Source organism: Streptomyces sp. NPDC001717, from assembly GCF_042892775.1.
GTDB lineage: Bacteria > Actinomycetota > Actinomycetes > Streptomycetales > Streptomycetaceae > Streptomyces.
Window position 1 is genome coordinate 224,096 of the sequence record NZ_JBIAUK010000003.1, and the last position, 112,956, is coordinate 337,051.

Here is a 112,956-nt window from a genome sequence, read left to right on the forward strand (position 1 = left end):
CCCGGGGGACTTCACTCCGACATTCCGCATGACGCCTTTTCCGATCCGGTTGACCTGCAAGGATCAAGAAAGCGATGCAAGGATCTGGTTCGCGGCGTGCTGCGTCGCAGCGCTGGTCAAGTCCAGGATGAAGACGTGACGCCCTTGTAGATCCGTCGTCGCGATTCTGGCGATACCCGAGGGTTGGCGTGCTCGGCTTGACGGATGGTCAGCGAGAACAAGGACGTCGCGATGCCCATGAGATCGTCAGGGTGAAGCCCGATGGCCGTGTGTACGACACCGTGTGCGGGAAGTAGGTCCATCAGATCCATCAGTGGGGCGAGGGTTCCCACGGCAACCGGACCGCCGAGCGCGTTGGCAACGTCCTCCAGCGCGCCGCGGTCCCTCGGACTGACGTCATGGAAGCCCGGCGGCAGGCGGAACCAGACCGGCGGCGCTGTTTCGCTGTTCATCACGGCCTCATCGCCGCCCAGGCGCCGGCGGCCTTTGCTCCAGCGGAAGGAGCATCGTCCAAGACGCCCCGGACGCCATCGGCGGCGGTTGACGCCCGTTCAACCGATTCGCTGTCCGACAGGTGGCCGCCGATGCCCGTCAGGCCACCGGCAACCGGTGCGACCAGGCCGGCAGCCTTCCTCGCCGTAGGATCTGTTGTCCGCACGGCCCAGGTGACCAGTGGGTTCTCGACCTCCTGGATGGCGAGGCCGGTCGACCACGTCGTGCTGCGGAACGCGGTGGCCCCCGTGCCCAGGGAGGACAGGGCGCCGGCCTCAGGGGCGGCGGCCATGGCGGCTCTGGCGGCCGCCGTGCCGGCCTTCGCGCCGGAGGCGACGGCGGCGATCCCCGGTACCGAGCCCGTGGCGTCGCCCAGCAAGGTCACGCTGCTCTTCCAGAAGTCCGCGTCGAACTCGCCCTTCGTGAAGCCGTCCTTCAGGGGTTTGCGGAACTTCGGGTCGGCCAGGTGCGTCGTCAGGGCAGCCAGGGACAGGCCCCCGGCGACCAGCATGATCGCCAGGCCCGCCGGCGGGGCGACGAGGGCCACGGCGGCTCCGAGGGCGCCCAGGATCGCCGACGCGTTCGACAAGGCGTCGCCCGGATCGTCGACGATCTTGTGCCAGACCGAGGCCAGGAACCCCGGTTCCTTCGGGGCCAGGCGGTCCACCGCCGCGTTCAGGGTCTTGGCCACCCCACGGGCCGCCCTGCCGTGTTCCGAGGCCAGTTCCCGCGCCAGGCGGCGGGCGTCGGACAGGGCCTCGGGGGTTTTCGCCGCGGCCGCCTGGGACTCGTAGCGGGCCGCCAGTGCGCGGTGGGCTAGCAGGGTGTCGTGCCAGCCCGTGAGCCGCCGGGCGGCCTCCGCCAGGGAGGTGTGCGCCGAGCCCAGGTAGCGGGGGAGGTCCTGGGACAGGGACGCGCGGAAGGCGGTGGCGGCCTCGCCCTCCCAGGACGAGCTGTGCGACACCAGGGCCTTCACGACCCGCGAGGCCTCCCCGAGGGAGTTCGCCGAGGCGGAGAGCTTCTTCGTCAGGGCCAGGACCGCCGCCGGGTTCCCCGGGGCGGGGTCGAAGCCCAGCGCGGCGTGGTCAGCCATGCGAGGCCGCCGCCCGGCGGAAGGCCTCGCGGATGGCCTCCTCCAGCTCCGCGTACTCCGCCGCGCTGCGGTCCACGCCCTCCCGCACGGCCTTGACGCGTTTGGTCAGCTCCCTGGTGCCGTAGGCCCAGCGTTCCTGGAACCCGTCGCACGCCCGGTCGAGGTCCGCCGTGCCCAGCTGGTCCGCCCGTACGTGGTCGAGCGCCCGCCGGGCGTCCCGCAAGGAGACCAGGGAGGAGTCCAGGGCGCGGGTCAGACGGGTCAGCTGGTCGATGTCCACCTGGAGCGAGGTCATGACGCGAAACCCTGGCAGAGCGGCGTTCTGCCAGGGGAATCCGCGTCACTCCCAGGAGGGAGTGGAAACCGGTCAGGCCGCAGGAGGTGGGGCCGGGGTCAGCCCTTGCGGGCGGCGATGCGGGCCGCGCGGGCGGCCAGGCGCTCGTCGAACTTGCGCGCCTCGGCGTCCAGGCCGTTCATGAAGAGGCCGAGCTCCTCCTGGGCCTTCTGGCCGTCGGGGCCCAGACCGTCGATGTCCATGATCTTCAGGAAGCGGATCACGGGGCTCAGCACGTCGTCGTGGTGGATCCGCAGGTTGTAGACCCCGCCGATCGCCATCTGCGCGGCCATCCGCTCGAAGCCCGGCATGCCGTGTCCGGGCATCCGGAAGTTGACGACGACGTCCCGCACGGCCTGCATCGTCAGGTCGGGGGCGATCTCGAAGGCCGCGGCCAGCAGGTTGCGGTAGAAGATCATGTGCAGGTTCTCGTCGGCCGCGATGCGCGCCAGCATCCGGTCGCAGACCGGGTCGCCGGACTGGTGGCCGGTGTTGCGGTGCGAGATGCGGGTCGCGAGCTCCTGGAAGGCCACGTACGCCACCGAGTGGAGCATCGAGTGCCTGTTGTCGGACTCGAAGCCCTCCGACATGTGCTGCATACGGAACGCTTCCAGCTTGTCCGGGTCCACGGCGCGCGAGGCCAGCAGGTAGTCGCGCATCACGATGCCGTGGCGGCCCTCCTCGGCCGTCCAGCGGTGCACCCAGGTGCCCCAGGCGCCGTTGCGGCCGAAGAGGGTGGCGATCTCGTGGTGGTAGCTGGGCAGGTTGTCCTCGGTCAGCAGGTTCACCACCAGGGCGATCTTGCCGATCTCGGTGACCTTGGACTGGTCGGGGTGCCAGGCCTCGCCGTCCTCGAAGAAGGCGGGGAAGTTGCGACCGTCGCTCCACGGGACGTAGTCGTGGGGCATCCAGTCCTTCTGGACCTTCAGGTGGCGGTTGAGCTCCTTCTCGACCACTTCTTCCAGCGCGAACAGCAGCTTCGCGTCGGTCCACGCCTCCGAGCTGCCGAGGTGGGGAGAGGTGATCGTCACGGGTACTCCTGGGTGTAAAGCGAACTACCTACGGTTCCGTAGCCTACGGAGTCGTAGGTTAAGCGTGACATCAAGGCGAGCCAAGTCCCTGGCGGGTGTATGTCTGGTTACATCCTGTTATCTATACAGTTTGAGGGCCGTCCGAAAGGCTCAGTGAGGGGCAAAGTCACGCCAAGAGATGGTCGGCCGCCCCTGCTTTGACCGCGGAGATCAGTGCCCGGAGGGCATCGATCGAGTCGGTGACGTACGTGGCGGACTCGGTCGTTCCGATATAAGCCTTCCCCTCGGCGTCGCGTCCGAAGCGAAAACAGTTGGCTCCCTCGCTGCAGAAGGCCTCCTCCCAGGTGATCTCGTTCCCGGGGGGCGCGGCGGACGCGGGGCGCGCGGGCGTGGCGATGGTCGTGTTCATGGCGTCTCTCCTCGTCGGCCCGGTCACAGGCCCTGTGCGACGGCGTGGATGAAATCGCGGGAGGCGGCGGCCGGCAGCGCCAGTGAGCGCAGCCGCTCCAGCAGCCCCCGGTAGCGCAGCAGCTTCATGTGGGAGTCCAGCAGCATCGAGCCGTGCGAGCTGTCCAGCTGCACGGTGTCGAGTTGGCGTATCTCGGCCGCGGCGTACGTGAAGGACTGCCCGGCACCCGGGAAGCCGCCCGCGGTGAAGGGGATGACCAGCACCGTCGTACGCGCCCGCTCGGACCGGTCCAGGATGTGCTCCAGCTGCGCCCGGGCAACCTTCGGTCCGCCGAACTGCATCCGCAGGGCGGCCTCGTGCACCACCGCCTCGTACAGCGGGGGCCGTTCCCGCGCGAACACCTGCTGCCTGCTCATGCGCAGGGCGAGCCGCGCCTGCAGGTCGGGCTCGGGCAGCGGCGGGTCGGCGGTGTCGAAGACCGCCCGCGCGTGCGCCTCGGTCTGCAGCAGTCCCGGTATGTGCGTGGTGACCGCGGTGTGCAACTCGACCGAGTGGTGCTCCAGTTCGCAGATGTCCAGCAGCCCGGGCGGCAGCATCCCGCGGTGCTGCTCCCACCACCCCTTGTCCCGCTCCTGCGCCATCGTCGCCAGCAGGTCGACGAGGCCCGTGTCGGGGCAGTCGTAGTTGAAGGCGAGGGTGCGGACGCGCTCGGCGCTGATGCCGATCCGGCCGGATTCGATGTTCGGGATCCGCGTCCGGTCCACCCCCAGCAGGGCCGCGGCCTGCTGCACCGTCATGCCCGACTGCTCGCGGAGTTTGCGCAGCTCGGCCCCCAATCGCTGCTGCCTCGCGGTCGGCGTGCTCCTGGGCGGCACGGGGCCCTCCTTTGCTGCGGGGCACGCGCGACATTCCGTACCCGTCCTGAAATACCCCGAGAAATGGGCAACTGGTGAGACAAGTAGTAGCACTGTGCACCGGGTTACGCTACGGTCGGTAGTGCAAGTCTCACACGGGGCAACCCCGTGACCTCGTACGACCCTCCACGACCAACCGGTCTTCGATCACACGCCGTCGATCACACCCATACTTGGAGCAGCACGATGACGGGCACTCTCGGTGGCCTGCGGCCGGTTCATGAGCCCCTGCGGACACCGCCCGAGGCGGCGAAGCTGAACTACTCGATATGCCTGCCGGGTGGCGCCTACTGCGCGGGCACGGCCCGTTCCGTCGTCCGGACCCTCCTCGACCGGCACGGCCTGCCCGACCTGCGCGAGACCGCGGCCCTCGCCGCCTCCGAACTCGTGGCGTACGGACACCGCTTCACGCCCGACGAAGAGATGATGCTGAAGATCCGCTGGCAGTACGACGCGCTGCGGATCGTCGTGTACGACCAGCACCCCGCGCACTCCTCGCCCGAGAAGAGCGAGGAGTGCAGGAGCCGGCGAAGCCGCGGGATGTGGCTGCTCGCCGCAGCCGTCGACGCCTGCGGCGGCGACTGGGGGCTCACCCCCGTCCTGACCGCGACGGGCGGCACCAAATCCTGGGCCCTGTTGCCGCGTTAGCGACCGGTGGTCACCGGCGATCACCGGCGATCATTCGTGCCACAGCGTCTCCCGAACCTCCTCGGCCGTCGTCGGCCGCAGCTCGCCGTCCAGCAGCAGCCACCGCGTGATGCCGATCGACTCCAGGAACGGCACGTCATGGCTGGCCACCAGGAGCGCGCCCTCGTAGGACTCCAGGGCGCCGGTCAGCTGCCGCACGCTCGACAGGTCCAGATTGTTCGTCGGCTCGTCGAGCATCAGCAGCTGCGGAGCGGGCTCCGCGAGCAGCAGCGCCGCAAGCGCCGCCCGGAACCGCTCGCCGCCCGACAGGGTGCCGGCCGGCCGGTCCGCCCGGGCACCCCGGAACAGGAAGTGCGCGAGGCGCGCCCGGATCACGTTGTTCGTGGCCTGCGGAGCGAACCGCGCCACGTTCTCCACCACCGAACGGCTCTCGTCCAGTACGTCCAGGCGCTGCGGCAGGAACCGCGTGGTCACGTGCCTCACCGCCTCCCCGGACACCGGATCGAGCTGCCCGGCGATCGTGCGCAGCAGCGTGGTCTTGCCCGAACCGTTGCGTCCCACCAGGGCGATTCGCTCCGGCCCGCGCAGTTCCCACTCGCCCCGCACGGCCGCCCCGTGGGCCAGTCGCACGTCGCTGAGGGTCAGGACGCGCCGCCCGGGCGGGACCTGGGTGGCGGGGAGCTTGATCCGGATCTCGTCGTCGTCGCGCACCGCCTCCACCGCATGGTCGAGCCGCTCCTTCGCCTGCGCGAGCTTCTCCGCGTGCATGATCCGGTGCTTGCCGGCCGATTCCTGCGCCGCGCGCTTGCGGGCGCCCATCACGATCTTCGGCTCGCGCTTGTTCTCGTACATCTTCTGGCCGTAACGCTTGCGCCGCGCCAATTTGACCTGGGCGTCGGCCAGTTCGCGCTTCTGTCGCTGTACGTCCGCCTCCGCCACCCGGACCATCCGCTCGGCCGACTCCTGCTCGGCGGCGAGCATCTCCTCGTAGTCCGTGAAGTTCCCTCCGTACCAACGGACTTCGCCGTCGCGCAGATCGGCGATCTGGTCGACCCGCTCCAGCAGCTCCCGGTCGTGGCTGACCAGGACCATCACCCCGGTCCAGGACTCGACGGCCGCGTACAGGCGGCGCCGGGCCCGCAGGTCCAGGTTGTTGGTGGGCTCGTCCAGCAGCAGGACGTCCGGGCGGGCGAGCAGCAGCGCGGCCAGCCTCAGCAGCACGCACTCGCCGCCGGACAGTTCGCCGACGGTGCGGTCCAGTCCGATGCGGGCGAGCCCGAGCTGGTCGAGCGTGGCGATGGCCCGCTCCTCCACGTCCCAGTCGTCGCCGACGGCCGTGAAGTTTGCCTCGGTGGCCTCGCCCGCCTCGATGGCGTGCAGGGCGGCGCGGGCCGTGTGGATGCCGAGGGCCTCGTCGACCCGGAGCGCGGTGTCGAGAGTGAGGTTCTGCGGCAGGTACCCGACCGTGCCGGCCGTGGCCAACTCGCCCTCTCCAGGGGTGAGTTCACCGGCAATCAGCTTCAGCAGCGTGGACTTGCCACAGCCGTTGAGCCCGATCAGGCCGGTGCGGCCCGGGCCGACGGCCAGGGAGAAGTCCTCGAAGACGGGCGAACCGTCGGGCCAGTCGAAGGACAGGGCGGAGCAGGTGATGAAAGCAGGGGCGTGACTCATAGAGGCCTCCAGGTTGCGTGAATGGTGCGTGCAACGCGGGGAGACAGCCGACGGTCAGCGGTTGGCGGTGACGATGGTCGGTGTCTCGGACCTCAGAAGTCCAATGTCCTGCTCCGTTTCGACGGCGATGGGGCGTCTACGAAGCTACGGGCGGCCGGAGCCGCCCGCAAACGATTAACGGGAATCGGCGACCTCGGCGCCCCCCGGTGGCTCCGGCAGCGGTCGGCCGGTCCTCAGTAGCCGTCGGCCGGTCCTCAGCAGCCGTCGCGCATCAGCTCGGCCAGGCTGTGGTCCATGTCGAGGTAGAGGTGCTCGAGGCCGGGCGGGACCACGACCGAGGCCCGCTCCAGGAAGCGCTGCAGTTCGGCCGTGAACATCAGCACGATCGCGACGCCCTCGGGGGCGTGGAACTCGATCGTGGTCCGGTCGCCGTCGTACGGGCGCACGCGCACGTCACCATGACCGGACGGATGGTCCAGCCCGGACTCCAGCAGCTCCCGCGCGAAGGTCCACGAGACCTCGACGCCCTCCAGCGTGGCCGGGGCGGGGAAGGCCATGCGGACGGCGAACGGATCCGCACGGTCGTAGCAGAGGGTGACGGGCACGGTCTCGACCTTCGGCGCGGTGGCGACCAGACGGGCCTGAACGGCCTGCTCGATGACAGTGATCAAGGCGCACTCCCTTGCGGCGGATCTGCTGCCGGGCCGTGGGGTGGAGCTCGGCAACTCGATAGACGCCGGAATCGGCAAATCCGTGCATGGAAGGTGACGTGAGCTGTGTCACCGATTGGCCGGAACCAGACCGTGTGATCGCACAGAGTGACCGTCGGTGTGCGGCGGTGGCTGGGTGGTCAATCGGAATGGCAGCTTCCGGAGAGGTCGCAGAAGGGCTGATTAGCGCTCACTCCACAGGCGCAAAGCATGGCCCTGGTCTCCCTGCGGACGTGCCCGTCCGCGGTGGTCACGCTCAGGTCGCCGCGGACCACGAGCCGGCCGGCCGGATCCCGCACGACGGTGGTCGGCCGGTCCGGCTCCTCCCCGGGCCCCTCGGCGAGCCGGTACTGGAGGGCCCCCGACGGGCAGCGGCGGACCACCTCGGCGGCCGACTCCGCCGCGGCGCCGTCCGGCTGGATCCAGGGTCGCCGCGCCGAGTCGAAGACCGCGGGCAGGCCCCGCACGCACTCGGCGGCGTGCAGACACCGGCCGACGTCGTAGGTGATGGTGATCTGCTTGCCGTCGTAGGCCTTGGGCTCGTTGGGTTCGTTGGGTTCGTTGGGTTTCTTGGGTTCCTTCCGTTCCTTCGGGTTCTTGGCTTCCTTGGCTTCCTTGGCTTCCGCGGGTTCCTTGGGCGTCATGGGACCACCGTAGGAAGCGGGTGGTGGGGACGCACCCTGGACGGAAAAACGGGCGTGCGTTAGCTTCCGGCGCCATGAGACTTCTGGGAGTTGGCATGTGCGCGGCAGTTTTGACGGTGGGCTTACTGGCGGTCCCCGCCCAGGCGGACGAGTCCGGCGGGGCGGGCGGAGTGGGTGGGGCGGGCGGGGTGGCCGAGCTGCACGGCGCCGGCTGGGCGCTGAAGAACACCGGCAAGGAGGTTCGCTTCCGCGGCCTGTCGGCGGTCAGCCGGTCGACGGCGTGGGTGGCCGGCTCCAAGGGCACGGTCCTGCGCACGGTGGACGGCGGCCGCAGCTGGAGCGACGTGTCCCCGCCGTCGGCCGTGGCCGAAGGCCTGGAACTGCGTGACGTCGAGGCCTTCGACGCCCGCCGCGCCGTGGCCCTGTCCATCGGGGAGGGCGAGGCCTCCAGGGTCCTGCGCACCGAGGACGGCGGCGCCACCTGGACCGAGGCCTTCCGCAACCCCGATCCCCGCGCCTTCTACGACTGCCTCACCTTCTTCGACCACCACCACGGACTGACCGTGAGCGACCCGGTGGACGGCAAGTTCCGTCTCCTCTCCACGGCCGACGGCGGCCGTACCTGGCAGCCCCTCCCGACCGACGGTATGCCCGAGGCGCTGCCCGGCGAAGCGGGCTTCGCCGCGAGTGGCCAGTGCCTGGTCAGCGCGGGCCCGAAGGACGTCTGGCTCGCCACGGGCGGCGGTCCGACCGCGCGCATCCTGCACTCGGCCGACCGCGGCCGGAACTGGACGGCCACGCAATCCACCGTCCCCGCCGGAGACCCGGCGCGCGGTGTCTTCGCCCTCGCCTTCCGCGACCGTACGAGGGGCCTCGCGGTCGGCGGCGACTACCGCACCGGCCAGCCCTCCCCGCAGGCCGGATCCCGCTCCTCCGACGGCGGTCGCACCTGGACCCCCTCGACCACCCCGCCCCCGGCCTACCGCTCGGGCGCGGCCTGGTACCCGTACGGGTCGAACACCGCCCTGGCGGTGGGCCCCACCGGCACGGACGTCACCACCGACGGCGGTCGCAACTGGCGACCGCTGGACCCCGGTTCCTTCGACACGGTCGACTGCGCCCCGGATGCGGGCTGCTGGGCATCGGGGGAGAAGGGCCGGGTGGCGAGGTTGGAGGTGGGCGACTAGGGAGTTGGGGGAGGGGGTTGGTGGACCAGGGGGAGTGGGCCGGGGGGAGTGGGTCAGGGGGAGTGGGTCAGGGGGAGGTGACTGGGCGGGTTCCGCTCGGCGGGGTGTTCTGTGGGGCGGGGGTGGGCCTGGGGTTTGGCGGGGCCTCGGTCGGTCGGGGCCGGGAAGGGTTGGGGCTTTCCCGTCGGTCCCATAGTCCTTCCGCGTCGGGCCGGCCTGTCAAGGGCGCTCCTCCTTCGTCGTCGCGTCGCTGCGCGATCGCCTTCGGCGACCCTTGACAGACCGACCCGCCGCGGAAAGACAAGGACCAACGGGAAACCCCCAAAAGAACGGGCCGGGAGGGACAGAGGCAATAAGGCCAGTCCGAGATGTCCGACCCGGCTTCGGCCCAGCAGGCCACTGCCCCACATGTCGACCACAAGAGGCCCGGCGGGGGGAAGGGCGCATCAGATCGCTACGCGCTCCTCGCGTCTCAGCGTCTGCGGTCCGCCTGGGGCTGGTCGCGCGTCAGATCGCTACGCGCTTCGCCTCGACAGCGTCCGACGGTCGTTTGGGCTGGACATAAGCCGCCCATGATCGCTACGCGCTTCTCGACGACCGCGACCGACCCCCGTCTGAGGCTGATACTTGCGAGAACCTGACAATTAGGGCATAACGTCAGGTGTTTTGGCTGCTCACCTCCCCTGACTGCACTACAGGTTGAAATAGGCGCTGTTTGGCTCCGTCTTCCCTCTCGACGGCCGTCGGACGCGGTCAGGGAAGGGGAAACGAGGGTTTGGGCGGCCTATGTCCAGCCCCAGGCGGTCGTTGGACGCCGTCGAGGAGAAGCGCGTAGCGATCTGGGCGTGACCAGCCCCAGACGGACCGCAGACGCTGAGACGCGAGGAGCGCGTAGCGATGTGACGCGCCCTTCCCGCGGCTGGGGCTCTTGTGGTCGACATGTGGGGGGCCTGCCGGCGCGGAGTCGGGTCGGACATTCCTGTCCCGGCTGGTTGTCGCCGTTCCTCCCGGCCCGTTCCTTTGGGGGTTTCCCGTTGGTCCTTGTCTTTCCGTGGCGGGTCGGTCTGTCAAGGGTGGAGCGCAGCGACATCGCGCAGCGACGCGACGAAGGAGCGCCCTTGACAGGGCGGCCCGACGCGGAAGGACTATGGGACCGACGGGAAAGCCCCAACCCTTTCCGGCGCCGACCGGTCGGGGCGCCGCCGTGCCCGGGTTCCGGCCGGTTGTTCACCGCGGCCCACTCGGTCCACCTGCCCTGCTACCCCTGAGGGTTCAGGCCACGGAATGGTGGGGCGACCTACCAGCCGCCAACCACCCCCCCCCGCCGTGCAAGGCGCCGCCTCAGACCACCGGGTTCTCCCGGACCGTCGACAGGTCCGCCGAGGTCTTCGACGCGATGAACTCCGTGATGCGGTAGGCGCAGACGCCCGAGACCGTGAAGGGGTCCTCGGACGCGATCTTCTCGATTTCCGCCCGGGAGACCCCGCCCGCCAGGATCACGCCTCCGTCGCGCGGGACCTTGCGGCCCGACGCGAGGAAGACGCCGGCGGCGTAGTAGCCGTCCAGCCAGGCGATGTGGTCGTCCATCAGTTCTTCGACGGCTTCGATGGGGGCGGTGTAGCTGAGCTCCATTACGAACATGATCGCCAGGCTACTCTCGCTCCATCATGACGAGTGTGAAGACGCCGGCCGACGAGGCCGAAGCCCGGGCGATACAGGACGTACTGCGCCATCAGGTCGTACTCGACGAGCCCGGCCCGCCGCCCGGATCCGGACTGGTCACGGGTGTCGACGTCGCCTACGACGACGAGCGCGACCTGGTCGCCGCCGCGGCCGTCGTGCTCGACGCGGTCACCCTGGAAGTGGTCGAGGAGGCCACCGCCGTCGGGCACGTCAGCTTCCCCTACGTGCCCGGGCTGCTCGCCTTCCGTGAGCTGCCGACCGTACTCGCGGCGCTCGACGCCCTGACCGCCGCGCCCGGCCTCGTCGTCTGCGACGGCTACGGGCTCGCCCACCCCCGGGGCTTCGGCCTCGCCTGCCACCTCGGCGTGGTCACCGGACTACCGGCCATCGGAATCGCCAAGAACCCGTTCACCTTCACCTACGAGGAACCCGGCGCCCGGCGCGGCGACGCCGCCCCGCTGCTCGCACCCGACGGGGCCGTCGTCGGTCGGGCGCTGCGCACGCAGGACGGCGTCAAGCCGGTCTACGTCTCCGTCGGGCACCGGGTCTCGCTGGACAACGCCTGCGCCCACGCGCTCGCCCTCAGCCCCCGCTTCCGGATCCCCGAGACGACCCGGCACGCCGATTCCCTGTGCCGCCGGGCCCTGCGTGAGGCGGCCGGGTGAGAGTCGGGTGTGAGCGGGCGGCGCCGTCGCTCAGCGTTCGTCCGCGACGCGGAAGACGATCCCCGCCTTGCGGAGCCGGTCGAGCAGGGCGTCTCCCATCGCGACCGCCGTGGTGAGCTGGCCCGCACGGTCGGGCAAGGCGTCGTAGGCCAGGCAGAGGGCCGACTCGGCCAGCATCTTCGCCGTCTCGCCGTAGCCCGGGTCGCCGCCCGACACCTCGGTGAGCACGCGCCGGCCGCCGCCCTCGCCCACGAACCGCACGGTGAACCAGCTGCGCGCGCGGCGTTCCGCGTCCGGACCCCGGCCCGACTCCCAGCGGTTCATCAGCCACCGCCGGGCGGGCGGCACTTGGGCCGCGGCCACGGTCGCGGCCACCGCAGCCGTGCCGCCCACCGCGACGGGAAGGTGCTTGACGGAGGCGTAGTGCCGGTAGCGGAAGTCCGGGCCGTAGCGCTCCAGCGCAGCCGCCGACCGCGCCACGATCGTCGGGTCCATCGTGGGAAGCGGCAGGGCCCAGGTGCCGGTCTCCCGGCTGAACCGGGGCGCGCCGACCGGCCCTCGGGCCCGTCGGCCCAGCAGCCGGGGCTCGTGCAGCCGGCGGGCGCGGGCGGCCGCGAAGGTCTGGGGGCCGCGCCCCAGCGCGGTCAGCGCCGAGGCCAGGGTCCCGCCGGAGAAGACGGCGTTGGACCGCATGAACCCGTCGACCCGCAGCGGAACCCCCTCCGGCAGCCGGGACACGGTGAAGTACGCCCCGAGGTCGGCCGGGATCGAGTCGAAGCCGCAGGCGTGCACGATGCGTGCCCCGGTCTCGCGGGCCCGGGCGTCGTGCTCGACGTACATCCGGTCCACGAACTCCGGCTCGCCGGTGAGGTCCACGTAGTCCGTGCCCTCTTCGGCGCAGGCGGCGACCAGCTCCGCGCCGTACCAGACGTACGGGCCCACGGTGGTGGCGAGCACCCGGGTGGACGCGGCCAATCGGCGCATCGCCTCCGCGTCGCCGGCGTCGGCCGGGAGCAGCGGCAGTTCGGCGCAGGCGGGCTCGATGACCGCGAGCCGCTCGCGCAGTCGCTCCAGCTTGGCCCGGTTCCGGCCGGCCAGTGCCCAGCGGCAGCCGGCGGGCGCGTGCGCGGCCAAGTACTCGGCGGTCAGCGCCCCCACGAACCCGGTCGCGCCGAAGAGCACGACGTCGTAGGCCCGTTCCGGATGGTCCTGCGGTCCCCGAGGGCTCCGGACCGTTGCGTTCATGACCGCTCCTCCCAGCTGGTGTCGGTGGCTGAGGCTAGCGCGATGCGGACGTGGGACCGCGGTCCGGGGTGTCCCCTGCGCAAGGGAAAATCCGACGGCGCGGGCAACCGGCTAAGCGCTTGCTCTTGTGCTGAGTGGAACACGTTCCTAGCATCACCGGTGTTACATCAGTTGTGTCACATGGTGGTCCTACGGATGCTGGGGGCTCGATGGCAGTGACAGGGAACGCGACGACGGGCGGGCGCGGCCCGCTCGCCGGAGTGCGGGTCGTCGAGCTGGCGGGCATCGGCCCCGGCCCGTTCGCCGCCATGCTCCTCGCCGACCTGGGGGCGGACGTCGTCCGGGTCGACCGGCCCGGCGGTGGTGGGCTCGCCGTCAATCCGGCGTACGACGTCACCAACCGCAACAAGCGCTCCGTCCTGGTCGACCTCAAGTCGGACGGGGGTCCGGCCCGGGTGCTTGACCTGGTCGAACGGGCCGACATCCTCATCGAGGGCTTCCGTCCCGGGGTCGCCGAGCGGCTCGGCGTCGGTCCGGCCGACTGCCACGCCCGCAACCCGAGGCTGGTCTACGGCCGGATGACCGGCTGGGGCCAGGAGGGCCCGCTCGCACACACCGCCGGGCACGACATCGCGTACATCGCCGTCACCGGCGCCCTGGGCATGATCGGCGACCCGGACGGGCCCCCGGCCGTCCCCGCCAACCTCGTCGGCGACTACGCGGGCGGCTCGCTGTACCTGGTCATCGGTGTTCTCGCCGCCCTCCAGCACGCCCGGACCGGAGGCGTCGGCCAGGTGGTCGACGCCGCCATCGTCGACGGCACCGCCCACCTCACCGCCATGATCCACGGCATGATGGCGGCGGGCGGCTGGCAGGACCGCCGCGGGGCGAACCTGCTCGACGGGGGCTGCCCCTTCTACGGCACCTACGCGACCTCGGACGGCGGGTACATGGCCGTCGGCCCGCTGGAGCAGCAGTTCTACGACACCTTCGTGGAGCTGCTCGGCATCCGCGACGAGGCCCCCGCCCGCAAGGACCTCGCCCGCTGGGACGAGCTGCGGGAGACCGTCGCCGCGCGCTTCAGGACCCGTACGCGCGCGGAGTGGACGGCCGTGTTCGAGGGTACGGACGCGTGCGTGGCGCCCGTTCTGTCCCTGCGCGAGGCCCCGGAGCACCCGCACCTCGCCGCCCGCGGCACCTTCACCGACTTCGGCGGGATCGTGCAGCCCGCCCCCGCCCCCAGGTTCTCGGCGACCCCGGCCGCCGTCACCGCCGGCCCGGCCCTGCCGGGGGCGCACACCGAATCCGTGGCCGTGGACTGGGACGTACCGGGCCTGCTGAACGACGCGCCGGAGAAGGCGCCGGCCAAGGCGCCGGCGAGCGTGGAGAAGGACGCCTGATGGAACTGTCCACGATGCTCGACTACGCCGGCGACGCCCGCCGGGCCGCCGACCAGGCGGTGGAGCTGGAGTCGGCCGGGCTCGACGCGGTGTGGGTGGCGGAGGCCTGGGGCTTCGACTCCCCGACGATCATGGGCTACCTGGCCGCCCGCACCGAGCGCCTCAAGATCGGCTCGGCGATCCTGAACGTCTACTCCCGCACCCCGGGCCTCATCGCCCAGACGGCCGCCGGCCTCGACGCGGTCTCGGGCGGCCGGGCGCTGCTCGGCCTCGGAGCCTCCGGCCCGCAGGTGGTGGAGGGCTGGCACGGCAAGCCGTACGACAAACCGCTCGGCCGGACCCGCGAGACGGTGGAGCTGTGCCGGCGCATCTGGCGGCGGGAGACGATCGACCACCACGGCATCACCGACATGCCGCTGCCGCCAGAGAAGGGCGGCCGGCACGGCAAGCCGCTGAAGATCCTCACCCGGCCGGTGCGCAGCTCGATCCCCGTCTACATCGCCTCGCTCGGCCCCGCCAACGTGGCGATGACCGCGGAGATCGCCGACGGATGGCTGCCGACCCTCTTCATCCCCGAGAAGGCGCGGGAGGTGTGGGGCGAACCGCTCGCCCGGGGCGCCGCCAAGCGGTCCCCGGAGCTGGGCCCGCTGCAGACGGTGGCGGGCGGCCTGCTCGCCATCGGCGAGGACGCGGCCGCGGCGCGGGACCTCGCGCGCCCGCAGATCGCCCTGTACGTGGGCGGCATGGGGGCGGTCGGCAAGAACTTCTACAACGACCTCGCCGTGGCCTACGGCTACGAGGAGGAGGCCCGCAGGATCCAGGAGCTGTACCTCTCCGGCCGGAAGCGCGACGCCGCGGCCGCCGTCCCGGACGAGTTCTGCGAGCTGATGACGCTGTGCGGGCCCGAGGGCTACGTACGCGAGCGCGTCGAGGCCTTCCGCGAGGCGGGTGTGACCATGCTGAACGTCACGCCCGTGGGTCCGGAGCCGGCCCGGCTGATCGAAACCGTCAGGAACTGGCTCTAGGGGGCCCCGATGCAACGCCGAATCTTCGACGCCGACCACGAGGCGTTCCGCGAGAGCGTCCGCACCTTCCTCGCCAAGGAGGTGCTGCCGCACTACGAGCAGTGGGAGAAGGACGGCATCGTCAGCCGCGAGGCCTGGCGGGCCGCCGGTCGGCAGGGGCTGCTGGGCCTGGCCGTCCCGGAGGAGTACGGAGGCGGCGGCAACACCGACTTCCGCTACGCCGCCGTGATCGCCGAGGAGTTCACCCGGGCGGGCACCCCGGGGCTGGCCATCGGCCTGCACAACGACATCATCGGCCCGTACCTGACCTCGCTCGCCACCGAGGAGCAGAAGCGCCGCTGGCTGCCCGGCTTCTGCTCGGGCGAGATCATCACCGCCATCGCGATGACCGAGCCCGGGGCGGGCTCCGACCTCCAGGGGATCCGGACCAGCGCCGAGGACCGGGGCGACCACTGGGTGCTGAACGGCTCCAAGACCTTCATCTCCAACGGCATCCTCGCCGACCTGGTCGTCGTCGTAGCGAAGACCACGCCCGAGGGCGGGGCGCACGGTCTGTCGCTCCTGGTCGTCGAGCGCGGCGCCGAGGGCTTCGAGCGCGGCCGCAACCTCGACAAGATCGGCCAGAAGTCCCAGGACACCGCCGAGCTCTTCTTCAACGACGTACGCGTCCCCAAGGAGAACCTGCTCGGCGAGCTCAACGGCGCCTTCGTCCACCTGATGACCAACCTCGCCCAGGAGCGGATGGGCATCGCGATGGCCGGCATCGCCGCCGCCGAGCACCTGCTGGAGATCACCACCGCCTACGTCAAGGAGCGCGAGGCCTTCGGGCGGCCGCTCTCCAAGCTCCAGCACATCCGGTTCGAGATAGCGGAGATGGCCACCGAGTGCGCCGTCACCCGCACCTTCCTCGACCGGTGCATCGTCGACCACTCCAACGGCGAACTGGACCACGTCCACGCCTCGATGGCCAAGTGGTGGGCCACCGAACTCCAGAAGCGGGTCGCCGACCGCTGCCTGCAGCTGCACGGCGGGTACGGGTACATGACCGAATACCGGGTCGCACGGGCCTTCACCGACGGCCGCATCCAGACCATCTACGGCGGCACGACCGAGATCATGAAGGAGATCATCGGTCGTTCCCTGCTCGGCTAACTCCCCTCGAAAGGCTTGACCAGTGAGCACCGAAGCGTACGTGTACGACGCGATCCGCACCCCGCGCGGCCGCGGCAAGGCCAACGGCGCCCTGCACGGCACCAAGCCGATCGACCTGGTCGTCGGCCTCATCGACGCCCTGCGCGAGCGCAACCCCGGCCTCGACCCCGGCACCATCGACGACATCGTGCTCGGCGTCGTCGGCCCGGTCGGCGACCAGGGCTCCGACATCGCCCGGATCGCGGCCATCGCCGCAGGCCTCCCGGACACGGTGGCCGGCGTACAGGAGAACCGCTTCTGCGCCTCCGGCCTGGAGGCCGTCAACATGGCCGCGGCCAAGGTCCGCTCCGGCTGGGAGGACCTCGTCCTGGCCGGCGGCGTCGAGTCGATGTCCCGCGTCCCGATGGCCTCCGACGGCGGCGCCTGGTTCAACGACCCGATGACCAACTGGGACGTCAACTTCGTCCCGCAGGGCATCGGCGCCGACCTGATCGCCACCATCGAGGGCTTCTCCCGGCGCGACGTGGACGAGTACGCGGCCCTCTCCCAGGAGCGGGCGGCGGAGGCCATCAAGGACGGCCGCTTCGCCAGGTCCGTCGTACCGGTCACCGACCGCAACGGCCTCGTCGTCCTCGACCACGACGAGTTCGTCCGCCCGGGGACCACCGCCGACACGCTCGCCAAGCTGAAGCCCTCCTTCGCCGACATCGGAGAGCTGGGCGGCTTCGACGCGGTGGCCCTGCAGAAGTACCACTGGATCGAGAAGATCGACCACGTCCACCACGCCGGCAACTCCTCCGGCATCGTCGACGGCGCCTCGCTCGTCGCCATCGGCTCCCGGGAGGCGGGAGAGCGGAACGGGCTGACGCCCCGCGCCCGGATCGTCTCGGCCGCCGTGTCCGGCTCCGAGCCCACCATCATGCTCACCGGCCCCGCCCCCGCCACCCGCAAGGCCCTCGCCAAGGCCGGGCTGACCATCGACGACATCGACCTGATCGAGATCAACGAGGCCTTCGCCGGAGTCGTCCTGCGCTTCGTCAAGGACATGGGCGTCTCCCTCGACAAGGTCAACGTCAACGGCGGCGCCATCGCGCTCGGCCACCCGCTCGGCGCCACCGGCGCCATGATCCTCGGCACGATCGTCGACGAACTGGAGCGCCAGGACAAGCGCTACGGGCTCGTCACCCTCTGCGTCGGCGGCGGCATGGGCGTCGCCACCGTCGTCGAGCGGCTCTGACCGGCGTCCTGTATCCCCCCAGACCTCCTCTCTGACACGGAAGTAGCGAACATGAGCGAGTCCACCACGATCCGCTGGGAACAGGACGAGACCGGCGTCGTCACCCTGATCCTCGACGACCCCGACCAGTCCGCGAACACGATGAACCAGGCCTTCAAGGACTCCATCGCGGCCGTCGCCGACCGCGCCGAGGCCGAGAAGGACTCCATCCGCGGCATCATCTACACCTCCGCCAAGAAGACCTTCTTCGCGGGCGGCGACCTCAAGGACATGATCCGGCTGCGCCCCGAGGACGCGCAGCTGGCCTTCGACACCGGCACCGCCATCAAGAGCTCGCTGCGCCGCATCGAGACCCTCGGCAAGCCCGTCGTCGCCGCGATCAACGGCACGGCCCTCGGCGGCGGTTACGAGATCTGCCTGGCCTCCCACCACCGCGTGGCGCTCGACGCCCCCGGCTCCAAGATCGGCCTGCCCGAGGTCACCCTCGGCCTGCTCCCGGCCGGCGGCGGCGTCACCCGCACCGTCCGCCTCATGGGCATCGCCGACGCGCTGCTCAAGGTGCTGCTCCAGGGCACCCAGTACAACCCGAAGCGCGCCCTGGACAACGGCCTCGTCCACGAACTGGCCGCGACCCCCGAGGAGATGCTGGCCAAGGCCCGCGCCTTCATCGACGCGAACCCCGAGTCGAAGCAGCCCTGGGACGTCCCCGGCTACAAGATCCCGGGCGGTACGCCGTCCAACCCGCGGTTCGCCGCCAACCTCCCGGCCTTCCCGGCCAGCCTGAAGAAGCAGCTGAACGGGGCCCCGTACCCGGCGCCGCGCAACATCCTCGCCTGCGCCGTCGAGGGCGCGCAGGTGGACTTCGAGACCGCGCTGACCATCGAGGCCCGCTACTTCACCGAGCTGGTCACCGGGCAGACCGCGAAGAACATGATCCAGGCGTTCTTCTTCGACCTCCAGGCCGTCAACGCGGGCCGCAGCCGCCCGCAGGGCATCGCCCCGCGCAAGGTCACCAAGGTGGCCGTGCTCGGCGCCGGCATGATGGGCGCGGGCATCGCCTACTCCTGTGCCCGCGCGGGCATCGAGGTGGTCCTCAAGGACGTCACCGCCGAGGCCGCCGCCAAGGGCAAGGCGTACTCCGAGAAGCTGCTCGACAAGGCGGTCTCCCGCGGCCGCACCACCGAGGCCCAGCGCACCGAGCTGCTCGCCCGCATCACGCCGACCTCCGACGCCGCCGACCTGGCGGGCTGCGACGCCGTCATCGAGGCCGTCTTCGAGGACACCGCCCTCAAGCACAAGGTGTTCCAGGAGATCCAGGACGTCGTCGCTCCCGACGCGCTGCTCTGCTCCAACACCTCCACGCTGCCCATCACGGGCCTGGCGGAGGGCGTTTCGCGGCCCGTCGACTTCATCGGGCTGCACTTCTTCTCGCCCGTCGACAAGATGCCGCTCGTCGAGATCATCAAGGGGGAGCGGACCGGCGACGAGGCCATCGCCCGCGCCTTCGACCTGGTCCGCCAGATCAACAAGACCCCGATCGTGGTCAACGACTCGCGCGGCTTCTTCACCTCGCGCGTCATCGGCCAGTTCATCAACGAGGGCGTGGCGATGGTCGGCGAGGGCATCGAGCCCGCCTCGATCGAGCAGGCCGCGGCCCAGGCCGGGTACCCGGCCAAGGTCCTCTCGCTGATGGACGAGCTCACCCTCACCCTCCCGCGCAAGATCCGCAACGAGACCCGCAAGGCCTTCGAGGCCGAAGGCCGGGCGTGGTCCGAGCACCCCGCCGACACCGTCATCGACCGCATGGTCGACGACTTCGGCCGCCCCGGCCGCAGCGGCGGCGGCGGCTTCTACGAGTACGACGAGAGCGGCAAGCGCACCCGCATCTGGCCGGGCCTGCGCGAGCACTTCGCCAAGCCGGACGCGGAGATCCCGTTCGAGGACATGAAGGAGCGGATGCTCTTCTCCGAGGCCCTGGACACCGTCCGCTGCCTCGACGAGGGGGTCCTCACCTCGATCGCCGACGCCAACATCGGCTCGATCATGGGCATCGGCTTCCCGGCCTGGACCGGCGGCGTGATCCAGTACATCAACGGTTACGAGGGCGGCCTGCCCGGCTTCGTGGCCCGGGCCCGCGAGCTCGCCGCGCAGTACGGGGAGCGCTTCACCCCGCCGGCCTCCCTGGTGGAGAAGGCCGGCCGGGGCGAGACGTACTCCGACTAGCGCGGTGCACGCGGAAGGCGGGCCGGTTCCTTCCCGGCCCGCCTTTCCGTTCCGGGGACCCATCGGTCAGGGCAGCGTCCAGAACTGCCGGGTGACGAGGTAGAAGACGATCGCCCAGAACCCGAGCGCCGCCGCGACGATGCCGAGTCCGACGAGGTTGGTCCGCAGCGGCGGTGCGTCCGGCGCGGGCCACAGCCACCGCTTGAGCAGCCGGTTCACGTAGTACGGCATCGTGAAGAAGCTCATGGCGAGGCTCGACAGCAGGTTGCCGATGAGCAACCCGATCCAGATCGGCAGCTTCAGCGGGGACAGGGCGAGCGCGAGCAGGACGACGGTCGGGTAGAGGCCCACCCAGACCGCGATGGCGGTCTTCGTCTCCGACGGTGGCGGTGCCTCCTTGCCGTTCTCCTCGAAGGCGAACCAACTGCCGAACGAGTTCTCGATCTTGTGCAGTCTGAAGTCGTGGAACTTCTCCCCTTCGGCGAGCATCTGCCGCCGCGCGTCCGACGTCAGCCACGCGTCGAGGTGTTCGGCGTTGTCGTAGCGGTACAGGGTGGTCCACTCGTCCTGGAGGCCTTCGATCGGGCGGAAGATCTCCGTGCCGCGGAAGCCCGGGAACCTGCCCTCCTCCTCGCTCATCCGGCGCTGCCACTGGAGGAAGTCGTCGACCTGGTCCGGGTGGACCCGGTGGGTCACCACCACCGTCACCAGCGGGTCCGTGGGCCGGCTGCCGCCACTGATCACCTGCTGCGTTCCGGGCCCGTCGAAGAACTTCTCCCCGATGTCGAGGAGCCGCTGGCGGGTCGCGCCGTTCATCCAGGCCTGCAGATGGGCGATCGAGTCGAACCGGTAGACGACGACCCAGTCTGGCTGCAGTTCCGTCGGCGGGGTCACCTCGGCGCCCAGGTGCCCGGCGTAGCGGGAGGCCGCGGCGTTGACGCCCTCCTGCCACCTCTCGTACTCCCGGTCCATGCCGGGCCGGATCCGGTGGCCGATGATGACGGTGGCGGCCGCGTCCGCCTGCTGCCCGGTGGTCATCGTCTCGGGCCGGACCGGGCCGACTGGCTCTCACCGAGCCGGCTGTAGATCCGCTCCGGGGTGAGGGGCAGTTCGCGGTAGCGGACTCCCGTGGCGTCGCGCAGCGCGTTCGCCAGCGCGGGCGCCACCGGGTTGATGCAGCACTCCGCCATCCCCTTCGAGTGCATGGCCCCGACCGAGTCGGAGGAACTCACCAGGAGCAGGTCGGTGCGGGGGACGTCGGCGTAGGTGGGGATCCGGTAGTTGCGCAGGTTCGGGTTGGCCATGACCCCGTCCGCGTCGACCATGAAGTTCTCGGTCAGCGCGAATCCGATGCCCTGGGCGACGCCGCCGTCCACCTGGCCGCGCACCTGCTCCGGGTTGATGAGCACGCCCGCGTCGGCCGCGTGGACGCTGTACAGGATGCGGATCTCGCCCGTCACCCGGTGGACGGCGATGCGGAACCCCTGCGTGTTGGAGGTGACGCTGCGGGGCGAGCCGTAGGCCTTGCGGGCGGCGGTGAACCGGATCCCGCGCTCCCGGGCCACGGCGACGAGGTCGGCCAGGGGCACGCGGTCGTCCCCGCACATGACGTGCTCGTCGTCCATCGAGCACATCACGACGTGGACACCCGTCTCCGCGGCGGCGAACTCCAGGATGCGGTCGCGCACGGCGCCCGCCGCCCGGAGGACGGCGTTGCCCGCCACGAACAGTCCCGCACTTGCGAAGGCGCCGGTGTCGAACCCCGTGCGGTCGGTGTCCGACTGCACCAGGCGGATACGGGACGGTGTCGTACCCAGCTGGTTGGCCGCGATCTGCACGTGCGCGGTCGAGGTGCCCTCGCCGAACTCGACGGTGCCGATGGCGAGTTCGTAGACCAGGTCGTCGCCGAGCGTGACCCAGGCCTCGGAGATGTGCTCGGTCGGGGGAGCGGTCTCGTGCATGGAGCTCGCCACGCCGGTCCCCACGAGCCACCCGGGGCCGGGGGAGGGCTGGTCGGCCGTCCGGGCCAGCTCGCCGGCCACGAGGTCGATGCACTTGGCGAGCCCGTCCTCGTTGAACATCACGTCGTCCGGGCCGTCGTGCAGCGCGACGAGCGAATCGCCGGGGCGCACGATGTTGCGGCGGCGCAGTTCGAGCGGATCCATGTGGAGGGCGAGGGCCAGTTCGTCCATCGCGCACTCCACGGCGAAGGCCGGCTGGGTCATCCCGTACCCGCGCAGGGCGCCGCTCGGAACGGTGTTGGTGTAGACGGAGTAGGCGTCGTACTTCTTGTTGGGGCAGCGGTAGAGCATGACGGCGGCGCCGCCCGCGTACAGGGTCTCCCCGCCGTGGTTGCCGTACGCGCCCGTGTTGGAGACGTTGCGGACCTGGAAGGCCGTGAGCGTGCCGTCGTTCTTCGCGCCGAGCTTGACGGTCAGCTTCATCGGGTGCCGGGGCGAGGCGGTGGTGAACTCCTCCTCGCGCGTGAACTCGAAGCAGACGGGCTTCCCGGTGTCCAAGGCGGCGAGGGCGACCAGGTCCTCGGAGATGACCTCCTGCTTGCCGCCGAAACCGCCGCCGACGCGCTTGCAGAAGACGCGGAGCTGGTCGGGGCGCAGCGCGAACAGGTAGGCCAGTTTGACCTTGGCGATCGACGGCGACTGCGAGCTGGTGCGCACGTTCAGCCGGCCGTCCTCCATCCACGCGATCGAGCCGTGGGTCTCCAGGTGGGCGTGCTGCACGCGCGGGGAGAAGTAGGTGCCCTCGTGGATCACGTCGGCCGCCGCGAACCCCGCGTCGACGTCACCGATGTGCGAGTGGAGCTCCACCAGGAGGTTGTGGACGGAGTCCCTCACGAACGGGTCGGGCGAATCGTGCAGTTGGGGCGCCCCGTCCGCCATGGCCTCCTCGGGGTCGAAGACCGCCGGCAGCACCTCGTACTCGACGACCAGCCTGCGGCAGCCCTCCTCCGCGGCCCCCACCGTGTCGGCGACGACGACGGCGACGCGCTGTCCGGCGAAGCGGACGACGTCGTCGAGGATGTACGTGTCGTCCGGATCGACGAGGTGGTCGGTGTGGATCGCCGTGGTGAACCGCCTGCGCGGCACGTCCTGCCAGGTGTAGACGCGCTGCACACCGGGGACCGCGAGTGCGGCGGTCTTGTCGATCGACACGATCCGGGCGTGGGCGTGCGGCGAGTGCAGCACCTTGAGGTGCAGCATCCCTTCCATCCGGGTGTCCATCGTGAACTCGGCCCGGCCGGTCACCACGTCCTCGGCGGCGGGGGCGCCGACGCTCTTGCCGACGGCCTTGCCCGGGGCGGCCGTCTGCACGTGGGCGACGCCCTTGACGGCGTCCTCGATCCCCCGGTAGCCGGTGCAGCGGCAGAGGTTGCCCTTCAGCGACCGGGGCAGGTCGGCCTTCTGCTCCTCGGTGAAGGTCGCCGAGGTCATGATCATCCCCGCGGTGCAGAAGCCGCACTGGAAGCCGGGGGCGTCCCGGAACCGCTGCTGCACGGGATGCAGGTCGCCGGGAGATCCGAGCCCCTCGATCGTGGTCACCTCACGGCCCTCCGCGCGGAAGGCCGGGGTGATGCAGCTGTGCACCGGAACGCCGTCCAGCCAGACGGTGCAGGCGCCGCAGTCGCCGGCGTCGCAGCCCTTCTTGACGCCGAAGTGACCGAGCGCGCGCAGGAACGTGCGCAGGCACTGGCCGGGTTCGGGCTCCGCGTCGAAGTCCTGTCCGTTCACGAGGTAGGTCATGCCGGGCCCCCAGCGATGATTTCACCGCGGATCTCTTCGGCGAAGTGCCGCGTCAGGTGGCGACGGTGGTCGGGTGTCCCGTTGGGGTCGGCGAACCACACGTCGGCGGGTATGGCGTCGATGCTCTCCCGCAGGGTGTCGGCATCGGGCATGCTGTCGAAGGCGAACCGCACCGGCCGCGTGGTGCCCGCGGTGACGGTGAGCAGCAGATTGCTCGTTCCGGGCGTGTGCGTGCCGATGAGGAACACGGTCGAGCGGCCCAGGTGGGTCAGGGTGAACCGGCGGTGCGCGGCGCGTTTGCGCAGGGCGTGGGCCGGGATGTCGATGCGGCGCAGGATCTCCCCGGGCGCCAGGACGTTGCGGTTGTTCCCGGTCACGAAGTCCAGGGCGTCGACGGTGCGTACGGACCCGTCGGCCGCCCACAGCTCGTACCGTGCCTCCAGCGCGACCGTGAGCGTGATCATCGGACCGGCCGGCAGCGACATGCAGATGTTCCCGCCGACGGTCGCCGCGTTCCAGACCTTGAAGGACGACAGGAACGCCTCGCAGGCCATCGGGATGAGGGTGCCCGCGGTCCACTCGGCCGGCGGCGCGAAGGCGTACAGGTCGCGGACGGTGCACGTGGCACCGATCTCCAGACCGGCGTCGCTCGGCACGAGGGGGTCCCAGGCCAGCGACGTCAGGTCGACCAGCCGCCGCAGGTCGGGCTGCTCGGTCGAGAACAGCCAGGTGCCGCCCGCGAGCCAGGCGTCCCCGTCGTGCCAGTCGGAGCCCGGCCGGTCCGCCGGCCGCCGGACGACTTCGGTGATGGTGTTGAGGTCCATGAGTACGAGCTCCCTCACGAAGGCGATCGTGAACTGCTCAGGGGTGGACCGGCCCGGCACGGAGCTTCCCCTTCACGGTACCCAGTACGACCGGGCCCCGCGCGGTGAGACCGCGCCGGTGCCCAGCCCGCCTCGTGCGGATATCGCCCGACCCGAGCCCGGCACGATCCGAAGGAGACGACCTACCGCTCGCCGGATTCGAAAGCGGCCCGCAGCTCCTCCCGCAGGGACCGCTGGAAGGCCGTCACCAGGGCCTGCACGACCATCGGCTGCATGTGCGCCGACAGTGCCTTCATCGACTCCACCCGCTCCGGATCGCTCTCGCCCTCCGTGAACGGCCGCCACACCTCGTCCCGGAACAGCGCCGTCAGCTCGTGCGCCGCCGACCGGGCGTGGTCCATCAGCACCGTGCGCGCCGCCAGGATCGTCTCGTGCGCGATCGGTACGTCGAGCAGCGCGACCCCCAGCCGCAGCAGCCCCACGTCCACCCGGAACCCGTCGCCCGAGGCCGCGAGCACGTTCATCGCCGTCAGCCTGCGCACGTCGGAATCCGACAGGGTCCGCCCGGCCCGCTTCTCCAGGTCCGCCCGCGACACCTCCTGCGCCGCGTCCGGGGCCCAACTCGCCACCATCGCCCGGTGGATCGCCAGGTCGTGCGCGCTCAGATCGTCCGGCAGGGCCTCCAGATAGCGCCGGCAGGCCGACAGCGTCATCCCCTGGTGCTGGAGCTCCTCGATCAGGGCCAGCCGGGACAGGTGCTCCGGCCCGTAGTGGCCCACGCGACGAGGTCCGATCACGGGAGGGGGCAAAAGCCCGCGCGTGCTGTAGAACCGTACGGTGCGCACGGTGACGCCCGCCCGGGCCGCCAGCTCGTCGACGGTGAGCGTCGGCTCGGGTGCCTGGTCGGCCATCGTCTGCGCCTCGCTCTCTGCTCCACAGCTTGGGTTCAACAGTATTGCTGTCGCACCAACGATGTGAAACGGCCAGGAGCTGCCCATGACCACGAACCTGCGACTGCCCGGACGACCCGAAGAGATCACCTTCCCCGCCCTGCTGGCCCGCAACGCCGCCGAACACGGGGACCTGCCGGCCCTCTCGTGGCGCTCGGGCGACGGCTGGGAGACCCTCACCTGGAGCGAGGCCCGCCGCAAGGTGGCCGTCCTCGCCTCCGGCTACGCCGCCCTCGGCGTCGAGCGCGACGAGCACGTCCTGATGATGATGGGCAACCGCCCCGAGCACTGGCTCAGCGACCTCGCCCTCGTCCACCTCGGCGCCGTCCCCGTCACCGTGTACGGGACCTCCGCGCCCGAGCAGATCGCCCACATCGCCCGCCACAGCCGGGCCAGGATCGCCGTCGTCGAGGGCGCCCGGGAACTGGCCCGGTGGGAGCCGCTGCTGGCCGACGCCGACACGCCCCTGGAGCGCCTGGTCGTCGCCGAACCCGCCGAGGCGGGCCCGCACCGGACCTACGGGTCCCTGTACGCGAGCGGCGCCCGGCTGCACTCCGCCGAGGCCTTCGAGAAGGCCTGGCAGGACACCGCCCCCGAGGACCCGCTGACCGTCGTCTACACCTCGGGCACCACCGGCGACCCCAAGGGCGTCCGCCTCACCCACCGCAACCTCGTGCTCCAGGCCGTCCGCCTCGACCGGCACGTCGAGTTGCCCGAGCACGCCGAGCACATCTGCTACCTGCCCTTCGCGCACATCGCCGAGCGCGTCCTCGGGATCTACCTGCCCCTGCTGCGCGCCGCCCACGTCCGGCTGTGCGCGGACCCGACCGCCGTCTCGGCCGCCGTCCGAGAGCTGCACCCCGTGCAGTTCTTCGGAGTGCCCCGGGTCTGGGAGAAGCTCGCCGCCTCCGTACGGGCCGTCCTCGCGCAGCTCCCCGAGGAGCAGCGGCGGGCCATCGAGGCCGCGGGCGACCTGGCCCGCGCCCGGGCCGGCCACAAGGAGCGGGCCGAGGAGGTCCCGGCCGCACTCGAAGCCTCGTACGCGCAGGCCAAGGAACAGGTCCTGGACCCGCTGCTGCGCCTCGCGGGCCTGGACCGGCTGGTCTGGACGGCCAGCGCCACCGCGCCCATGCCCCTCGACGTGGTGCGCTTCTGGGCCGGTTGGGGGATCACCATCATGGACGCCTGGGGGCTCACCGAAACCTCGGGCGTGTGCACGGTCAACAGCCCGGACGGCTTCCGGCTCGGCTCGGTGGGCCGCGCGATCGAGGGGCTGGAGTTGAGGCTCGCCGAGGACGGAGAGGTCCTCACCCGCGGCGAGACCGTCTTCGCCGGCTACCTGCGCCCCGACGGATCGGTGGACGCCGCCGCCGACGCCGAGGGCTGGTTCCCGACCGGGGACATCGGCCGGCTCGACGAGGACGGGTTCCTCTGGATCACCGACCGCAAGAAGGAACTGATCATCACCTCGAACGGCAAGAACGTCTCGCCGGCCCTGGTGGAGAACACGGTCAAGGAGCACCCGCTGATCGGCCAGGCACTGGTGCACGGCGACGGCCGTTCCTACCTGGTCGCCCTGCTGGTCCTGGACGCGGAACTCGCCCCGGTGTGGGCGGCGGCCAGGGGCATCGAGGCCGCCTCGCCCGGCGAGCTCGCCGGGCACCCGGCCGTCCGGGAGGAGATCGCCCGCGCCGTCGAGGCGGCCAACGCGAGACTGAACCGGACCGAACAGATCAAGAAGTACCGGCTGCTGACGGAGGAGTGGGGCCCCGAGACGGGCGAGCTGACCCCGTCGCTGAAGCTCCGCCGCCGGGTGGTCCGGGAGAAGTACGGGGACCTGATCGAGGGTCTGTACGAGGAGCCGCGCGACCGCGTGTGACCCGGGTGGACGAGTCCGGTGGGTGGGTCACCGCCCACCGGACGGGGCCGGGCGACCCGAGGGCTGCGTGGCGCGGCCCGCCGGTGTCTACTGGCGTCATGGCCTTTTCCGGTTTCCCCCAGGAGGCGTTCGCCTTCTACGAGGCTCTGACCGCGGACAACTCCAAGAGCTTCTGGACCGCGCACAAGGAGACGTACGAGTCGGCCGTCCGCGAGCCGATGCAAGAGCTGTGCGCCGAGCTCGAAGCCGAGTTCGGCCCGGCGAAGATCTTCCGCCCGTACCGCGACGTCCGGTTCTCCGCCGACAAGACGCCCTACAAGACCCAGCAGGGCGCGCACACCTCACAGGGCTACTACGTCGCGGTCGACGCCGACGGCCTCATGGTCGCCGCCGGGCTCCACGGCCCTTCCGGCGAACAGCTCGCCCGCTATCGGGCCGCCGTGGACGCCGACCGGTCGGGCAAGGAACTGGCCGCCATCCTCGAAACCCTCCGGGCCGACGGGTTCGAGCGGGCGGGCGAGCGGCTGAAGACCCGACCGCGCGGCGTCGCGGCCGACCATCCCCGCCTCGACCTGCTCCGCCACCGCAGCATCTACGCCCACCGCGGTTGGCCGCCCGACCCCTGGGTCGGCACCCCCGAGGCCCTCGACCGCGTCCGTACGTCCTGGCGGGCCCTGCGCCCGTTCGCCGAGTGGTGCGCCACGCACGCCGGAGCTCCGGGGGAGCGGTAGCCGGGCCGCGAAGGCCTCGGCGGGGTGGTGGGGGTGCGATCCGGCGGGCCCGGGCCGCACCCCTCGCTTCCGGACGGGACGGCCTAGCGGCCGATCAGCGGGTAGTGGTCGGAGAGGTTGGTGTAGGTGTAGGAGGTGCCCCAGCTGGAGACGGTCCAGGGCGCCGACTCCTCCTTGACCACGTTGTTCTCCCAGCCCGCCGGACGGGCGTTGCCCTTGCGGTACAGGACGTAGTCCAGGTCCTCGCGGGGGTCCGTCGGGTAGCGGTAGTTGGCGATCGAGTTCAGCGCGGTGTCGAAGGAGTACGGGTGGCCCGTCCGGGTGTCGGAGGGCGCCAGGTCCGCGTTGGCCAGCATGGAGGCGAGCTCCGGGGTGCGCGAGTCGACGTTCATGTCGCCCGCCACGATGACCTGCTCGTTCGCCGGGATGTTCTTCCCGTCCAGGAACGCGTCTATGGAGCGGAACTGGCGGGCGCGCATCTCCGCCGCCTCGCCCGCGCCGCAGCCCGGGTCCGTGGACTGGGCGTGGGTGCCGACCACGTGCACCTTGGTGCCGTTCACGTTCAGCACCACGTACGCGAAGCCCTTGTTGGACCACCAGTCGGCGCCGCAGGCGTCCTTGTAGACCACCTGCTCCTTGCGGATGATCGGCCACTTGCTGAGCACCATGACGCCGCCGTCCTCCGGGGTGGTGGAGGAGTACGAGCCGCCGGTGGCGTCCCAGCCGCTCTTGCTGCGGCCGACGACCGGGGTCGCGTACGGGTACTGCGCGGCCGCGTTGGCCCTGAGCGCGTCCGAGGCGCCGTTGTCGAAGGCCTCCTGGAGCACGACCACGTCGTGGCCCTGGAAGAAGGAGGCCTTCGGGATCTCCGCGGCCCGGTGGTCCTGGCCCCAGTTCGGGTACAGGTTCTTGCTCATCAGGAACACGTTGTACGACAGGACGCTGAGCCGGGGCGCGGTGGCGCTCTCCGCGGCCGTGGCGGCGGGCGCGGTGGTGGCGGCCAGGGCGCCGGCGGCGATAGCGGCCACGACCGCGGCGGCGGCGCGGTGACGGCGGGGGGAAGACAGCATGAGGACTCCATCGTTCCTGCGGGGGAAGATCGGCTCCGCCATCCAAGCAGCCGCGGTTACCTCTGGGTAACACCCGTGCAGCGACTTTCTGTCCGGCCCGCGACAAGGTGGCGACCCGGGCCCCGAAGGGTGTCGTGCGACGCTCGACGGATCGGGCTCGGCGGCCCGATCCGTCCGCAGGTCATACTGGGTACCGGCGGGATCGACACCCTGGGGGAGCACATGGACGGGACCGAGCGGCGGGCGGTCTCCGGGGCCGGGACGCACCGGACGCCCGGCGGTCGGACCGAGCCCGAGCCGCCCCCGCCCGGCGGCGTGCTGTGGACCATCGCGGGCGACGTCCGGGCCCTGCTCATGCTGCCCGCCGCCTTCACCCTCCAGGTCGCGCACCCGGCCATCGGGGCCGGCGTCGACCAGTACTCCGTGTTCCGCACCGACCCCTGGGGCCGCGGCGAACGCTCCCTGCGCTCGGTCCAGCTGTGGGTGTACGGCGGCGAGGAGGCCGCCGAAGAGGGCCGCCGGGTGCGCCGCCTGCACAAGGACATCCGGGGCACGGACACCCGCGGCCGCCCGTACCACTCCCTCGACCCGGCCTGCTACGCCTGGGTCCACGCCACCGGCTTCCCGATCTACCTCTACGCCGGGCGCTACCTGCTGCGCCGCTTCACCCCCGCGCAGGAGCGGCAGCTCTACCGGGAATGGCTCCAGGTCGGCCGGATCCTGGGCCTGCGCGACCGGGACATGCCGCAGAGCGTCGAGGAGTACTGGACGTACTGGGGCCGGATGCTGGCCGAGGAGATCGAGCCGACCAAGGTCGCCCGCGAGCTCCTCGCCACCGACGTGCCGCTGCCCCGGCCCGAGGTCGACTCGTCCGCCGCGCGGCTCCTGCTGCGGCTCACCTGGCCGGCGCTGCGCGCCGCGTTCCTGCGCTTCCGCGCCTTCGTCACCGTCGGGTACATGCCGCCCGAGGCGCGGGCCGTCCTCGGGCTGGAGTGGAGCCGGACCCAGGAGCGCCGGCTGCGCCGGTTCAGCACGGCCGCGCGGATCCTCGTACCCCTGCTGCCCGAGCGCCTGCGGTACCTGCCCATCGCGCGGGCGGCGCGCGCCCGCCGGCACGCCGCCGCCCGCTGACGGGACTCAGCGCCCGGCGTGCTCCGTGTGCTCGTGGATCGTGTTCGTCTCCGCGATCTTCTTCCAGGACTTCGGTTCGGTCTTGGCGGCCGGGGCCGAGAAGGAGCGCGCGGAGGCACTCGGAGCCGTCGGGTTCAGGGCCGAGGCGTCCGGCTTGCCCGGGGTGTACAGCCAGGTCTGGAAGAGCTGCGCGAGGGGCTGCCCGGAGACCTTCTCCGCGTACGAGACGAAGTCCGCGACCTTCGCGTTGCCGTAGGCGCGCTCGGTCGGCCAGCCCTTGAGGATCGCGAAGAACTTCTCGTCGCCGATGCGGTTGCGCAGTGCCTGGAGCGCGATGGCGCCACGGTCGTAGACGGCACCGTGGAACTGGTTCTCCGGACCGGGGTCGCCCGGCTTGACCTGCCAGAACGCGTCCTCCGCCGGGCGCAGCCCGTACGCCCAGTCGGCGAGCTCCTGCGCGGTGCCCTCGCCCTCCTTCTCCGACCACAGCCACTGGCTGTAGCGGGCGAAGCCCTCGTTGATCCAGATGTCCTTCCAGCCGTCCACGGAGACGCTGTCGCCGTACCACTGGTGGGCCAGCTCGTGCACGACCACCGAGACGTTCGCGCCGTTCTGGAACTGGCGCGGCCCGTAGAAGGGGCGGGTCTGCGTCTCCAGCGCGAAGCCGGCGGTCACGTTCGGCACGTAGCCGCCGAGCGCGTTGAAGGGGTACGGCCCGAAGACCCCTTCCAGCCACTCCGCGACCTCGCCGGTCCGCTCCACGCTCGCGCGCGCCGCGCCCGCGTTGTCGCCGAGGTCCTTGCTGTAGGCGTTGAGGATCGGAAGTCCGCTCGCGGTCTTGTCGGTGGTGATGTCGAACTTGCCGACGGCGAGGGTGGCCAGGTAGGTGGCCTGGGGCTTGTTGGAACGCCAGTTGTACCTGGTCCAGCCGAGCCGAGAAGTCTGCGACTGGAGCACGCCGTTGCTGATGGCCTGGGTGCCGTCGGGGACGTTGACGGAGACGTCGAACGTGGCCTTGTCGAGCGGGTGGTCGTTGCTCGGGAACCACCAGATCGCCGAGTCGGGCTCCTGCGCGGCCACACCGCCGTCGGGCGTGCGCTGCCAGGCCGTCCAGCCGTCCACCTTCAGCTCGGAGGGCTTGCCCGCGTACTTGACGACGACGGTGAGCGGGGTGTTGCGGGCGACCGCCTTGGCGGGGGTGACCTCCAGCTCCTGGGCGCCGGAGGTGGCGAACTTGGCCTTGACGCCGTTGACCCTGATCTCGCTGACCTGGAGCCCGAAGTCGAGGTTGAAGCGGGACAGGTCCTGCTTGGCGGTGGCGAGGAGGGTGGCGGTTCCCTCCAGCAGGTCCGTCTGCGGCTGGTACTGCAGGCGCAGGTCGTAGTGCGACACGTCGTATCCGCCGTTGCCGCTGGCCGGGTAGTAGGGATCGCCGATACCCGGGGCGCCCGGACCGTAGCTCGCCGCGGATGCCGGGATCACCAGCAGCAGGGAAGCGGCGAGCACGCTCGGGGCGATGACTTTGCGGTGCACGAATGGCTCCAAGTGGTAGGGGAGACGGATTGGTTCGGCTGTTGTCGTCCGACCGTATTCACGCGTGGCGCATCAGGTCATGTCCATGGCCCCTGCTGTCACACGATCGCCATTCGGCCGTCACGCTCCGCTGAGCGGTACGGTGCCCCCGGCTGTGCCGCCGGGTGCGGGCTGCGCCGGCGCGGGGCCGTGGCCTGCGGTTCGACCGCCGGAGCAGGGCCCGTGGATGCGGTGGCGCGGGCCGGCGGATGCGGTGCCGGGCACGGGGCAGCCCCCGGCCGGGCCCCGTGGATCGGCCGGATTTCCCCGCATCCTCGTCCGGAACCACCCCGCTGCCCCGCTCCGTCCTTGCCCGCCTTGCCCGGCCATGCCGGGGGCCGGGGGGCCTGCGGGGCCTTCGCCCACCCCGCCCCTTCCCGAAACCGGCGGCTCCGCTCCCGGCTCCCCGGTCCGGGGCTCCGCCCCGATTCCCTTGCCTCGAAGGCCGGTTGCGCCCCGCGGGGTGGGTGGGCGTCCACGGGCCGGATGGGTGTGCCCGCAGGCATCGCGGGTCGGCTGCCCGCGAGGGCGCAGGGCTTCCCGACATACTGAGCAGTCGGTAACCTGCCCGGCATGACGATTCCCCCGCTCGCGGCCCGGCATTGTTGGCACGCGGCCATCAACCCGCTGCACTCGACGATCTACTTCTCGCCGGACACCGCCAAGGAGTTCGCCGCCCTGGGGATCACCGACCCCGTCGCCGTCAACCTCGCCCAGCGCTCCGCGGCGATGGGCGCCGTCGGGGCCGGGTCCGTGACGGCCGCGTTCTACAACTACAGCCACGACCACGTCGCCCGGTTCCTGCCCGCCGTCTGGGACACCGCCGGACCCGAACAGGTCCTCGCCGCCCGACTGCGGGCCGCCGACACCACCCTGCGCCGGCTGCTCGGCCCCGAGACCCTGGGCTCCGCCGAACTCGCCGAGGCCGCGGACCTGGCGATGCGCGCCACCGAGGGCTGCACCCGGCACGCCCGCGTCCTCTACGCCGCCCACGCCGACCTCCCCGTCCCCGAGGAACCCCACCTGAGGCTCTGGCACGCCACGACCCTGCTGCGCGAGCACCGCGGGGACGGTCACCTCGCCGCCCTGCTCCTCGCGGGACTCGACCCCGTCGAGGCCCTCCTCAGCCACACCGCCACCGGCAGGGGCATGAGCCCGAAGTGGATCAAGCGCATCCGCGGCTGGGACCAGGCGGACCTGGACGCCGCCGCGGACCGGCTCCGCGCGCGCGGAGTGCTCGACGCGGACGGCACCCTCACCGAGCACGGCGCCGCCCTGCGCGAGCGGCTGGAGACCGACACCGACCGCCTCGACGCCGCCCCGTACGAGCACCTCGGCGCCGAAGGCCTCGCCCGCCTCGCCGAACTCGGCGGCGCCGTGGTCCACCAGGCCATGGCCGCCGGCGCCTTCCCGCCGGACCTGCGCGGCTGACGGACGGGGCTCCCGCCGTCCCTCTCCGCCACCTGCCACAATTGGCAGCCTTCCAGTGCAAACGAAGGCAGGCGGGACCCGATCGTGACGACGTCCATCGAAGGCAGGATCGCCGAGGAGCTCGGCGTACGGGAGCGGCAGGTCAAGGCGGCCGTCGAGCTGCTCGACGGCGGCTCGACCGTGCCGTTCATCGCGCGCTACCGCAAGGAAGCGACCGAGATGCTCGACGACGCCCAGCTGCGCACCCTCGAGGAGCGGCTGAGGTATCTGCGCGAGCTGGAGGACCGGCGCGCGGCGATCCTCGACTCCGTGCGGGAACAGGGCAAGCTCGACGCCGAGCTGGAGGCGCGGATCAACGCGGCCGACACCAAGGCCCGGCTGGAGGACATCTACCTCCCGTTCAAGCCCAAGCGCCGCACCAAGGCCCAGATCGCCCGCGAGGCCGGTCTGGAGCCGCTCGCCGACGGGCTGCTGACCGACCCGTCGGTCGAACCCGCCGCCGCGGCGGCCGCGTTCGTCGACGCCGACAAGGGCGTCGCCGACCCGGCCGCCGCCCTGGAGGGCGCCCGCGCCATCCTCACCGAGAAGTTCGCCGAGGACGCCGACCTGATCGGCGAACTGCGCGAGCGGATGTGGGGCCACGGCCGGCTCGCCGCCAAGGTCCGCGACGGCAAGGAGGAGGCGGGCGCGAAGTTCGCCGACTACTTCGACTTCGCCGAGCCGCTCACCGCACTCCCCTCGCACCGCGTGCTGGCGATGCTGCGCGGCGAGAAGGAGGACGTGCTCACCCTGGAACTGGAGCCTGAGGAGCCGTCCGACGTTCCCGGCCCCTCCACGTACGAGGGCATGATCGCCCGCCGCTTCGGCGTCGCCGACCGCGGCCGCCCGGGCGACAAGTGGCTCGCGGACACGGTCCGCTGGTCCTGGCGCACCAAGATCCAGGTGCACCTCGGCATCGACCTGCGGACCCGGCTGCGCGCCGCCGCCGAGGACGAGGCCGTACGGGTCTTCGCGTCGAACCTGCGCGACCTGCTGCTCGCCGCCCCCGCCGGCACCCGCGCCACCCTCGGTCTCGACCCGGGCTTCCGCACCGGCGTGAAGGTCGCCGTCGTCGACGCCACCGGCAAGGTCGTGGCCACCGACGTGATCTACCCGCACGTGCCCGCCAACAAGTGGGACGAGTCCCTCGCCAAGCTGGCCCGCCTCGCCAAGGAGCACGCGGTCGAGCTGGTCGCCATCGGCAACGGCACGGCCTCCCGCGAGACCGACAAGCTCGCCGGGGACCTCATCACCCGCCACCCCGAACTGGGACTCACGAAGGTGATGGTCTCGGAGGCGGGGGCCTCCGTGTACTCGGCCTCCGCGTTCGCCTCGCAGGAACTCCCGGGCATGGACGTGTCCCTGCGCGGCGCGGTCTCGATCGCCCGCCGCCTCCAGGACCCGCTCGCCGAGCTCGTGAAGATCGACCCGAAGTCGATCGGCGTCGGCCAGTACCAGCACGACCTGTCCGAGGTGAAGCTCTCCCGCTCCCTGGACGCGGTCGTCGAGGACTGCGTGAACGGCGTCGGCGTGGACGTCAACACCGCCTCCGCGCCGCTGCTCTCGCGGGTCTCGGGCATCAGCGGCACCCTCGCCGAGAACATCGTCGCCCACCGGGACGCCAACGGCCCCTTCCGCAGCCGCAAGGGCCTCAAGGACGTGGCCCGCCTCGGCCCGAAGGCGTACGAGCAGTGCGCGGGCTTCCTGCGCATCCGTGGCGGAGAGGACCCGCTGGACGCCTCCGCCGTGCACCCCGAGGCGTACCCGGTCGTCCGGTCCATGGGCAAGACGGCCGGCGGCGAGGTGGCGGCCCTGATCGGCAACACCTCCGTACTGCGCTCGCTGCGCCCGGAGCAGTTCGTCACCGAGGCCTTCGGCCTGCCCACGGTCACCGACATCCTGCGCGAGCTGGAGAAGCCGGGCCGCGACCCGCGCCCCGCCTTCAAGACGGCCACGTTCAAGGAGGGCGTGGAGAAGATCGGAGACCTGGCCCCCGGCATGATCCTGGAGGGCGTGGTCACCAACGTGGCCGCCTTCGGCGCCTTCATCGACATCGGTGTCCACCAGGACGGGCTGGCGCACGTCTCGGCCCTGTCGAAGAACTTCGTCAAGGACCCGCGGGACGTGGTCAAGCCGGGCGACATCGTCCGTGTGAAGGTCCTGGACGTGGACATCCCGCGCAAGCGCATCTCGCTGACGCTGCGCCTGGAGGACGAGGCCGACCGCCCCGCGGGCGGCGCCCCGAGGCAGGACCGCCAGGAACGCCGCTCGGGCGGCGGCCGTCCGCCGCAGCAGCGCGGTGGCGGTGGCGGTGGTGGCGGCCAGGGCCAGGGGCAGGGCCGACGCGGCGGCCAGAGCCAGGGCCAGGGCCAGAGCCAGGGCCAGGACCAGCGGGGTCAGGGCCGGCGGCAGGGCGGCGGCAGCGCCCCCGCACCCGCCAACAGCGCGATGGCGGACGCCCTGCGCAGGGCCGGCCTCACCGGCCCCGAGGACCGCCGCAAGCGGTAGCGCACACCCCCTCGCGCACCTCGCGCGCGGACCCGGCAGGCATGGCCGAATACCTTCCCCACCAGGGGAGTTGCCTTGCCAATGGCGGCAGAAGATATGTAGGCATGAGGAACGCCCGTTCGTCACTCGGCGGACGAGCTTCCGCATTCCCCTCAGGACCGTGTTCCCCGAGGCCCGGTTTGAAGGCACAGGACACCATGCCCATGCCCCCGCACGCCTACAGACGCTGCCCGAGAAAGGGTCCGAAGAGGGATCACATGTCCCACCGGCGAGTCAGTCTGCGCAAAAGGTGCGAGAACATTCTCGGCCATCTGGAATTACCCCATCCATTCTCCCTGGATGAGCTCTGCAACCGAATAGCCGAGCAGCGCGGCCGGCCCATCCGCCTCCACCCGCTGCCCAAGGAGGCGGCCGAGACGGGGGTCTGCGGGCTCTGGGTGGGAACGGTCAGCGTCGACTACGTCTTCTACGAGGCGCAGACCACCCCGCTGCACCGGGAGCACATCGTGCTTCACGAACTCGGCCACATCCTGTTCGGCCACCACTCCGTGGAAGCCGACGACGTCGACGACGGCCACGCTCCCACCGTGCTCGGGCGCACCAACTACACCACCCGCCAGGAGCAGGAGGCGGAGATGCTCGCCAGCATGATCCGCATCCGCACGGCGAACGCCGGCCCGCACGCTGCCGCCGCCCCGCCCCGCGACACCCTGGCCCGGCTGGAGTCGGCCATGGGATACGAGCGGAGGAACGGTGGCCGCTGACCTGACCGCCTTCGGCAACTGGCTCGCCGTCCCCAGCGTGGCGTGCCTCTGGATCGCACTCCTGCTCCGCGCCCCCGGTGCCCTGCGCTCCCCGCAACAGCGCGGCCTGTGGCTGGCCGTGGCCACCGCGGCCGCCGCGATGACCCTGAACCTGCCCGACGTGGTCGCGTACGCGATGCGCCGCGGCCCCGACTACGCCCACGCCATCGGGCTCTTCCGCAACTTCAGCGGCGTGCTGTCGGCGGGCGCCGTGCTCTACTTCGTGGCCGCCACCACCAAGGGCCGTCGGCTCCAACTCGCCTCCTGCGTCGCGACCGTGGGGTGGCTCGGGACCCTGTACGGCCTGGACGCGGCCGCGCCCGCGCACGGCGGCCACACCATGCCGCCGGTCGGCGACCCGGTGCCCTCCCTCGCGTACTGGCTGGTCCTGATCTCCGCGCACCTGGTGGCCAACACCGTCTGCGTCGCCCTGTGCTGGCGCTACAGCCGCCGTGCCGAGAGCAGCGGACTGGCCGCCGGACTGCGGCTGTTCGGGCTCGGCACCGCGCTCGCCGGCCTCTTCTGGTTCGCGTACCTGCTCAAGGGCCTCTTCGGCAGCACCTGGGCGATGCCCGCCCTGCCGCTGTTGATGAACCTGCACGGCCTGCTGCGCGCCACCGCAATCCTGGTGCCCACGCTGTTCACCTTCCGGCGCGGCGCCGCCGACATCGCCATCGCGTGGCGGCTGTGGCCGCTGTGGCGCGACCTCGTCCAGGCCGTACCGCACGTGGCGCTCAACAAGCCGCGGGCCGGGCGGGTGGTGGAGCTGCTGTGGCCGCCCGTCCCGCGCAACCTGCTCGTCTACCGCAAGGTCATCGAGACGCGCGACGCGATCCTGATCCTGGGGGAGTACGTCGCCCCGGGCGCCCTGGAGCAGGCCCGCGACCGGGTCGCCGGCCGCGGGGTACCCGAACAGCGGCGCACCGCCGCCGCGTTGGCCTGCGTACTGCGTGAGGCGCGGCAGGCGAAACTCGAAGGACTTCCCGGTCAGGCGGGCGAGGCGGCCGCGCTGGAACTGCCGGCCGCGATCCAGACCACGAAGGCGGACGGGGACCTGGCGGACGAGGCGGCGTTCCTCGTCGACGTCGCCCAGGAATACGCCGCCGCTACAACCACCGGGAAGTGAAACCGTTTTGAGCACGTCGACGACGAGCACGACCGTACTGGTCACGGGCGCCGGCGCCGGACTGGGGGCCGCCTTCGCCCGCGGGTTCGCCGCCAAGGGCTGCGACCTGGTCCTCGTGGCCCGCGACAAGGACCGCCTCGACGCCCTCGCCGGGGAACTGGGTCGGCAATTCGGCGTGTCCTGCGAGGTGTTGCCGGCCGACCTCCTGGACCCGGCACAGTGCGCGTCGGTCGCCGAGCGGCTCGCGGACCGGACCCGGCCCGTGGACGTCCTGGTCAACAACGCGGGTTTCGGACTGCCCGCGCCGTTCCCCCACAGCCCGCTGGAGGACGAGGAGCGGATGCTGGACCTGCTGGTCAAGGTACCGCTCCGGCTCACCCACGCGCTCCTGCCGGGCCTGCGCGAACGCCGTCGGGGAGCCGTCCTCAACGTCTCGTCGGTGGCGGGCCTGTTGCCCACGGGGACCTACGGCGCGGCCAAGGCCTGGATCACCGCCTTCAGCGAATCCCTCCGGGTGGACATGGAGCCGTACGGCGTCCGCGTCCTCGCGGTCGTGCCCGGCTTCACCCGCACCGAATTCCAGGAGCGGGCGGGGATGGACGTCAGCTCACTGCGCGACGCGGTCTGGCTGGAACCGGAAGCGGTGGTCGAGCGTGCGCTGCGGGACCTGGCGCTGCGCCGCCCCCTCAGCATCACGGGCCGCCGCTACCGCGCCTACGCATGGGCGGTACGGCACCTCCCGCGCGATTTCGTGGCCCGCAGGATGGCGCGCAAACGGAGTGCCCCGGCGGACCGGCCGGACCGCGGCTGAGGCGGCGGACGCCGGCCGAAGCCGCCGGACAGGCCGAGGCGCGGCCCTGGTCAAGGGCCGCGCGGGCCTGGGTTGGAGGGGCTAGCCGCAGTCGTCGTCCCAACCGCCGTGTCCCCAGTTGCCGTAGTCGTCGTCGTCCCAACCACCGTGGTGGCCGTATCCGCCACCCCAGTCGTCATCGTCGTCCCAGCCGCCGGCGACATAGCTGACGTGGTGAGCCGGGGTTGCCGCAGCAGCGCTGCCGGCAGATGCGACGGCTGCTCCGCCGGCCATCAGGAGACCGGCAGCGGAGACCGCGAAGAGGCGCTTCGCTCTCTGTGCAAACATGAGAATTTCCCTTTCCTCCCGCCCTCTCCCGCACCTCTTCGAGGTGTGACGAGGCGGAACCGCAGCCGCAGAATCAGAATGCGCAGCGCGGATCGGATACAGGGCCGCGGGAAATGCGAAAGCACTTTTCCAGTCGACGCGGGACTCGGGCCCGCGCGGGCGTGCTCCGCGGTTGCGGCTCTCACTTACAGAGGCTAGTCCCGTTCGAGTCGATCGGCACCTCGGAACGTGCCCCTTTTCCTACAGTTCGACGACCTTGCCGCCCGCGACCTCCAGGCGGCGCGTCACCCGAACGGCGTCCAGCATCCGGCGGTCGTGCGTGACCAGCAGGAGCGTGCCCTCGTAGGACTCCAGCGCCGATTCCAACTGCTCGATCGCCGGGAGGTCCAGGTGGTTGGTGGGCTCGTCCAGAACCAGCAGGTTCACCCCGCGACCCTGGAGCAGGGCCAGCGCCGCGCGGGTGCGCTCGCCGGGGGAGAGGGTGGCCGCCGGGCGCAGGACGTGGGCCGCCTTGAGGCCGAACTTGGCCAGCAGGGTGCGGACTTCGGCCGGCTCGGTGTCCGGGACCGCCGCGCAGAAGGCCTCCAGCAGGGGCTCGTCGCCGAGGAACAGCCCGCGCGCCTGGTCGACCTCGCCGACCAGGACGCCGGAGCCCAGGGTCGCGGAGCCGGAGTCCGGGGTCAGCCTGCCCAGGAGCAGCGCCAGGAGGGTGGACTTGCCGGCGCCGTTGGCACCGGTGATCGCGACCCGGTCCGCCCAGTCGATCTGCAGGCCGGCCGGGCCGAAGGCGAAGTCCCCGCGCTTGACGGTCGCCTCGCGCAGGGTGGCGACGACGGAGCCGGAGCGCGGGGCCGCCGCGATCTCCATGCGCAGCTCCCACTCCTTGCGCGGCTCCTCCACGGCCTCCAGCCGCTCGATCGCCCGCTGCGTCTGGCGGGCCTTCGCGGCCTGCTTCTCGCTGGACTCGCCGCGCAGGTTCTTGCCGATCTTGTCGTTGTCGCCGGCCTTGCGGCGGGCGTTGCGCACGCCCTTGTCCATCCAGTTGCGCTGCATCTGCGCCCGGCCTTCGAGGGCGGCCTTCTTGTCCGCGTACTCCTCGTAGTCCTCACGGGCGTGACTGCGGGCCCGGGCCCGCTCCTCCAGGTAGGACTCGTACCCGCCGCCGTAGAGGTTGATCTGCTGCTGGGCGAGGTCCAGTTCGAGGACCTTGGTGACCGTCCGCGTGAGGAACTCGCGGTCGTGGCTGATCACGACCGTGCCCGCGCGCAGCCCCTTGACGAAGCGCTCCAGCCGCTCCAGACCGTCCAGGTCCAGGTCGTTCGTGGGCTCGTCGAGCAGGAAGACGTCGTAGCGGGAGAGCAGCAGCGAGGCGAGGCCCGCGCGGGCCGCCTGGCCGCCGGAGAGCGCCGTCATCGGCAGGTCCAGGCCCACCGTGAGGCCGAGGTCGTCCGCGACCTCCTCGGCCCGCTCGTCGAGGTCCGCGCCGCCGAGGTCCAGCCACCGGTCCAGCGCCGTCGCGTACGCGTCGTCCGCGCCCGGCGCCCCGTCCACCAGGCCCTGCGTGGCCGCGTCCAGCTCCGCCTGGGCGGCGGCCACGCCGGTGCGGCGGGCCAGGAACTCCCGTACGGACTCCTCCGGCCGGCGCTCCGGCTCCTGCGGGAGGTGACCGACGGCGGCGGTGGGCGGGGAGAGCCGCAGTTCACCGGTCTCGGGGGTGTCCAGTCCGGCCAGCAGGCGGAGCAGGGTCGACTTCCCGGCGCCGTTGACGCCGACGAGACCGATGACGTCGCCGGGCGCGACGACGAGGTCGAGATCGGCGAAGAGCGTGCGCTCACCGTGCGCGGCGGTGAGCTTCTTGGCGACGAGGGTTGCAGTCATGATGCGCCGATCCTATCGGCCCGCCCCCGGAGCCCCGGCGGCCGATCGGCCGCGGGCAGGGCGCGGTCACGTACCGATCACCCGCAGACCGGCCCACAGCGCGGTCACGGCGCCGGCCAGGCAGAGCGGTGTGGTCAGCAGGCCGAGGCGGGTGAATTCGGACACGGACACCCGCACGGCGTGCGTCTGGAGCACCCGCCGCCACAGCAGGGTGGCCAGGGAGCCCGCGTAGGTCAGGTTCGGGCCGATGTTCACGCCGATCAGCACGGCCAGCACCTGTCCCGGCCCGCCCGCCACGGCCGGCGGGAGCAGGGCGAGCACCGCGGGCAGGTTGTTGATCAGGTTGGCCAGTACGGCGGCCACGGCGGCCGTCGCCAGCAGCGCGGGCAGCGAGTCCCCGGCCGGCAGCACCCGGGCCAGCCCGTCACCGAGCCCGTGGTCCACCACAGCGCCCACGACCACCCCGAGGGCCAGCACGAACAGGCAGAACGCGGGCGCCGTCGAGGCCGCGATCCGGCGCGCGGTGGTCTCCCGGCGCCGCAGGGCCCGAACGGCCAGCACGGCCGTGCCGGCCAGGGCCGCCCACACGGGACTCGCCCCCGCGAAGGAGGCCAGGACGAAGCCGGCGAGGGTCAGGAGGAGGACGGCGAGCGCGAACCGCGGCAGCGGTGGGTGCTCTGCCGCCATCGGCACGTGCTCCGGCGGGGCCGCCAGATCGGCCCGGAACCAGCGGCGGAACACCCCGTACTCCACCCCGATCGCCACCAGCCAGGGCAGGGCCATCAGCGCCGCGAACCGGGTGAAGGAGAGGCCGCTCGCGGTGAAGGCGAGCAGATTGGTGAGGTTGGAGACGGGCAGCAGCAGCGAGGCCGAGTTCGCGAGGTGCGCGGTGGCCAGGACGTGCGGGCGGGGCCGGGCCCCGAGCCGGGCCGTCGTCGCCAGGACCACCGGGGTCAGCAGCACCACCGTCGCGTCCAGGCTCAGTGTGGCGGTGACCACGGAGGCCACCGCGAACACCCCGCCGAGCAGGGCGGTCGGGCCCCGGTCGGCGGAGAGCCGGGCGATGGCGGCGCCCGCGGCGCGGAACAGGCCCTCGTCGGCGCAGAGCCGGGCCAGCGCCAGGACGACCGCCAGGAACCCGACCACGGGCAGCAGGTCGCGCACCCGTTCCCAGGCGTCGGAGGGCGACACCACCCCGAAGGCGATGAGCAGCCCCGCCGCGGGCACGGCGGCCGCGGCCTCGGGCAGACCGCGCGGGCGGAACACGGCGAAGGCCAGCACCCCGACGAGGAGTACGGCCGACAGGGACTCGGCGGCGACGGTGTTCAGGGGGTACTCCGGGAAAACGGCGCGGGGGACCCCGACAGGATGACACCGGCGTGCCCCGGGCGCCGAGGCGGGGCCGGTCGCCCGCACCCGTACCGCACCTTCCCCGCGCCGGTCCCGCCGCCGGGATGGCGGGATAGGTGGGAAGCGCGTCATTGCGGCCATCGCGCGGGGCGGACCACCATGAGGGCATGAGGTTGTCGCCGCGAAACGAGGTGCTCGTCCTTCTCTACGACGGGGTGCAGAGCCTGGACGTGACCGGGCCGGTGGAGGTGTTCGCCGCCATCGCCCGCTTCCCCGGGCGGTCGGGGTACGAGATCCGGACGGTGTCGCCGGGAGGCGCGCCGGTGCGTACGAGCAGCGGGCTGACGCTGGTGCCCGACGGTGAGCTGGAGAGTGCCCGGCCGGGCGCCGGGACCACGCTGCTGGTGCCGGGGGGCCGCTACCGGGCCGACTTCGAGCCGCGGCTCACCGACTGGCTCCGCGCCCACGGGGGTGCCGCGGAGCGGCTCGTGTCGGTGTGCACCGGAGGGCTGCTGCTGGCGGAGGCGGGGCTGCTGGACGGGCGGCGGGCCACGACGCACTGGTACGTGTGCGAGCAGATGGCGCGGGACTACCCGGCCGTCGTGGTGGAGCCCGACCCCATCTACGTGCGCGACGGACCCGTGGCCACCTCGGCCGGGGTCACGGCGGGGATCGACCTCGCGCTCGCGCTGGTGGAGGAGGACCACGGCCGGGACGTCGCGCTGAAGATCGCCCGGCACCTCGTGGTGTTCCTGCGCAGGCCCGGCAACCAGGCCCAGTTCAGCGCGCAGCTCGCCGCCCAGACGGCGCGGCGCGATCCCCTGCGGGACGTCCAGCAGTGGATCACGGAGCACCCGGACGGCGACCTGAGCGTCGACGCCCTCGCCGCGCGGGCCCGCCTCTCGCCGCGTCACTTCGCGCGGGCCTTCCAGGCGGAGACGGGCGTGACCCCGGGCCGGTTCGTGGAACGGGTCCGCGTGGAACACGCCCGCCGGCTGCTGGAGGAGGGCACGGACGGGGTCGCCCAGATCTCCCGTGCCTGCGGGTACGGCACGCCGGAGGCCCTGCGGCGCGCGTTCGTGAGGGCCCTGGGCCAACCCCCGGCCGAATACCGCCGCCGTTTCGGCCCCACCCCCTGACCTGTCGTCCATCCACCGCTCCGGAGGAGCCATGCAGATCGCCGTACTGCTCTACGACCGCTTCACCGCGCTCGACGCCGTCGGGCCCTTCGACACCCTCGGGCGGCTGCCCGACGCCGAGGTCGTGTTCGTGTCCGAGCGCCCCGGGCCCGTGCGCACGGACAACGGGGCGCTCGCGTTCGTCGCCGACAAGGGGCTCGACGAGGTGACCCGGCCGGACGTCGTCGTCGTGCCCGGGGGGCCGCACCCCGAGCGGGAGATGGAGAACCCCGCGGTGATGGAGTGGCTGCGGGCGGTGGACGCCACCACCACCTGGACCACCTCCGTGTGCACGGGATCCCTGCTGCTGGCGGCCGCAGGGCTGCTCGACGGGAGGCGGGCCACCAGCCACTGGCTGTACCTGGACCGGCTGTCGAAGTTCGGCGCCGAGGCCACCGGGGAGCGTGTGGTCACCGACGGGAAGTACGTCACCGCCGCCGGGGTGTCCTCCGGGATCGACATGGGGCTCACCCTGCTCGGCCGGATCGCCGGGGACGAGTACGCGCAGGCCGTCCAGCTGATGACGGAGTACGACCCGCAACCGCCCTACGACGCGGGTTCGCCGGACAAGGCCCCGGCCGAGCTCGTCGCGCACCTGCGCGCGAGCAATCCGCTGGGCTAGGAGGTCCCTTCGGGATCCTGCCCGACCCTCCCCGGCCCCCGCGCCCCCCATCGCCGGCGAGGCCGGATCCGGCTGGTGCCGTCTGTCCGGTGCGGCAAACCCGGGGCGCGGCACCGGACGACGTGGGATCAACCGGCGGGATCCGCAAGAGCCGGTTCGGGCGGGTACTCCGGCCGGCCCGCGGGACGACGGCGGCTCACGGGGTCCACGTGAACACCGGCGGCCGTCGTTCCAGGAACGCGGCGACACCCTCCGCGGTGTCGTCGCTTCCGGCCGCCTGTGCCTCCCAGTGGTCCTCGCGGCCCGTCCGGCCGTCCGCGAACTCCTTCGCCGCCGCCTGCGTGAGCTGCGAGCGCGAGGCCAGGATCCGGGCGAACTCGGCGACGCGCTTGTCCAGCTGCCCGGCCGGCAGCAACTCGTTCAGGAACCCGGCGCGCAGCGCCGCCTCCGCGCCGATCAACTCGGCAGAGAAGAGCAGGTACTTGGCCCAGGCCGGGCCGACCAGGGTCGCGAGCCGCCGGGTGGACGACGCCGGGTAGACGATGCCCAGCTTCGCCGGGGTCACCCCGAACGACGCGCCCTCCTCCGCGAAGCGCAGGTCGCACGCCGCCGCCAGCTGGCTGCCGCCGCCCACGCAGAACCCGCGGATCGCCGCCAGCGTCGGCTTGGGGAAGGCGGCCAGCGCCTCCTCCGCGGTCACGGCGAGGGCCCGCGGGTCCTCGTCCCCGGTCAGCGAGGAGATGTCCGCGCCCGCGCAGAAGGTCGGTCCGGCCCCGGTCAGCACGAGCACCCGTACGGCGGGATCGTCGGCCAGGCCCGCCAGCAGCTCCGGCAGCGCCCGCCACATCGCCGCCGTCATGGCGTTGCGCTTGGCGGGATGCGAGACGACCACGGTCGCCACCCCGTCGGCCACCGTGTGGAGCAGTGCGGGATCCCCGGCTGAGTTCATGCGCCGGATGGTATCCAGCGGATCAGGAACAGTCGAAAACTGACTCCGTCATACGCCGGCGGTCGGAAAGCGTCTGATAGGCGCTGATTTCTGGTCAGCGGTTCGGTCCGGACCAGCCCGTTCTCCACTCTTGTCGCGTGGAGACGATCGAGCGCGAAGACGGGGGACGGAATATGGATGTCAGCGGGAGCGTCCCGCCGGCCAGGGAGGCGGAGCCGGCGGCTCCGGCCGACCCCCTCGCCTACGAGGGGGTGTGGAGGTTCACCGCACCGGCGGTAGAAGAATCCGTTCCGCAGGCCCGCCGGGCCGTCCGTGACCTGCTCGGGCGGCAGGGGGTGCCCGCCGATCAGGACATCGTCCATTCCCTGCTGCTGATCGTCTCCGAACTGGTGACGAACTCGGTCCGGCACGCCGCCCTGCTCTCGCCCGAGGTCGCGGTCGAGGTGGCGATCGGCCGGTCGTGGGTACGGGTGGCCGTCGAGGACAACCACCCGTACCGCCCCAAGGCGCTGGAGGCCGATTTCGGGCAGACCGGCGGCCGGGGTCTGCTCCTGGTCCGCGAGGTCACGCTGGAGTCCGGCGGGGTCTGCGACGTCGAGCACACGTCGACCGGCGGCAAGGTCATCTGGGCGGCCCTGCCGCTCACGGCCCCCGCCGCGCCGGCCGCCACCGCCCCGCACCCCGCCGCGCCGACCCCGGCCGGCTGAGCAGCGCGGAGAGGGCTACCAGCCCGCCGCGTCGCCCGTCAGCTCGCGGATCGCGGGCCGCGCCGCGTCCAGCACGGTCATGAACCAGGCCGAGAACGGCGCTTCGGCGTGCTGCTTGGCCAGCTCCTCGGCGGTGACGAACGCGGTGTCCGCGATCTCCTCCGGATCGGGGTGTACCGCGGCCTGCGCGAGTCCCACGAAAAGGTGGTTGAACTCCTGCTCCACCAGGCCCGACGCGGGGTCCGGGTGGTTGTAGCGCACCGTTCCCGCCTCCGCGAGCAGCGACGGCGAGAGCCCCAGCTCCTCGTGGGTCCGCCGGGCGGCCGCCGCGAACGGCGACTCCCCCGGATAGGGGTGACCGCAGCAGGTGTTCGACCAGACGCCGGGGGAGTGGTACTTCCCGAGCGCCCGCTGCTGGAGCAGCAGCCGGCCCTGCTCGTCGAAGAGGAACACAGAGAACGCCCGGTGCAACTGCCCCGGCGCCTGATGGGCGGAGAGCTTCTCCGCCGTGCCGATCGTGTTGCCTGACTCGTCGACCAGTTCGAGCATGATCGGTTCTTGGGTCCCGGTGCCGTCGGTCGCGCTGCTGGCGGCGGTGGCTGGTGTGGTCGGCATACCCATCCTTCGCTTCGGACTTCGGCCTTCAGTCTGCCGTACAAAAGGGGCTTGTCCGCACTTCGAAGATCTGTCCACGTCCGTGCCCCGCCGCGTGCTATGCGGCGGGGCACGGAGCATCAGACCCCGAAGGGGGCCGGATAGCCGATCGTGCCCGTCGGAACCGGGACGGAAGCGTCCAGCACCAGCGCCATCACGGCCTCGTCCGGCACCTCGAACGGAGCCCGGATCCCGAACCGCGACGCCGGCACGAAGCCGAAGCGCGGGTAGTACTCCGGATGCCCGAGCACCAGGACGAGCGACTCCCCGTGCTCCCGGGCCGCCGTGAGCAGCGCCCGGACGACCGCACTGCCCGCGCCCGAGCGCCGGCGCGCGGGATCGACCGCGACCGGGGCGAGCGCGAGCGCCCGTGCCCCGTCCACCTCGCAGGCGGTCAGCAGGGCGTGCGCCACCACCGACCCGTCCGGGCCCTCGGCCACGTACGACAGCCCGGGCAGCCACGCGCCGTCCACGCGCAGCGCGTCCACGAGGTCCGCCTCCAGCGGGGTCTCGAAGGCCGCCAGGTTGACGGCCCGTACGGCGGCCTCGTCGGCCGCCGTCTCCGGGCGGGTCGGCCAGGCCCCGCCGTCCCCGGCGGTCACCGGGCGCAGCACGTAGCCGGTGTAGCCGTACTCGTGCCCGTGGCGGGCCCGTACGTCGAGCTCCTCGCGGGTGGCGGCCAGCGCGGCCTCCATCGCGGGGGAACCGGCGCCGGAGCGGGTGCGCACCCGCTCGGCGAGCGGACCGTAGTACTCGGCCCAGTCGGAGTCGGGCAGGTGGTGCACGCCGAGCAACCGGTACCCGGCGCTCTGCGCGGCGGCCAGGTTCCCGGCGGTGGAGCGCAGCGGGCACTGCGCGTCCCAGAAGGCGCGCGCCCCGGCGGACGGCTCCGCCGCGGTCCACTCGCACTCGGTCAGCACGATCGTGCCGCCCGGGGCGAGCAGCCGCCGCCAGCGCGCGAGCGCGGTGTCGAAGCCGATGGTGTAGGCGGATCCCTCGGCCCACACGAGGTCGAAGGAGCCGTCGGGGAACTCGTCGGCGGGAAGCGCGCCCATGTCCGCCCGAACGGTACGGACCCGCTCGCCGAGCCCGCGGGTGCGGGCCTCGGTGCGCAGCTCTTCGAGGAAGGGGGCGTGCAGGTCGACGGCGGTCACCTCGGCGCCGTCCGCGCCCGCCTCGGCGGCCAGCAGCAGGGCGCTGCGGCCCGGGCCGCAGCCCAGGTCGAGGACGCGCGGCCGCTTCGGGAGCGGTCCGCACAGGGACAGCAGGTGACGGGTGCTCGCGTCGGAGCCGGGAGCCTGCCGGGGCAGGCCGTGGTGAAGGGTGAAGAACGCCTCGATGAAGGCGGAGGTGGCGGTACCGGTGTTGTCGGTCAACGTGAACCCTTGGAAAAGGGGGCTCCGGCCGACCAGGGGCCTGTCGGTGGTGGGATCAGGCCCGGCGGTCGGATGCCCTGGAGGAATGGGGGATGCACCGGAGTTCGCTGCGCATGGCCGCGACCACTGCGACGGTCATCAACCCACCTCTTCCTCGCTCGTCCACCTACAGGGCGTGTCCACCGTAACATCCACGCCGTTTGTGGTACGGCGCCATGATCGTCAATGATGGCCGGGCCGGGCTCCGCCAAGGCTCGACAGGGCCGCTCGCCCGGGAATGTTCCGCTTATCCGGGCGTAAACGGGTGATGAACCCCGCCTTCCATTCATCCGATAGCCTCAGCCGACGTGCCGCGCCCCCGCGGGGGCGCCCCGTCCGCAATCCGTCACAAGGAGTGAGTTCGTCTGCCGACCGTCATCCTCACCGGCCTGCCGGTCCCCGGATCACCGCTCGCGGGCGAGCTCCGCTCCCTCGGCTTCGACGTCCGCACCGCCGCCGGTCCCAAGGAAACCGCCGCCGCGCTCGCGACCGTCCCCGCCGACCAGCGCGTGGGCGTCGTCGACAGTGCCTTCGTCGGGCACGTCCACGCCCTGCGCCTCGCGCTGACCGATCCGCGCTTCGACGCCTGCGCCGTCACCGGAGCGCTCTCCGTGCAGCCCGGCGCCCGCGCCGCCCTCGACGAGGCCGCCGCCAAGGCCGCCGCCCTCGCCCCCGACGGCTCCGGCCCCTGCGTGGACAGGCTCGCCGACACCGTCGAGGCCGCCGGGACCACCGTGCAGCGCCCCGAGCTCGGCACCCTCGTCGCGGCCGTCCCCGCCACCGGGGCGGAGCGGGAGGCGGCCGTCGCTGCCGTCGCCGCCGTGGACGACGAGGCCGTGCGCCTGCGGACCGCCGTGAAGTCCCGCGACGGGTTTTTCACCACCTTCTTCATCAGCCCGTACTCGCGCTACATCGCCCGCTGGTGCGCGCGCCGCGGCCTGACCCCGAACCAGGTCACCACCGCGTCGCTGATCACAGCGCTGATCGCGGCCGGCTGCGCCGCCACCGGCGAGCGCTGGGGTTACGTCGCGGCCGGTGTGCTGCTCCTCGTCTCCTTCGTACTGGACTGCACCGACGGGCAGCTCGCCCGCTACTCGCTCCAGTACTCGACGATGGGCGCCTGGCTCGACGCCACCTTCGACCGCGCGAAGGAGTACTCCTTCTACGCGGGCCTGGCGCTCGGCGCCGCCCGGGGCGGCGACGACGTGTGGGGCCTCGCCGTCGGCGCCATGGTCCTCATGACCTGCCGGCACGTCGTGGACTTCTCGTTCAACGAGGCCAACCACGACGCCACCGCCAACACGAGCCCGACGGCCGCCCTCTCCGACAGGCTCGACAGCGTCGGCTGGACGGTCTGGGTCCGCCGGATGATCATCCTGCCGATCGGTGAGCGCTGGGCCATGATCGCGGTGCTGACCGCCTTCACCACCCCCCGGATCGTCTTCTACGCCCTGATCGTCGGCTGCGCCTTCGGCGCGCTCTACACCACCGCCGGTCGCGTGCTGCGCTCCCTGACCCGCAAGGCGAAGCGCACCGACCGGGCCGCCCAGGCCCTCGCCGACCTCACCGACTCCGGCCCGCTCGCCGAGGTCCAGGCCCGGCTGCTGCGCGGCCGGGCCGGGACCTTCGGGTCGGTGTACGTCGCGGCCCTCGGCACGGCGCTGATCATCGCGACCGCCCTGTACCTGCCGTTCGGTGATCCGGGCCTGATCGCCGCCGCGGTGATCTACGCCATGACCGCCGGCCTCGCCCTCGCGGCCCCGCTCAAGGGCGCCCTCGACTGGTTGATCCCGCCGCTGTTCCGGGCCGGGGAGTACGTGACGGTCCTCGTGCTCGCCGCCAAGGCGGACGTCCCCGGGGCCCTTCCGGCGGCATTCGGCCTGATCGCGGCGGTCGCCTACCATCACTACGACACGGTGTACCGCATTCGCGGTGGCACCGGAGCGCCCCCGCACTGGCTGGTGCGGACGATCGGCGGCCACGAGGGCCGGGTCCTGCTGACCACGGTCCTCGCCGCCGTCCTCGTGGGGCGCGCATCGGACTTCCCCGTCGCGCTCACGGTCCTGGCCGTGTTCGTGGCGATCGTGGTGCTCGCGGAGAGCATCCGCTTCTGGGTCTCCTCCGGGGCACCCGCCGTACATGACGAAGGAGAACCAGCATGATCGGCCTTGTACTCGCTGCCGGTGCCGGGCGCCGCCTGCGTCCCTACACCGACACCCTGCCCAAGGCCCTCGTGCCCGTCGGCCCCGAGGGCGACGAGGAGAGCCTGACGGTCCTCGACCTGACCCTCGGCAACTTCGCCGAGGTCGGCCTCACCGAGGTCGCCATCGTCGTCGGCTACCGCAAGGAAGCCGTCTACGAGCGCCGGGAGGCCCTGGAGGCCAAGTACGGCGTCAAGATCACGCTGATCGACAACGACAAGGCCGAGGAGTGGAACAACGCCTACTCCCTGTGGTGCGCGCGTGAGGTCCTGAAGCAGGGCGTGATCCTCGCCAACGGCGACACCGTGCACCCCGTCTCCGTCGAGCGGACCCTCCTCTCCGCCCGCGGCAACGGCCAGAAGATCATCCTCGCCCTCGACACGGTCAAGAGCCTGGCCGACGAGGAGATGAAGGTCGTCACCGCCGACGGCAAGGGTGTCCAGAAGATCACCAAGCTGATGGACCCCGCCGACGCGACCGGCGAGTACATCGGCGTCACGCTGATCGAGCCCGAGGCGGCCGAGGCCCTCGCCGAGGCGCTGAAGACCACCTTCGAGCGCGACCCCGACCTGTACTACGAGGACGGCTACCAGCAGCTCGTCAACGACGGCTTCACGATCGACGTGGCCCCCATCGGCGACGTCAAGTGGGTCGAGATCGACAACCACGACGACCTCGCCAAGGGCCGGACGATCGCATGCCAGTACTGACGAGGCTCATCCCCTCGCCCGTCGTCGTCGACATCAGTCGCGGGGCGATGGACGATCTGGCCGGCCTCCTGGCCGACCAGCGGATCTCGGCGTCCGGCAAGCTCGCGATCGCGATCAGCGGCGGGTCCGGCCAGGTGCTGCGCGCCAAGCTGGAGCCGGTGCTGCCGCACGCCGACTGGTACCCGGTCGTCGACGGCACCATCGACTCCGCCGTCAAGCTGGCCGACGACATAAAGGGCCGTCGCTACGACGCCGTCGTCGGCCTGGGCGGCGGCAAGATCATCGACGTGGCCAAGTACGCCGCGGCGCGGGTCGGGCTGCCCATGGTGGCGGTCGCCACCAACCTCTCGCACGACGGCATCTGCTCGCCGGTCGCGACCCTCGACAACGACAACGGCCGCGGCTCCTACGGCGTGCCCACCCCGATCGCGATGGTCATCGACCTCGACGTGATCAAGGAGGCGCCGGTCCGGTTCGTCCGCGCCGGCATCGGCGACGCGCTGTCCAACATCTCGGCCATCGCCGACTGGGAGCTCTCGCACGAGATCAACGGGGAGACCGTCGACGGCCTGGCCGCCGCGATGGCCCGCACCGCGGGCGAAGCCGTACTGCGCCACCCCGGCGGTTGCGGCGACGACGAGTTCCTCACCGTGCTCTCCGAGTCGCTCGTCCTCACCGGCATCGCCATGTCGATCAGCGGGGACACCCGCCCCGCCTCGGGCGCCTGCCACGAGATCAGCCACGCGTTCGACCTGCTCCACCCCGGGCGCTCCGCGCTCCACGGCGAGCAGGTCGGCCTCGGCGCCGCCTTCGCGATGCACCTGCGGGGGGCCGCCGAGCAGTCCGGGCTCTTCGTGGAGGTGCTGCGCCGCCACGGCCTGCCGGTCGTCCCCGAGGAGATCGGCTTCAGCGTCGACGAGTTCGTCGCGGCCGTCGACTACGCCCCGCAGACCCGCCCGGGACGCTTCACGATCCTGGAACACCTCAACCTGTCCGCCGCCGAGATCAGGGACGCTTACGCCGACTATGCCAAGACCATCCGTAGCTGAACTCCGGCCCGTCGTTCACCCGGCGGGCGTCAAGGACCGGGTCAGCGGCGAGCACTGGGGCGGCCGCCTCTACATGCGTGAGATCTCCCTGCGCATCACCCGCCTCCTGGTCACCACCAAGGTCACGCCGAACCAGCTGACCTACGTGATGACCCTCGCGGGCGTCCTCGCCCTCCCGGCCCTGCTGGTGCCCGGCATCCCGGGCGCCGTCCTCGGCGTCGTGGCCGTCCAGCTCTACCTGCTGCTCGACTGCGTCGACGGCGAGGTCGCCCGCTGGAAGAAGCAGTTCTCGCTCTCCGGCGTGTACCTGGACCGCGTCGGCGCCTACCTGTGCGACGCGGCGGTCCTGGTCGGCTTCGGCCTGCGCGCCGCCGACCTCTGGGGCGGCGGCCGGATCGACTGGCTGTGGGCGTTCCTGGGCACCCTCGCGGCGCTCGGCGCGATCCTGATCAAGGCCGAGACGGACCTGGTCGGCGTCGCCCGCCACCAGGCCGGCAAGCCCGTGGTCAAGGACGCGGCGGCCGAGCCGCGCTCCTCCGGCATGGCGCTCGCCCGCCGGGCGGCCGCCGCGCTGAAGTTCCACCGCCTCGTCCTGGGCATCGAGGCCTCGCTGCTCATCCTGGTGCTGGCCGTCGCCGACCAGATCCGCGGCGACCTGTTCTGGTCCCGGGTCGGCGTCGCCGTGCTCGCCGCCATCGCGATGCTCCAGACCGTGCTGCACCTGGTGTCGATCCTGGCCTCCAGCAGGCTCAAGTGAGCGAGCCGATGCGGCTGGGCGCCGTGATCATCACCATGGGCAACCGCCCCGACGACCTGAAGGCCCTGCTCGACTCCGTGGCCCGTCAGGAGGGCGACCCGGTCGAGGTCGTCGTCGTGGGCCAGGGCGTGAAGGTCACCGACCTTCCCGAAGGGGTCCGCACCGTCGACCTGCCCGAGAACCTGGGCATCCCCGGCGGGCGCAACGTCGGCATCGAGGCCTTCGGCCCCGGCGGCTCCGACGTGGACGTCCTGCTGTTCCTGGACGACGACGGTCTGCTGGAGCGCACCGACACCGCGGAGCTGTGCCGGCAGGCCTTCGCCGAGGACCCGGGGCTCGGCATCGTCAGCTTCCGGATCGCTGACCCTGAGACGGGTATCACCCAGCGCCGTCACGTGCCCCGGCTGCGTGCCTCGGACCCGATGCGCTCCTCGCGCGTGACCACCTTCCTCGGCGGCGCCAACGCGGTGCGCACGAAGGTGTTCGAGCAGGTGGGGGCGCTTCCGGCCGAGTTCTTCTACGCGCACGAGGAGACCGACCTCGCCTGGCGGGCCCTTGACGCGGGGTGGTCGATCGACTACCGGGCGGACATGGTGCTGCTGCACCCGACCACGGCCCCCTCCCGGCACGCCGTTTACCACCGTATGGTGGCTCGTAATCGTGTGTGGCTCGCGCGCCGCAACCTGCCCGCACCGCTGGTCCCGGTCTACGTGGGCGTCTGGCTCCTGCTGACGCTCCTTCGCAAGCCCTCGGGGCCGGCGTTGAAGGCCTGGTTCGGTGGTTTCCGGGAGGGGTGGACGACTCCCTGTGGTCCCCGCCGCCCGATGAGATGGCGTACGGTCTGGCGGTTGACCCGTCTGGGCAGACCACCTGTCATCTGACCAGTCCGCGTCTGCGAACATGACGCGATCATGGGCCTCGTGCCACCTGCCTGATGCCCGAGACCTGGCCGCATCTTGAAGACGAAAGTTTCAACTTGTGAGTGACACAACCCACGACGGCGCCCTCGCCACGAGCAAGCCGCCGTCCGCCGACGCGGGACTGAGCCCCGCGGAGCTCGCCAGGAAGTACGGCCTCACGGTGAGCGGCGCCCGGCCCGGCCTGGGCGCGTACGTGCGCCAGCTCTGGGGCCGGCGCCACTTCATCATGGCCTTCTCCCGGGCCAAGCTGATGGCCCAGTACAGCCAGGCGAAGCTCGGCCAGGTATGGCAGGTGGCGACCCCGCTGCTGAACGCGTTCGTCTACTGGCTGATCTTCGCGAAGATCATGCAGGCGGACCGCGGCATGCCCAAGGGCGTCTACATCCCCTTCCTGGTGATCGGGATCTTCGTCTTCACCTTCACGCAGAGCTCGCTGATGGCGGGTGTCCGGGCGATCCCCGGAAACCTCGGCCTCGTCCGCGCGCTGCACTTCCCGCGCGCCTCCCTGCCGATCTCGTTCTCGATGCAGCAGCTGGGACAGCTGCTGTACTCGATGGTCGTCGTGTTCGTCGTGGTGATGGCCTTCGGGAACTTCCCGCGGCTCTCCTGGCTGCTGGTCCCCCCGGTGCTCGTGCTGCAGTTCGCCTTCAACACCGGCCTCGCCATGATCTTCGCGCGCATGGGCTCCAAGACGCCCGACCTCGCGCAGCTGATGCCGTTCGTGACCCGTACGTGGATGTACGCCTCCGGCGTCATGTTCTCGATCAGCGCGATGCTCGCGACGAAGCCCCAGTGGATCTCCGACGTGCTCCAGTGGAACCCGGCCGCGATCTACATGGACCTGATCCGGTTCGCCCTGATCGACAAGTACGGCGCGGAGAACCTGCCGCCCCACGTCTGGCTCTTCGCGGTCGGCTGGGCCGTCGTGATCGGCCTCGGCGGCTTCGTGTACTTCTGGAAGGCTGAGGAGCGTTACGGCCGTGGCTGAGAACAACCAGGGGCGCGTCCCCACCGTCATCGCCGACGACGTGCACATCGTCTACCGCGTCAACACCGGCAGCTCCGGCAAGGGCAGTGCCACCGCCGCGCTCAGCAAGATCATGCGCCGCGGCAAGGGCGACGCACCGGGCGTCCGCAGGGTCCACGCCGTGCGCGGTGTCTCCTTCACCGCGTACCGCGGCGAGGCCATCGGTCTCATCGGGTCGAACGGCTCCGGAAAGTCGACCCTGCTGCGCGCCATCGCGGGTCTGCTGCCCTGCGAGGCCGGCAAGGTCTACACGGACGGCCAGCCTTCGCTGCTGGGCGTGAACGCGGCGCTGATGAACGACCTCACCGGTGAGCGCAACGTGGTCCTCGGCGGTCTCGCGATGGGAATGAGCCGCGAGCAGATCAAGGAGCGCTACCAGGACATCGTCGACTTCTCGGGCATCAACGAGAAGGGCGATTTCATCTCGCTGCCGATGCGCACCTACTCCTCCGGTATGGCCGCGCGTCTGCGTTTCTCGATCGCGGCCGCCAAGGACCACGACGTCCTGATGATCGACGAGGCGCTCGCCACCGGTGACCGCAGCTTCCAGGTGCGTTCCGAGAACCGTATCCGGGAACTGCGGGAGAAGGCCGGCACGGTCTTCCTGGTGAGCCACAACAACAAGTCCATCCGCGACACCTGCGACCGGGTGCTGTGGCTGGAGAAGGGCGAACTCCTGATGGACGGGCCCACGGAGGAAGTCGTCTCCGCCTACGAGAGGGCGTCCAACGGCTGACCGCCGACCGGTTTCGCCCGGCCCCCGCCGCTTCACGTGGCGGGGGCCGCGGCGTGTTTTTCCGTATTACGCGGCGACATCAAGTGGCGCGACGAATACCCCGGAGGCCGCCGCGGCGTTGTACAGCGTAAGCTGATGCGGTCCTGAATCGAGCCAAGAGGGGACGATTCCCCACAGGTGAGCGGCTCGTGAAAAGTTCCGGGCACAGCTCCCGGGATACCCCGGCGGCGTGTCCGAAATAGGATGTATTGGGTCGGCAGTGTAGAACGGGAGATGTGACGGCAATGGCTACGGGAATTCTCCGGCCCCCAGGCTCTACGGCCGTCCCCGCCCCGGGCGGCGGGCGGTGACCCCGGGGCACGACCTCCGCTCCTCGTCCGACACCGTCCACGTGCGCGCCACCCTCGACAAGGCGGCCGCGGAGAACTTCCCCGTGGCCCCCGTCTTCCTTCCCCGCGCCTGGCGCGACGGCCTGACGGCGGTCTACGGCTACGCCCGCCTCGTCGACGACATCGGGGACGGCGATCTCGCCCCCGGCGGCCTCGACGCCGTACTCCTCGGCCTCGACCCGGCCGCCGTCGACGACCGACTCGCCATGCTCGACGCCTTCGAGGCCGACCTGCTGCGCGTCTTCGGCGGCACCGACGGCCCGCCCCGGCACCCGCTGCTGCTGAACCTCCAGCCCGTCGTCCGCGCCCACAGCCTGACCCCCGAGCCGTTCCTCGGGCTCATCGAGGCCAACCGCCAGGACCAGCGCGTCGCGCGCTACGAGACGTACGCCGACCTCCTCGGCTACTGCGAGCTCTCCGCGAACCCGGTGGGCCGCCTCGTCCTGTCGATCACCGGGACGGCCACCCCGGAGCGGATCCGCCGCTCCGACGCCGTCTGCACCGCCCTGCAGATCGTCGAGCACGTCCAGGACGTCGCCGAGGACCTCGGCCGCGACCGGATCTACCTCCCCGCCGAGGACATGCGGCGGTTCCACGTCACCGAAGCCGACCTGGCCGCCCCGTCCGCCGGTATGGCCGTACGCTCCCTGATCGCCTGTGAAGCCGAGCGCGCGCACGAGTTGCTGGACGAAGGCGTGCCGCTCGTGGGCAGCGTGCACGGCAGACTCCGCCTGCTGCTCGCGGGATTCGTGGGCGGGGGGCGCGCCGCCCTGCGAGCCGTCACGGCCGCCGGCTTCGACGTACTCCCCGGACCGCCGGGACCCACCAAGACCGGCCTGCTCCGCGAGGTGGCCGCCGTCCTGCGCACCGCGTCGAGAAAGGGGTGAGTCCGACCGTGGAGGCAAACGCACACGTGTCCGCACCCGTCCAGGCGGCCTACGGCTACTGCGAGGCCGTCACCGGATCGCAGGCGCGCAACTTCGCGTACGGCATCCGGCTGCTGCCCACCGACAAGCGGCAGGCGATGTCCGCGCTGTACGCCTTCTCCCGGCGCGTCGACGACATCGGCGACGGCACGCTGCCGCCCGAGGCGAAGCTGGTCCGGCTGGAGGAGACCCGGGCGCTGCTCGGGCGGATCCGGGCCGAGGAGGTCGAGGAGGACGACACCGACCCGGTCGCCGTCGCCCTCGCACACGCCTCCCGCCGCTTCCCGATCCCGCTCGGCGGCCTCGACGAACTCATCGACGGCGTCCTGATGGACGTCCGCGGCCAGACCTACGAGACCTGGGACGACCTCAAGGTCTACTGCCGCTGCGTGGCCGGGGCCATCGGTCGGCTCTCGCTCGGCGTCTTCGGCACCGTGAACACCGCGGCCCCCGCCGCCGCCGAGGCCGAGCGGGCCGCGGAGTACGCCGACACCCTCGGCCTCGCCCTGCAACTCACCAACATCCTGCGCGACGTCCGGGAGGACGCGGGCAACGGGCGGACCTACCTGCCCGCCGAGGACCTGGCCAAGTTCGGCTGCGCGGAAGGCTTCCACGGAGACCGGGCCCCCGCCGGCTCCGACTTCCCCGGGCTCGTCCACCACGAAGTCCGGCGCGCCCGGGCCCTGTTCGTCGAGGGCTACCGGCTGCTGCCCCTGCTCGACCGGCGCAGCGGAGCCTGCGTGGCCGCCATGGCGGGCATCTACCGGCGCCTGCTCGACCGCATCGAGCGCGAGCCGGAGGCGGTGTTGCGGGGCCGCGTCTCGCTCCCGCCGCACGAGAAGGCGTACGTCGCCGTCCGCGGCCTCTCGGGCCTGGACGCCCGCACGATCTCCCGCCAGTCCTCCCGGAGGCGAGCCTGATGGCCGGCACGCCGGCCCGTCCGGTGTGTGAGGACCGGGCCATTTGGCCCCGCCGACGTTCGAGGCACCGCTTTCAGCCCGTCCGGCGTGTGAGGACCGGGGCCGGGCGGAGCCCGGGGAACGGTGGAAGGGCGGGTAGGGGACCGGCTCCGCGCAGCGGCACCCCCGCCCTGGCCGTGCCGCAGGGTGGGCCGTCGGGGTCGGGCGCCCGCCGGGGCACCTCCTCGGGCGTCGAACGGGTAGCGGCGGCGGACATGTACGACGTGGTTGCGTTCGACGCCCTGCGGGGGCGCCCCGCCGCACACCCGACCCCGCCGGCGCGGGGTGCGGCTCGGGCAACCGCTCCGGCGGTGGGCGCGTCTCCCGCACCGCAGCACACCACCAGGGAGGGCGCATGAGCGGCAGCGACACCCGCGGCGACAGCCGTGCCGTCGTCGTCGGCGGAGGGCTCGCCGGCGTCACGGCCGCGCTCGAACTCGCCGACGCCGGACTGGAGGTGACCCTCCTCGAAGGCCGCCCCCGGCTCGGCGGGCTCGCCTTCTCCTTCAAGCGCGGCGAACTCACCGTCGACAACGGTCAGCACGTCTACCTGCGCTGCTGCACCGCCTACCGCTGGTTCCTCGACCGCGTCAAGGGCGCCGCCCTCGCGCCCCTCCAGGACCGCCTCGACGTACCCGTCCTCGACGTGGCCCACCCGCGCGGCCCGCGCCTCGGCCGGCTGCGCCGCAGCGCCCTGCCCGTGCCCCTGCACCTGGCCGGCTCCCTCGCCCGCTACCCGCACCTCTCCCTCGCCGAGCGGGCGAGCGTCGGCCGCGCCGCCCTCGCGCTGCGCCGCCTCGACCCCGCCGACCCGGCCCTGGACGGCCTGGACTTCGCGACCTGGCTCGGCCGCTACGGCCAGTCCCCCCGTACCGTCGAGGCCCTCTGGGACCTCGTCGGCATCGCCACCCTCAACGCGACCGCCCGGCACTCCTCACTCGGCCTGGCCGCCATGGTCTTCAAGACCGGCCTGCTCTCCGAGAACGGCGCCGCCGACATCGGCTGGGCCCACGTACCCCTCGGGGACCTGCACGACACCCTCGCCCGCAAGCAGCTCGACGCGGCCGGCGTACGGACCGAGCTGCGCACCCGGGTCACGGGCATCTCCGCCACACCGGAAGGGACCTGGCGGGTCGACACCGAGGGCGAATCCCTCGACGTGGGAACCGTCGTCCTCGCCGTCCCGCAGCGCGAGGCGCACGGGCTGCTCCCCGCCGGTGCCCTCGCCGACCCCGACAAGCTCCTGGACATCGGCACGGCCCCGATCCTCAACGTCCACGTGGTCTACGACCGCAAGGTCCTGCGGCAGCCCTTCTTCGCCGCGCTCGGCTCGCCGGTGCAGTGGGTCTTCGACCGCACCGACTCCTCCGGACTGCCCGACGGAGGCCAGTACCTGGCGCTGTCCCAGTCCGCGGCCCAGGACGACATCGACGAACCCGTCTCCGTCCTGCGGGCCAAGTACCTTCCCGAGCTGGAGCGGCTGCTGCCGGCCACGCGGGGCGCCAAGGTACGGGACTTCTTCGTCACCCGGGAGCGGACGGCCACGTTCGCCCCCACCCCCGGCGTCGGCCGGCTGCGCCCCGGGGCGCGCACCGACACGCCGGGGCTCTACTTGGCCGGTGCGTGGACTGCCACCGGTTGGCCCGCGACCATGGAGAGCGCCGTCAGGAGCGGACTGAGCGCGGCACACGCCGCACTCGCCACCCTCGGCCGCCACCGCGAACACCCTCTGCAGGAGGCGGCATGACGACCATCAGCACGACCGCAGCACGTACAGGAACCAGAGGAGAGCCAGTGAACCCGGGGAATCCGGCTGTCGAGAACACGGGTGCCGGTGTGGGCACGGCCGGCGGGGGCGTGGAGACGGCCGACACGCTCGCCCTGCTGGAGCGCGGCCGCACGCTGTCCACCCCCGTTCTCCGTGCCGCCGTCGACCGGCTCGCGGCGCCCATGGACACCGTCGCCGCCTACCACTTCGGCTGGATCGACGCCCAGGGCAACCCGGCGGACGGCGACGGCGGCAAGGCCGTGCGCCCCGCCCTCGCACTGCTCTCCGCCGAGGCCGCCGGAGTGCCCGCCGAGGTCGGCATCCCGGGCGCCGTCGCGGTCGAGCTCGTGCACAACTTCTCGCTGCTGCACGACGACCTCATGGACGGCGACGAGCAGCGCCGCCACCGCGACACCGTGTGGAAGGTCCACGGACCGGCCCAGGCGATCCTGGTCGGCGACGCGCTCTTCGCCCTCGCCAACGAGGTCCTGCTCGAACTCGGCACGGTCGAGGCGGGGCGCGCGACGCGCCGGCTGACCACGGCCAGCCGCAAGCTCATCGACGGCCAGGCCCAGGACATCTCGTACGAGCACCGCGAGAGCGTCAGCGTCGAGGAGTGCCTGGAGATGGAGGGCAACAAGACCGGCGCCCTCCTCGCCTGCGCGGTGTCCATCGGCGCGGTGCTCGGCGGCGCGGACGACCGCACGGCGGACAAGCTGGAGGAGTACGGCTACCACCTGGGCCTCGCCTTCCAGGCGGTGGACGACCTGCTCGGCATCTGGGGCGACCCGGACGCCACCGGCAAGCAGACGTGGAGCGACCTGCGCCAGCGCAAGAAGTCCCTGCCGGTCGTCGCCGCCCTGGCGGCGGGCGGGCCGGCCTCGGCCGAACTGGCCGAGCTGCTCGCGGCGGACGCGAAGAGCAGCGACTTCGAGAACTTCTCCGAGGAGGAGTTCGCGGCCCGCGCGGCGCTCATCGAGGCGGCGGGCGGCCGCCAGTGGACGGCGGACGAGGCACGCCGCCAGCACGCGATCGCGATCCGCGCGCTGGACGACGTGGACATGCCGCAGCGGGTGCGCGAGCAGTTGGTCGCACTCGCCGACTTCGTCGTCGTGCGCAAGAGGTGATCGCCACCCGACGGCGGATATGACTCGCGAGTCGCCGGCCGGCGCGGAAGCGCCGGCCGACGGCGGACCCCAGCACAGCAGAGGACCGACTGCACGAAGGGGAAGCCATGACAGCGACGACCGACGGCAGCGCGGACAGCGCCGGCGCCGGCAGCGAATACGAACCGGGCCCGGCCGCGGGTCCGCACCCGGCGGGCGGGGCCGCATCGGCAGCGTCCGGCGTGCCGGACACCAGCCGGCCTGCCCCCGCCGGGCAGGCCCGCCCCGGCGGTCCGGAGCCCGCCCCTGCCCGGCCCGGTACCCCGCGCGCCAGCGCGGACACGCAGGCCGGCCCGACACCGGACCGGGCGTCGCCGCCGGGCCCGACACCCACGGACCCGCCCGGCCCCCCGGCCGGCCCGGCCGGTGGCCGTGGCGCAGGGCCGGCCGCGACGACGGACGCGCTTGCGCCGGGAGCCGGCCAGGGGGCCGGCGCCGCGACGGCGGGCCCGGGTGCGTCGGCGGCCGGGGGGAGCCTCGGGAGCGGAGCGGTCCGGGAGGCCGGGTACGGCCTGCCCGGCGCTCCGGACGGCAGCGGGCGCCGGGAAGCGCGCCCGCGCGAGCCCGTCGACGCGGGAAGGCTCGCCGCGCAGGAGGCCGCCGCGCGGGCGACGCGGCACCTGCTGGAGCGGCAGGACCCCGCCGGTTGGTGGAAGGGCGACCTGGAGACCAACGTCACCATGGACGCCGAGGACCTCCTGCTGCGGCAGTTCCTCGGGATCCGCGACGAGGCCACCACGCACGCCGCCGCCCTCTTCATCCGCGGCGAGCAGAACGAGGACGGCACCTGGGCCACCTTCCACGGCGGGCCGCCCGAACTCTCCGCCACCATCGAGGCGTACGTCGCGCTGCGCCTCGCCGGGGACGCCCCCGACGCCCCGCACATGGTCCGGGCCTCCGCCTGGATCCGGGCCCACGGCGGGATCGCCGCCGCCCGCGTCTTCACTCGGATCTGGCTCGCCCTCTTCGGCTGGTGGAGCTGGGACCACCTGCCCGAACTCCCTCCCGAGCTGGTGTTCCTGCCGTCCTGGGTGCCGCTGAACATCTACGACTTCGGCTGCTGGGCCCGCCAGACCATCGTCCCGCTCACCGTGGTCTCCGCGCTGCGCCCGGTCCGCCCGGCCCCCTTCGCGCTGGACGAGCTGCACACCGACGCCCGCGCGCCCTACCCCGCCGAGCGGCTCGCCCCCGCCACGACCTGGGACGGCGCCTTCCAGCGGATGGACAAGGCCCTCCACGTCTACCGGCGCTTCGCCCCGCGTCGGCTGCGCAAGGCGGCCATGGCCGCCGCCGGCCGCTGGATCGTCGAACGCCAGGAGAACGACGGCTGCTGGGGCGGCATCCAGCCCCCCGCCGTGTACTCGGTCATCGCCCTGCACCTGCTCGGCTACGACCTCGGCCACCCCGTGATGCGCGCCGGGCTGGAATCCCTGGACCGCTTCGCGGTGTGGCGCGAGGACGGCGCCCGGATGATCGAGGCCTGCCAGTCCCCGGTCTGGGACACCTGCCTCGCGGCGATCGCGCTGGCCGACGCCGGCCTGCGCCCCGACCACCCGGCGCTGGTGAAGGCCGCCGACTGGATGCTCGACGAGGAGATCGTCCGCAGCGGCGACTGGGCGGTGCGCAGGCCCGGACTGGCCCCGGGAGGCTGGGCGTTCGAGTTCCACAACGACACCTACCCCGACATCGACGACACCGCCGAGGTCGTCCTCGCGCTGCGCCGGATCCACCACCCGGACCCGACCCGCGTCGAGGCCGCCATCGCCCGCGGTGTCTCCTGGACCCTCGGCATGCAGTCGAAGAACGGAGCCTGGGCCGCCTTCGACGCCGACAACACGAGCGTCCTCCCCAACCGGCTGCCGTTCTGCGACTTCGGCGAGGTCGTCGACCCGCCCTCCGCCGACGTCACCGCGCACGTCGTGGAGATGCTCGCCTTCGAGGGCAAGGCGGGCCTCGCCCGCACCCGGCGCGGCATCGCCTGGCTGCTCGCCGAACAGGAGCCGGAGGGCTGCTGGTTCGGCCGCTGGGGCACCAACTACGTCTACGGGACGGGGTCGGTGGTCCCGGCGCTGATCGCCGCCGGGATCGCCCCGTCGCACTCCGCGATCCGGCGGGCGGTGCGCTGGCTGGAATCCGTACAGAACGAGGACGGCGGGTGGGGCGAGGACCAGCGCTCCTACAAGGACCGCGCCTGGGCCGGCAAGGGCGACTCCACCGCCTCGCAGACCGCCTGGGCGCTGATGGCCCTGATGGCGGCCGGCGAGCGGGAGGGCAAGGCCGTGGAGCGGGGCGTCGCCCACCTCGTACGGACGCAGGGCGAGGACGGCTCCTGGGACGAGCCGCACTTCACCGGCACCGGTTTCCCCTGGGACTTCTCCATCAACTACCACCTGTACCGGCAGGTGTTCCCGCTCACCGCGCTCGGCCGCTACCTGCACGGGGAACCGTTCACCGCGGCCGGGGAGCCCTGATGTCCGCCGTCGGAGCGGACCGGGCCGAGAACCGGGACCCGCTGCTCGTCGCCTGCGCCCTGCGCATCGAGCAGGCCGCCCTGCGCAGCGCCGGCCGGGGCGCCCCGCGGGCGTACGAACTCCTGCGCACCGGGATGGGCCCGCGCGCCGCCGAGCGGGCCGTCGGCCGGGCACTGGAGAGACCGGGGATGGAACGGGCGGCCGTCCTCGCGACCGGGTTCTGCGCCGGACTGGTACCCGGCATGCACCCGGGCGACCTGGTCGTCGCCGAGGAGACCCGGGACCCGCAGGGCACCGTCACCTGCACCGGCAGCGCCCTGCTCGCCGAGGCACTGGCCCGGGCCGCCCCCGGCCGGACCGTGCACACCGGCGCACTGACCGGATCGGACCACGTCGTCCGCGGCCAGGAGCGCGCACAGCTGCGCGCGACCGGCGCGATCGCGGTCGACATGGAGTCGGCGTCCACCCTGTGGACCGCGACCCGCTGTCACCGCCCTCCGTCGGGAGGGGGACGTCCGGTTGCGGCCGTCCGGGTGATCGTGGACGCTCCGGAACACGAGCTCGTCCGTATCGGCACGGTTCGCGGTGGAATATCGGCCTTCCGTGTTCTCCGTGCCGTGCTACCCGCGTTCTACGACTGGCACCGTTCTTTGCTGCTCCCCAGGAGGTGAGCCAGATGGCCATGCCGCTGCGACAGTCCGTCAGGGTCGGGACCTATCTTCTCGAACAGAAGCTCCGCAGGCGTGAGAAGTTCCCGCTGATCGTCGAACTCGAACCGCTCTACGCCTGCAACCTGGCCTGCGAGGGCTGCGGCAAGATCCAGCACCCCGCCGGCGTGCTCAAGCAGCGCATGCCGGTCGCGCAGGCGGTCGGCGCCGTCCTGGAGTCCGGGGCGCCCATGGTGTCCATCGCGGGCGGCGAACCCTTGATGCACCCGCAGATCCACGAGATCGTCCGACAGTTGGTGGCTAAGCGGAAGTACGTCTTCCTCTGCACGAACGCGATGCTGCTGCGCAAGAAGATCGAGAAGTTCAGGCCTTCGCCCTATTTCGCCTTCGCCGTGCACATCGACGGCCTGCGCGAGCGGCACGACGAGTCCGTGGCCAAGGAAGGCGTCTTCGACGAGGCGGTCGCGGCCATCAAGGAGGCGAAGAGGCGCGGATTCCGGGTGACCACGAACTCCACCTTCTTCAACACCGACACCCCGCAGACCGTCATCGAGGTCCTCAACTACCTCAATGACGATCTCCAGGTCGACGAGATGATGATCTCGCCCGCCTACGCGTACGAAAAGGCGCCCGACCAGGAGCACTTCCTGGGCGTCGAACAGACCCGCGAACTCTTCAGGAAGGCCTTCGCGGGCGGTAACCGTCGGCGGTGGCGGCTCAACCACTCCCCGCTCTTCCTGGACTTCCTCGAAGGAAAGGCCGATTTCCCCTGCACGGCCTGGGCCATTCCGAATTACTCCCTCTTCGGCTGGCAGCGCCCCTGCTATCTGATGAGCGACGGCTACGTTCCCACCTACCGGGAACTGATCGAGGACACCGACTGGAGCAAGTACGGCCGCGGCAAGGACCCGCGCTGCGCCAACTGCATGGCGCACTGCGGCTACGAGCCCACCGCCGTCCTCGCCACCATGGGTTCGCTCAAGGAATCCCTCCGCGCGGCCCGCGAGACGGTCGGCGGCAACCGGGACCGGTCGGCATGACGGCGGCGTCGCCCGGGGGGAAGGGCTTCGACCTCGGAGCCCTGCTGGCGGCGCGCGGGGCGGAGCGGTACGAGCTGCACGCGCGGCACCTCAACCACCAACTGCCCCGGATGCTGCACACCATCGGCTTCGACAAGGTCTACGAGCGGGCCGAGGGCGCCCACTTCTGGGACGCCGAGGGCAACGACTACCTGGACATGCTGGCCGGCTTCGGGGTGATGGGCCTGGGCCGCCACCACCCCGTCGTACGCCGCGCCCTGCACGACGTGCTGGACGCCCAGCTCGCCGACCTGACCCGCTTCGACTGCCAGCCGCTGCCCGGCCTGCTGGCCGAGAAGCTGCTCTCGTACAGCCCCCACCTGGACCGGGTCTTCTTCGGCAACAGCGGCACCGAGGCCGTGGAGACCGCCCTGAAGTTCGCCCGGTACGCCACCGGGCGAACGAGGATCCTCTACTGCGACCACGCCTTCCACGGGCTGACCACGGGTTCGTTGTCGGTCAACGGGGAGAGCGGCTTCCGCGACGGCTTCGCCCCGCTGCTCCCCGACACCGGGATCGCGCTGGGGGACCTGGCCGCCCTGGAGCGCGAGCTGCGCAAGGGCGACGTGGCCGCCCTCGTCGTCGAACCGATCCAGGGCAAGGGGGTCCTCGCGGCCCCGCCCGGATTCCTGCCCGCCGCGCAGGAGCTGCTGCACCGGCACAAGGCGCTGCTGATCGCGGACGAGGTGCAGACCGGGCTGGGACGTACCGGGGACTTCTACGCCTACCAGCACGAGCCGGGCGTGGAGCCGGACCTGGTGTGCGTGGCCAAGGCGCTGTCGGGCGGCTACGTGCCGGTCGGCGCGACCCTGGGCAAGGACTGGATCTTCAAGAAGGTCTACTCCTCCATGGACCGGGTGCTCGTGCACTCCGCGAGCTTCGGCTCCAACGCGCAGGCGATGGCCGCCGGTCTCGCGGTGCTCTCGGTCATGGAGGACGAGGAGGTCGTGGCCAACGCCCGGGCGATGGGCGACCTGCTGCGCGGGCGGCTGGCCGCGCTCGTGGACGAGTACGAACTGCTCCACGAGGTCCGCGGGCGCGGGCTGATGATCGGCATCGAGTTCGGCCGGCCGTCCTCGCTCGGGCTGCGCAGCCGCTGGACGATGCTCCAGGCGGCCCGCAAGGGGCTCTTCGCGCAGATGGTCGTGGTGCCGCTGCTCCAGAAGCACCGGATCCTCACCCAGGTCTCCGGGGACCACCTGGAGGTGATCAAGCTCATCCCGCCGCTCATCGTGGACGAGCACGACGTCGACCGGTTCGTCGGGGCCTTCCGCGCGGTCATGGACGAGGCGCACGGCGGGTCGGGTCTCATGTGGGACTTCGGCAGGACCCTGGTCAAGCAGGCGGTCGGCAACCGCTGACCGCGGGACGGGGGACCGTCGGGGAGGGGGCGGACGAGGAGGGGAGCGCGCCCGGCGCGCTCCCCTCCTCGTCCGCATGTCAGTCGAGCAACCGCTCGCGCAGCCGGCTCCGGGTCTCGGGCGCGAGTCCGAGCCCCTGCTCCAGGTAGCGGTCCACGCCGCCCCAGGTCTCCTCGATGGTGTCGAAGGCCCCGAGCAGGTATTCGGCGCGGGCGTCGAAGAGCGGGGCGAGCAGCTCCATCACCTCGGGGGAGCGTGCCTCGGGGGAGTCGTCGCTCCGGCGGACCCGGTAGCGACGGTGCGGGGCGTTCGACTCCAGGTAGTCCGCGACGATCGCCTCGCGCTCGACGCCCAGCGCGAGCAGGGTGACGGCGATCGACAGACCGGCCCGGTCCTTGCCGGCGGCACAGTGCATGAGCGCCGGGACGCTGTCCTCGGCGAGCGCGTGCAGGACCCGGCCGTGCTCCGGCGTACGGCTCTTGATCATCACCCGGTACGAGTTCGCCATCCGGGCCGCCGCCTTGCCGTCGCCCAGGATCGAGCGGAGCTGTGCGAGATCGCCGTCGCGGACCATCTTCCAGAACTCCCGGCCGTCGGCCGGATCCGAGAGGGGGATGTTGACGTTCCGCACGCCGGGCAGTTCCACGTCAGGGCCCTCCAGCGCGTGGTCGGCGCCGTTGCGGAAGTCGAAGACGGTGTGGAGGCCGAGCGAACCGAGGAACTCCGTATCGGTTTCAGTGGCATGCGCCAGATGTCCGCTTCGGAACAGTCGTCCTGTCTTGACCCTTCGTCCATCAGAAGTCGGCAATCCGCCCACATCGCGGAAATTGCGCACTCCGGACAGTTCCGGCTCCTGTATCTGCTGGGTCAAGGGAACTCCTCCGCTTCGTGGTGCTGCTCGTGGGTGCTCTGTCCGAATTACACTACTTGGCGACAACTTGCCATAAGTGGAGGCGAGATCGGGCGCGTCCCCGTGAGCCAGATCATACGGTGACCGTGAGTGCCTGATCACGAAAGCCGAATGCCCGCGTCGGAGGGGTTGTTGACGGGCGGGAATGGACGGAGGGTGACCGGCATTCCCCCGGTTTCCCGTTCCTGTGATTCCGTCAGGAAATTCGCGGCTTGTTCGGCGCGTCCTTTTGGGATTACGTTCGCGACCGATCCGGGTGGATCGCCGAATCCTGCCGCCGCCCGGAAACCGCACCCGACCATTCACGCGCGGCAGGAGCGGGGGAACCAGGTAAGCCGCTGTCCCGGAACTCCACCCGGGACGGCTAGGGGTGAAGCCGTACATGTTCCGTTCATGTACTGCCGGACATCTCCAGTCCGAACCCGACAGCTCACCTCGCAGGCGCCGGAGAGGAATTCGCCATGCCTGCAAAGGGTAAGCACCGCCGCCCCAAGTCCCTTTCGATACCGCGCGGCTTCGCCGTCGCCGGCACCGGTGGTGCGGCCCTCGCGCTGCCCCTGATGGGTGCGGCCGGTGCCCACGCGGCCGGCGCCCCGGCCGCCGCGACGACGGCCCGGACCGCCGTTGCCCCCGTCGCGGCCCCGCAGGTCTCCGCCCCGCTCCGGGCCGAGGCCGGCGCGCCGACCGTCTACACGGTCGTGCCGGGCGACTACCTCTCCAAGATCGCCGCCGAGCGCAACCTGGACGGCGGCTGGCAGCGGCTGTACGCCGACAACCGCGAGGCGGTCGGGACCAACCCCGATCTGATCCGTCCCGGTCTGAAGCTGAACCTCGGCGGTGCGGGCGAGGCGGCGGCTCCGGCGGGACCGGCTCCGGAAACCGCACCGAAGACCGCGCCCCGGACCGGGCACGAGGCGGCTCCGAAGGCCGCTGCGCAGACCGGTCCGCAGGCGGCCGAGCAGGCCGCTCCGGCGCAGCGGGAGACCGCGGCCGAGGCCCCGCCGGCCAAGACGTCGGCCTCCGGATTCGTGGCCCCGCTCGCCAGTACCGGGATCTCCACCCAGTACAAGGTCGCGGGCAGCATGTGGTCCTCCGGCTACCACACCGGTGTCGACTTCATCGCGAGCTCCGGCACCACCGTCCGGGCCGTCGGCGCGGGCACCGTCGTCTCCGCCGGCTGGGGCGGCGCGTACGGCAACGAGGTCGTCATCCGCCACGCGGACGGCAACTACTCGCAGTACGGCCACCTCTCCTCGCTGGCCGTCTCGGTCGGCCAGAGCGTCACCGCCGGCCAGACCATCGGCCTGTCCGGTTCCACCGGCAACTCGACCGGCCCGCACCTGCACTTCGAGATCCGCACGGGCCCGTCCTACGGCTCCGACATCGACCCGCTGGGCTACCTCCGCGCGAAGGGCGTCAGCATCTGACGGCAGCCGCCGCCGGAGCACGAGCACGCGTGAGGCCGGGACCCGAGGGGGGTCCCGGCCTCACGTGTACGTATTCCTTACCTCCCGGGTGGTAAAGATCACGGCCCGTCAACCCCTCATTACGTTGGCGTAGGTTGGTTACGAGAGTGAAGGATGTCGTCTCGTGGCAGCGACGACGACGAAACTCAAGACCATCGGCTCGTACGCGGCGATCGGGGACAGCTTCACCGAGGGCGTGGGGGACCCGGGACCCGGGGACACTTATCTCGGCTGGGCGGACCGGCTCGCCGTGCTCCTGGCCGACCAGCATCCGGAGGGCGAATTCCGGTACGCGAACCTGGCCGTGCGCGGCAAACTGCTCGACCAGATCGTGGCCGACCAGGTTCCGCGGGCCAAGGCGCTCGCGCCGGACCTCGTGACCTTCTGCGCGGGCGGCAACGACATCATCCGCCCCGGCACCGACCCCGACGACGTGGCGGCGCGCTTCGAGGCGGCCGTCGCCGACCTCACCGGAGCCGTCGGCCGGGTCGTGATCACCACCGGCTTCGACACCCGGGGCGTTCCGGTCCTCAAGCACCTCCGGGGCAAGGTGGCGACGTACAGCGTCCACGTCCGCGCCATCGCCGACCGCTACGACTGCCCGGTGCTCGACCTCTGGTCCCTGAAGTCCGTACAGGACCGCAGGGCATGGGACACCGACCGACTGCACCTGTCGCCCGAGGGGCACACCCGGGTCGCACTGCGCGCCGCGCAGGTGCTCGGACTGGACGTGCCGGCCGACCCCGACCAGCCGTGGCCGCCGGAGCGCCCGCGCGGCTCGGTCGACGTGACGCGGGACAACATCCACTGGGCGCGCGAGCACCTGGTGCCCTGGATCGGCCGCCGGCTGCGCGGCGAGTCCTCCGGGGACCACGTCGAGGCGAAGCGGCCGGACCTGCTGCCGCTGTAGACGGGGGGAGGGGCAAGCGGGGAAGGAAGGCGGGGAAGGGGGGAAGCGGGGGACGACACGCGCGGGGAACGCGGAATCCTTCGGGGCCGGTGTGCGTTGGGATGCTCGTAGACCGACGGACATCCCCACCGCGCCGTCATCCGACCGCACCGTCCCTGGAGGCGCCTTGACCGGCTCTCGTCCCCTGCGTCCCCGGCTGCGCGCCCTGCGGCCCGAAGCCTTCGGCGCGGACCCCACGGGGGCCCGGCTGGACCGGATCCGCCGTTCGCCGAACTTCGCCGACGGCGTCTTCCAGAACCCGGTCGGCGCCCGGAACAGGCCCTCGGGGTCGATGGCGGAGTTCGCGAAGATCTACTTCCACCGCGAGCAGCGGATCCGGCGGGCTCCCGCCGGCCCGATCCCGGTCTACCCGACCACCCTCGCCGAACTGGCGAAACCGCCGGTCAGCGGATTGCGCCTGACCTGGATGGGCCACTCCAGCGTGCTCGCCGAGATCGACGGCCGCCGGGTCCTCTTCGACCCCGTGTGGGGTCAGAGGTGCTCCCCGTTCCCCTTCGCCGGTCCCAAGCGACTGCACCCCGCACCGGTCCCCCTGGCCTCGCTGGGCACCGTCGACGTCGTGGTCATCTCCCACGACCACTACGACCACCTGGACCTGCCGACGATCAAGGCGCTGGCCGGTACGGACACGGTCTTCGCCGTCCCGCTCGGCGTCGGCGCCCACCTGGAGCACTGGGGCGTCCCGGCCGACCGGCTGCGCGAGCTGGACTGGAACGAGAGCACCAAGATCGCGGGCCTCACGCTCACCGCGACCCCCGCCCGGCACTTCTGCGGCCGCGGCCTGCGCAACCAGCAGCACACCCTGTGGGCCTCCTGGGTCGTCGCGGGCGACGAGCACCGGATCTACCACAGCGGCGACACCGGCTACTTCCCCGGCTTCCGGGAGATCGGCGCCGAGCACGGCCCCTTCGACGCCACGATGATCCAGATCGGCGCGTACTCGGAGTACTGGCCCGACATCCACATGACGCCCGAGGAGGGCGTGCGCGCCCACCTCGACCTGCAGGGCGGTGCTCCGCACGGCGTGTTCCTGCCGATCCACTGGGGCACCTTCAACCTGGCCCTGCACCCGTGGGCCGAGCCCGGCGAGTGGACGGTCGACGCCGCCGAGGGCGCCGGGCAGGCCGTGGCGACCCCGAGGCCCGGCGAGCCCTTCGAGCCCGGGGGCACCCTTCCCGTCGACGCCTGGTGGCGACCGGTGGCCGAGTCCATCGCGCACCCCTGGCGGGGGAAGAGCGAGCTGCCGGCCGCGGCTCCCGAAGCCGCTCCCCGGGGTGATCTGGACCTCGCCGGCGAGCGCTGACAGCGCCACGCGCCCGCGCGGAACGCGCGGAACGGGCCCGGGAATGCGCAACCGGCCCCGTCGAGCCGCCGTCCTGCGGCACGATGGGGCCGGCAGCGGCCCGCAACGGCCCGGCGGGGTCGGGGACACCGGGGTCGGGAACACCGGGTCGGGAACACCGGGTCGGGAACACCGAGGGGGCTCGCGATGTGGCAGGCCGTGGCGGGGGGCGGGCCCTGGGCCCTGCCGGTGGTGTGCGGCACCTATCTGGCCATCGTGTTCATCACCAGCAGGGGACTCATAGCCGCCCCCCGCTACCGGCAGCTCCAGACCTGCATACGCGACACCCGGGCCCGTGCCGCGGTCCTCGGCGCGGCCGCCCCCGACGACGGAGCCCGGGCCGCGGAGATCGAGGCGGTCACCTCGCGCCTCGACGACCTGGAGACCAACGGCACGGTGGCCTCGCGGCTCCTGCCCAGCTCCTGGACCATCGCGATCCCGCTGTCCAAACTGGCCGCCGCCTGGCGCGCCCTGCACAGCGCCGAGCGCCGGCTGCTGCGCCTGCAGACCCCGGAGGAGAACGCCGCCCGGCTCCGTGCGCTCCGCATCCGACTCGCCGCCTCCCCGCACCCCGGCGACGCGCAGCTGGCGGCCGAACTCGCCGCACCGGCCGCGGGCGGCCCCGAAGCCGGGGCACTGCTGATCGCCGCCACCGAGCACCTCCACGAAAGGGAGGACACCGAGGCCGAGCAGGAGTACGAGCAGCAGCGCACCGCCCTGTGGCTGGCGGCGACCGGCCTCGGCGTGATCCTCCTGATCGGCCTCACCTTCGACCACCGGCTGACCCTGACGCTCGGCGCGCTGGGCGGCTTCCTGTCCCCGGTGGTCAGCGTGATGCGCTCCCAGCGTCCGGCCTCCTGGGGCGTCCTGGTCCTCGCCCCGGTCGGCGGCGCGCTCGCCGCGGTCGCCGGGCTGCTCCTCGTACGCATGCTCGCCGACCCCGAGCTCAACGTCCTCGGGCACGTCTTCCTCGACAACTCCTGGGACGCGCCGGACCGGCCCATCGCCCTCGCCATCGCCCTGCTCTTCGGCTTCTCCGGCACTCTCTTCTCACGGCTGGCGCTGACCGCCACCGGTCAGTTCGTCTCCGGCCCCGCGGCTGCGGCCACCGGGCAACAGCCGTAGGCCGCCCCGGGGTACGGCCCCGGAGCGCGCCCCGCGTATTCGGGCTGTCGTACGAGCGCTCCACCGGGAGCGGGAAGCACCCCCGCGAAGTTCCCCAACCGGGGCTCAGGGGCGTGATGGTGCGGTCTAGCGTGGGTATCCGGTGATCAACACCGGGCCCCGGGAACGCCGGTGGCCGGGCCCCACGTACCGAGGACGCAGATGTCCGGACTCCGCGCAGCCCGCCACGCCCCGTCGAGACACGCCGCCCCCGGTCCCGGCCGGCAGATAAGGCCCCAGCTGATCCGTGCCGCCCTGCTGCCCACGCTCGCCGCCGCGCTGAGCGGGGCCGCCGCGGTGATCTTCACGCTGCAGCTCGGCGGGGGAGCGGGGGAGCGGGACGCCCGGCTGTGGCCGGTGCTCACCGGCTGCGCCCTGCTGGTGCTCGGCGCCCTCGCCGCGGCCCTGCTCGGGGCCCAGCGCGCCGCCAAGGCCGTCCGGGACCGGTGTGAGGCCCTGCGCCGTTCCAGCGTGCGCGGCCGCCAGGAGCTGCTCACCACGGCCGAGCGGCTGGAGCGGGGCGAGAGCGCGCCGCGTCCGCTGCGCGGTGGCGGTGGCGGCGGCCCGACCGGGCCCCGCCTCGGCGCGGACCCGGCGGGCATCGACGAGTTCTGGCTGCTCTCCCAGGAGCTGCGCGGAGCCCGGGAGCACGCGCACACGACCCTCGTACGACTGGCCGGCCCGGTCGCGCCCTCCGACAGCGACCGCAAGGTCGAGGTCTTCGTCAACCTCGCGCGTCGCCTCCAGTCCCTCGTGCACCGGGAGATCTCGCTGCTGGACGAGCTGGAGGACACGGTCGAGGATCCGGACCTCCTCAAGGAGCTCTTCCACGTCGACCACCTCGCCACCCGGATCCGCCGGCACGCCGAGAACCTTGCGGTGCTCGGGGGCGCCGCGTCCCGCCGCCAGTGGACGCGGCCCATCGACCTGAGCGAGGTGCTGCGCTCCTCCGTCGCGGAGGTCGAGCAGTACACCCGGGTCAAGGTGGTGCCCCCGGCGGGCGGCAGCGTGCGCGGTCACGCGGTCGCGGACGTGGTGCACCTGCTGGCCGAACTGGTCGAGAACGCCACGGTGTTCTCCGCGCCCGACACCGATGTGGTGGTGCGGGCGGAGCGGGTCACCGCCGGGATCGCGGTCGAGGTGGAGGACCGCGGGCTGGGCATGCCGGCGGAGGAGCAGCACCGGATGAACGCGCTGCTCGACGACCCCGACCAGATCAGCGTCCGGCACCTGCTCGCCGACGGGCGGATCGGCCTGTACGTGGTCTCGGCGTTGGCCCGCCGGCACGGCATCGCGGTCGAGCTGAAGTCGAACATCTACGGCGGCGTACTCGCGGTGCTGGTACTCCCGAAGGAACTCCTGGGCGCCCCCGCCGCGGTCCCCATCCCCCACCTGGAACCGGCCCGGGTCCCCACCCCGCCCCGGCCGACCGTCCCCGACCCGCGCACCGCCCCGACCGGCCGCGACCCCGCTGCCGCCGACCCTGCCCCGGCGGGCCACGCCCAGGCTGCGGCTCCCGGCCTCGCCGACCACGTCCCGGCTGCCGCCCAGGTCCACGACAGCCACCGGGTACCCGCCGCCGATCCGGCCCCCGGCCCCATCCCGTTCCTCCGCGCCGACCCCGGGCAGGCCACGGCCCCCGACCCGGGGCGCGGTCCTGGTTCCGGGCTCGCAGGCGGGGTCGTGGTGCCCTCCCCCCGAACCGAGGTCCCGCCATTGCCCGTGCGGCGGACCGGGGTGGCCGAGGAGCCCGCCGCGGGCGGCGTCGGGCGCCCCGAGTTGCCCCGGCGGCGCGCCCAGGAGCATCTCGCACCGCAGCTCCGCGAGGCCCCCGCGCCCCGGCCGGCGGCCGACGACACCGAGCGGCCCGTCCACGACCCCGGCCTGATGGCCGCCTTCCAGCGGGGCTTCGGCCTCGCGCAGTCGGAGGACCAGGCATGACCCCGATCACCCCGAGCACCCCGAGCACCCCGATCCTCACCCCTCGCAACGGCAAGGAGCACACCCCCATGGGCGGCGAAGTGGCGACCAAGACCGGCAGCCGGCTCTCGGACCTCGACTGGCTGCTCAGCGGCCTGGTGCAGCGCGTGCCCTACACGCGCAGTGCCGTACTGCTCACCGCCGACGGGCTCGTGACCTGCGTACACGGCCTGGACCCGGACAGCGCCGACCACCTGGCCGCCCTCGCCTCCGGGCTGTACTCGCTCGGCCGCAGCGCCGGCGCCCGCTTCGGCGACGGCGCGGAGGTGCGGCAGGTCGTGGTCGAACTCGACACCGCACTCGTCTTCGTCTCGGCGGCCGGCTCCGGCACCTGCCTGGCCGTACTCGCCGACCGCGAGGCCGACGCCGGCGTACTCGGCTACGAGATGGCGATGCTCGTCAAGAGCGTACGACCGTACCTGGCGGCCCCGCCGCGTCGGCCCGTCGCCGACCCGGAGCGATGAGGGCCCGCGCGAGGGGGGCGTACGAAAACGGAACGGCGTACCGGGACACACCCTGGCTCGACGACTCGGCGGGCCGGGTGATGCGCCCGTACACCGCCAGTGGCGGCCGCACCCGGCCGGGCGTCTCGCTCGACCTGCTCTCCCTGGTGACCGCGACCGGTGTGCGGCCCCGCGTCCCGCTCGGGGCCGAGCACATCCTCGCCCTGCGGACCTGCGCCGCCGCCGGGGCCGCCACGGTCACGGTCGCCGAGGTGGCCGGGCAGCTGCGGCTGCCCGCGGCCGTGGTCAAGGTGCTGCTGGCCGACCTGATGGAACACGGGGCCGTCGTGGCGCAGGCCCCCCGCTTCCCCGGCACGGGCGCGGGCACCGGAACCCGCGCCGGGACCGGCGGCGACCCCTTCGGCGCGTTCGCCGCGGCCGACCAGAACCTGCTCAGGGCGGTGCTCGATGGCCTACGCGCACGACTGTGACGCCGCCGAGGCCCGGGTGGCCGTCCCCGCGACCCTGAAGGTCCTGGTCGCGGGCGGCTTCGGCGCGGGCAAGACCACCTTCGTCCGCGCGGTGAGCGAGATCGAGCCGCTGAGCACCGAGGAACTGCTGAGCGACCTCGGCGCGGCCGACGACCCGCTGGACGGCGTCGAGGCCAAGTCCACGACCACCGTCGCGCTCGACTTCGGCCGGATCACCCTGGACGAGGGCCACGTCCTCTACCTGTTCGGCACGCCGGGCCAGCACCGGTTCTGGTTCCTGTGGGAGGAGCTGTGCGCGGGCGCGCTCGGGGCGGTGGTGCTCGCCGACACCCGCCGGCTCGCCGACTGCTTCCCCGCCGTGGACTTCTTCGAGCGGCGCGGGATCGCCTTCGTCCTCGCCGTCAACGAGTTCGACGACGCCCACCGCTACGCGCCCGACGAGGTGCGCGCGGCGGTGGGCCTCGGGCCGGAGGTGCCCGTCGTACGGTGCGACGCGCGCCTGACCGGTTCCGGGACGGGCGCGCTGGCCGCCCTCGTCCGCCATCTGCTGTGCCTGTCCAACGAGTCGGGGGGACCGCCATGACGTACTACGAATCGACCGGACACCTGCTGCTGACACCCGTGGACCGGGAGGCGCCCGCGCGCGCCGTCCGGCTGCGCGAGCTGGGGCTCGGGGAGCGCACCGACGCCGAACTGGACGCCTTCGCACGCCGCGTGGCCGACGCGCTCGAAGCGCCGTACACGGGGGTCAACTTCATCGGTGAGGAACGGCAGTTCTTCGCCGGGCTGCACCACGCGGCCGACGCCCCGGCGAGCGGATACCCGGCCCGGGTCCTGCCCCGCGACCACGGCTACTGCCCGCACGTGGTCGTACGCCGGCGGGCCCTGGTGCTGGAGGACGTGCGCGACTTCGCGCGCTTCGCCGGCAACGCGGTCGTGGACGAGAGCGGGGTCCGCTCCTACGCGGGCGCGCCGTTGACGGACCGGCGCGGGATCGTCCTGGGCACGGTGTGCGCGGTGGACGTGGTCCCTCGGCGATGGGGCACGGAGGGCCTGGCCACGGTGAAGGCACTCGCCGCCGAACTGGTGGGGCTGCTGCACGCGAGGGAGGACGGGGGCGCGTGAGCCCCGCACGGGACGCGACTGTCAGTGGCGGGTCCTACGGTCGGGGGACGAGGGTTCGCCGGTGGCTGGAGAGGAGCCGCGAATGGCCACGACCGCGCGGGACGTCCGCATGATCGCGCTGTCGCTCCCGGACAGCACCGAAAAGCTCGCCTGGGGCATGCCGACCTTCCGGGTCGGCGGGAAGATCTTCGTGTCGCTCGCCGACGACGACACCTCGATCGGGGTGAAGTGCCCGAAGGAGGACCGGGCGGAGCTGATCGCCGCCGAACCGGAGAAGTTCTTCGTGCGCGAGGGCCACGACGACAACTACGCCTGGCTCCGGGTCCGCCTCTCGGCGGTGCGGGACGTGGAGGAGCTGCGGGCCATCCTGACCGATTCGTGGCTCCAGGCGGCCCCGAAACGGCTGGCCGCCGCCCACCCGGAACTGACCGCCGAGGGCACCGCCTGAGCGGGCGGACGAAAAGGTGCGCGCGACGACCCTGGGAAGTGCGGTATTGTTCTCCTGCGCCTGCAACCGGGGGAAACCCCAGGTCAGCGGGTATCGGGACGTGGCGCAGCTTGGTAGCGCACTTGACTGGGGGTCAAGGGGTCGCAGGTTCAAATCCTGTCGTCCCGACCATGCGGAAACGCAGGTCGGAGGCCGTTCTCTCATCCATGGGAGGGCGGCCTTTCGTGCGTCCCGGGTTCCGTGGCGGTCGCCATGCGCACGCCCGGCACCGGGGCACGCCGCCCCCGGTGCCCAGGACGGGCCGGGGAGAGGGTGCCAAGCTGGAGTGAGGGCCCGCGAGTGGAGCCCCGAGTGCTTTCCATTCGGTCCGGTCAGGGTCAGGGGCGCCACTCATCGGGCATCGCCAGGAGGCGTTTCCGCGTGGATCCGGTCCACCGGGACCAGGACCGCGCGACCGACCCGGAAGGCAGGTGCGTCCCATGCGCGCGTCGACCCGTATCGCCGGTGTCCTCACCGGCCTGACCCTCGCCCTCGGCGGCGCGGCCCTCATCGCGCCGGCCGCCCACGCGGACGTCACGGCCTGCATCAACCAGGTCGAGCGCGAGCTGCGGGGCGGTGAGGCCCCGGACTACGTGCGCATGGCGTGCTACGTCGGCCTGACCGGCGACAACGCGCAGTGCGTGGCCGGCCTGACCGCGGGTGGTGTGACCAACGGGACGGCCGTGAGCGCCTGCCGGGTGGCCCCTGACTAGCAGCCGGGGCGAGTTCCGTTCCCTGACCGAGAACGTCTGGAGAGCAGGTGTCTCCCATGCGCAGTCCGATCCGTACAGCCGGCGTCCTCAGCGCGCTGGCCCTCACCCTCGGCGGTGCGGTGATCGCCGCCCCCACGGTCCGGGCGGACATCCCCGCCTGTACGCAGATGGCCATGCAGGCCGGTGCCACCGACTCCGGCTCCGTCTCGGCCGCCTGCAGCCGTGGCGTGGTCGGAGACCTGGACAGCTGTGTGAGCGGGCTGTCCGCGGCCGGAGTGGCGGGCGGCGCCGCGACCGGCGCCTGCCGGATGGCGGCCTACGAACCGCGCTAGGGCCGTGGCCCCGGACGACCCGGAGACCGCGGGGCACCCGGCGCGCTCGCGGGTCCCGTGCGGAGCGCCCATGCTGAGGGGGAGGGCGCCGTCGGTCCCGAGACCGAGACCTGTCCTTCCCGAGGGCCGACGCAGGGCGCCCGAGAGGAGGAGGAAGTCATGCGCATGCGAAGAATCCTGGGCCTCGCCCTGGCCGCTGCGACCCTTGCCGGCACGAGCGCCGTCGGCGCCGTCGGCGCCCAGGCCGCCTCGTCTCCGAACATCAGCAGGGACGACTGCACGGCCGCAGGCGGACAGATCACGGCACGCCCCTACGCCGGCTACTCGTGCGTGCTGCCCGACGGGACCTTGCAGCCGATCACTTGACCACCGTTCGGGCACGGCCGGGCAGCCGGTCCGGCCGGAGCCCCCGGCCCGTCCCGGCGCCGCCATGATTCCCCGCTGAGCCTGCGGCAAGGCGCCGCAACCGCACGACCCAGGAGCCGACCGTCACGACGAACCGTGACGGTCGGCTCCGTCGTGCTCCCCGGCTGCCTCCAGGGGGACTCCGTCGTTCGGCCCATCAAGGGCACCGGCCACGACGCCGAAAAGGATCAAGCGGAGTCGCCCCATCCCCACGTTCCGGTACTCCTCCGCGCCCCAGGCCGCCCCGGAGGAGTTCCCGCATGCGCGTCGTCCTGCCCCTGACCGCCGTCACCACCGCCGCGCTCCTGCTCGTCACCTACACCGGTGCGACACCGGCCGCCGCGGACCGGAACCCCGGGGGCGCGCCACCGCTGACCAAGGTGTCCGAGGGCGACCCGTACGCGGACTGCACCATCGGCGCCAGATCCCCCGACAGCGTCGTCTACCCGGGCACCGAGGTCGAGCCGTACCTGTCCGTGGATCCGCGCGACCCCGAGCGCGTGGTCACCGTGTTCCAGCAGGACCGCTGGAACGACGGCGGCGCCCGGGGTCTGGCCGCCTCCTGGTCCACGGACGGTCGCACCTTCCACCGGAGCACGCTGCCGTTCAGCCTGTGCGCCCCCGGCGGCGCGGACTTCGAACGGGCCACCGACCCCTGGGTCGCCACCGGACCGGACGGCACCGTCTACGCGAGCGGGGAGGGCGTCGACTTCACGAAGAGCACGCGCAGCGGCCTCCTGGCCGCGACGTCCCGCGACGGCGGCCGCACCTGGCAGAACCTCACCACCACCCACGTGGACGAGGAGCCGTTCTTCAACGACAAGCCCTCGCTCACGGCCGACCCGATCCGTGAGGGCACCGCCTACCAGGTCTGGGACCGCCTCGACAACGACCCGCCCGGCCCGAGTGCCATCGACGGTCCCGGCTACATCTCCGTCACCCGCGACGGCGGCCGCACCTGGAGCAGGGCCCGGCAGTTCGTCGACACCGGTTCGGTGCCCAACACCCAGACCATCGGCCATCTGATCGTCGTCGACCGGCACACCGGCACCCTCTACGACTTCTTCGACCGGATCACCCTGTCCGACGACCTGAGCACGGTCGTCGAGGCCCGGTACGAAGTGGTCACCTCCACCGACGCCGGTGAGACCTGGAGCTCCCCGGTCGTCGTGGCCCGGGACAGCTCCGTGCCGGAGGTCGACCCCAACGACCCCGCCAAACCGCTGCGCTCCGCCGCCACCCTGCCCAGCCCCGCCATCGACCCGAAGACGGGCACGCTGTACATGGCGTACGAGGGCTCGGACTTCTCCGGCGGGGCTTTCGACTCCGTCCAACTCGTGCGCTCCACCGACGGCGGACGCACCTGGGGGAGCCCCGCGCTGATCAGCCCGGAGGGCGTTCCGGCCTTCTCGCCGTCCATCGCGGTCGACGAGCGGGGGACGGTCGCGCTCACCTACAACGACCTGCGCTTCCTGCGGCCGGGCGACACCACCACCCTGCCCACCGCCTGGCAGCTGGCCACGCTGCCGCACGGAGACCTGGAGCGCCGTTCCGAACGGCGCATCTCGCGTGTCTTCGACTGGCTGCGGGCGCCGTTCGCAGGGGGGTACTTCCTCGGCGACTACCAGGGCCTGGTGGCGGACGGCAAGGGAGTGCGGGCGGTGGTCACCGAGACCCACTCCGACGAACCCGGGAACCGTACGGACGTGTACACCGGCAGCTTCCGCACCAAGTGACGGGTCTCGCGCCGTATTCGGGCTCGACACGACCCGAATTCCCTTACCGGTCGCGGCAGTCCGCTGCGGGCCGTACGTCAGATCAGGGCGAGGAGCTGCTTGAACGAGCCGCCGAAACCGCGGTGTTCGTCGACCAGGTGGACCTCCAGGAGCCAGTGCGCCTGCCACCCTCCCTGGACGGTGCGGCGCAGCGGCCGGCCGTTGTCCGGACCGATGTACGCCTCGGCCCGCGCGCCGCGCGGATGCGGAGCGGGCACCTCACCCACGAGGTGCCCGGCCTGCCAACCGCCCAGCGACCAGCCCGCCTTGGCGGCGAGTGCCCGGAGCACCTCGTACAGTTCCCGGCCGTTGATGCCGGCGTCCGCCTGGTACGCCTCGCGCGCGGCGGCGAAGACCTTCGGCAGGTCCTCCTGGAGCCGCAGCCTGTCCGGGTCGTCGCCCAGGACCAGGGTGCGGGCGAAATCGGTGCCGTGACCGCCCAGGAGGAGCGGGCCGAAGCGGGCTATGACGATGTCGTCCACGTCGATGACCCGGTCCGAGCGGGGCTCCTGCCCGCACGGGAGCAGCGTGTGCCGGCCGGAGCGCACGAGACGCCCCGGCCACGGAGCCCCCGCCACGGACGACTCCCTGTGCAGGGCCCCGATCCGGTCGGTCACCTCGTACTCGCTGCGCCCGGGAGCGATCAGACCGCGGGCGGTGATCCCGGCGAACAGCGCCTCGGCCGTCCGCTGGGCTTCCACCAGCCCGAGGGCGCGCAGCCGTTCGTCCATCCGGTCGGGTGCCGGCATCGTGCCGCTCCTCTCCCTCGTGTGTCGTTCTACCGGGTCGCGCGCGGGCTCCGCAGGGTGGCGTGGGCGATGAAGGAGTGCCGGTCGTCCTCGTACTCGGTCAGCCGCCAGCCCGCGCAGTGCAGGGCGGCTCGGAGGTTGGGCTCCGCCAGGAGGTCGTCGGGGCTCGGCGACAGACCGTGCCGCGCGGCCCGTTCGGCACGGCCGGAGGGGTGGAAGAGGAGCAGCTCCCCGCCGGTCGCGCTGACACGGGCCCATTCCCGCAGGGCCGCGCGGGGTGCCGGGAGGTGGTCGAGGAGCCCGGCGGAGAAGATCCCGTGGACCGAAGCCGTCGGCAGGGGCAGCCGTGTGCAGTCGGCGGTGAGGAGGCCCCCGTGGCGGGTCCGGCCGTGGCGGGCGGCCGCGACCAGCATCGCGTGCGTGACGTCGATGCCGAGGACGCTCCCCGTCGGACCGACCAGCGCCCGCAGCGCCGGCATGGCCCGTCCGGTGCCGCAGCCGAGGTCGACGGCGCGCCGGCCCGGCCCCAGTCGCATCCGGGCGACGGCCGCCTCGTACGCGGGGGTCTGGTAGGCGAAGCGCTCCTCCCAGGCATCGGCCCGCCGGGTGAAGAAGGTGCGGGTGGCGGTGCGTTCGGCGCGCGCCGCGACCAGCGCCGCGAAACGCCCCAGTACGTGCTCCAGCCAGGCGTCGGCGTGGAACCGGACCCCCCACGCGCTGCCGCCGACCCGGAACGCGCGCACCGGATCGCGGTCGCACGAGGCCAGGACCACCGCCCCGTCCGGCAGCCGCAGGGAGGCCAGGGGGGAGCGCGGAACCCGCTGCCGCCCGGCGGCCCCCGCGAAGAGCGGGTCGGAGGCGGCGGCCGGGGTGACGCCGACCTCGTCCCAGCCGGCGCCCTCATCCGGGCCGGGCGCGGCGGAGCCGCCGGCGGCCACCGCCAGCAGCTCCGCGCCCTCGCGGACACCGAGTACGGGCACCTCGGCGGCGAGCGCGGCCCGCAGGAGCGCCACCTCGGCACCGCGCGCACCCGCGTCCGGGCCGGGAGGACCGCAGGGGCCGTCCTCCGGCGCGCCGCCGATGACGACCAGCCCGTCGACGCCTCCGAGATCACCGGGGACGCAGCCCCCGTCCGAGGTAGAGGCCAGGACTGCCCGCGTGGCCAGTCCTTCCACGGCGAAGGCGGCTTCGGCCCGGGAGAGGTCCTCTCCTCGCGCGTGCCGCAGGATGAAGACGGCCATCGCTGCCCCCTTGGATTCGAGCCACCAGGCTCGATCGAGCCGCGTCTGCGTAAGAATGCATCCAATCTTGCCGCATATGCCAGGGCTGGTCAGTGATTGAGACGGCAGACGCGGCGTTCAGTCGGCCGGGCGGCCCGCGTGGAGTTCCAGGGGGCCCGTGCGTGTGGTGCGGGCCGTGAGGGACGCTTCGATCTGGCGGCGCAGGGCGCCCTTGACCAGGTCGCGGAGTTCCGTGCGGGGGACGGCGCGCCACGCGAGGAGTTCCGAGGGGTCCAGCCGGATCCGGGCGAGGGTCGGGGCGTCGAGGACGCCGCCGTCGTAGAGGAAGCGGACGCGGGCCGGGCGGCCCGCCTTGTGGGACCAGTTCACGGCGAGGAGGCGGCCCGGCGGGAGGTCGAGGCCGAGTTCCTCCTGGACCTCCCGGCGGGCGGCGGCGCGCGGGGTTTCGCCCAGGTCGCTGTCGATGCCGCCGCCGGGGAGGTGCCAGCGGCGGGTGCTCCCGTAGGAGGGGCGGACGAGCAGGATCCGGTCCTCGGCGTCCGTGAAGAGCACGCTCGCCGCCGTCAGCGCCTTGGGGCGGTTGGCCCGGTGGTCGGCGGCGTCCAGGACGCCCGAGTGGCCCAGGGCGGCCCGGCGGGCCGGGTCCAGGCCTGCGGGTGAGCCGGGCTGCGGCACCCCGTCCACGAGGTGCGCGAAGGAGCCGGCGTGCAGGGCCGCCAGGCCGGCGCGCAGCCGGGGCGCGATCCGGGCCGGGAGGGCCTCGCAGGCTTCCTCGGGCGGCAGCCAGCGGGCCTCGGTGATCTCGCCGTCGGGGAAGGAGAGCGCCGAGGCCTGTTCGGCCGGGAGTGGTCCGACGAGGTGCACGTGGACGATGAGGGAGCGGCCGAGCGCCCCCGGGGGCCGGGAGTCCACGGCCAGCAGCCGCCCGACGGGCGCGTGGAGGTCCAGCTCCTCCTCCAGCTCGCGGGCCAGGCCCTGTTCCGGTGTCTCGGTGTCCTCGACGGTGCCGCCGGGGAGTTCGAGGTCGGGTTTGTAGGAGGTGGTCAGTACGAGGACCCGGCCCCGGCTGTCGAGGACGATCCCGGTGGCGGCCACGAGCGGGGCCGGCTGGGCGGCGTAGTACGCGCGCACCTCGTCGGGAGAGGGGCGGTCGGGCACGGCGGGCTCCAGCTCCACGGGGTCGGTCTCCAGGGGTGAGGTCCACCGCACTATGCCACGGGCGGTGCCGGGGGCCGGTGGGCCCGCGCCGGACGCCGTTCAGGCGTCGGCCGGGCGTCACGCGCAGGACATGCGGGCGTCAGGCGCGGGCCAGGAGCAGGCCGCCCATGGTGACCATCGTCGCGGCGACGAGCCCGTCCAGGACCCGCCAGGCCGAGGGGCGGGCGAGCAGGCCGCTCAGCAGCCGGGCCCCGTACCCCAGGGTGGAGAACCAGGTCAGGCTGGCCAGGCCCGCCCCGATGCCGAACGCCCAGCGCAGGTCGCCCCGGTCGGCGGCGAGGGAGCCGAGGAGCAGGACGGTGTCCAGGTAGACGTGCGGGTTGAGCCAGGTCATGGCCAGGCAGGTCAGTACGGCGGCCCGGCGGCCCGCGCTCGTGCCGCCCTCCGCGGTGAGCGCGGCGCCCGGGGAGGGGCGCAGCACGCGGCGGGCCGCGAGGATCCCGTAGCAGATCAGGAACCCGCCGCCGGCGATCCCGACGGCCGTGAGGGCGGCCGGCCAGGCCGTGACGAAGGCGCCGACCCCGGCGACTCCGAGGGCGATGAGCACCGCGTCGGAGACGGCGCAGATGGCGACCACGGCGAGTACCGCGTGTCGGCGCGCGCCCTGGCGGAGGACGAAGGCGTTCTGTGCGCCGATGGCGACGATGAGGGAGAGACCGGTGCCGAAACCGGCGAGGGCCGCCGTGATGATGCCGTGTGTCATGCCCTCGACCGTAGGCAGCCGCATCGATGCAGTACAGCTAAAGATTTTTACGTACCATTAGCACTCGTGATGGACGAGCTTCCCCTGGACCAGGTGCGGACCCTGCTGGCCGTGGTGGACGAGGGCACCTTCGACGCCGCCGCGGCGGCCCTGCACGTGACGCCCTCGGCCGTCAGCCAGCGGGTCAAGGCCCTGGAGCAGCGGACCGGACGGGTCCTGTTGATGCGCACGAAACCGGTGCGGGCGACCGCGTCCGGGGAGGTCGTGGTCCGCTTCGCCCGCCAGCTGGCCCGCCTGGAGCTGGACGCGCGGGCCGAGCTGGGCATGGCCGACGGGACGGGCCCGGTGCGGCTGCCGATCGCGGTCAACGCGGACTCGCTGGCCACCTGGTTGCTGCCGGCGCTCACGCGGTTGCCGCAGGACCCGCCGGTCTGCGTCGAGCTCCACCGCGAGGACGAGGCGCACACGACGGAACTGCTGCGGGAGGGGCAGGTGATGGCGGCCGTGACCTCCTCGCCCGACTCGGTGGCGGGGTGCGCCTCCCGGCTGCTGGGGCTGGCGCGGTACCTGCCGGTGGCGAGCCCCGGTTTCGCGGCCCGATACCTGGCGGGGGCGCCGGAGCGGGACCTGAAGGTGGCGCCCACCGTCGTGTTCGACCGCAAGGACGAGCTCCAGGACGTGTTCGTGCGCGAGCTGACGGGCGACCCGGCGGCCGCCGCGGGGGCGGTGCGGCACTACATCCCGACCTCGGAGGGGTTCCGCGACGCGGTGGTCGCCGGGCTCGGCTGGGGGATGGTGGTGGAGCAGCAGTCGGGGCCGCTGGTGCGGGCGGGGGAGCTGGTGCTGGTGGCGCCGCGCCGGCCGATGGACGTACCGCTGTACTGGCAGCAGTGGAAGCTGGACTCCCCGGCGCTGTCGGCGGTGGCCGGGGTGGTCGCGGCCGCGGCCCGCGAGGCCCTGCGTCGTCCGCCCGCCGGCGGGTCGTAGGCTGCGGGGCATGGAGTCCTACACGATCGGTCAGGCGGCACGACTGCTTGGCGTCAGCGTCGACACGGCGCGGCGCTGGGCGGATGCGGAACGGTTCCCCACCCGCAGGGAAGGCACACGGCGGATGGTGGACGGGCCGGACCTGGCCGCGTTCTGCGTGGAGGCCGCGCAGGAGGGCGCCGACGGCGAGGAGGCCCCGTACAGCTCGGTGCGCAACTCCTTCCCCGGGATCGTCACCGGGGTGAAGCTGGGGTCGGTCACCGCGCAGGTGGAGATCCAGGCCGGTCCGCACCGCATCGTGTCGCTGCTGACGCGGGAGGCGGTGGAGGAGCTCCGGCTGGAGGTGGGCGCGCGGGCCACGGCCCGGGTGAAGTCCACGAGCGTGTTCGTGGACCGCACCTGACCGGTGGGCCGCGGGGCGGCGGGGCGGGCGGTTCGGTGTGGCGGCGGGCGGTGGCAGACTGGCCGGTGATCCGCCGAAGGGGAGTTACGACGTTGTCCATGTTCAGCAACCTGCGAAGGGCCGTGCGCCGCGGCTACCGGCGGGCCGTCGACCTCAGTCACCCCGCCCGCTCCCCGCTCGGCAGCGCCGTCGTCAACTGCGTGGTCTACCAGGACGGCGTACGGCAGGACGGCTGCGCCGAGGCCGAGGAGGCGCTGCGCCGGGTCCGCAAGACCGGCGAGGGCTTCGTCTGGATCGGCCTGCACGAGCCCTCGCAGGAGGAACTCGCCGGGCTCGCCCAGCTCTTCGGCCTGCACCCGCTCGCCGTCGCGGACGCGGTCAACGCGCACCAGCGCCCCAAGATCGAGCGTTACGACGACACCCTCTTCGCCGTCTTCAAGACCGTGCGGTACGTCGAGCACGAGGAGTTGACCGCGACCAGCGAGGTGGTGGAGACCGGCGAGCTGATGGCCTTCACCGGCCCGGACTTCGTCATCACCATCCGGCACGGCGGCCGCGGCACCCTCGGCCCGGTCCGCGAGGCGCTGGAAGCCGACCCGGAGCAGCTGGCCAAGGGCCCGGCGACGGTCCTGCACGCCATGGCCGACCACGTGGTCGACGACTACGTGGCCGTCACGGACGCGGTGCAGAACGACATCGACGCCGTGGAGACGGCCGTGTTCAGCGAACACGGGGGCCGCGGCGACGCCGGACGCATCTACCAGCTCAAGCGCGAACTCCTGGAGCTGCGGCGGGCGGTGGGCCCGCTGAGCCGGCCGCTCCAGCAGCTGGCCACGCAGCCGATACCGGTCATCCCGCCGGAGATCCGCGCCTACTTCCGGGACGTCGCCGACCACCTGACCCGGGCCACCGAGCAGATCGGCGCCTACGACAACCTGCTCGACTCCATCCTCCAGGCGCACCTCGCCCAGGTGACCGTCGCCCAGAACGAGGACATGCGCAAGATCACCGCGTGGGCGGCGATCGTCGCCGTCCCCACGATGGTCTGCGGGGTCTACGGCATGAACTTCGACCACATGCCCGAACTGCACTGGACCTACGGATACCCGTTCGTCATCGGCGTCATGGCGGTCGCCTGCCTCGTCATCCACCGAGGGTTCCGCCGCAACGGCTGGCTCTGAATCCGGATGAGTCCGGCCGGAGCCGCCGGTTAGGGTCCGCCTGTCACCGATGATCACAGGGAACGGGCAGGTCGGACATGAGGCAGACAGCGGGGGAGTCCCACGGCGGCGCGCTGGTGGGTGAGCGCGTACGGCTGGAGCCGCTCGGGCACCGCCACCACGACGGGCTGTGCGAGGCGATCCGGGACGGGAAGCTCTGGGAGCTCCCGGTGACGATCGTCCCGCACCCGGACCAGGTGCCCGCCTTCATCGACGACGCGCTCGCGGCGCGCGAGGAGGGCACCCAGCTCCCGTACGCGACGGTGGACCTCACCACCGGCCGGATCGCCGGGTCCACCCGACTCATGGTGATCGACAACCGGTTCCGGCGGCTGGAGATCGGCTTCACCTTCCTCGGCGCGTCCCGGCAGGGCACGGGGATCAACACCGAGGCCAAGCTGCTCATGCTGACCCACGCCTTCGAGGCGATGGAGATGAACCGGGTCGAGATCCTCACCGACGTGCGCAACGCCCGCTCCAGGGCGGCGATCGAGCGGCTCGGCGCCACGCACGAAGGGGTGCTGCGCCACCACATGCAGATGCCGGACGGCTGGATCCGCGACACCGCCGTCTACAGCGTCATCCGCCCCGAATGGCCGGAGGTGAAGCGGGCGCTCGCCGCCCGGGTGCAGAGGTCTTGAGAAGCCGCGAAGGCTGGTAGTAAAGTTTCCTAACCAACCGGGAAGCCTCAACTACCCCACGGAGGCCTTGTGTTCACCCCCCACCGCAAGACGCTGGTGATCGGCGCGCTGCTCGGCAGTGCGCTGATCGCCTTACCGGTCACGGCCCACGCCACCGCTCCGGCCGCCCCCGCGGCCGGCCTCGCGGCCCCCGCCGCGGCGGCGATCGGACTCGACGATCCGGCGAAGAAGGAGATCGCCATGAAGATCGTCTCCAGTGCGGAGAACTCCTCGCTGGACTGGCGGGCGCAGTACAAGTACATAGAGGACATAGACGACGGCCGCGGCTACACGGCCGGGATCATCGGATTCTGTTCCGGCACAGGCGACATGCTCGACCTCGTCGAGTACTACACCCAGGTCAAGCCGGACAACGTCCTCGCCAAGTACCTGCCCGCGCTGCGCAAGGTCGACGGCACCGACTCGCACGCCGGCCTCGACCCGAACTTCACCAAGGACTGGGCCAAGGCCGCCCAGGACGGCGAGTTCAAGAAGGCCCAGGACCACGAGCGCGACCGGGTCTACTTCAACCCGGCCGTCAAGCAGGGCAAGGCCGACGGGGTCGGCGTGCTCGGGCAGTTCATCTACTACGACGCCATCGTGATGCACGGCGACGGAAGCGACTCCACCAGCTTCCGCAACATCCGCAAGCGCGCCCTGACCAAGGCCAAGCCCCCGTCGCAGGGCGGCGACGAGACCAAGTACCTGAACGCCTTCCTCGACGCCCGGGTGTGGGCGATGAAGCAGGAGGAGGCGCACAGCGACACCAGCCGCGTCGACACGGCCCAGCGGGTCTTCCTCAAGAAGGGCAATCTGAACCTGAACACCCCCCTCGACTGGAAGGTCTACGGGGATCCCTTCCACATCGGCTGACAAGGGAAGAGACCTTGACCGGGCAGTAACATCGGCATAAATTCTGCCCCGGCTTGCTCCAGCAGGACTGGCCCACCACCCGTCCTCTGGGGGGACTCGTGCACTACTACACCGACGTCCTGAAGAAGTACGTCGTCTTCTCCGGCCGTGCGCGACGGCAGGAGGTGTGGATGTTCATCCTGTGCAACTGGCTCGTCGAGGCGGTCGTCCTGACCGTGGACTGGGTCATCGGGCTGAACTTCATCCTCTACGGGGTCTACACCCTGGCGATCCTCCTGCCCGTCGTCGGCCTCGCGGTGCGCCGCCTGCACGACCTCGGCAAGTCCGGCTGGTGGTACCTCATCAACTTCGTCCCGATCATCGGCTGGATCTGGATGATCGTCCTGATGGCCACGGAGGGCGACCGCGGGACCAACGCCTACGGCCCCAGCCCCAAGGCGGCCCACGCCCACCTGTAGCCGGCCCGCGCCCGTGCGCGCGTACCCGAGCGCCGCCGCCGACGGAACCCGTCGACGGCGGCGCTCTCGCGTGACATGTGCGACACGCCTCACCCGGACCTTGGGGCAGGGGGCTGTCCTGAGCGGCCCGATCACGAGATATCTTGATGTCGAGCAATGTTGCAGACGAGAGACGCAGACTGTGGAGCGGAGCAACCGGTGACTGACTCGACCATCATCTACACGCACACTGACGAGGCCCCGGCCCTCGCGACGTATTCCTTCCTGCCTGTGATCCAGGCCTACGCGTCGACCGCCGGTGTGAATGTCGAGACCCGTGACATCTCCCTGGCCGGTCGCATCATCGCCACCTTCCCCGAGCACCTCGAAGAGGGGCAGCGCATCGCCGACGCCCTCGCCGAGCTCGGCGAGCTGGCGAAGACGCCGGAAGCCAACATCATCAAGCTGCCCAACGTCTCGGCCTCGATCCCGCAGCTGAAGGCCGCGATCGCCGAGCTCCAGGGCCAGGGCTACGCCCTCCCGGACTACCCGGACGACCCGAAGTCGGACGAGGAGCGCGAGATCCGCGCCCGCTACGACAAGATCAAGGGCAGCGCCGTCAACCCGGTCCTGCGCGAGGGCAACTCCGACCGCCGTGCCCCCGGCTCGGTCAAGAACTACGCCAAGACCCACCCGCACCGCATGGGCGCCTGGACCCCCGAGTCCAAGACGAACGTCGCCACCATGGGCCAGAACGACTTCCGCTCCACCGAGAAGTCCGTCACGATCGCCGAGGCCGGCACGCTGCGCATCGAGTACGTGGACGCCGACGGCGCCACCACCGTGCTGCGCGAGTCCGTACCGGTCCTGGCCGGCGAGGTCGTGGACGCGTCCGTCATGCACGTCGACGCGCTGCGCACCTTCCTCAACGACCAGATCGAGCGCGCCAAGGCCGAGGACGTCCTGTTCTCCGTGCACCTCAAGGCCACGATGATGAAGGTCTCCGACCCGATCGTCTTCGGCCACGTGGTCCGCGCCTTCTTCCCGAAGACCTTCGCCCGCTACGGCGAGACCCTCGCCGCCGCCGGCCTGTCGCCCAACGACGGCCTCGGCACCATCCTGAACGGCCTGGGCGCCCTGCCCGACGGCGACGCGATCAAGGCCTCCATCGACGCCGAGATCGCCGAGGGCCCGGCCCTCGCGATGGTCGACTCCGACAAGGGCATCACCAACCTGCACGTGCCGTCCGACGTCATCGTCGACGCCTCGATGCCGGCCATGATCCGCACCTCCGGCCACATGTGGGGCCCGGACGGCAACGAGGCCGACACCCTCGCCGTCCTCCCGGACAGCAGCTACGCGGGCGTCTACCAGGCCGTCATCGACGACTGCCGCGCGCACGGCGCCTTCGACCCGTCCACCATGGGCTCGGTGCCGAACGTCGGCCTGATGGCCCAGAAGGCCGAGGAGTACGGCAGCCACGACAAGACCTTCGAGATCGCCGCCGCGGGCACCGTCCGCGTCGTCGACGCCGCGGGCAACGTGGTCATCGAGCAGGAGGTCGCCGCCGGCGACATCTTCCGCGCCTGCCAGACCAAGGACCTGCCGATCCAGGACTGGGTCAAGCTCGCCGTCACCCGCGCCCGCGCCACCGGCTCCCCGGCCGTCTTCTGGCTGGACGAGACCCGCGCCCACGACGCGCAGCTGATCGCGAAGGTCAAGACGTACCTGGCCGACCACGACACCGAGGGCCTGGACATCCGCATCCTCGCCCCGGTCGAGGCCACCACGTTCTCCCTGGAACGCATCCGCCGCGGCGAGGACACCATCTCGGTGACCGGCAACGTGCTGCGCGACTACCTGACCGACCTCTTCCCGATCCTGGAGCTGGGCACCAGCGCCAAGATGCTGTCGGTCGTCCCGCTGATGGCGGGCGGCGGCCTCTTCGAGACCGGCGCCGGCGGCTCCGCCCCGAAGCACGTCCAGCAGCTGGTCAAGGAGAACTACCTGCGCTGGGACAGCCTCGGCGAGTTCTTCGCCCTGGCCGCGAGCTTCGAGCACCTCGCCGTCAGCACCGGCAACGCCCGCGCCCAGGTCCTGGCCGACACCCTGGACCGCGCGACCGGCACCTTCCTCAACGAGGACAAGTCGCCGAGCCGCAAGCTGGGCGGCATCGACAACCGCGGCAGCCACTTCTACCTCGCCCTGTACTGGGCGCAGGAGCTGTCCCGCCAGATCGACGACCCGAAGCTGGCCGCGGCCTTCGAGCCGCTCGCCAAGACCCTGACCGAGCAGGAGCAGGCCATCGTCGGCGAGCTCATCGCGGTCCAGGGCTCCCCGGCGGAGATCGGCGGCTACTACCAGCCCGACCCCGCCAAGTGCGCGGCGATCATGCGTCCGTCCGCGACCTTCAACGAGGCGCTGGCCCTCCTCGGCTGAGTCCGCGGAGCATGAGTGATCCGCCCCGGTCGGCCGTGCGCCGACCGGGGCGGACCCCTGGGGCCTGTCGTCAAAACTCCCGTCGTCGCCCGGAGGGCGGGGCAGACGGGAGTTTGACGACAGGCCCTACGCGGGGTCGGCCGCCACGCGGAAGCCGATGTTCCCCGCCGAGCTGTCCGGGGTGTTGCGGGTCCGGGCCGCGACCCGGTAGCGGTTGCAGTACGAGTCGTGGCACATGTGGGAGCCGCCGCGCATGGCCCGCTCCGGGCCGCCCGAAGGGGAGAAGCGGTCCGCGGACCACTCCCACACGTTGCCGACCGCGTTGTACAGCCCGTACCCGTTGGGCCGGAAGGACTTGGCGGGCGCGGTCCCCGCGTACCCGTCGGCCCGGGTGTTGTGGACCGGGAAGTCACCGTTCCAGATGTTGCACATGTACCGCCCGCCCGGCCGCAGTTCGTCGCCCCACGGATAGCGCCTCTGCTCCAGCCCGCCGCGCGCCGCGAACTCCCACTCGGGCTCGGTGGGCAGCCGCGTCCCGGACCAGGCGCAGTACGCCTGCGCGTCGTTCCAGGAGACGTGGACCACGGGGTGGTTCTGCCGCGCGGCGAAGGAGGAGCCGGGCCCTTCCGGGTGGCGCCAGTCCGCCCCGGAGACCGCACGCCACCACGGGGTGCCGGCCACCGCCGGTGACACGGCGGCGAGTTCACCGCCGAGGAACCCCGCGAAGACGAAGCTGAAGCCGAAGGACTCCGCCTCCGTGACATGACCGGTGGCCTTCACGAACGACGCGAACTGCGCGTTGGTGACGGTGGTCGGGGCGACTCGGAACGCCCCGACCACCGCCTCCCGTACCGGGCCCTCGCCGTCCGCCGCGAACCCGTCCGGGTCTTGCGTCCCCATCAGGAAACTGCCGCCCGCGAGCGGGATGAGGTCCCGGACCGCCCGCGCCGCGGCGGGGTCCACCGTCCGGACCGCGGCCTCCGGTGTCCGCGGCCGCCGGACCGGGGTCGGCAGGTCGGTGGACGGCTCACGGCCGGGGGTGCAGCAGGGCTTGGGCGGCATGGGGTTCTCCAGGGGGACGGTCGGGGGATCAGGCCGTGCGGTCGGCGGCGAGCACGGCGGCCAGGGCGGGTATGCCGAGGGCCTGTTCCTGCGCCGGGGTGGCCTGGTGCAGCAGGTTCTGCAGCTGGTACGGGTCGCTCACCAGGTCGTAGTACTCGCGGAAGGTGACCTGCCCGGTACCGGAGACGGCGCCCGTGGCATCGGTGTGCAGGTCGTAGTACTCCACGTACTGCTTGTCCTTGGCCACGTACGAGGCCCAGGTCTTCGGGCCGGTGCCGCCCGTGCCCTGCTTCCACCACTCGACCAGCAGGTGGTCGCGGCTGTGACCGGAGAGGAGCGAATGCCCGTCCTGCGGGGTGTCCGGGGTGATGCCCGCGGCGTCGAGGATGGTCGGCGCGATGTCGATGTTGGCGACGACGCGGTTGTCGACCGTACCCGAACCCAGCCCGCCGGCCGGCCAGGAGAGGTAGAACGGCACCTCGTGCGCCGGGGAGTACGGCACGGACTTCTTGGTCCAGCCGTGGTCGCCCCAGCCGAAGCCGTTGTCCCCGATGTAGATCACCAGGGTGTTGTCGAGCTGCCCGAGGGCGGCCAGCTTGTCGCGGAAGGCCTGGACCGCGTCGTCCACGGTCAGCAGGGTCCGCAGCTGCTCGGCGCGGATCTGCTGCCCGTCGGCCAGGGTCCCGGTGGCGTTCTGGATGTAGGCCGGCTTGTCGCTCCGGTCGGCCTCGGGAACGGAGGGGCGCCCGTTCCAGGCGGGAACGGCCACGTTCGCGTACTTGGCCTCGGGGGTGCGCGGCCCGTGCGAGGCGTACGGGGTGACGTACGCGAACCAGGGGCGGCTGTCGGTCGCCGCCTTGTCCAGGAAGTTCAGCGTCTTGTTCTTGATGATGTTGGTGGTGTAGCCGTTGATCGTCTGGACCGTGCCGTTCACGTTCCAGTCGGCGTTCGTGTACGCGGGCTGGAGCAGCGCGAACTCCTCGAAGTGCGGCGGGTTGTCCGCCAGCGTCCAGGAGTTGAGGTACTTGCCGAACAGCCCCGTGCGGTAGCCGGCCTGCTTGAGGTAGCGCTGCACGGTGGTGTGCTGATCGAGGCTGTGGGACGCCGCGTTGTTGCGCACGCCGTGGTTGTGGGCGTAGCGGCCGGAGAACACCGACGACCGGGACGGCGCGCACAGCGGGGTGGCGACGTGGCCGTTGGTGAACTTCACACCCTGGTCGGCGATCCAGCCGATGGTCTTCTGGAGGGCCCAGTCGGTGTGCTTGGGCTGGTCGTCCGTGACGATCAGCAGGATGTTCGGGCGGGCGGCGGAGGCGGTGCTCGCCGCGGCCGACCCGGCGAGGGCCGGGGTGGCCGCGGCCGCCGCCACCGCGGCGGCGCCGGCGAGGAAGCCGCGTCTGCCGACGGCACCGGTCCGGGGCGTGCTGATGTGCTCGCTCACGAGGGTCTCCTGTACGTGCGGGGGAGTGTGACGTACGAACCGGGGGCTTCCGGCAGCGCTTGCGCGCAACCGGAACCTGCAGGTCAGACCCTAGATTTGAGCGAGCGGCCACTCAATGACCGGGGGATGGCAGTGCTGTTCCATTGCCGTGCCGGGGATGTACCGGGTGTGTTCCGCGGATGTGGCGCCGTCATGAAGGCGACACGGAAGCGGACGGGCCGTTCAGAGCCGGTGGACGCGTTCCCCGTCGAAGCCGAGCGGCGACCGCCCGGCGGCGAGGATCCGCAGTCCCGGGGCCACGGCGAGCAGGTCCCGCAGCCAGGCCAGGGCGTCCGGGGTGAGCTGCTCCGTGCCGTCCACCACGAGCAGCATGTCCCGCTCGGCCAGCCAGGAGGCGACGCCCGCCGTCCGCCCGCACGGCGTCGACGGCATCCCGGGTACGCCGCCCAGTTCGGCCGTCAGCTCGCGCACCCCGAGGAGGCCGCGGACCGGCTCCGCGGCGACGACGGCGACCCCGTCGTAGAAGTTCGACACGAGCCGCCGCGCGATCTCCCGTACCAGCACGCTCCGCGGCCCGCGTAACCCGCCGGCCACGGTCAGCACCCGCCCCCGCCGGACCGTGGAGAGCAGGCGGGACATCTCGACGGACGTCGCGGGCAGTGTTCCGGACGCGGACCCTGAATCCCTCATCGGCACGATGCCCCCCATTGCATGCGTGACCAAGCGCGGCAACAGGGTTCGATCGAGCCGCGTGACGACGATTATCCGCCACGCTCGGCAGAAGACCAGGGGAATGCCGTATTCCGCTGCCGCCCCCGGGGCCGCTCGACAGGAGCGGCTCACCGGGGGCCGGGGCGGTGACGGGTCGGTGCCGGGCGGCTACGCGCGGCGGCCCAGGCCGAGGGCGACGAGCAGGGCGGCCGCCAGCACGATCGCGGCGTCGATCGCCAGGACCGTGCGCACCCCGCCGAAGAGCGAGGCCTGCGTGGTGGCCAGCACGCCCAACAGCGGGATGCCGATGGTCAGGCCGACCTGCTGGGTGGTGGTGACCAGGCCGGTCGCCAGTCCCTGTTCCGAGTCGGGCACGCCGCTCGTGACCACCAGCCCGTACGAGATGATCGCGCCGAGGTGGAACATGCTCGCCAGCGACACCAGCACGGTCGCGAGCAGGGCGCCCGACGACGGGCCCGCGGTGAGCAGCGCGCCGGTGAAGACGCCCTGGCCGGCCAGGGAAACGGCCAGGGTCCGGCGGGCGCCGAGGCGGCCGATGACCCGGGGCGCGTACGAACCGGCGAGGACCGAGGCGACACCCTGGACGCCGAAGACCAGACCGGTACGGAAGGCGGACAGCTCCAGCGTCTCCTGGAGGTACAGCGTCAGCACGAAGACGACCGTGGACATCATCGAGAAGGTGATCAGACCACCGAGGTTGCCCCAGGCGACCGTGCGCCGCTTCAGCATCGCCGGAGAGACCAGCGGAGCGGGCGACTTGGACTCCACGGCCACGAACGCGACCAGCAGCGCCAGGCCGACCAGCAGCGTGCCCCAGACGTCCACGCCGCCGAAGCCGCGCTGGGCGGCCGTCGTCAGGGCGTAGATCAGCGCCAGCAGCGCGCCGGTGACGGTGACCGCTCCGGGCGTGTCCAGGCGCGGCCGCTCCGCCGTGCGGGACTCCCGCAGCAAAGCCGGGGCGAGGACGAGGACCACCACGGCGGCGACCGCGAGCAGGCCCATCGTCGAACGCCATCCCAGGGTGTCGGTCAGGACACCGCCGAGCACCATCCCGACGGTGAAGCCCAGGGACAGCAGGGTGCCGGAGATGCCGAGCGCCTTGTCGCGCAGCGGGCCCTCGGGGAAGGTCGTGGTGAGCAGCGACATGCCGGTGGGCACGATGACCGCCGCACCCAGCCCCTGCAGTGCGCGCCCGGTCAGGAAGGACGCCGGGTCCCAGGCGAGCGTCGCGAGCACGGAGGCCGCGCCGAAGACGGTGAGACCGGTCAGGAAGAGTTTCTTGCGGCCGTACAGGTCCGCGATCCGGCCGAAGAGGAGCAGGAAGCCGCCGGACGGCAGCGCGAACGCGGTGACCGCCCACTGGAGGCCGGCCCGGCTCAGCCCGAGGTCCTCGCCGAGCACCGGGAGGGCCACGTTCAGTACGGAGAAGTCGAGCGCCACCATGAACTGGGCGGCGCAGAGGACGAAGAGGACGAGCAGGGCCCGGCCGGAGAGCCGGCCGTCCTCGGGGGCCGCCGCACGGGGCGGAGTGGTCGTGGAGTGCGTGTCTATCGCCATGACCACTACCTTCGGGGCGCGGGAATGGCCGTGGAGAGTGGGAACTTATCCTGTTGGCGGCACCACCAGGCAGCCGAACAGGGGGAGTCCGTGGCCACACCGATCGAAGAGCACCGACGGACCGAGTTGCGCGGGTTCCTGATGAGCAGACGGGCCAGGATCAGCCCGTCCGAGGCGGGCCTGCCGGACGGCGGGGCCCGCCGCCGCACGCCGGGCCTGCGCCGCGAGGAGGTCGCCGTGCTCGCGGGTGTCGGGGTCTCCTGGTACCAGTGGCTGGAGCAGGGGCGCGACATCACGGTGTCCTCGCAGGTCCTGGACTCGGTGGGCCGGGTTCTGAAGCTGAGCAGCGCCGAGCGCCGGCACCTGTACGTCTTGGCCGGACTGAACCCGCCCGCCCTGGAAGTCGCCCCGGCCGACCAGGACATGTGCGACGGCCTGCAGCGGCTGATCGACGCGTGGATGCCGTTCCCCGCGCACATCATGGACGCGTACTGGAACACCGTCCTCTACAACGACGCGGCCGCGCTGGTGCTCGGCATGCGTCCGGAGATCGTGCAGAACTGCCTGATCGCCTTCTTCACCGACCCCGTCTACCGGTCCCGTTCGGCCCACTGGGAGGAGAACGCCGTATCGGTGGTGGCCCAGTTCCGCGCGGCCTGCTCGGAGCACCCGAACGACGAGGGGTTCCGGGCCGTCGTCGACGAGGCGCGGGAACTCAGCCCGGAGTTCGCCGCGTTGTGGGAGCGGAGGGACATCCGTCCCGCCGGGCAGACCAAGAAGCAACTGGAGCACCCGGTCGTCGGCACCCTGTCCGTGGAGTCGACCCAGCTGCGCGTACCGGCCCGCCCCGACCTGGCGATCGTGCTGCACAACCCGTTGCCGGGCACGGACACCGCCGCGAAGCTGGAGTGGCTGACCTCGCCCGAGGGCCGGCGGGGCTCGATGTACCCGATAGCGGGCTGAGCGGGGACACCCGAAGGGTGTGAGGGGGCCAGGATGACGCAGCACCGGCGGGCGGACCGTGGAGCCGACCGAGGCGCGGACGCGGGCGCGGGCCGCACCGCGGATCAGCGGTCCGCGTGCACGGCCGACCACGCGGCCGACCGGAACGCGGCCGGCGGCCCGGACCACGCTGACGGCACCGCCGACGGGCGGGCCGCGCACCGGGCCGGGCGTGCGGGCGGCGGCGATCGGCGGGCGGACGGCGACGTCCGCCGGTCCCGGCGGGGTAATGACGCACCCTCGCGGCCCCTGCCGCATCGGCACCGGCGCGGGAGCGGGTTCCGTGGGCGTCGGCCGTTGTTGCTGCTGGTCTGCGGTTTCCTCCTGGTCGGCGTCTGCGCCGCCACCGGGATCGCCTGGGACCCCTTCGCCTCCGGCCCAGACGGCAGGTCACCGGCGGCCGCCATCGGCACCCCCTGGTACGTCGCGCCCGCCGACGGCACGAGCGCGACCCCCGAGCAGCCGGCCGGGAGCACGCCGCCCACCGGCGACGCGACCTCCACGACCGAGCCCCGGACCGCCACCCCCGGCACGGGGCCCCTGCCCTTCGACCTGCCCGGGCCGGCCGCCCTTCGCTCCGGTGCGGCGGGCCGGAAGCTGGTCTTCGCGCACTACTTCACCCCGTACCCGCTCTCCCTCGACAACGAGAGCGCGGACAAGGACTACTACGCCCGCAACTACCTCGACCCGGCGGGCGAGAACGGCAAGCACGGGGCGTACGGCGGACTGCTCCGCGACCGGCCGTTGCCCGTGCCGCCCCAGAGCGGCGACTGGGAGTACGCCAACCTCCGGCAGGAGGTCCGCATGGCCGCCGCCGCCGGCATCGACGGGTTCACCCTCGACCTGCTCTCCCTCACCGGCAAGAACCGGGAACGCGCCGAGCGGCTGATGGCCGCCGCCCACGCGACCGACCCCGGGTTCAAGATCATGCTGATGCCGGACATGACCTCCCTCGAGACCGACGACCCCGCCGTGCTGGCCGGGGCGATCGCCGAGCTGGGCGCGTCCCCCGCCGCCCACCGGCTCCCGGACGGCCGACTCGTGGTGTCCCCCTTCAAGGCGGAGGCCAAGAGCGCCGCCTGGTGGAGCCGGACCCTGGAGATCCTGCGCACCCGGCACGGCATCCGCACCGCCTTCGTCCCGCTCTTCCTCGACTTCGGCGCGCACAACGGGGACTTCGCCCCGATCAGCCACGGCTTCTCCGAGTGGGGCAGCCGCAGTTACGTCGGCCAGGAGAGCTCCACCCGCGACGTACGGCGCGCCCACGACATGGGCAAGATCTGGATGCAGCCGGTGTCCGTGCAGGACGCCCGCCCCAACCAGGGCGTCTACGACGAGGCCGGCAACACCGCCACCCTGCGCGCCACGTGGACGCGGGCCATCGAGGACGGCGCGGACTGGGTGCAGCTCACCACCTGGAACGACTACTCCGAGGGCAGCCAGTTCGCGCCCTCGCTGCACAACGGGCACACCTACCTGGACCTGAGCTCGTACTACCTCACCCGGTTCAAGACCGGAGACTGGCCCAGGATCGTGCGGGACACGCTCTACCTGACCGCCCGCACCCAGTTCGCCGCCGCCGGCCCCACGGGCCCGCAGTCCCTGCTGATGTCGCTGCGCAAGGGGAGCGCCGCGCCGCGCGACACGGTGGAGGTGCTGAGCTTCCTCGCCGGGCCCGCGTCCGTCCGTACGACCGTCGGTTCCGCGAAGGACACCCACGAGGCCCCCGCCGGGATCCACTCCGAGCTGCTGCCGTTGAAGCCGGGCACCAGTTCGGCGCAGGTGGTGCGGGACGGGAAGCCGGGGGCGGTGGTGGAACTGCCGTACGCGGCCGACCGCACGGCCGCGGTGCAGGACCTCCAGTACTACGGGGCGACCAGCGGGCGGAACGACTAGGGCCTGTCGTCAAACTCCTGTCGTCGCCCGGAGGGCGGCCCCGCGGCGTCTGGTGCGTGCTCTCGGTGCGCCGGGCGGAAGCCCGCGTACTGGACGTACTTGGGCTTTCGCCCGGTGCGGCGGGAGCGCGTGCCAGGCGTCGCGGGGCAGACGGGAGTTTGACGACAGGCCCTAGGCCGCCCCGGGGCTGACGAACTCCGGCTGGTCGAGCAGGCGCAGCCAGCTGCCGTCGGGTTGGCGCCGCACGACCTGGGCGCGGGCGCCGGCGCCGTCCCGGGGCGGGGTCGAGGTGAGCGCGATGCCGTCGGCGACGAGGGTCGGCAGCGGGGTCTCCTGCGTGAAGACCGGGCGGTGGGCCAGGACCTTCGCCCACAGGGCGCGGATCGCCTCGCGGCCCACCGTGCGCTCGCCGGCCGGATAGGCCATCACCGCGTCCTCCTCGTAGAGCGCGGCCACGCCCGTCGCGTCCCCGGCGTTGGAGCGCTCGACGAACAGGCGGGTGATGTCCTCGGGGTGCATGGCCTTCTCGTAGGACTCGTAGGACTCGTACGTCTCGTGCGTCGTGTGCGTCTCGTTCACGGTTTCCTCCGGTCGTCGTCCTCGGTTCGCGTCTCCAGGATCGTCCGGTGCGGATCAGAAGTCCAACAGATGGATCTTCTGGAAGCTAGAATCTCCAGTCATGGAACTGAGGCAGCTCGAATACTTCGTCGCCGTCGCCGAGGAGCAGAACTTCACCCGGGCGGCCGAGCGCGTCCACATCAGTCAGTCCGGCGTCAGCGCCCAGATCAGGCAGCTGGAACGGGAGTTGGGCGCCGAGCTCTTCGACCGTTCGGGCCGCACCGCCACCCTCACCGCCGCCGGAGCGGCGGCCCTGGGGCCCGCGCGGGCCGCGCTCGCCGCCGCCGAGGCGGTCGGCCAGGCGGTGGGCGAGGTGTCCGGCCTGATCCGCGGCCGGATCACGGTCGGCATGGTCCTCGGCTGCACCGTGACGCCCCTGTTCGAGGCCCTCGCCGCCTTCCACCGGGCCCATCCCGGGGTGGAGATCGCCCTGCTGGAGGACAACTCCGACCGACTCGTCCAAGGGGTGCGGACCGGCACCGTCGACCTGGCCCTCATCGGCACCGCGACCGCCAACCCGGCCGGACTGGAGGCGCTGACCATCGTCAGCGAGCGGCTCGTCGTCCTGGTCCCGCCCGGCCACCCGCTGGCCGGTCGCCGCCGGGTCGCCCTGCGGGACCTGGGAGCCCACCCGATCGTGTGCATGCCGCCCGGCACGGGGCTGCGCACGGTGTTCGACCAGGCCTGCGCCGCCCGGGGGATCGATCCCGTGATCGCGCTGCAGGCCGGGGCCGCGGACGCCGTCGCCGACCTCGCCGCCCGCGGGCTCGGCGTCGGCATCCTCAGCGAGTCCATGGCCGAGGGCCACCGGGACCGGCTGACCGCCCGCCTCATCGAGGACGTCGACACCCCGGCCCTGCTCTCCCTCGTCTGGCGCCCCGGGCAGGCCCCCGCCGTGCGCGAACTCGTCGCCCAGGCCCGCCGGGCCTTCGGCGGACAAACGCCTGGCGGCGCTGACGGCAACGGGAGATGATCCGCACGACACACCGTGCCGCAACCACGGAGGAACCCGTGATCGAGCCGATACGACCCGCCGGCACCCCAGCCGGGTCGCCCGCCGACCCGCCGGGGGAGTTTCCCGGCGGGCCGGCCCTGTTCCGTCTCTCGCCCAGCGTCTCCCACCTGAACCACGGCTCCTTCGGCGCCGTGCCCGTGCCGGTCCAGGAGGCACAGGAGGCGCTGCGCGCCGAGGCCCACGCCGACCCCGACGCCTTCTTCATCGGCGTCTCGGAGCGGCTCGCCGTCGCCCGCGGCCGGATCGCCGAGCGCCTCGGCGCCGACCCCGACCACCTCTCGTTCGTCTCCAACGCCACCGAGGGCGCCAACCTCGCGCTCGACGCGATCCCCTTCGCGGCCGGCGACGAGATCCTGGTCACCGACCACGGCTACGGCACCGTCGTCGCGGCCGCCGGCCGCCGCGCACCGGTCACCACCGTCGCCCTCGATTCCCGGCTGCCCGACGAGGACGCCGTACGGGAGGCCGTGCTGGCCGCGGTGACCCCGCGCACCAAGGTCGCCGTCCTCGACCACGTCAGCTCGCCCACCGCCCGGATCATCGCCTCGCCCCGGCTCCTCGCGGACCTGCGCGAGCGCGGGATCACCACGGTCGTCGACGGGGCCCACGCCCCGGGCATGCTCGCCGACCCGCTCGCCGGCGGCGCCGACTTCTACTTCGGCAACCTCCACAAATGGGGCTACGCCCCCTCCGGCACGGCCTTCCTCGCCGTCGCCCCGCAGCACCGCCGCCGCGTCCGCGCGCTCGTCCCCTCGTGGGAGGACGCACACGGCTTCCCCCGCTCCGTCGAGAACCGCGCCACCGTCGACTACACCGGCTGGCTCGCCGCGCCAGAGGGGCTCGACCTCCTGCACCGGCTCGACGCGGCCAAGGTGCGGGCCCACAACAGCGCCCTCGCCGCCCACGGCGCGGCCCTGCTCGCCCAGATCCCCGGGATCACCCCGCTCCCGTACGACGGCGCCCTCGCCATGCGTGCCCTGCGGCTGCCGCCCGGGGTCGCCGAGACCTACGACGAGGCCGCGGCGCTGCGCGAGCGGATCGCGGCCGAGCAGGGCATCAGGGTGCTGATCTGGCCCTGGCCGGGCGGCGGAGGCATCCGCGTCTGCGGGCAGATCTACAACCGCCCCGCCGAGTACGAACGCCTCGCCGCCGTCCTGCCGTCGTACCTCAGGCGCGCCTGAGCAGGTACGTGTCCATGATCCAGCCCTTGCGGGCCCGGGCCTCGGTGCGCAGTTCCTCGATGCGCCCGGCGACCTCGGCCAGCTTCCCCGAGACCAGGATCTCGTCCGGGGTGCCCACGTAGGCGCCCCAGTAGATGAAGAGGTCCTGGTCCAGGTGGGCCGTGAAGGCGTGCCGCGCGTCCAGCATCACCACCACGTCGTCGACGTCGTCCGGCCAGCCCTCGGCGAGGCGGCGGCCGGTGGTGATCTGGACCGGGCGGCCCACCCGGTTCAGGTTCGTGCGGTGCCGGGCCAGCAGGGCGGAGATGCTGCTGATGCCGGGCACGACCTCGTGCTCGAAGGCCACCCGGCCCCGCTCCAGGACCTCGTCGAGGATCGCGAGCGTCGAGTCGTACAGGGACGGGTCGCCCCACACCAGGAACGCCCCGGTCTCGCCGTCCGCCAGGTCCTCGTCGATGAACCGCTCGAAGAGCTCGGCCCGCGCACTGCGCCAGCCGTCCACCGTCGGGGTGTAGTCGGAGGGGGTCCGGTCCCGGTCCGGGTCGCGGCCCTCCACCAGGCGGTGGCCGGGGCGGGCGTGCTCTTCGAGCATCGCGCGCCGCAGCCCGGTCAGGTCCGCCTTCTCCTCGCCCTTCTCCAGGATGAGGAATGCGTCCGCCGCGCCGATCGCCCTGACCGCCTGGAGGGTCAGGTGGTCCGGGTCGCCCGCGCCTATGCCGATCACTGAGAACTTCTTCACCCGGCTATTGTGCCCACCATGCGCGTCGCCCTGTTCGTCACCTGCGTCAACGACGCGCTGTACCCCCGGACCGGCATCGCCGTCGTACGCCTCCTGGAGCGGCTCGGCGTCGAAGTCGACTTCCCGGCCGCCCAGAGCTGCTGCGGCCAGCCGCAGTACAACACGGGCTATCGGTACGAAACGGAACCGCTGCTGCGGCGTACGGCCCGGGCCTTCGCCGGATACGAGTACGTGGTCACCCCCTCCGGCTCCTGCGCCGCGATGATCCGCGAGCACTACCCGCGCATCGGCCGCAAGGCGGCGCAGGAGGGGCGCGGCACCGAACTCGCCCAGGCGGCAGTCTCTCTCGCCCCGCGCGTGTACGAACTCACCGAGTTCCTCGTCGACGTGCTCGGGGTCACGGACGTCGGCGCGCACTTCCCGCACACCGTCACCTACCACCCCTCCTGCCACGGCCTGCGCGGTCTCGGACTCGGCGACCGGCCCCGCCGCCTGCTGGCCGCCGTCAAGGGGCTGGAACTGGTCGAACTGCCCGGCGCCGAGGAGTGCTGCGGCTTCGGCGGCACCTTCGCCGTCAAGAACCCGGCCGTCTCCACCGCCATGGGCGCCGACAAGATCGCGAACGCGGCCGCGAGCGGGGCCGAGGTGCTGTGCGGCGCGGACAACTCCTGCCTCGCCCACCTCGACGGCCTGCTGCGCCGCGCGGACGCCCCGCTGCGGGCCCTGCACCTCGCCGAGATCCTGGCCGCGACCGAGGAGGAACCCCTGTCATGACGCGCACGCACCTCGGCATGCCGGCCTTCCCTCCCACGTTCCCCGCCTTCCCGCAAGCGGCCGGCGAAGCCGTACGGGACCAGGTGCTGCGCGCCAACCTCCGGCACGCCACCCACACGATCCGCGACAAGCGCGCCCGGGCCGTGGCCGAACTGGAGGACTGGGAGCAGCTGCGCGCCGCCGGAAAGGCGATCAAGGACCACACGCTGCGGCACCTCGACCACTACCTCCTGCGGTTGGAGGAATCGGTGACCGCCGCCGGCGGCACCGTCCACTGGGCGGCCGACGCCGACGAGGCCAACCGCATCGTGACCGACCTGGTGCGGGCGACCGGGCAGCGGGAGGTCGTCAAGGTCAAGTCCATGGCCACCCAGGAGATCGGCCTCAACGAGGCGCTGGAGGCGGCCGGGATCGCCGCCTACGAGACCGACCTCGCCGAGCTGATCGTGCAGCTCGGCCACGACCGGCCCTCGCACATCCTGGTCCCGGCCATCCACCGCAACCGGGGCGAGATCCGCGACATCTTCCGCGCGGAGATGGGGGAGTGGGGCCGCCCGGCGCCCGAAGGGCTCGGCGACGACCCGCGCGAACTCGCCGAAGCGGCCCGCCTGCACCTGCGCGAGAAGTTCCTGCGCGCCGAAGTCGCCGTCTCCGGCGCCAACTTCATGGTGGCCGAGACCGGCACGATGGTCGTCTTCGAATCCGAGGGCAACGGCCGCATGTGTCTGACCCTGCCCCGGACCCTGATCTCGGTCGTCGGCATCGAGAAGGTCGTCCCGACCTTCCGCGACCTGGAGGTCTTCCTCCAGACGCTGCCGCGCTCCTCGACGGCCGAGCGGATGAACCCGTACACGACGATGTGGACCGGGACGACCGACGGCGCCGGCCCCTCCGCCTTCCACCTGGTGCTCCTCGACAACGGCCGCACCGACACCCTCGCCGACGAGACCGGCCGCCAGGCCCTGCGCTGCATCCGCTGCTCCGCCTGCCTCAACGTGTGCCCCGTCTACGAACGCGCCGGCGGCCACGCCTACGGCTCCGTCTACCCCGGCCCCATCGGTGCCATCCTCAGCCCCCAACTCCGCGGCAGCGGAAGCGAGATCGACGCCACGCTGCCCTACGCCTCCACCCTGTGCGGGGCCTGCTACGAGGTGTGCCCCGTCGCCATCGACATCCCCGAGGTACTCGTCCATCTGCGCGAGCGGGTGGCCCAGGGCGGCCCCGTGACCCGGGAGGGAATCCGGGTGACCGTCCGCCCCGCGCACGGCCACACCGCCGAACGGGCCGCCATGCGCGCCGCCCGACTGCTCCTGGACCGCCCGGCCGCCCTGCGCGCGGGCGAACGCCTCCTGGCCAGGGCCCGCAGACTGGCGCCGCGCCGCCTCCCGGGACCCGGACGGGCCTGGACCGACACGCGCGAACTGCCCGCCCTCCCCGCGGAGTCCTTCCGCGACTGGTGGACCAACCGCGAACGGGAGACCCCGCAGTGAGCAGCAAGGACCGCATCCTGGCCCGCATCCGGCGCGCGACCGCCGACCCGGCAGCCCCCGGCCCGGCAGCCCCCGACCGGGCAGCCCCCGGCCCGGACACCGGCATCCCCCGGGACTACCTGCGGGTCCACGGCACCCGCACCCCGCCCGAAAGCGCCGACCTGCTCGCCGCCAACCTCGCCGAGTACCGCGCGAAGGTCCACCGCACCGACGAGGACGGCATCGCCCGGCTGCTGATGCGGCTCCTGGCCGTGCGCGGTTCGAGCACGGTCCTCGTACCGCCCGCCCTGCCCCCGCACTGGCTGAAGGAGGCCGACCCGGTCCGCGTCCACGACCGGGCCGCGTCCACCCCGGCCGAACTGGACAGGGTCGACAGCGTGGTCACCGGCTGCGCCCTGGCCATCGCCGAGACGGGCACGATCGTCCTCGACGGCGGACCCGACCAGGGTCGACGTCGCATCACCCTGATCCCCGACCACCACATCTGCGTGGTCCGCGTCCCCGAGCAGCTCGTGGACTCCGTACCCCAGGCCCTCGAACGGCTCGACCCCACCCGCCCGATGACCTGGATCTCGGGCCCCTCCGCCACCAGCGACATCGAACTCGACCGGGTGGAGGGCGTGCACGGCCCGCGCACCCTGGAAGTGGTCCTCCTCGGCGCACAATGAGGGCATGCCCTCCCACATCGCCCTCACCGCCCTCGTGGTCCACGACTACGACGAGGCCATCGACTTCTACACCCGCGCCCTCGGCTTCGACCTCGCCGAGGACACCGCCCGTCCGGACGGTTCGCGCTGGGTCGTGGTCCGCCCGCCCGGCGCCACCGAATCGGCCCTCCTGCTGGCCCGCGCCAAGGACGACGCCCAGCGCTCCCGCGTCGGGGACCAGACGGGCGGGCGCGTCGGCTTCTTCCTGTACACCGACGACTTCCCGCGCGACCACGCCCGGATGACCGCCGAGGGCGTCCGCTTCCTGGAGGAGCCGCGCCACGAGCCGTACGGCTCCGTCGCCGTCTTCGAGGACCTGTACGGAAACCGCTGGGACCTCCTCCAGCCCGCCGGCCAGACCCCCGCCGGCTAGGACCCCGCCGGTCCGGTGAGCCGGGGCGCCTCGCGGGCCGGGTCGACGGGCCCGCCCGCCTCGACCCGGCCCGCCAGCTCCAGGGCCCATCCGACCAGCCCCGCCACGTCCATCCCGTACGCCTCGTCCATCCCGGCCAGCACCCCGGCCCCCCGGCGCAGCAGCCGCGCCCCGCCGACCGCGTTCCCGCGCGCGGCGTGCGTCAGCCCGACGGCGAGCTGCGCGAGCCCCCGCCACAGCGGGGCCTCCGCCTCGGGCCCCGACTTCCACGCGTCCTCGAACACCTCGTGCGCGTGGAACGGCATCCCGGCGTCCAGCAGCCGCTGCGCCTCGCGCACGGTCTCCGCGGGCGAGCGCACCACCCCCTCGGGCTGCCGCTCCACCCCCGGCGCCCCGTAGGGCAGCGGCCGCCCCAGCCCGTCCCTGGGCCGCGCACTCCGCGCCCGCCCGTCGCCATCCCGATCCCGTACGTTCACCGGCCCATCCTCTCCCGGGGCGATTACCGGTGCATGCACACCCCTCGGCGTGGGGTAATGTTCTGCATGTGCCGCCGGTCAGGGGAAACCCGGAGAGACCGGACGAAGGTGCAACGGGACGTGGCGCAGCTTGGTAGCGCACTTGACTGGGGGTCAAGGGGTCGCAGGTTCAAATCCTGTCGTCCCGACCATGCTTTTCAGCAGGTCGGAGGTCGTTCTCTCACTCGTGGGAGGGCGGCCTTTCGTGCGTCCGGGGCCGGGTGGCCGTCGTGTCGGTCCGGGGGAGCGTCAGGACCACCACCCGTGCCGCGTGTTGTCCGTGCGCGGCGGCGCGGGTGGGGCGTCGCATTCGGGAGCGGCGAGGGCCTGCCGGCCTCTGCCGGCCGCCGACGGAGGCGGATCGGGGCGGGGCCCGGCCTCCGTCGGCGGTGGGGTGGTGGTCAGGTGCCCGCGGGGGACCGGCGCCTGCGACGGGGGACCGAGTCCAGGAGGAGCCGGGTGTACGGGTGTTCCGGGGCATCCAGGACCCGTGAGGTCGGGCCCGTCTCCACGACCTGACCGGACTTGAGCACGAGGACCTCGTCGGCGATGTGCCGGACCACCGCCAGGTCGTGCGTGACGAACAGGTAGCCGACCCCCGATGCGCTGCGGATCCGCCCGAGGAGTTCGAGTATCTGCGCCTGGATCGACACGTCGAGCGCCGCGACGGCCTCGTCGAGGACGAGGACCCGGGGCTCCACGGCAAGGGCACGGGCGATCGCCACGCGCTGCCGCTGGCCGCCCGAGAGGTCGCGGGGGAGGGCGGAGGCCTCGCGCGGGCCGAGGCCGACCTGGTCCAGGAGCCGGGTGACCCGGGCGCCGCGGCCGGCCGCGTCGAGATCCGTGTGGAGGCGCAGCACCTCGTCCAGGCATCCGGAGACGGTCACCCGGGGATCGAGCGAGAGGTACGGATCCTGGAAGACCATCTGGATTTCCCGGGCCCTGGCCAGCCGTTCCGCCCGCCGCCGGGGCAGCGCGGAGCGGTCCCGGCCGTCCAGGCGGACGGTCCCGCCGTCCGGGCGCTCCAGGCCGACGAGCATCCGGACCGTGGTGGTCTTGCCGCTGCCGGACTCCCCGACGATCGCGAGGCAGGCCCCGGGCGCCAGGGTGAAGGAGACGCCGTCGACCGCGGTGTGGTCCCCGTACTGCTTGCGCAGACCTTCGACGACCAGTCCCTCGGCGACCGGTCCCTCTTTCGCTGAGGCGGTCACAGCGTGATCCCTTCGTCCGCGCGGTGGCAGGCGGCGAATCCGTCGCCGTGCCGGGTGAGTACGGGCTTCTCCTCGGAGCAGCGCGCCACCGCGTGCGCGCAGCGCGCGGCGAAGGCGCAGCCCGGTGGGGCCTCGGCCACGGAGACGGGACGCCCGGGGATGGGCCGGGGCGCTGGGGCACCGGCTTCGATGCTCGGCGTGCAGGCGAGCAGACCCGCGGTGTACGGGTGCCGGGGCCGGTCGAACAGCTCGTCGGTGCCCCGCGTTTCCACGATCCGGCCCGCGTACATCACGTACACCCGGTCACAAACGGTGGCCGCCAGTTCGAGGTCGTGGGTGACGAAGAGCAGACCCGTGCCGCGCTCGGCGCGCAGCCGGGCGAGGAGTTCGACGATCTCCGCCTGGGTCGTGACGTCCAGGGCGGTGGTCGGCTCGTCGGCGACGATCAGCGCGGGCTCGGCCGCGAGCGCCGCGGCGATGACCACCCGTTGGAGCATGCCGCCGGAGAACTCGTGGGGACGGCGGCGCAGGGCGCCGCGCGGGTCCCGGATGCCGACCGCGTCGAGGAGTTCGAGCGCCCGGGCGTCCGCCGTGGCGGCCGGGGTCCCGGCCGCGCGCAGGCCCTCCGTGAGGAAGTCGCCCACGCGGCGCAGCGGGTTCACGGAGGCGCGCGGGTCCTGGAAGACCATCGCGACCTGCCGGGCCCGCAGCTCGGCCAGCTCGGTGCGGTTCATGGTCAGTACGTCCCGGCCCGCGACCCGGACCTCGCCGCTGGTGCTCGCGCCCCCGGGCAGCAGCCCGAGGACGCTGCGGCACGCCACCGACTTCCCGGAGCCGGACTCGCCGACGAGACCGACGCTCTCCCCCGGGCCCACGCGCAGGTCGACCCCGTCCAGGATCGGCCGCGCGGCCCGGTCTTCGGGCAGCCGGACCCCGAGCCCGTCGATCTCCAGGACCGGCCGCCGGCCGCCGGCCGGGACCGGAGTCGCGTCCTGCCGTTCCCGCTGTTCCTTCATGCGGTTCACCGCTTCCGCCTCGCGATCCGGTCGGCGAGGCCCTCGCCGACGATGCCGAACGCCACCACGGCGAGCACGATGCACGCGGAAGGCGCGAGGGCGGGCAGCATCGCCCCTTGCTGGACGGCCGCTTGGCCCTCGTTGATCATCGCGCCCCAGTCGGCGGTCGGCGGCTGCACTCCGAAGCCGAGGTAGGAGAGCGCCGCCAGGTCCATCAGCGCGTACCCGAAGTTCATGGCGGACTGGGCGAAGACGGTGGCGGCGATGTTGGGCAGCAGGTGGCGCAGGCAGACGGTCCAGCCGGACCAGCCCTGCACCCGGTAGGACTCGATGTAGGGGCGGGCCTTCTCCTGGCGCGCGATTCCGCGTACCAGCCGGCCCACGTACGGGGTGTAGGCCACCGCCATCGCGATCACTGGCGCGGTCATCCCCGAGCCGACGACCGAGACGAGCAGGATGGCGAGCAGGAGTCCGGGAATCGCGAAGACCATGTCCATCGAGCGGGACAGGACGGAGTCCGCCCAGCCGCCGCGCCAGGCCGCCACCACGCCGAGCAGGGTGCCGAGCAGCGTGGAGACGCCGACGACGAGCAGCGGGCCGAGGAGCCCGGTGCGGGCCCCGTACATCAGCCGGGACAGGACGTCCCGCCCGGACTGGTCGGTGCCGAGCAGGTGCTCGCCGGTGGTTCCGGCCAGGCTCGCCGACAGGTCGAGGGCCTCGGGGTCGTACGGTGCGAGGACGGGGGCGAGCGCGGCGATCAGGACGAGGACGGCGAGCACCGCGACCGAGGCGGTGAACAACGGCCCCTGGGCGAGGAGGCGCAGGGGGCGCAGGCCGGGCCTGCGGCGCAGGACGGCGGGCTCCGGAGGAGCGGTGGTGGTCATGAGGAGCCTTCCCCGTGGAGCGACAGCCGGGGGTCGATGAGGGGTGCGAGCAGGTCGACCGCGAGGTTGACGAGGACGAACGCGCCGACGCTGAGCAGGGTGATGGCCTGCACGACGGCGAAGTCCTTGGCGGTGACCGACTGCACGAGCAGGGAGCCGAGACCGGGCACGTCGAAGGCGGTCTCGACGATCGAGGTGCTGATGAGGAGTCCTGCGAGCATCGTGCCGCCGACGGTGACGACGGGGCCGAGCGCGTTGCGCAGGACGTGCCGCCGGACCACGGTCCGCTCCTGGACTCCGCGGGCGTGCGCCACCTCGACGTGTTCCCGGCCCAGTTCGTCGAGCATCGCCGAGCGGGTCACCCGGGCGAGCAGACCCGCGAAGGTCAGCGCCAGGGCGAAGGCCGGCAGGGTCAGGTGGTGCAGCCTTTCGGAGAATCCGACGGGCGTGCCGCCCGGGCCGGGGAACCAGCCCAGGCGGACGGAGAAGAGGGACACGAGCGCGATCGCGGTCACGAAGGACGGGGTGGCCGTGGCGACGCCGCTGCCGAGCAGCACCGCCCGGTCCAGCGGCCCGGGGCGCAGCGCGGCGAGGACCCCGGCTGCCACGCCGATGACGGCGACGAGCAGCGCCGCGTACCCGACGAGCAGGGCCGTGCCGGGCAGCCGGGATCCGATGAGCGCGGAGACGTCCTGGTGGAACTGGGCGGAGGTGCCGAAGTCGCCCTGGAGGACACCGCCGAGCCACTTCCCGTACTGCACGGGCAGCGGGTCGTCCAGGTGGTACTGGGAGCGCAGGGCCGCCACCGCCTCGGGGGTCGCGGGGCGGCCGTGGAGCAGGAACGACACCGGGTCGCCGGGCGCCAGGTGGACGCTGCCGAAGACCACGAGGGAGGTCACGAACAGCACCGCCACCAGGCCGATGATGCGTCCGATGAGGTAGCGCGTCATTTCGCCGCGGCCCCGATCGTCGCGGCCCACGGGTAGTACAGCTGGGCGATCCCGGTGGGGGCACCGGTCACGCGCTTGCCGAGGAAGACCATGTAGGGCGCCTCGTAGAGGGGGATGACCGGCAGTTCGCGCAGCGCGATCTTCTGGAGTTCGGCGGTGAGGTCGGCGCGCTTGGCGGCGTCGGGTTCGGCGTTGGCCCGGTCGAAGGCGGCGTCGTACTCGGCGTTCGACCAGTTGCCGTAGTTGCCGAAGTCGCCGGTGCGCAGGTACTGGTAGAACTCCAGCGGGTCGGGCGTGTTGTCGTACCCGTTGGTGATGACCAGGTCCAGGCCGGCGCGTGCGGCGGGGTCGACGAAGATGCTGCTGTACGCCTCGGGGGCCACCGACTTCAGCTCGACGTCCAGGCCGATCTCACGGCCGGCGGCCTGCACGGCGTTGGCGACGACGCTGATCTCGGGGGCGAGCGTGCTGGTGACCAGGGTGATCTTGCGGCCGGCGGCACCGGCCTCCTGGACGAGCTTCTTCGCGGCGCCGACGTCGTGACCGGGCTCGGGCAGCGTGTCGTGGAGCGCGGCGGTCTTCTCCGGGGCGAGCGCCCACGCGCCGCGCGCGGCGGGGGCCTTGGCGGGGACGCCGATGCCGCCGGCCGCGGCCTTGATGATGTTCTTCCGGTCGAGGGCCAGGGACAGGGCCCGGCGCACCTTCGCGTCGCCGAGCGGGCCCTTGAAGTCGAGCACGGCGAGGTTCGACGCGGCGGTGTTGGGGCCGAAGAGGACGGTCCCCTTGGCGCCGGACCGCAGCTGTCCGATCGTCGCGGGGGCCACCATGTAGCCGCCGTCGGCGGTGCCGGACAGGAAGGCGTTGGTGCGGGCCGCCACGTCCTCGATGAAGGTGAACTTCACGGTGTCGGCCTTGGGGACGAGCCGGGAGTCCCAGTAGGCGCCGTGCTTCTTCAGGGTGATCTCGGTGCCCTGGGACCAGGTGTCGAGGGAGTACGGACCGGTGCAGTTGACCTTGCCCGAGGGGGTGCCGTAGTCCTTGCCGGCCTTGGCGAGGGTGGCGGCGCTCTCGATGGTGCCGGGGGAGGCGGCCATCAGCTCGTGCAGCAGGACGTCGGGCTTGGTGAGCCGGAGCGTCACCTCCAGCGGGCCGGTCTTCTCGACGGCCTTGACGTTCTTGAACGCCGAGCCCCAGGGGGAGCCGGTCGCCGGGTCCATCTGGCGCTGGAGGGAGGCGACCACGTCGTCGGCGGTCATGGTCGTGCCGTCGTGGAACTTCACGTCGGGGCGCAGGGTGTAGACCAGCGTGAGCGGGTCGGGGTTGTCGTACTTCACCGCGAGGCCCGGCTCGATCTTCATGTCGGGGGTGACCCGCATGAGCTGCTCGCACACGTTGGCGAGCACGGTGTTCGGCGGGTAGTCGTACGCGAGGGCGTAGTCGAGTGTGTAGGGCTCGGCGTAAAGGGACCAGGTGAAGGAGTCCAGGGGGCCCTGGGCGGGCGGCGAGAGCGGAGTGACCTCGAAGTCCGAGCCGCCGGCGGTCCTGGTCGGGGTGGCGCCGGAACAGGCACCGGTGGCGGCCGCGACGGCGGCGGTACAGAGGAGGAGCGCGATGGTTCGGGGCATGCGCATGCAGACCCACCCCTTTACGGGTGTAGTGACGGGCGCTGGGGGATGGAGCGAGTATTGATGCGGGAACGTTCCCGCACAAGGTTGTGCGGGAACGGTTTTGCAAAGGTCACGAGGGTGGCAGCATCAGTCGCATGACCGACGTCCCACCGCATGGCGGGCAGCCCTCGCCGCCCCTCCCGCGCGTCCGCCTCGTCGACGTGGCCCGCGAGGCGGGCCTGTCCAAGACGACGGTCTCGGCGGCACTGAACGGCACCGGAAGGCTCTCTCCCGAGGTCCGGGAGAAGGCCCGCGAGACCGCGCGCAGAATGGGCTACCGGCCCAACGCCGCCGCGCGCCGGCTGCGCGCGGGACGGGCCAGATTGATCGGATACGTGGTCGGGGAGTTCGCCGACGCCCCCTGGACCTTCCTGGAGTCGCCGTACTTCGCCCGGCTGACCGCGGCCACCGCGGCCACGTCGCTGAGGCGCGGCTACGCCGTGGTGCTGCTGCCCGCCGGGTCCCTGCAGAGCGAGTGGGCCGACCTGTCGCTCGACGCGGTGGTCGTCGCCGACCCGGTCGCCGACGACCCGATCGTCGAGGACCTCCTCGCCGCCCGCATCCCCGTGTTCAGCGACCGCTCCGTGGAGGGGCGGCCCGGGGCGTACTGGGTGGACGTGGACGCCGGCCGCGCCGTGCGGGGCGCCCTCGACCACGTCCGCGAGCAGGGCGCCCGCCGACCCGTCCTCCTGGTGCCGGACAGCACCACCCGCTTCCACACCGAGGTGCTGGCCGCTCACCACGAGTGGTGCGCGGTCCACGGCGTGCCGGAACGGGTCGTACGGGCCGGGAGTCCGGGCAACGGTCCCGTCATCCGTGCCGTCGAGACCGCCCTCGCGGGCGACCCGGCGGCGGGCCCGGGACGGCCCGACGCCCTCCTCGTCGTGGCCGAGGCGAGTCCGCCGCTCGTCCTGGACGCGGCGCGCCGGCTCGGCTACGAGGTCCCCGGCGACCTGCTCCTCGTCTGCGTGAGCGAGGACGTCACCGCCGAGCACACCGAGCCGCCCGTGACCACCCTGAGCCTGCGGCCCGAGGCGATCGCGGAGGCGGGCGTCGACATGCTGGTGGCGGTCCTGGAACACGGCGAACGGGAGACGGCGGGGGTGCTCGTCCCGACCCGACTCGACGTACGGGCGTCATCCGTCCGGTCCGCTCAGACCGAGTGCACGAGCCGGCCGCCGACATAGGTCCGCTCCACCCGGGCCTGCGCGATTTCCTCCGCGGGCGCCGTGAGGATGTCGCGGTCCAGGACGACCAGGTCGGCGAGGTTGCCGACGCGCAGGCTGCCCGCGTCGTCGTGACCGTTCACGTGGGCGGCCCCGGCGGTGTAGGCGGCCAGCGCGGTCGACAGGTCGAGCCGCTGCTCGGGGTAGAAGATCCGGTCGTGGTCGGCTTCGGGATCCCGGCGGTTCACGGCCACGTGGAGGCCCGCCAGCGGATCGGGGCTGCTCACCGGCCAGTCGCTGCCCGCGACGAGGGTCGCGCCCGCGCGCACCAGGTCGCCGAACGGGTACTGCCAGGCGGCGCGCTGCGGACCCAGGAACGGGATGGTCAGGTCGTCCATCTGGGGCTCGTGGGCCGCCCACAGGGGCTGGATGTTGGCCAGGGCGCCGAGCGCGGCGAAGCGGGTGAGGTCCTCGGGGTGGACGACCTGGAGATGGGCGAGGTGGTGGCGGTTGCCGCGGTGTCCGTTGGCCGCCACCGCCGCCTCGATCGCGTCGAGGGCCTCGCGCACGGCACGGTCGCCGAGGGCGTGGAAGTGCACCTGGAAGCCGAGGGCGTCGAGTTCCGTCACGTATCCGCGCAGCGCCCCGGGCTCGATGAAACTCAAGCCGCTGTTGGCGGTGGCGCAGCCGCAGCCGTCCAGATAGGGGGAGGTCATGGCGGCGGTGAAGTTCTCCGCGATG

105 protein-coding genes, 2 tRNA genes and 1 riboswitch (1 of these 108 running past the window's edge) are annotated in these 112,956 nt (G+C 72.4%); of the genes, 66 read left to right on the forward strand and 41 right to left on the reverse strand.

Translation table 11 applies throughout. The features are described from left to right. Positions 1-116: 116 nt before the first annotated feature. The 6 genes from ACFYZL_RS08360 to ACFYZL_RS08385 all read right to left on the reverse strand — a co-directional run bounded on the left by ACFYZL_RS08360 (position 117) and on the right by ACFYZL_RS08385 (position 4,234). The gene (locus ACFYZL_RS08360) at positions 117-452 is read right to left on the reverse strand and encodes a hypothetical protein (RefSeq protein ID WP_384747760.1); all 336 of its coding nucleotides are present in this window, start codon (positions 450-452) and stop codon (positions 117-119) included. Next, the gene (locus ACFYZL_RS08365; RefSeq protein ID WP_388677215.1) at positions 452-1,585 is read right to left on the reverse strand and encodes a hypothetical protein; all 1,134 of its coding nucleotides are present in this window, start codon (positions 1,583-1,585) and stop codon (positions 452-454) included. The genes ACFYZL_RS08360 and ACFYZL_RS08365 overlap by 1 nt, the downstream gene beginning before the upstream one ends. Then, positions 1,578-1,880, reverse strand: coding sequence for a hypothetical protein (locus tag ACFYZL_RS08370; RefSeq protein ID WP_384590958.1), 303 nt, complete (start codon positions 1,878-1,880; stop codon positions 1,578-1,580). Before ACFYZL_RS08370 ends, ACFYZL_RS08365 begins: the two co-directional genes overlap by 8 nt. A 98-nt stretch (positions 1,881-1,978) precedes the next feature. Then, the gene (locus ACFYZL_RS08375) at positions 1,979-2,950 is read right to left on the reverse strand and encodes an acyl-ACP desaturase (protein WP_384747749.1); all 972 of its coding nucleotides are present in this window, start codon (positions 2,948-2,950) and stop codon (positions 1,979-1,981) included. A gap of 166 nt (positions 2,951-3,116) precedes the next feature. Then, positions 3,117-3,359 carry a hypothetical protein gene (locus ACFYZL_RS08380; protein WP_384747747.1) on the reverse strand — a complete coding sequence of 81 codons (243 nt, stop codon included), beginning with the start codon at positions 3,357-3,359 and terminating at the stop codon, positions 3,117-3,119. Positions 3,360-3,382: 23 nt separating this feature from the next. Continuing rightward, positions 3,383-4,234: a helix-turn-helix domain-containing protein gene (locus ACFYZL_RS08385; RefSeq protein WP_388677220.1), complete on the reverse strand. Its 852-nt coding sequence runs from the start codon at positions 4,232-4,234 to the stop codon at positions 3,383-3,385. A 225-nt stretch (positions 4,235-4,459) separates the two neighbouring features. Here ACFYZL_RS08385 and ACFYZL_RS08390 point away from each other — a divergent pair, with 225 nt between their 5' ends. Further along, complete coding sequence (locus ACFYZL_RS08390; RefSeq protein WP_384747741.1) at positions 4,460-4,921, forward strand: ATP-binding protein; 462 nt, start codon at positions 4,460-4,462, stop codon at positions 4,919-4,921. Between the two features lie 30 nt (positions 4,922-4,951). On the opposite strand, the gene ACFYZL_RS08395 is transcribed toward ACFYZL_RS08390, so the two are convergent. The 3 genes from ACFYZL_RS08395 to ACFYZL_RS08405 form a co-directional block, all read right to left on the reverse strand. Next, complete coding sequence (locus ACFYZL_RS08395) at positions 4,952-6,592, reverse strand: ABC-F family ATP-binding cassette domain-containing protein (protein WP_384747738.1); 1,641 nt, start codon at positions 6,590-6,592, stop codon at positions 4,952-4,954. Between the two features lie 254 nt (positions 6,593-6,846). Continuing rightward, positions 6,847-7,263, reverse strand: a complete 417-nt coding sequence (locus ACFYZL_RS08400; protein WP_388677223.1) for an SsgA family sporulation/cell division regulator — start codon at positions 7,261-7,263, stop codon at positions 6,847-6,849. Positions 7,264-7,442: 179 nt separating this feature from the next. Continuing rightward, complete coding sequence (locus tag ACFYZL_RS08405) at positions 7,443-7,946, reverse strand: (4Fe-4S)-binding protein (RefSeq protein ID WP_388677226.1); 504 nt, start codon at positions 7,944-7,946, stop codon at positions 7,443-7,445. Between the two features lie 95 nt (positions 7,947-8,041). Here ACFYZL_RS08405 and ACFYZL_RS08410 point away from each other — a divergent pair, with 95 nt between their 5' ends. Next, a complete protein-coding gene (locus ACFYZL_RS08410; RefSeq protein ID WP_388677229.1) occupies positions 8,042-9,133 on the forward strand; it encodes a WD40/YVTN/BNR-like repeat-containing protein in 1,092 nt (363 codons plus the stop codon). 1,341 nt (positions 9,134-10,474) lie between these two features. Here ACFYZL_RS08410 and ACFYZL_RS08415 read toward each other — a convergent pair. Then, positions 10,475-10,774: a YciI family protein gene (locus tag ACFYZL_RS08415; protein ID WP_384752144.1), complete on the reverse strand. Its 300-nt coding sequence runs from the start codon at positions 10,772-10,774 to the stop codon at positions 10,475-10,477. Between the two features lie 26 nt (positions 10,775-10,800). Here ACFYZL_RS08415 and ACFYZL_RS08420 point away from each other — a divergent pair, with 26 nt between their 5' ends. Beyond that, positions 10,801-11,481, forward strand: coding sequence for an endonuclease V (locus ACFYZL_RS08420; protein WP_384752141.1), 681 nt, complete (start codon positions 10,801-10,803; stop codon positions 11,479-11,481). 30 nt (positions 11,482-11,511) lie between these two features. On the opposite strand, the gene ACFYZL_RS08425 is transcribed toward ACFYZL_RS08420, so the two are convergent. Next, positions 11,512-12,726 carry a saccharopine dehydrogenase family protein gene (locus tag ACFYZL_RS08425; protein WP_384752138.1) on the reverse strand — a complete coding sequence of 405 codons (1,215 nt, stop codon included), beginning with the start codon at positions 12,724-12,726 and terminating at the stop codon, positions 11,512-11,514. Between the two features lie 209 nt (positions 12,727-12,935). Here ACFYZL_RS08425 and ACFYZL_RS08430 point away from each other — a divergent pair, with 209 nt between their 5' ends. Genes ACFYZL_RS08430 through ACFYZL_RS08450 form a run of 5 tightly spaced genes read left to right on the forward strand, consistent with a single transcriptional unit; the run spans position 12,936 to position 19,763 of the window. Next, on the forward strand, positions 12,936-14,126 hold the full coding sequence (locus ACFYZL_RS08430) for a CaiB/BaiF CoA transferase family protein (RefSeq protein ID WP_384752136.1): 1,191 nt from the start codon (positions 12,936-12,938) through the stop codon (positions 14,124-14,126). Next, positions 14,126-15,151 carry an LLM class F420-dependent oxidoreductase gene (locus ACFYZL_RS08435; RefSeq protein WP_384752133.1) on the forward strand — a complete coding sequence of 342 codons (1,026 nt, stop codon included), beginning with the start codon at positions 14,126-14,128 and terminating at the stop codon, positions 15,149-15,151. Before ACFYZL_RS08430 ends, ACFYZL_RS08435 begins: the two co-directional genes overlap by 1 nt. Positions 15,152-15,160: 9 nt before the next feature. Next, positions 15,161-16,303 (forward strand): acyl-CoA dehydrogenase family protein, encoded by a 1,143-nt coding sequence (locus ACFYZL_RS08440; RefSeq protein ID WP_388677236.1) that lies wholly within the window; start codon positions 15,161-15,163, stop codon positions 16,301-16,303. A 22-nt stretch (positions 16,304-16,325) separates the two neighbouring features. After that, positions 16,326-17,540 (forward strand): acetyl-CoA C-acetyltransferase, encoded by a 1,215-nt coding sequence (locus ACFYZL_RS08445; protein WP_384752129.1) that lies wholly within the window; start codon positions 16,326-16,328, stop codon positions 17,538-17,540. Positions 17,541-17,591: 51 nt separating this feature from the next. Continuing rightward, the gene (locus ACFYZL_RS08450; RefSeq protein ID WP_384752127.1) at positions 17,592-19,763 is read left to right on the forward strand and encodes a 3-hydroxyacyl-CoA dehydrogenase NAD-binding domain-containing protein; all 2,172 of its coding nucleotides are present in this window, start codon (positions 17,592-17,594) and stop codon (positions 19,761-19,763) included. A gap of 66 nt (positions 19,764-19,829) precedes the next feature. On the opposite strand, the gene ACFYZL_RS08455 is transcribed toward ACFYZL_RS08450, so the two are convergent. The 4 genes from ACFYZL_RS08455 to ACFYZL_RS08470 form a co-directional block, all read right to left on the reverse strand. Then, positions 19,830-20,801 carry an antibiotic biosynthesis monooxygenase gene (locus tag ACFYZL_RS08455; RefSeq protein ID WP_388677239.1) on the reverse strand — a complete coding sequence of 324 codons (972 nt, stop codon included), beginning with the start codon at positions 20,799-20,801 and terminating at the stop codon, positions 19,830-19,832. Then, positions 20,798-23,524 (reverse strand): molybdopterin-dependent oxidoreductase, encoded by a 2,727-nt coding sequence (locus ACFYZL_RS08460; protein WP_384752121.1) that lies wholly within the window; start codon positions 23,522-23,524, stop codon positions 20,798-20,800. The genes ACFYZL_RS08455 and ACFYZL_RS08460 overlap by 4 nt, the downstream gene beginning before the upstream one ends. Then, positions 23,521-24,348, reverse strand: a complete 828-nt coding sequence (locus tag ACFYZL_RS08465) for an FAD binding domain-containing protein (protein WP_384752146.1) — start codon at positions 24,346-24,348, stop codon at positions 23,521-23,523. Before ACFYZL_RS08465 ends, ACFYZL_RS08460 begins: the two co-directional genes overlap by 4 nt. Before the next feature lie 182 nt (positions 24,349-24,530). Next, complete coding sequence (locus ACFYZL_RS08470; RefSeq protein WP_384752118.1) at positions 24,531-25,259, reverse strand: MerR family transcriptional regulator; 729 nt, start codon at positions 25,257-25,259, stop codon at positions 24,531-24,533. Between the two features lie 85 nt (positions 25,260-25,344). On the opposite strand from ACFYZL_RS08470, the gene ACFYZL_RS08475 reads away from it, so the two are divergent. Further along, positions 25,345-27,177 carry an AMP-dependent synthetase/ligase gene (locus ACFYZL_RS08475; RefSeq protein ID WP_388677243.1) on the forward strand — a complete coding sequence of 611 codons (1,833 nt, stop codon included), beginning with the start codon at positions 25,345-25,347 and terminating at the stop codon, positions 27,175-27,177. Between the two features lie 98 nt (positions 27,178-27,275). Beyond that, entirely contained in the window at positions 27,276-27,908 is a 633-nt protein-coding gene (locus tag ACFYZL_RS08480; protein ID WP_384752114.1) for a DUF2461 domain-containing protein, read from the forward strand. An 83-nt stretch (positions 27,909-27,991) separates the two neighbouring features. On the opposite strand, the gene sph is transcribed toward ACFYZL_RS08480, so the two are convergent. Continuing rightward, entirely contained in the window at positions 27,992-28,978 is a 987-nt protein-coding gene (gene sph / locus ACFYZL_RS08485; protein ID WP_384752111.1) for a sphingomyelin phosphodiesterase, read from the reverse strand. Positions 28,979-29,200: 222 nt separating this feature from the next. Here sph and ACFYZL_RS08490 point away from each other — a divergent pair, with 222 nt between their 5' ends. After that, positions 29,201-30,109: an oxygenase MpaB family protein gene (locus ACFYZL_RS08490; RefSeq protein ID WP_388677247.1), complete on the forward strand. Its 909-nt coding sequence runs from the start codon at positions 29,201-29,203 to the stop codon at positions 30,107-30,109. A 6-nt stretch (positions 30,110-30,115) separates the two neighbouring features. Here ACFYZL_RS08490 and ACFYZL_RS08495 read toward each other — a convergent pair whose 3' ends face one another. Beyond that, complete coding sequence (locus tag ACFYZL_RS08495) at positions 30,116-31,642, reverse strand: M1 family metallopeptidase (RefSeq protein ID WP_388677250.1); 1,527 nt, start codon at positions 31,640-31,642, stop codon at positions 30,116-30,118. Between the two features lie 612 nt (positions 31,643-32,254). On the opposite strand from ACFYZL_RS08495, the gene ACFYZL_RS08500 reads away from it, so the two are divergent. The 5 genes from ACFYZL_RS08500 to ACFYZL_RS08520 all read left to right on the forward strand — a co-directional run bounded on the left by ACFYZL_RS08500 (position 32,255) and on the right by ACFYZL_RS08520 (position 38,399). Beyond that, a complete protein-coding gene (locus tag ACFYZL_RS08500) occupies positions 32,255-33,112 on the forward strand; it encodes a hypothetical protein (protein WP_384752102.1) in 858 nt (285 codons plus the stop codon). 84 nt (positions 33,113-33,196) lie between these two features. Then, the gene (locus ACFYZL_RS08505; RefSeq protein ID WP_388677253.1) at positions 33,197-35,659 is read left to right on the forward strand and encodes a Tex family protein; all 2,463 of its coding nucleotides are present in this window, start codon (positions 33,197-33,199) and stop codon (positions 35,657-35,659) included. A 257-nt stretch (positions 35,660-35,916) separates the two neighbouring features. After that, on the forward strand, positions 35,917-36,423 hold the full coding sequence (locus tag ACFYZL_RS08510; protein WP_384751103.1) for a hypothetical protein: 507 nt from the start codon (positions 35,917-35,919) through the stop codon (positions 36,421-36,423). Beyond that, positions 36,413-37,588: an MAB_1171c family putative transporter gene (locus ACFYZL_RS08515; protein WP_384751105.1), complete on the forward strand. Its 1,176-nt coding sequence runs from the start codon at positions 36,413-36,415 to the stop codon at positions 37,586-37,588. Before ACFYZL_RS08510 ends, ACFYZL_RS08515 begins: the two co-directional genes overlap by 11 nt. 7 nt (positions 37,589-37,595) lie before the next feature. Continuing rightward, complete coding sequence (locus ACFYZL_RS08520; RefSeq protein ID WP_384751108.1) at positions 37,596-38,399, forward strand: SDR family NAD(P)-dependent oxidoreductase; 804 nt, start codon at positions 37,596-37,598, stop codon at positions 38,397-38,399. An 81-nt stretch (positions 38,400-38,480) separates the two neighbouring features. Here ACFYZL_RS08520 and ACFYZL_RS08525 read toward each other — a convergent pair whose 3' ends face one another. From ACFYZL_RS08525 to ACFYZL_RS08535, 3 genes are all read right to left on the reverse strand, one after another. Continuing rightward, complete coding sequence (locus ACFYZL_RS08525) at positions 38,481-38,726, reverse strand: hypothetical protein (RefSeq protein ID WP_384751111.1); 246 nt, start codon at positions 38,724-38,726, stop codon at positions 38,481-38,483. A 240-nt stretch (positions 38,727-38,966) separates the two neighbouring features. Continuing rightward, on the reverse strand, positions 38,967-40,604 hold the full coding sequence (locus ACFYZL_RS08530; protein ID WP_388677258.1) for an ABC-F family ATP-binding cassette domain-containing protein: 1,638 nt from the start codon (positions 40,602-40,604) through the stop codon (positions 38,967-38,969). A 66-nt stretch (positions 40,605-40,670) separates the two neighbouring features. Further along, positions 40,671-41,933, reverse strand: coding sequence for an SLC13 family permease (locus ACFYZL_RS08535; RefSeq protein WP_388677611.1), 1,263 nt, complete (start codon positions 41,931-41,933; stop codon positions 40,671-40,673). Positions 41,934-42,121: 188 nt separating this feature from the next. Here ACFYZL_RS08535 and ACFYZL_RS08540 point away from each other — a divergent pair, with 188 nt between their 5' ends. Then, positions 42,122-43,093: a GlxA family transcriptional regulator gene (locus tag ACFYZL_RS08540; RefSeq protein ID WP_384751117.1), complete on the forward strand. Its 972-nt coding sequence runs from the start codon at positions 42,122-42,124 to the stop codon at positions 43,091-43,093. Between the two features lie 31 nt (positions 43,094-43,124). After that, complete coding sequence (locus ACFYZL_RS08545) at positions 43,125-43,754, forward strand: DJ-1/PfpI family protein (protein WP_384751120.1); 630 nt, start codon at positions 43,125-43,127, stop codon at positions 43,752-43,754. 196 nt (positions 43,755-43,950) lie between these two features. Here ACFYZL_RS08545 and ACFYZL_RS08550 read toward each other — a convergent pair whose 3' ends face one another. Then, complete coding sequence (locus ACFYZL_RS08550) at positions 43,951-44,703, reverse strand: enoyl-CoA hydratase/isomerase family protein (RefSeq protein WP_384751123.1); 753 nt, start codon at positions 44,701-44,703, stop codon at positions 43,951-43,953. 173 nt (positions 44,704-44,876) lie between these two features. Here ACFYZL_RS08550 and ACFYZL_RS08555 point away from each other — a divergent pair, with 173 nt between their 5' ends. Then, positions 44,877-45,410 carry an ATP-binding protein gene (locus tag ACFYZL_RS08555; protein WP_384751125.1) on the forward strand — a complete coding sequence of 178 codons (534 nt, stop codon included), beginning with the start codon at positions 44,877-44,879 and terminating at the stop codon, positions 45,408-45,410. Positions 45,411-45,425: 15 nt separating this feature from the next. Here ACFYZL_RS08555 and idi read toward each other — a convergent pair whose 3' ends face one another. Both idi and ACFYZL_RS08565 read right to left on the reverse strand, forming a co-directional pair. Continuing rightward, positions 45,426-46,025: an isopentenyl-diphosphate Delta-isomerase gene (idi, locus tag ACFYZL_RS08560; RefSeq protein ID WP_384751128.1), complete on the reverse strand. Its 600-nt coding sequence runs from the start codon at positions 46,023-46,025 to the stop codon at positions 45,426-45,428. A gap of 119 nt (positions 46,026-46,144) precedes the next feature. Beyond that, entirely contained in the window at positions 46,145-47,440 is a 1,296-nt protein-coding gene (locus tag ACFYZL_RS08565; RefSeq protein ID WP_388677264.1) for a GNAT family N-acetyltransferase, read from the reverse strand. A 404-nt stretch (positions 47,441-47,844) separates the two neighbouring features. On the opposite strand from ACFYZL_RS08565, the gene ACFYZL_RS08570 reads away from it, so the two are divergent. The 15 genes from ACFYZL_RS08570 to ACFYZL_RS08640 all read left to right on the forward strand — a co-directional run bounded on the left by ACFYZL_RS08570 (position 47,845) and on the right by ACFYZL_RS08640 (position 65,666). Beyond that, positions 47,845-49,641, forward strand: coding sequence for a DUF5941 domain-containing protein (locus ACFYZL_RS08570; protein WP_384751160.1), 1,797 nt, complete (start codon positions 47,845-47,847; stop codon positions 49,639-49,641). Continuing rightward, a complete protein-coding gene (locus ACFYZL_RS08575) occupies positions 49,638-50,390 on the forward strand; it encodes a sugar phosphate nucleotidyltransferase (RefSeq protein WP_388677267.1) in 753 nt (250 codons plus the stop codon). Before ACFYZL_RS08570 ends, ACFYZL_RS08575 begins: the two co-directional genes overlap by 4 nt. Continuing rightward, a complete protein-coding gene (locus ACFYZL_RS08580) occupies positions 50,378-51,439 on the forward strand; it encodes an iron-containing alcohol dehydrogenase family protein (RefSeq protein WP_384751136.1) in 1,062 nt (353 codons plus the stop codon). Before ACFYZL_RS08575 ends, ACFYZL_RS08580 begins: the two co-directional genes overlap by 13 nt. Continuing rightward, complete coding sequence (locus ACFYZL_RS08585) at positions 51,417-52,196, forward strand: CDP-alcohol phosphatidyltransferase family protein (protein WP_384751139.1); 780 nt, start codon at positions 51,417-51,419, stop codon at positions 52,194-52,196. The genes ACFYZL_RS08580 and ACFYZL_RS08585 overlap by 23 nt, the downstream gene beginning before the upstream one ends. Positions 52,197-52,204: 8 nt before the next feature. Further along, positions 52,205-53,077, forward strand: a complete 873-nt coding sequence (locus ACFYZL_RS08590) for a glycosyltransferase family 2 protein (protein ID WP_384751163.1) — start codon at positions 52,205-52,207, stop codon at positions 53,075-53,077. Positions 53,078-53,174: 97 nt separating this feature from the next. Beyond that, positions 53,175-54,104 (forward strand): ABC transporter permease, encoded by a 930-nt coding sequence (locus tag ACFYZL_RS08595; RefSeq protein ID WP_384751142.1) that lies wholly within the window; start codon positions 53,175-53,177, stop codon positions 54,102-54,104. Further along, positions 54,097-54,879: an ABC transporter ATP-binding protein gene (locus ACFYZL_RS08600; RefSeq protein WP_384580522.1), complete on the forward strand. Its 783-nt coding sequence runs from the start codon at positions 54,097-54,099 to the stop codon at positions 54,877-54,879. The genes ACFYZL_RS08595 and ACFYZL_RS08600 overlap by 8 nt, the downstream gene beginning before the upstream one ends. 346 nt (positions 54,880-55,225) lie before the next feature. Then, a complete protein-coding gene (hpnC, locus tag ACFYZL_RS08605) occupies positions 55,226-56,155 on the forward strand; it encodes a squalene synthase HpnC (RefSeq protein ID WP_388677272.1) in 930 nt (309 codons plus the stop codon). Next, complete coding sequence (gene hpnD / locus ACFYZL_RS08610) at positions 56,152-57,114, forward strand: presqualene diphosphate synthase HpnD (RefSeq protein ID WP_388677275.1); 963 nt, start codon at positions 56,152-56,154, stop codon at positions 57,112-57,114. The genes hpnC and hpnD overlap by 4 nt, the downstream gene beginning before the upstream one ends. 394 nt (positions 57,115-57,508) lie before the next feature. After that, positions 57,509-58,900 (forward strand): hydroxysqualene dehydroxylase HpnE, encoded by a 1,392-nt coding sequence (gene hpnE, locus ACFYZL_RS08615; RefSeq protein WP_384751151.1) that lies wholly within the window; start codon positions 57,509-57,511, stop codon positions 58,898-58,900. A 47-nt stretch (positions 58,901-58,947) separates the two neighbouring features. Further along, on the forward strand, positions 58,948-60,048 hold the full coding sequence (locus tag ACFYZL_RS08620) for a polyprenyl synthetase family protein (RefSeq protein ID WP_384751154.1): 1,101 nt from the start codon (positions 58,948-58,950) through the stop codon (positions 60,046-60,048). A gap of 107 nt (positions 60,049-60,155) precedes the next feature. Continuing rightward, positions 60,156-62,558, forward strand: coding sequence for a squalene--hopene cyclase (shc, locus tag ACFYZL_RS08625; RefSeq protein WP_388677279.1), 2,403 nt, complete (start codon positions 60,156-60,158; stop codon positions 62,556-62,558). Beyond that, a complete protein-coding gene (locus tag ACFYZL_RS08630; protein WP_384758527.1) occupies positions 62,558-63,229 on the forward strand; it encodes a 1-hydroxy-2-methyl-2-butenyl 4-diphosphate reductase in 672 nt (223 codons plus the stop codon). Before shc ends, ACFYZL_RS08630 begins: the two co-directional genes overlap by 1 nt. Positions 63,230-63,234: 5 nt before the next feature. Beyond that, complete coding sequence (gene hpnH / locus ACFYZL_RS08635) at positions 63,235-64,266, forward strand: adenosyl-hopene transferase HpnH (RefSeq protein WP_384758524.1); 1,032 nt, start codon at positions 63,235-63,237, stop codon at positions 64,264-64,266. Next, positions 64,263-65,666, forward strand: a complete 1,404-nt coding sequence (locus ACFYZL_RS08640; RefSeq protein ID WP_388677283.1) for an aspartate aminotransferase family protein — start codon at positions 64,263-64,265, stop codon at positions 65,664-65,666. The genes hpnH and ACFYZL_RS08640 overlap by 4 nt, the downstream gene beginning before the upstream one ends. Before the next feature lie 79 nt (positions 65,667-65,745). Here ACFYZL_RS08640 and ACFYZL_RS08645 read toward each other — a convergent pair whose 3' ends face one another. Continuing rightward, positions 65,746-66,537 (reverse strand): tyrosine-protein phosphatase, encoded by a 792-nt coding sequence (locus ACFYZL_RS08645; RefSeq protein ID WP_384751883.1) that lies wholly within the window; start codon positions 66,535-66,537, stop codon positions 65,746-65,748. Between the two features lie 291 nt (positions 66,538-66,828). Next, a riboswitch (cyclic di-AMP (ydaO/yuaA leader) is annotated at positions 66,829-67,033 on the forward strand. A 4-nt stretch (positions 67,034-67,037) separates the two neighbouring features. Between ACFYZL_RS08645 and ACFYZL_RS08650 the strand changes: the two genes are divergently transcribed. The 15 genes from ACFYZL_RS08650 to ACFYZL_RS08720 all read left to right on the forward strand — a co-directional run bounded on the left by ACFYZL_RS08650 (position 67,038) and on the right by ACFYZL_RS08720 (position 79,230). Continuing rightward, on the forward strand, positions 67,038-68,003 hold the full coding sequence (locus ACFYZL_RS08650; protein WP_388677286.1) for a peptidoglycan DD-metalloendopeptidase family protein: 966 nt from the start codon (positions 67,038-67,040) through the stop codon (positions 68,001-68,003). A gap of 163 nt (positions 68,004-68,166) precedes the next feature. Further along, entirely contained in the window at positions 68,167-68,952 is a 786-nt protein-coding gene (locus ACFYZL_RS08655) for an SGNH/GDSL hydrolase family protein (RefSeq protein ID WP_384751888.1), read from the forward strand. Between the two features lie 166 nt (positions 68,953-69,118). Continuing rightward, positions 69,119-70,315, forward strand: coding sequence for an MBL fold metallo-hydrolase (locus tag ACFYZL_RS08660; protein ID WP_384751891.1), 1,197 nt, complete (start codon positions 69,119-69,121; stop codon positions 70,313-70,315). Between the two features lie 186 nt (positions 70,316-70,501). Further along, on the forward strand, positions 70,502-71,479 hold the full coding sequence (locus ACFYZL_RS08665) for a hypothetical protein (RefSeq protein ID WP_384751893.1): 978 nt from the start codon (positions 70,502-70,504) through the stop codon (positions 71,477-71,479). Positions 71,480-71,680: 201 nt separating this feature from the next. Next, positions 71,681-73,459, forward strand: a complete 1,779-nt coding sequence (locus ACFYZL_RS08670; protein WP_388677291.1) for an ATP-binding protein — start codon at positions 71,681-71,683, stop codon at positions 73,457-73,459. A gap of 68 nt (positions 73,460-73,527) precedes the next feature. Continuing rightward, positions 73,528-73,962 carry a roadblock/LC7 domain-containing protein gene (locus ACFYZL_RS08675; protein ID WP_384580595.1) on the forward strand — a complete coding sequence of 145 codons (435 nt, stop codon included), beginning with the start codon at positions 73,528-73,530 and terminating at the stop codon, positions 73,960-73,962. Positions 73,963-74,042: 80 nt separating this feature from the next. After that, positions 74,043-74,432 carry a DUF742 domain-containing protein gene (locus tag ACFYZL_RS08680; protein WP_384751899.1) on the forward strand — a complete coding sequence of 130 codons (390 nt, stop codon included), beginning with the start codon at positions 74,043-74,045 and terminating at the stop codon, positions 74,430-74,432. Continuing rightward, a complete protein-coding gene (locus tag ACFYZL_RS08685; RefSeq protein WP_388677295.1) occupies positions 74,410-75,015 on the forward strand; it encodes an ATP/GTP-binding protein in 606 nt (201 codons plus the stop codon). The genes ACFYZL_RS08680 and ACFYZL_RS08685 overlap by 23 nt, the downstream gene beginning before the upstream one ends. Then, positions 75,012-75,557 carry a GAF domain-containing protein gene (locus ACFYZL_RS08690; RefSeq protein WP_384751905.1) on the forward strand — a complete coding sequence of 182 codons (546 nt, stop codon included), beginning with the start codon at positions 75,012-75,014 and terminating at the stop codon, positions 75,555-75,557. The genes ACFYZL_RS08685 and ACFYZL_RS08690 overlap by 4 nt, the downstream gene beginning before the upstream one ends. Before the next feature lie 82 nt (positions 75,558-75,639). Beyond that, complete coding sequence (locus tag ACFYZL_RS08695; RefSeq protein ID WP_384751907.1) at positions 75,640-76,005, forward strand: MmcQ/YjbR family DNA-binding protein; 366 nt, start codon at positions 75,640-75,642, stop codon at positions 76,003-76,005. Between the two features lie 94 nt (positions 76,006-76,099). Beyond that, positions 76,100-76,176, forward strand: a tRNA-Pro gene (locus ACFYZL_RS08700). A 308-nt stretch (positions 76,177-76,484) separates the two neighbouring features. Further along, a complete protein-coding gene (locus tag ACFYZL_RS08705; protein ID WP_388677299.1) occupies positions 76,485-76,757 on the forward strand; it encodes a hypothetical protein in 273 nt (90 codons plus the stop codon). A 56-nt stretch (positions 76,758-76,813) separates the two neighbouring features. Beyond that, positions 76,814-77,089, forward strand: coding sequence for a hypothetical protein (locus tag ACFYZL_RS08710; RefSeq protein WP_384751910.1), 276 nt, complete (start codon positions 76,814-76,816; stop codon positions 77,087-77,089). Between the two features lie 159 nt (positions 77,090-77,248). Beyond that, entirely contained in the window at positions 77,249-77,455 is a 207-nt protein-coding gene (locus tag ACFYZL_RS08715; RefSeq protein WP_384751913.1) for a hypothetical protein, read from the forward strand. 299 nt (positions 77,456-77,754) lie between these two features. Next, entirely contained in the window at positions 77,755-79,230 is a 1,476-nt protein-coding gene (locus ACFYZL_RS08720) for a sialidase family protein (RefSeq protein ID WP_388677304.1), read from the forward strand. A gap of 77 nt (positions 79,231-79,307) precedes the next feature. Here the strand turns inward: ACFYZL_RS08720 and ACFYZL_RS08725 are convergent, their stop codons facing one another. The 4 genes from ACFYZL_RS08725 to ACFYZL_RS08740 all read right to left on the reverse strand — a co-directional run bounded on the left by ACFYZL_RS08725 (position 79,308) and on the right by ACFYZL_RS08740 (position 83,180). Further along, positions 79,308-80,018, reverse strand: coding sequence for a M24 family metallopeptidase (locus ACFYZL_RS08725; RefSeq protein ID WP_384751919.1), 711 nt, complete (start codon positions 80,016-80,018; stop codon positions 79,308-79,310). Positions 80,019-80,047: 29 nt separating this feature from the next. Further along, positions 80,048-81,259 (reverse strand): methyltransferase domain-containing protein, encoded by a 1,212-nt coding sequence (locus ACFYZL_RS08730; protein WP_388677307.1) that lies wholly within the window; start codon positions 81,257-81,259, stop codon positions 80,048-80,050. 117 nt (positions 81,260-81,376) lie between these two features. Continuing rightward, a complete protein-coding gene (locus tag ACFYZL_RS08735) occupies positions 81,377-82,435 on the reverse strand; it encodes an NUDIX domain-containing protein (protein ID WP_384751925.1) in 1,059 nt (352 codons plus the stop codon). A gap of 121 nt (positions 82,436-82,556) precedes the next feature. Then, the gene (locus tag ACFYZL_RS08740) at positions 82,557-83,180 is read right to left on the reverse strand and encodes a LysE/ArgO family amino acid transporter (protein WP_384751927.1); all 624 of its coding nucleotides are present in this window, start codon (positions 83,178-83,180) and stop codon (positions 82,557-82,559) included. A 69-nt stretch (positions 83,181-83,249) separates the two neighbouring features. On the opposite strand from ACFYZL_RS08740, the gene ACFYZL_RS08745 reads away from it, so the two are divergent. The 7 genes from ACFYZL_RS08745 (at position 83,250) to ACFYZL_RS08775 (ending at position 90,219) form a co-directional block, all read left to right on the forward strand. Further along, positions 83,250-84,167, forward strand: coding sequence for a LysR family transcriptional regulator ArgP (locus ACFYZL_RS08745; RefSeq protein WP_384751930.1), 918 nt, complete (start codon positions 83,250-83,252; stop codon positions 84,165-84,167). 10 nt (positions 84,168-84,177) lie between these two features. Next, positions 84,178-84,570, forward strand: a complete 393-nt coding sequence (locus tag ACFYZL_RS08750; protein ID WP_388677312.1) for a molybdopterin-binding protein — start codon at positions 84,178-84,180, stop codon at positions 84,568-84,570. A gap of 98 nt (positions 84,571-84,668) precedes the next feature. Then, the gene (corA, locus tag ACFYZL_RS08755; protein WP_384751934.1) at positions 84,669-85,751 is read left to right on the forward strand and encodes a magnesium/cobalt transporter CorA; all 1,083 of its coding nucleotides are present in this window, start codon (positions 84,669-84,671) and stop codon (positions 85,749-85,751) included. A gap of 77 nt (positions 85,752-85,828) precedes the next feature. Continuing rightward, positions 85,829-86,431, forward strand: a complete 603-nt coding sequence (locus tag ACFYZL_RS08760; RefSeq protein ID WP_384751937.1) for a GNAT family N-acetyltransferase — start codon at positions 85,829-85,831, stop codon at positions 86,429-86,431. A 69-nt stretch (positions 86,432-86,500) separates the two neighbouring features. Continuing rightward, entirely contained in the window at positions 86,501-87,343 is an 843-nt protein-coding gene (locus tag ACFYZL_RS08765; protein ID WP_384751939.1) for a chitosanase, read from the forward strand. A 53-nt stretch (positions 87,344-87,396) separates the two neighbouring features. After that, the gene (locus ACFYZL_RS08770) at positions 87,397-87,801 is read left to right on the forward strand and encodes a DUF805 domain-containing protein (protein WP_384751942.1); all 405 of its coding nucleotides are present in this window, start codon (positions 87,397-87,399) and stop codon (positions 87,799-87,801) included. Between the two features lie 198 nt (positions 87,802-87,999). Then, the gene (locus ACFYZL_RS08775) at positions 88,000-90,219 is read left to right on the forward strand and encodes an NADP-dependent isocitrate dehydrogenase (RefSeq protein WP_384751944.1); all 2,220 of its coding nucleotides are present in this window, start codon (positions 88,000-88,002) and stop codon (positions 90,217-90,219) included. Positions 90,220-90,345: 126 nt separating this feature from the next. Here ACFYZL_RS08775 and ACFYZL_RS08780 read toward each other — a convergent pair whose 3' ends face one another. The 4 genes from ACFYZL_RS08780 to ACFYZL_RS08795 all read right to left on the reverse strand — a co-directional run bounded on the left by ACFYZL_RS08780 (position 90,346) and on the right by ACFYZL_RS08795 (position 95,011). Further along, complete coding sequence (locus ACFYZL_RS08780) at positions 90,346-91,281, reverse strand: formylglycine-generating enzyme family protein (protein WP_384750331.1); 936 nt, start codon at positions 91,279-91,281, stop codon at positions 90,346-90,348. Positions 91,282-91,309: 28 nt separating this feature from the next. Then, positions 91,310-92,722 carry a sulfatase gene (locus ACFYZL_RS08785; protein ID WP_384750333.1) on the reverse strand — a complete coding sequence of 471 codons (1,413 nt, stop codon included), beginning with the start codon at positions 92,720-92,722 and terminating at the stop codon, positions 91,310-91,312. A 222-nt stretch (positions 92,723-92,944) separates the two neighbouring features. Beyond that, positions 92,945-93,412 (reverse strand): hypothetical protein, encoded by a 468-nt coding sequence (locus tag ACFYZL_RS08790; RefSeq protein ID WP_384750336.1) that lies wholly within the window; start codon positions 93,410-93,412, stop codon positions 92,945-92,947. A 189-nt stretch (positions 93,413-93,601) separates the two neighbouring features. After that, positions 93,602-95,011 carry an MFS transporter gene (locus tag ACFYZL_RS08795; protein ID WP_384750339.1) on the reverse strand — a complete coding sequence of 470 codons (1,410 nt, stop codon included), beginning with the start codon at positions 95,009-95,011 and terminating at the stop codon, positions 93,602-93,604. A gap of 141 nt (positions 95,012-95,152) precedes the next feature. Here ACFYZL_RS08795 and ACFYZL_RS08800 point away from each other — a divergent pair, with 141 nt between their 5' ends. Further along, positions 95,153-95,974: a helix-turn-helix transcriptional regulator gene (locus ACFYZL_RS08800; RefSeq protein WP_384750399.1), complete on the forward strand. Its 822-nt coding sequence runs from the start codon at positions 95,153-95,155 to the stop codon at positions 95,972-95,974. A 336-nt stretch (positions 95,975-96,310) separates the two neighbouring features. Beyond that, positions 96,311-97,909 (forward strand): endo-1,3-alpha-glucanase family glycosylhydrolase, encoded by a 1,599-nt coding sequence (locus tag ACFYZL_RS08805; protein ID WP_388677320.1) that lies wholly within the window; start codon positions 96,311-96,313, stop codon positions 97,907-97,909. Between the two features lie 171 nt (positions 97,910-98,080). On the opposite strand, the gene ACFYZL_RS08810 is transcribed toward ACFYZL_RS08805, so the two are convergent. After that, positions 98,081-98,428, reverse strand: coding sequence for a YybH family protein (locus ACFYZL_RS08810; protein WP_384750404.1), 348 nt, complete (start codon positions 98,426-98,428; stop codon positions 98,081-98,083). A gap of 160 nt (positions 98,429-98,588) precedes the next feature. Between ACFYZL_RS08810 and ACFYZL_RS08815 the strand changes: the two genes are divergently transcribed. Continuing rightward, on the forward strand, positions 98,589-99,500 hold the full coding sequence (locus ACFYZL_RS08815) for a LysR family transcriptional regulator (RefSeq protein WP_384750342.1): 912 nt from the start codon (positions 98,589-98,591) through the stop codon (positions 99,498-99,500). A 38-nt stretch (positions 99,501-99,538) separates the two neighbouring features. Next, positions 99,539-100,723 carry an aminotransferase class V-fold PLP-dependent enzyme gene (locus ACFYZL_RS08820; protein ID WP_388677323.1) on the forward strand — a complete coding sequence of 395 codons (1,185 nt, stop codon included), beginning with the start codon at positions 99,539-99,541 and terminating at the stop codon, positions 100,721-100,723. Here ACFYZL_RS08820 and cobF read toward each other — a convergent pair. Then, positions 100,710-101,462, reverse strand: coding sequence for a precorrin-6A synthase (deacetylating) (cobF, locus tag ACFYZL_RS08825; RefSeq protein WP_384750348.1), 753 nt, complete (start codon positions 101,460-101,462; stop codon positions 100,710-100,712). The genes ACFYZL_RS08820 and cobF overlap by 14 nt on opposite strands. An 18-nt stretch (positions 101,463-101,480) precedes the next feature. Between cobF and ACFYZL_RS08830 the strand changes: the two genes are divergently transcribed. From ACFYZL_RS08830 to ACFYZL_RS08845, 4 genes are read left to right on the forward strand one after another with little or no spacing between them, the layout of a single operon-like run. Beyond that, positions 101,481-102,236 (forward strand): (Fe-S)-binding protein, encoded by a 756-nt coding sequence (locus ACFYZL_RS08830; protein WP_384750352.1) that lies wholly within the window; start codon positions 101,481-101,483, stop codon positions 102,234-102,236. Then, positions 102,233-103,726, forward strand: coding sequence for a lactate utilization protein B (locus tag ACFYZL_RS08835; RefSeq protein ID WP_388677328.1), 1,494 nt, complete (start codon positions 102,233-102,235; stop codon positions 103,724-103,726). The genes ACFYZL_RS08830 and ACFYZL_RS08835 overlap by 4 nt, the downstream gene beginning before the upstream one ends. Beyond that, the gene (locus ACFYZL_RS08840; RefSeq protein WP_388677331.1) at positions 103,723-104,394 is read left to right on the forward strand and encodes a lactate utilization protein C; all 672 of its coding nucleotides are present in this window, start codon (positions 103,723-103,725) and stop codon (positions 104,392-104,394) included. The genes ACFYZL_RS08835 and ACFYZL_RS08840 overlap by 4 nt, the downstream gene beginning before the upstream one ends. A 4-nt stretch (positions 104,395-104,398) precedes the next feature. Next, positions 104,399-104,806: a VOC family protein gene (locus ACFYZL_RS08845; protein ID WP_384750360.1), complete on the forward strand. Its 408-nt coding sequence runs from the start codon at positions 104,399-104,401 to the stop codon at positions 104,804-104,806. Here the strand turns inward: ACFYZL_RS08845 and ACFYZL_RS08850 are convergent. Beyond that, positions 104,803-105,282: a DUF309 domain-containing protein gene (locus ACFYZL_RS08850; protein WP_384750363.1), complete on the reverse strand. Its 480-nt coding sequence runs from the start codon at positions 105,280-105,282 to the stop codon at positions 104,803-104,805. The two genes, ACFYZL_RS08845 and ACFYZL_RS08850, sit on opposite strands and share 4 nt — an antisense overlap. A 114-nt stretch (positions 105,283-105,396) precedes the next feature. On the opposite strand from ACFYZL_RS08850, the gene ACFYZL_RS08855 reads away from it, so the two are divergent. After that, positions 105,397-105,473, forward strand: a tRNA-Pro gene (locus tag ACFYZL_RS08855). Between the two features lie 249 nt (positions 105,474-105,722). Here ACFYZL_RS08855 and ACFYZL_RS08860 read toward each other — a convergent pair. The 5 genes from ACFYZL_RS08860 to ACFYZL_RS08880 are packed head-to-tail and all read right to left on the reverse strand — an operon-like array spanning position 105,723 to position 111,013. Further along, complete coding sequence (locus ACFYZL_RS08860) at positions 105,723-106,532, reverse strand: ABC transporter ATP-binding protein (protein WP_384750366.1); 810 nt, start codon at positions 106,530-106,532, stop codon at positions 105,723-105,725. Beyond that, positions 106,529-107,548, reverse strand: coding sequence for an ABC transporter ATP-binding protein (locus ACFYZL_RS08865; RefSeq protein WP_388677617.1), 1,020 nt, complete (start codon positions 107,546-107,548; stop codon positions 106,529-106,531). The genes ACFYZL_RS08860 and ACFYZL_RS08865 overlap by 4 nt, the downstream gene beginning before the upstream one ends. 5 nt (positions 107,549-107,553) lie before the next feature. Next, a complete protein-coding gene (locus ACFYZL_RS08870) occupies positions 107,554-108,432 on the reverse strand; it encodes an ABC transporter permease (protein ID WP_388677336.1) in 879 nt (292 codons plus the stop codon). After that, complete coding sequence (locus ACFYZL_RS08875) at positions 108,429-109,382, reverse strand: ABC transporter permease (protein ID WP_384750371.1); 954 nt, start codon at positions 109,380-109,382, stop codon at positions 108,429-108,431. The genes ACFYZL_RS08870 and ACFYZL_RS08875 overlap by 4 nt, the downstream gene beginning before the upstream one ends. After that, positions 109,379-111,013, reverse strand: coding sequence for an ABC transporter substrate-binding protein (locus ACFYZL_RS08880; RefSeq protein ID WP_384750373.1), 1,635 nt, complete (start codon positions 111,011-111,013; stop codon positions 109,379-109,381). Before ACFYZL_RS08880 ends, ACFYZL_RS08875 begins: the two co-directional genes overlap by 4 nt. A 131-nt stretch (positions 111,014-111,144) precedes the next feature. On the opposite strand from ACFYZL_RS08880, the gene ACFYZL_RS08885 reads away from it, so the two are divergent. Further along, positions 111,145-112,236, forward strand: coding sequence for a LacI family DNA-binding transcriptional regulator (locus ACFYZL_RS08885; RefSeq protein WP_384750376.1), 1,092 nt, complete (start codon positions 111,145-111,147; stop codon positions 112,234-112,236). On the opposite strand, the gene ACFYZL_RS08890 is transcribed toward ACFYZL_RS08885, so the two are convergent. Further along, positions 112,203-112,956, reverse strand: partial view of an amidohydrolase gene (locus tag ACFYZL_RS08890; RefSeq protein WP_388677341.1) — the final stretch only. It continues 881 nt past the right edge of the window; the window shows 754 of its 1,635 coding nt (coding positions 882-1,635); its start codon lies beyond the right edge, outside the window — the gene reads right to left on this strand; it ends in the stop codon at positions 112,203-112,205. The genes ACFYZL_RS08885 and ACFYZL_RS08890 overlap by 34 nt on opposite strands.

Coding starts and splice junctions, on each gene's coding strand:
- ACFYZL_RS08685 (WP_388677295.1), top strand. CDS start 74,410: ATGGCCTACGCGCACGACTGTGACGCCGCCGAGGCCCGGGTGGCCGTC.
- ACFYZL_RS08680 (WP_384751899.1), top strand. CDS start 74,043: ATGCGCCCGTACACCGCCAGTGGCGGCCGCACCCGGCCGGGCGTCTCG.
- shc (WP_388677279.1), top strand. CDS start 60,156: ATGACAGCGACGACCGACGGCAGCGCGGACAGCGCCGGCGCCGGCAGC.
- ACFYZL_RS08830 (WP_384750352.1), top strand. CDS start 101,481: ATGCGCGTCGCCCTGTTCGTCACCTGCGTCAACGACGCGCTGTACCCC.
- ACFYZL_RS08425 (WP_384752138.1), bottom strand. CDS start 12,726: ATGAACGCAACGGTCCGGAGCCCTCGGGGACCGCAGGACCATCCGGAA.
- ACFYZL_RS08475 (WP_388677243.1), top strand. CDS start 25,345: ATGACCACGAACCTGCGACTGCCCGGACGACCCGAAGAGATCACCTTC.
- ACFYZL_RS08380 (WP_384747747.1), bottom strand. CDS start 3,359: ATGAACACGACCATCGCCACGCCCGCGCGCCCCGCGTCCGCCGCGCCC.
- hpnE (WP_384751151.1), top strand. CDS start 57,509: ATGAGCGGCAGCGACACCCGCGGCGACAGCCGTGCCGTCGTCGTCGGC.
- ACFYZL_RS08440 (WP_388677236.1), top strand. CDS start 15,161: ATGCAACGCCGAATCTTCGACGCCGACCACGAGGCGTTCCGCGAGAGC.
- ACFYZL_RS08630 (WP_384758527.1), top strand. CDS start 62,558: ATGTCCGCCGTCGGAGCGGACCGGGCCGAGAACCGGGACCCGCTGCTC.
- ACFYZL_RS08435 (WP_384752133.1), top strand. CDS start 14,126: ATGGAACTGTCCACGATGCTCGACTACGCCGGCGACGCCCGCCGGGCC.
- ACFYZL_RS08720 (WP_388677304.1), top strand. CDS start 77,755: ATGCGCGTCGTCCTGCCCCTGACCGCCGTCACCACCGCCGCGCTCCTG.
- ACFYZL_RS08580 (WP_384751136.1), top strand. CDS start 50,378: ATGCCAGTACTGACGAGGCTCATCCCCTCGCCCGTCGTCGTCGACATC.
- corA (WP_384751934.1), top strand. CDS start 84,669: ATGTTCAGCAACCTGCGAAGGGCCGTGCGCCGCGGCTACCGGCGGGCC.
- ACFYZL_RS08370 (WP_384590958.1), bottom strand. CDS start 1,880: ATGACCTCGCTCCAGGTGGACATCGACCAGCTGACCCGTCTGACCCGC.
- ACFYZL_RS08800 (WP_384750399.1), top strand. CDS start 95,153: ATGAGCAGACGGGCCAGGATCAGCCCGTCCGAGGCGGGCCTGCCGGAC.
- ACFYZL_RS08810 (WP_384750404.1), bottom strand. CDS start 98,428: ATGCACCCCGAGGACATCACCCGCCTGTTCGTCGAGCGCTCCAACGCC.
- ACFYZL_RS08740 (WP_384751927.1), bottom strand. CDS start 83,180: ATGACACACGGCATCATCACGGCGGCCCTCGCCGGTTTCGGCACCGGT.
- ACFYZL_RS08745 (WP_384751930.1), top strand. CDS start 83,250: ATGGACGAGCTTCCCCTGGACCAGGTGCGGACCCTGCTGGCCGTGGTG.
- ACFYZL_RS08665 (WP_384751893.1), top strand. CDS start 70,502: ATGTGGCAGGCCGTGGCGGGGGGCGGGCCCTGGGCCCTGCCGGTGGTG.
- ACFYZL_RS08845 (WP_384750360.1), top strand. CDS start 104,399: ATGCCCTCCCACATCGCCCTCACCGCCCTCGTGGTCCACGACTACGAC.
- ACFYZL_RS08555 (WP_384751125.1), top strand. CDS start 44,877: ATGGATGTCAGCGGGAGCGTCCCGCCGGCCAGGGAGGCGGAGCCGGCG.
- ACFYZL_RS08650 (WP_388677286.1), top strand. CDS start 67,038: ATGCCTGCAAAGGGTAAGCACCGCCGCCCCAAGTCCCTTTCGATACCG.
- ACFYZL_RS08390 (WP_384747741.1), top strand. CDS start 4,460: ATGACGGGCACTCTCGGTGGCCTGCGGCCGGTTCATGAGCCCCTGCGG.
- ACFYZL_RS08675 (WP_384580595.1), top strand. CDS start 73,528: ATGGGCGGCGAAGTGGCGACCAAGACCGGCAGCCGGCTCTCGGACCTC.
- ACFYZL_RS08540 (WP_384751117.1), top strand. CDS start 42,122: ATGAGGTTGTCGCCGCGAAACGAGGTGCTCGTCCTTCTCTACGACGGG.
- ACFYZL_RS08550 (WP_384751123.1), bottom strand. CDS start 44,703: ATGAACTCAGCCGGGGATCCCGCACTGCTCCACACGGTGGCCGACGGG.
- ACFYZL_RS08795 (WP_384750339.1), bottom strand. CDS start 95,011: ATGGCGATAGACACGCACTCCACGACCACTCCGCCCCGTGCGGCGGCC.
- ACFYZL_RS08750 (WP_388677312.1), top strand. CDS start 84,178: ATGGAGTCCTACACGATCGGTCAGGCGGCACGACTGCTTGGCGTCAGC.
- ACFYZL_RS08815 (WP_384750342.1), top strand. CDS start 98,589: ATGGAACTGAGGCAGCTCGAATACTTCGTCGCCGTCGCCGAGGAGCAG.
- ACFYZL_RS08590 (WP_384751163.1), top strand. CDS start 52,205: ATGCGGCTGGGCGCCGTGATCATCACCATGGGCAACCGCCCCGACGAC.
- ACFYZL_RS08835 (WP_388677328.1), top strand. CDS start 102,233: ATGACGCGCACGCACCTCGGCATGCCGGCCTTCCCTCCCACGTTCCCC.
- ACFYZL_RS08455 (WP_388677239.1), bottom strand. CDS start 20,801: ATGACCACCGGGCAGCAGGCGGACGCGGCCGCCACCGTCATCATCGGC.
- ACFYZL_RS08585 (WP_384751139.1), top strand. CDS start 51,417: ATGCCAAGACCATCCGTAGCTGAACTCCGGCCCGTCGTTCACCCGGCG.
- ACFYZL_RS08710 (WP_384751910.1), top strand. CDS start 76,814: ATGCGCAGTCCGATCCGTACAGCCGGCGTCCTCAGCGCGCTGGCCCTC.
- hpnH (WP_384758524.1), top strand. CDS start 63,235: ATGGCCATGCCGCTGCGACAGTCCGTCAGGGTCGGGACCTATCTTCTC.
- ACFYZL_RS08545 (WP_384751120.1), top strand. CDS start 43,125: ATGCAGATCGCCGTACTGCTCTACGACCGCTTCACCGCGCTCGACGCC.
- ACFYZL_RS08760 (WP_384751937.1), top strand. CDS start 85,829: ATGAGGCAGACAGCGGGGGAGTCCCACGGCGGCGCGCTGGTGGGTGAG.
- ACFYZL_RS08465 (WP_384752146.1), bottom strand. CDS start 24,348: ATGGACCTCAACACCATCACCGAAGTCGTCCGGCGGCCGGCGGACCGG.
- ACFYZL_RS08365 (WP_388677215.1), bottom strand. CDS start 1,585: ATGGCTGACCACGCCGCGCTGGGCTTCGACCCCGCCCCGGGGAACCCG.
- ACFYZL_RS08780 (WP_384750331.1), bottom strand. CDS start 91,281: ATGCCGCCCAAGCCCTGCTGCACCCCCGGCCGTGAGCCGTCCACCGAC.
- ACFYZL_RS08450 (WP_384752127.1), top strand. CDS start 17,592: ATGAGCGAGTCCACCACGATCCGCTGGGAACAGGACGAGACCGGCGTC.
- ACFYZL_RS08690 (WP_384751905.1), top strand. CDS start 75,012: ATGACGTACTACGAATCGACCGGACACCTGCTGCTGACACCCGTGGAC.
- sph (WP_384752111.1), bottom strand. CDS start 28,978: ATGCTGTCTTCCCCCCGCCGTCACCGCGCCGCCGCCGCGGTCGTGGCC.
- ACFYZL_RS08880 (WP_384750373.1), bottom strand. CDS start 111,013: ATGCGCATGCCCCGAACCATCGCGCTCCTCCTCTGTACCGCCGCCGTC.
- ACFYZL_RS08885 (WP_384750376.1), top strand. CDS start 111,145: ATGACCGACGTCCCACCGCATGGCGGGCAGCCCTCGCCGCCCCTCCCG.
- ACFYZL_RS08415 (WP_384752144.1), bottom strand. CDS start 10,774: ATGTTCGTAATGGAGCTCAGCTACACCGCCCCCATCGAAGCCGTCGAA.
- ACFYZL_RS08360 (WP_384747760.1), bottom strand. CDS start 452: ATGAACAGCGAAACAGCGCCGCCGGTCTGGTTCCGCCTGCCGCCGGGC.
- ACFYZL_RS08460 (WP_384752121.1), bottom strand. CDS start 23,524: ATGACCTACCTCGTGAACGGACAGGACTTCGACGCGGAGCCCGAACCC.
- ACFYZL_RS08490 (WP_388677247.1), top strand. CDS start 29,201: ATGGACGGGACCGAGCGGCGGGCGGTCTCCGGGGCCGGGACGCACCGG.
- ACFYZL_RS08730 (WP_388677307.1), bottom strand. CDS start 81,259: ATGGCCGTCTTCATCCTGCGGCACGCGCGAGGAGAGGACCTCTCCCGG.
- ACFYZL_RS08705 (WP_388677299.1), top strand. CDS start 76,485: ATGCGCGCGTCGACCCGTATCGCCGGTGTCCTCACCGGCCTGACCCTC.
- ACFYZL_RS08670 (WP_388677291.1), top strand. CDS start 71,681: ATGTCCGGACTCCGCGCAGCCCGCCACGCCCCGTCGAGACACGCCGCC.
- ACFYZL_RS08790 (WP_384750336.1), bottom strand. CDS start 93,412: ATGAGGGATTCAGGGTCCGCGTCCGGAACACTGCCCGCGACGTCCGTC.
- ACFYZL_RS08695 (WP_384751907.1), top strand. CDS start 75,640: ATGGCCACGACCGCGCGGGACGTCCGCATGATCGCGCTGTCGCTCCCG.
- idi (WP_384751128.1), bottom strand. CDS start 46,025: ATGCCGACCACACCAGCCACCGCCGCCAGCAGCGCGACCGACGGCACC.
- ACFYZL_RS08405 (WP_388677226.1), bottom strand. CDS start 7,946: ATGACGCCCAAGGAACCCGCGGAAGCCAAGGAAGCCAAGGAAGCCAAG.
- ACFYZL_RS08395 (WP_384747738.1), bottom strand. CDS start 6,592: ATGAGTCACGCCCCTGCTTTCATCACCTGCTCCGCCCTGTCCTTCGAC.
- ACFYZL_RS08640 (WP_388677283.1), top strand. CDS start 64,263: ATGACGGCGGCGTCGCCCGGGGGGAAGGGCTTCGACCTCGGAGCCCTG.
- ACFYZL_RS08420 (WP_384752141.1), top strand. CDS start 10,801: ATGACGAGTGTGAAGACGCCGGCCGACGAGGCCGAAGCCCGGGCGATA.
- ACFYZL_RS08510 (WP_384751103.1), top strand. CDS start 35,917: ATGTCCCACCGGCGAGTCAGTCTGCGCAAAAGGTGCGAGAACATTCTC.
- ACFYZL_RS08410 (WP_388677229.1), top strand. CDS start 8,042: ATGTGCGCGGCAGTTTTGACGGTGGGCTTACTGGCGGTCCCCGCCCAG.
- ACFYZL_RS08480 (WP_384752114.1), top strand. CDS start 27,276: ATGGCCTTTTCCGGTTTCCCCCAGGAGGCGTTCGCCTTCTACGAGGCT.
- ACFYZL_RS08470 (WP_384752118.1), bottom strand. CDS start 25,259: ATGGCCGACCAGGCACCCGAGCCGACGCTCACCGTCGACGAGCTGGCG.
- ACFYZL_RS08430 (WP_384752136.1), top strand. CDS start 12,936: ATGGCAGTGACAGGGAACGCGACGACGGGCGGGCGCGGCCCGCTCGCC.
- ACFYZL_RS08715 (WP_384751913.1), top strand. CDS start 77,249: ATGCGCATGCGAAGAATCCTGGGCCTCGCCCTGGCCGCTGCGACCCTT.
- ACFYZL_RS08870 (WP_388677336.1), bottom strand. CDS start 108,432: ATGACCACCACCGCTCCTCCGGAGCCCGCCGTCCTGCGCCGCAGGCCC.
- ACFYZL_RS08575 (WP_388677267.1), top strand. CDS start 49,638: ATGATCGGCCTTGTACTCGCTGCCGGTGCCGGGCGCCGCCTGCGTCCC.
- ACFYZL_RS08530 (WP_388677258.1), bottom strand. CDS start 40,604: ATGACTGCAACCCTCGTCGCCAAGAAGCTCACCGCCGCGCACGGTGAG.
- ACFYZL_RS08500 (WP_384752102.1), top strand. CDS start 32,255: ATGACGATTCCCCCGCTCGCGGCCCGGCATTGTTGGCACGCGGCCATC.
- ACFYZL_RS08525 (WP_384751111.1), bottom strand. CDS start 38,726: ATGTTTGCACAGAGAGCGAAGCGCCTCTTCGCGGTCTCCGCTGCCGGT.
- ACFYZL_RS08725 (WP_384751919.1), bottom strand. CDS start 80,018: ATGCCGGCACCCGACCGGATGGACGAACGGCTGCGCGCCCTCGGGCTG.
- ACFYZL_RS08865 (WP_388677617.1), bottom strand. CDS start 107,548: ATGAAGGAACAGCGGGAACGGCAGGACGCGACTCCGGTCCCGGCCGGC.
- ACFYZL_RS08875 (WP_384750371.1), bottom strand. CDS start 109,382: ATGACGCGCTACCTCATCGGACGCATCATCGGCCTGGTGGCGGTGCTG.